A 113,358-nucleotide genomic window follows, 5' to 3' on the forward strand; every position below is an offset into this window, starting at 1 on the left:
CACACTGAGGTCGAGATCACGTCGAAGCGCGGTTCTGCCGTGCTGATGTCCAAAGACGAGTACGACTCCCTCGTGGAGACGAGCTACCTCTTACGTTCTCCCGAGAACGCGCGCCGGCTCCTTAGTGCGATGGAGGGCGTGCGAGCGGGTGACGTCACAGAGCGCGAGCTGCTCGAGTCTTGAGCGACCGTACGCTGGCGTGGACCGCCGAGGGGTGGGAGGACTACCTCTACTGGCAGACTCAGGATCGCAAGACCCTCAAGCGCATCAACGCACTGATCGGCGACATCCTCCGAGACGACCCGTTCGAAGGCATCGGCAAACCCGAACCCCTCAAGCACGCTCTGGCCGGAGCATGGTCGCGACGAATCGATGAGAGCAACCGCCTCGTCTACGTCGCCAACGAGAACTACGTCATGATCTTGCAGGCCCGGTACCACTACTGACGCCCAGCCCGGAGACCCGCGGCTCGGTCGACGCGGACTAAGGCTGTGTAAAGAGCGGACTCTCCCGCAGAACTAGGTTTCGCTGTGCCATCTGGCAGGGCCGATGAGCAGGAGAGCATCGGAGATGTCGGCGATTGTCCGAATCCAGCGCAAAACCCTCAAATCGAAGGACTCCGTGCTCCATTCGGAGATCAACCGTGCTCTGGTGCTCGAGCCTGACGAGGTGCACCATTTAGGTGGGCCGTCTCGTGGAGTGAGAGGGGCGATCATGCCAGGACCGGGGCAGGAGCTCAAAGCGGGGTTGCGTGAAGGAATTAGCGACGACCTCGCCGCGTCGGTGAATTTCGATGACCTGGCGGCGATGGTGGGTCGGCGACGAGGGGAGCGCGCACAGATCGAGCAGGCGGTCAAGGAGCGGCTGCTTGGCCCGTCGCCATCGATCGACGTTGACCGTTTCGGCGTCCTGGGGCCCGCCTTCCGTCTCGACGTCGACGGGTTCAACGCCGAACTGTTGTCCCAGCTCAGTGGGCGCTGTCATGGATTCGTCTACCGGCTGCTCGAGAAGGACGGCCCTGGTCTGAGCGTGCAGAGCGGATGGGCGCGCGATCCGGCGGACGGGGACGTGCGGTGGCATCCCGATGTACGCATGCATGTGGCCAGTGTCAGCAAGATGATTACGGCGATGGCGGCGGTGAAGGCTCTGGCGGATGCTTCCGTCCCGGTGCGGACGGAGATCTGGCCCTGGCTGCCGATGTACTGGCAGCCGCGCGGACCCAACATCGATCGAGTGACTTTCCAGATGCTGCTGACTCACGAGTCGGGACTGTGGCATGCCACCTCGGACGAGATCGACTTCGACGAGGTCAAGGCCAACGTCTATCGCGGCGCGCTTTTGGGTGTCCCGCTGGGCATTGAGAAGTACCAGAACGTCAACTTCTCGCTGTTCCGTATCCTCATTCCCGTGCTCACCGGAGCAATCAAGCCCTCGATGACAGCGCCCAGTGGCGACGAAGCGGAAACAGACCGGCTCTGGGACGCACTCACCATAAAGGCATACGGCGACTATGTTCACGAGAACGTCTTTGCACCGGCCAACGTTGTGCACGCGCGCACTGTCAGCAGCGCCGGGGACGCGCTGGCCTACCGCTGGCCGAATCCCGCCGGGGGATGGGACTCGGGTGACCTCAGCGACTACTCGGGCACCGTCGCCTGGCACTTGAGCGCGAACGAACTGGTGCGAATAATGCAGGCTCTCACCGACGGGTCGATCGTGGGGCGCAATCGCATGCACCGGATGCTCGACGGAGGCTGGGGAGTCGACCAGGCCGGCATGACCCGCGCCGGCCCCTACTTCCTCAAACCCGGCTCGTGGCAAGGCGGCATGAACCAGATCGTGCAGGCTGTGGCCGGACTGCTGCCCGGCGAACTCCCGTTCGCGGTCCTCGTCAACTCTGACCTCGTGAACGGTGCACCGACCCCAGCCTCGGTGGACCTGGTGAGGGTAGTGATGGCCGCCGCCACGGCCCACACCGCGCCAGCCGCGTGAAGTGCGCGCAGCGCAGGGCTGCGTGAGAACGCCGTTGAGCTCATCCCATGAGGTGACCTCGTGCCAGGAGTACGGGGCGGGTCACCCCTGCGGCGACCAGTCCTGCGGCTCCCCTGGCTTATAGGTTCCGAATGTCCACTCGTAGCCTTCGAGGTCCCGGACACGACAGCGATAGTTGCCCCACTCCGTGTCCGCTGGAGCGATGACATCGATCGCGCCCGCTGCCAGGGCTGACCGGTGAATGGTGTCGACCGCCTCCGGCGACGTCAGCGTGAAGACCAAGCCGAAGCCGACGGACTCGCCACGGGGCTCCGGACGCGCGTAGCCGGCGCGATCACTGAACACCGTGAACGCAGCGTCGCCGAACCGCATCTCAGCGTGCTGAATACCTCCCTCGTCGTCCGGCCACTCCATGGTCGTCCGGAAACCGAAGGCGCGCTCCAACCACCGCAGCGCTGCCGGCGCATCCCGATAGGGGATCTGTGCGTACAAGGTGACGGCCGGCGCCGAACTGTCCATGATCACTCCTTCGTGTTTTCGAAGCATCGGTCGTCTTATCCTGCAGTGCCCTTCCGGACCGATCAAGGATGCCCGCGGGCCTCGTCAGGCGTGTCAGGCGGCCCGGAATAGGTTTCGCTGTGCCATTGGACGTGGCCCGGGTCGCCTTGGTCGGCTAATCCGTCGGGTCGACGCATTCGCCTGAGCCAGAGCAGTCGTGCGGTGAGCGCGCATGCAGCTTTTCGCTCGAGGCGGGCAATCCAGCGCCCGATGGCTGCGCGCTGCCTCGGATCGATGGCGGTGGGGCCTGCCCGTACCTTCGTCGATGTCCTGTGAGTCGGGAATCTCGAATCCGTTCGTGAGGCCGGTATGAGGATCGGCCGCAGTGCGTGCATGCGTTCCGTGAGGATGCGCAACGGGGGAGCCGCGGAGGTGTTGCATCGGATCTCGTGCCCCCACAGGGCACCTGCGCCACAGACGCGCGGAATCTGCCCGGGGTGCCGGGATCTGATGGGAGTTGCTGTGCTCGATGTGATCTATCTAGTGATGATGGTGGCGCTGTTCGCCTTCGTCGGGCTCGTCGCCAAGGGGGTCGAGAAGCTGTGATCGTGTTCGAGATCGTCGCTACCGCTCTCGCTGTCGGCGCGATCGTCTACCTCTTGAGCGCGCTCGTGAAGCCGGAGCGGTTCTGATGGCGGCGGTAACCGCCGAGACGCTGTGGTTGGGAGTGCTGCAGTTCGCCACGGTCTTGCTGGTACTGGCGCTGCTGTACCGCCCCCTCGGCGACTACATCGCACGCACCTATCAGAGCGCGAAGCACCTGCGAGCCGAACGCGGCTTCTATCGGCTGATCGGCGTCGACCCCGCGTCGGCGCAGACGTGGCAGGCGTACACCCGGGCGGTCCTGGTGTTCTCGCTGATGGGCGTGCTGTTCGTGTATGCGCTGCAGCGGTTCCAGGCCGTTCTCCCCTACTCGCTCGGTCTGCCTCCCGTCCCGGAGGGGCTTGCCTTCAACACGGCGGTCTCGTTCGTGACGAACACGAACTGGCAGTCCTACTCGCCCGAGCTCACACTCGGTTACACGGTTCAGCTCGCCGGCTTGGCCGTGCAGAACTTCGTCTCCGCCGCGGTGGGTATCGCGGTGGCGATCGCCCTGGTCCGGGCGTTCGCCGCTCGCCGGTCCGGCACCATCGGAAACTTCTGGGTGGACTTGACCCGCGGCACGTTCCGGCTTCTGCTGCCGTTGTCGGTCCTCGCCGCGGTGGCGCTGCTGGTCGGGGGCGTGGTGCAGAATTTCAACGGCTTCACCGAGGTCACGACGATCACCGGGGGCACCCAGGTGCTACCCGGCGGTCCTGTCGCCTCGCAGGAGGCGATCAAGGAGCTGGGCACCAACGGCGGCGGATTCTTCAACGCCAACTCCGCGCATCCCTTCGAGAACCCGGCACCCTGGACCAGCTTCCTGGAGATTGTGCTGCTGCTCGCGATCCCGTTCGCTATGCCTCGCGCGTTCGGCAAGATCGTCGGCGACAACCGCCAGGGCTACGCGATCCTGGCCGTGATGGCGACCATCTTCGTCGTCAGCGTCTCGGTGCTCTCCCTGCTGGAGGCATCCGGTCAGGGCACTGCGCCGCAGCTGGCCGGCGGCGCCATGGAGGGCAAGGAGCAGCGCTACGGGGTGCTCGGCTCTGCGCTCTTCGCCGGCGCGACGACTCTCACCTCGACCGGCGCCGTCAACTCGATGCACGACTCGTACACGGCGCTCGGCGGCATGTTGCCGATGATCAACATGATGCTGGGAGAGGTCGCCCCCGGCGGCGTCGGCTCGGGGCTGTACGGAATCCTGGTGCTCGCCATCATCGCCGTCTTCGTCGGCGGGCTGCTGGTGGGGCGCTCCCCGGAGTACCTGGGCAAGAAGATCGGCCCTCGGGAGATCAAACTCGCGAGCCTGTACATCCTGGTGACGCCGGTCCTGGTGCTCGCAGGAACGGCGCTGAGCTTCGCCCTTCCGGGCATCAGCGAGGACGTCGAGACGGTATCGATCTGGAACCCCGGCGTGCACGGCCTCAGCGAAGTGCTGTACGCCTTCACCTCGGCCGCGAACAACAACGGGTCGGCCTTCGCCGGTCTGACCGCGAACACGCCGTGGCTGAACACCGCCCTGGGTGTGGTCATGCTGCTGGGCCGCTTCGTGCCGATCGTGCTCGTGATCGCCCTCGCCGGGTCTCTCGCCGCACAGGACACCGTTCCCGCCACGGCAGGAACGCTCCCCACCCACCGCCCGCAGTTCGTCGGGTTCCTCGTCGGCGTGGCGGTCATCGTCACCGCCCTCACCTATTTCCCTGTACTCACGCTGGGTCCCCTGGCGGAAGGGCTCGTCTGACCATGACCACCGCAACACTCAGCCCCGCCCCCGACCGGGCGCCGCACACCACCGAATCCACCACCCAGCCGGCCGGCTCGTTCAGCTGGGCGCAGCTCATCCAGGCGCTCCCCGCAGCCCTGCGGAAGCTGAACCCGGCGGCGCAGTGGCGCAACCCGGTCATGTTCCTCGTGTGGGTCGGCGCCGCACTGACCACGGCGATCGCGATCGCGGAATCGTTCCTCGGCGGCCCCGCCGATTCCGGCGGCACCCCGGTGCCTTTCGGGTTCACGTGGGGCATCGCGATCTGGCTGTGGCTCACGGTGCTGTTCGCGAATGTCGCCGAGTCGGTCGCCGAAGGACGCGGCAAGGCGCAGGCGGCCAGCCTGCGCAAGACCCGCACCAGCACGCAGGCGCGCCGGATCTCCGGGTACGACGAGACGACGGATGCCGCGGCCGAGGACACGGTCACCGAGCAGGTCCCGTCCTCCGACCTCCGACTGGGCGATGTCGTCGTCGTCGCCGCAGGGGAGCTGATCCCCGGCGACGGCGACATCGTGTGGGGCATCGCCACCATCGACGAATCCGCGATCACCGGCGAATCGGCCCCGGTGGTGCGTGAATCGGGCGGTGACCGCAGCGCCGTTACCGGCGGCACTCGCGTGCTGTCGGATCGCATCGTGGTGCGCATCACCTCCAAGCCCGGGGAGACGTTCGTCGACCGGATGATCGCGCTCGTCGAAGGGGCGAGCAGGCAGAAGACACCGAACGAGATCGCGCTCAACATCCTTCTGGCGAGCCTGTCGATCGTCTTCGTCGTCGTGGTGCTCACCCTTAACCCGATCGCCTCGTACGCCGCCGCCCCCGTCAGCATCACGGTGCTGGTGGCGCTGCTGGTCTGCCTGATCCCGACAACGATCGGCGCCCTCCTTTCCGCGATCGGGATCGCCGGGATGGACCGCCTGGTGCAGCGGAACGTGCTGGCGATGTCCGGGCGGGCCGTCGAAGCCGCGGGAGATGTCACCACCCTTTTGCTGGATAAGACCGGGACGATCACATACGGCAATCGTCGAGCCAGCGTGTTCGTGCGCATGCCCGGCGTCGGCGAAGACGTGCTGGCGCGTAGCGCGGCGCTGTCCTCACTCGCCGACCCGACTCCCGAGGGCACATCGGTCGTCGAACTGGCCGTCGCGCGCGGCATCCAGGTGGAAAGCCCCGACGGGGCAGTCGTGGTGCCGTTCACCGCCCAGACGAGGATGAGCGGCCTTGACCTCGCAGACGGCTCTCAGATCCGCAAAGGCGCCGGCTCCGCCGTGCTCGCCTGGCTCGCAGAGGGCGGTGAAGAGGTGGCCCGCTCAACCCGAGCCCAGGTGATGAGCGAGGCCGATGCGATCGCGCAGTCGGGTGGCACGCCGCTCGTCGTGGCAACCAAAGCGGGCCCCCGGGGCTCCGAGACCGGGACGGTGCTCGGCGTGATCCACCTCAAGGACATCGTCAAGGACGGCCTGCGCGAACGGTTCGCGGAACTGCGCAGCATGGGGATCCGCACGGTGATGATCACCGGCGACAACCCGCTCACCGCGAAGGCCATCGCCGCCGAGGCAGGCGTCGATGACTACCTCGCCGAGGCGACACCCGAGGACAAGCTCGCGCTCATCAAGCGGGAACAGGAGGGCGGCAACCTCGTCGCGATGACCGGAGACGGCACCAACGACGCCCCGGCCCTCGCGCAGGCGGACGTCGGCGTGGCGATGAACACCGGCACGTCGGCGGCGAAGGAGGCCGGCAACATGGTCGACCTGGACTCGGACCCGACCAAGCTGATCGACATCGTCCGCATCGGCAAGCAGCTGCTCATCACCCGCGGCGCCCTCACCACCTTTTCGCTGGCCAATGACATCGCCAAGTACTTCGCCATCATCCCGGCGATGTTCATGGGCGTCTTCCCAGGACTCGCTGTCCTCAACGTAATGCAGCTGAGTTCCCCGGCATCGGCGATCACCAGCGCGATCATCTTCAACGCCCTCGTCATCGTGGTGCTGATCCCGCTCGCACTGCGCGGGGTGAAGTACCGCCCGGCCAGCGCTTCGCAGATCCTCAGCAGAAACCTGCTGATCTACGGAGTGGGCGGCGTGATCGCACCATTCATCGGTATCTGGCTCATTGACCTGCTCGTGCGCCTGATCCCCGGCTTCTGAGCCCCACAAGGAGAAACCACATGTCCTTCACACGCAGCACACTGCGACAGGCGAACGTCGCTCTGCGCACGATGATCGGGCTCACCCTCGTCCTCGGAGTCGGGTACACGCTGCTGATCACCGGCATCGGACAGTTCGCGCTTCCGTGGCAGGCCAACGGATCCCTTGTCCGTGGAGCGGATGACCGGCCGGTCGGCTCGGCGTTGATCGGTCAATCGTTCGCGGATGCCGAGGGCGCTCCGCGCGCTGAGTACTTCCAGTCCCGTCCCTCGGCCGCCGGCGACGGCTACGACGGAGGTGCGTCCAGCGGCAGCAACTGGGGCCCCGAGAACGCGGACCTCGTCGCCGCGATACAGGAACGGAAGACCGCGATCGCCGCGTTCGAGGACGCGGACCCGGCCGACATCCCGGTCGACGCCGTCACGGCATCGGGCTCGGGCCTGGATCCGCACATCAGCCCCGCCTACGCGCTGCTGCAGGCCGATCGTGTCGCACAGGCGCGCGCTTTTGAAATACGGGCGGTGCGCGATCTGGTGGCCTCGGCCACTCAGGGACGAGACCTCGGATTCCTCGGCGAGCCACGGGTCAACGTCCTCGAGCTGAATCGTGCGCTGGACGCCCTGGATGACTGAGCGCGACGGAAGGATGCACCGATGATGCGTGGGAGGCTGCGGGTCTTGCTCGGCGCCGCTCCCGGCGTCGGTAAGACCTACGAGATGCTCCTGGAGGGTCGACGGCTGCGCGGCGAGGGCCGCGACGTCGTGATCGGGGTGCTCGAGACGCACGGACGTGCCGCCACCGCCGCGCAAGCCGAAGGCCTGCCCGTGGTACCGCGTCGCCGGGTAACCCACCGGGAGGTGACGCTCACCGAACTAGACGTCGACGCGGTCATGGATCGAGCGCCGGACATCGCCCTCATCGATGAGCTGGCACACACCAATGCGCCCGGCTCTCGCAATCCGAAACGGTGGCAGGACGTTGAAGAACTGCTGGCCGCCGGCATCGACGTGATCACCACGGTGAATGTGCAGCACATCGAATCGCTCAACGATGTGGTGGAGAAGATTACCGGCGTCACCCAACGCGAGACGGTGCCCGACGCGGTGGTGCGCGGCGCGGACCAGATGGAAGTGGTCGACCTGGCCCCGCAGTCGCTGCAGGACCGCCTCGCCGCGGGCCTGGTCTACCCCGCCGAGCGGGTGGATGCCGCACTCTCGAGTTACTTCCGGCTCGGGAACCTGACCGCGCTGCGAGAATTGGCGCTCCTCTGGCTGGCGGACGAAGTCGACAGCGCGCTGAACCGCTACCGGGCGGAGCAGGGGATCCAGGGAACCTGGCAGGCCCGTGAACGCGTCGTCGTCGCGCTCACTGGCGGCCCCGAAGGAGACACGCTGATCCGCCGCGGGGCCCGCATCGCGGCTCGCTCCGCTGGCGGGGAGCTGCTGGCGGTGCACGTGTCCAGCCAGGACGGCACCCGCACCGCCGTCCCAGGCGCGCTGACGACTCAGCGCGCCCTCGTCGAAGCCCTCGGCGGCACCTTTCACCAGGTCGTCGGCGAAGACGTTCCCCAGACGCTCGTCGATTTCGCCCGTTCCGTCAACGCCAGCCAGCTCGTCATCGGCGTAAGCCGCCGCGGCCGCCTGGCCGCCGCCCTCACGGGGCCCGGCATCGGCGCCACCGTCATCCGCGCATCAGGAGACATCGATGTGCACATCGTCACGCATGCCGCTGCGGGCGGTGGATTCGCCTTGCCCCGCATCACGGGCGGGGCCCTGAGCATCCGTCGCCAAGCGCTCGGATTCGCTGTCGCCCTCGCTGTGGGGCCGCTGCTGTCCTGGCTGCTGTTCCGCACCAGCAGTCCCGAGTCGCTGGCCTCGGCCGTGCTGGCCTACCAGCTCCTCGTTGTCGTCGTCGCTCTGATCGGCGGGATCTGGCCGGCGCTGTTCGCCGCGCTCCTTTCCGGTCTGACGCTCGACTTCCTGTTCGTCGAACCGCTCTTCACCGTCACGATCGCGGAACCCCTGCACGCCCTCGCCCTGGTGCTTTACGTAGTGATCGCCGTCCTCGTCAGCTACATCGTCGACCAGGCCGCACGCCGCACCCGCACGGCCAGACGCGCGGCCGCAGAGTCGGAGCTTCTCGCGACCGTGGCCGGGAACGTGCTGCGCGGGGAGAGCGCCGTGCCCGCGCTGGTGACACGGGCGCGGGAAGCGTTCGGCATGACCGGGGTGCGCCTGGTCGCGCCCGATGGAACGATCCTGGCCACCGACGGCGAGCCCGTACCGGACAACCGTGCCCTGCACATCCCGGTCGGACCCGACGGCGCGCCCCGGGCCACGCTGGAGCTGCACGGCGGGGAACTGGATGCACCGGAACGCCGGCTTCTTGAGGTCGTCATCGCCCAGCTCGCCGCGGCCTTGGAGCACTCCGACCTCGCCGAGACAGCTCGCGCAGCGGATGCGCTGGCCTCCACCGATCAGGTGCGCACTGCTCTGTTGTCCGCTGTCAGCCATGATCTGCGCCGACCCCTCGCCGCAGCCGTCGCCGCCATCGGCGGGCTCCGCACTTCAGGCGCACACTTGAGCGATGCTGACCGGGCGGAACTGCTTGCCACAGCGGACGAGAGCCTGACGGCGCTGACCACGCTGGTCACGGACCTCCTCGATGTCAGTCGTGTGCAAGCGGGCGTTCTCGCGGTCTCGTTGGCACCGCTGGACGCCGCGGGGGTGATCGCCTCCGCCGTCGACGAGCTCGGATACGGACCGAATGAGATCGACCTCGCCCTCGATTCGGAGCTGCCGCCCGTGCACGCCGATCCGGTGCTGCTGCAACGCGTCCTGGTCAACCTGGTAGCGAACGCCATCCGGTACGCCCCGCCGGGAAGCCGTGTCCGGGTCGCCACCAGCCACCTCCGAGGCACCGCCGAGATCCGCGTGATCGACCACGGCATCGGCGTCGCCGCCGAACGACGAGAGAGCATCTTCACCCCATTCCAGCGCCTGGGCGACGATGACAACACCACCGGCCTCGGCCTCGGCCTCGCGCTCTCGCTCGGTTTCACCCAGGGAATGGGCGGCACGCTCACCGCCGAGAGCACCCCCGGAGGAGGACTCACCATGGTCGTCTCCCTCCCCGTGGCTGCTCCGGCCGATTCCGCAGCTACCGCGGAGGAGCACGCATGAGGGTCCTGGTCGCCGACGACGACGAGCAGCTGGTGCGTGCCCTGCGCATCACGCTTTCCTCCCACGGCTACCAGGTCATCGCCGCGCCCGACGGCGTCTCGGCGGTTACCACGGCGGCGGAAACCCATCCTGACGTGGTCCTCCTGGACCTGGGTATGCCACGGTTGGACGGGGTCGGGGTGATTCAGGCGTTACGTGGGTGGACGAATGCGCCCATCATCGTGGTTTCGGGACGCACCGGATCGGCCGAAAAGATTCAGGCGCTGGACGCGGGCGCGGATGACTACGTGACCAAACCGTTCCAAATTGACGAGCTGCTGGCGCGTGTGCGAGCGCTCACCCGACGCGCCATTCCCGGAACCGCCGACCCGGTCGTTACCTTCGCTGACGTGGTCGTCGATCTCGCCGCGACCCTGGTGACCCGGGCGGGTGCGCGCGTGCACCTCACCCCTACGGAATGGCGGATGCTGGAGTATCTTGCCCGCACCCCGGGCGCGCTGGTGACGCGGGAAACCCTTCTCAAAGGCATCTGGGCAAGTGAGCAGATCACCGACTCCGGTTACCTTCGCCTCTACATGTCCCAACTTCGCAAGAAGCTGGAATTGAACCCCAGCAGACCTCGCCATTTGATCACCGAGCCTGGGATGGGGTACCGGCTCGATCTGTCGGACGCGTCGAGTCCTCCGGTGGTGGTCGGTGAAGAGTAGCGTTTGGCGGGTGACCTCGCGCCTTTCACGGCCCTCCGGCCGCTGGGGTCTCGGGCAGATCCGGCGGTTTCGGCTGCACCCCGCACAGGCGGTGGTTATGGGGTTCGGGAGTGCCGTAGCGGTCGGAACGCTGCTTCTCATGCTGCCCGTCTCCAAAACCGGACCGGGCGGCGCGGGGTTCATGGAGGCGCTGTTCACCGCGACAAGCGCCGTCTGCGTGACCGGCCTGACCGTCGTTGATACGCCCACGTACTGGAGCGGGTTCGGTCAGGTCGTGATCATGCTGATGATCCAGCTCGGCGGACTGGGGATCATGATCTTCGCCGCCCTGATCGGGCTCGTGCTGGCCCGCAAACTCACCGTACGATCCCGGCTGAACACCGCAGCAGAAGTGAAGGCGAGCGGGCTGGACGACGTGCGGGGCATGGTCCGCGGGATCGTCCTCATCTCCCTCATCGTCGAGGCAGCCGTGTTCGTCCTCCTGCTGCCCCGATTTGCGCTCCACTACGAGTACGGGCTAGGCAAAGCGGCATGGCACGCGCTGTTTCACGCGGTGTCTTCGTTCAACAACGCCGGGTTCGCCTTGTACACGGACAACCTGATCGGGTTCGTCGAGGATCCCTTCATCTGTCTGCCGATCTGCGCCGCCATCATCCTCGGCGGGCTGGGCTTCCCGGTGATCATGCAGCTGCGGAAGCACTTGCGCCAGCCCCTGCACTGGTCGATGAACACCAAGCTGGTGATCTGGGGGACCGTGATCCTCCTCGTCGCGGGCACGGCGTACATCACCGCCCTGGAGTGGAACAACCCCGACACGTTCGGCAAGCTCAGCCCGTGGGGGCGGCTCTTGGCCGGGTTCTTCCACTCCGTACAGACCCGCACCGCCGGATTCAACTCCGTCGACATCGGCGCCATGCGGGATGAAACCTGGCTCGGCATGGACATCCTGATGTTCATCGGAGCCGGTCCGGCCGGAACCGGCGGCGGCATCAAGGTGACCACGTTCGCGGTGCTCTTCTTCATCATGGTCACCGAGCTACGCGGGGAGGGAGCGGTGAACATCTTCGGGAAACGGCTCTCCCGCGCCGTGCACCGCCAAGCCATCACCGTCGTGCTCATTGCTGTCGCCGCCGTCATCGCCGGTGCGGCCCTGCTCATGATCCTGACAGGCGAGAACCTCGACCGGGCGATGTTCGAAACCGTGTCCGCCTTCGCCACGGTCGGCCTCTCCACCGGCATCACTGCGGGTCTTTCGGATGCCGCGCAGCTGGTGCTCGTGATCCTGATGTTCCTGGGCCGGCTCGGGCCCCTCACCCTTGGCTCGGCGATCGCACTGCGACAGCGCCGCATCCTCTACGAACTCCCCAAGGAAAGGCCCGCCATTGGCTAAGTTCCCCTTCTTCGGCGCCCCGGAGACATCCCGCCGCATCGCCGAAGCCGACTCCGTAGCGGTCATCGGCCTCGGCCGCTTCGGCAGCTCCCTTGCCGCCGAACTGATGACAGGGGGAACCGAGGTGCTCGGCATCGACCTGGACGAGGAACTCGTCCAGTCCCACAACGGCATCCTGACCCAGGTCGTTCGCGCCGACTCGACGAAACGGGAAGCCCTCGAACAGCTCGCTGTCGATGAGTTCGACCGGGTCGTCGTCGCCATCGGCGGCGACATCTCCGCGTCGATATTGACCTGCTCCGTCCTCAAGAGCATGGACATCCCCGTCATCTGGGCCAAGGCCGTCGATGACCAGCACGGACTCATCCTGGAGCAGCTTGGCGTGCACCACGTCGTCTATCCCGAGAAGGACATGGGCCGCAGAGTCGCCCACCTCGTCCGCGGCGCCGCGCTGGACTTCATCGAGATCGCCCCCGGCTACGCCATGGTGAAGGCCCCCGCCCCCTCGACCATCCAGGGCAAACCACTGGGAGAAACCGGCATCCGCAAGACGTATGGCGTAACCATCGCCGCATTCCACCACAACGGCACGTGGAACAACGCCGACAACACCACCATCCTCGACGCCGACGACACCATCCTCGTCGTCGGTCCCACCCGCGCCGCCGAGAGCTTCGCTCAGCTGCTCTGACCGGTCCTGGGGCCTGAAGGTCGATCAGCCCCCGACGTGGATCACCGGCCGGTCCATCGGGTCCCTGTCGGTTTCGCGGAGGATCTCGCGAACCACAGGAGCGGTGTCCCCCCGTCCGAGCAGCAGGTACCGGACCATGTGCAGCAGCGGGTTGCCCTCCGACCACTCGAAGTAGGCATGTGGCCGCTCGCCGGTGACATCTCGCAATGCGATCAAGATGGCGGCGATCGCGTTAGGCACGGCGGGGCTCTCGGCCCGCAGAACCCGATGGCCATCGACCTCCAGTCCGGTGACACGAAGCACCTCGCGGAACTCGGACGGATCCACCACCTTGATCTCGAGGAAGAGGACATCCGCACGGCCGGGAACGGGATTCAGGCGCCGCTGGGCGGATTCCTTCTGCGCGTACTCGGTGGCCTCGCCCGTCTCAGGCCGGTTCGCGATGATGTTCAGCCGGCCGTCGTACCGGAGCGAGTCGGCGATGAACCTGCGGGCGTTGTCGTCGAACTCGAGTCGCTCGGCACGGATCTCCGTTGTGCGTGACACCCGCGACACGAGGGAGACGACGATGATCCCGAGGATGAACAGGGCGGAGATCGCGAGGCCGTCGGGTTTCTCGATGATGTTGGCGATGAGCGCGTATCCGAGCACCGCCGTGAGAACCGCGAACCCGACAATGGCAAGCCTCGTGCGTCGGCGGATCGTGGAGATCAGGACGGCGACGGAGGCGGAGACCATCATGGCGAGGATGCCAGTGGCGTATGCGCCGGCCTGAGCGTTGACATCGGCCTGGAACGCGATAGTGATGACGACGCTGATCGCGGTGTAAACGAGCACCACGGGCCGCACCGCTCTGCTCCACTCCGGTGCCATGCCGTAGGCGGGGAGGTATCGGGGCACGATGTTGATGAGCCCCGCCATGGCGGAGGCACCCGCGAACCAGAGGATGAGCACCGTGCTGATGTCGTAGACGGTGCCGAAGCCGTCGCCGAAGAACTCATGGGCAAGATAAGCCAGGGCTCTCCCGTTGGCCTCGCCGCCCGGCTGGAAGGCATCCGTGGGGATGAGCAGCGTCGTGACCAGGCTGCTGGAGAGCAGGTAGACGCTCATGATCGCCGCGGCGGCGGTGAGGAGCTTTCGGGTGTTGTGGATCCGGCTGTTCAGTCGGTCTTGCGGTGTCGTGCCATCGGCGGCGACGAGCGGCATCATGCTCACTCCAGTTTCGAAGCCGGAGAGTCCCAGAACGAGCAATGGGAAGGCGATGAGTGCGGGTAGCAGCAATCCGCCTGGAGTGTCGCTGGTCGCAGTCAGCGCCGTCAGCCAATTCGTGACGTCTGCGGGATGCGTCGCGATCTGCACCAGTCCCGCGGCGATCACCACGGCGTTCAGGGCCAGGAACACCGCCACGAGCGGGATGGCCACGTTCACCGCTTCGGTGAATCCGAGGAGGAATACGCCGCCGAGGATGAGCAGAAGGAGGATCGTGATCGGTACCGCGAGGCCGGCCGCCGCCGCCGGCATGAACGGGTTCTCGAGGAGGTGGACGGTGGCGTCTGCGGAGGACAGCGTGATCGTGATGATCCAGGAGGTCGCGACGAACCCGAGCAGGATCAGGACGAAGATCTTGCCCTGCCAGAACGGGAGCAGCCGCTCCAGCATCGCAACCGAGCCCTGCCCATGCGGACTCTCCTTCGCGACGCGCCGGTACATCGGAAGCATGCCGAACAAGGTGAGCGCCACGATGAGAAGCGTCGCCAAGGGCGAAAGCGCTCCCGCAGCCAGGACCGCAATCGCCGGCAAGTAGGACAGCGTCGAGAAGTAGTCCACTCCGGTGAGACACATCACCTTCCACCACGAATGACCGGCCGCCCTGCTCTCGACGCTCTCCGGCCCTACCGGCTGCACCGTATCGCGCAGCAACCAGCGGCCGAGCGGCGTGATTGTGGCGCCTCGCCGCGACGGTCCGGCAACCTCCGACGGAAACACGAACTCGTCCCAACGCGGCACCCTGCAACTCCTCACTTGCCCCCGGCTTGTCCGAGCCCACCAAATCCTCGCACCGCGACGGGAGCCGCACACCTCGAAAACGGCCCGGCGCCGTATGGATACCGTTAGGAATCGGCCGAAATGTCTCTAGTCCTCAGGCAGCGTGAACTGAGATAGGCGCTCCCAGGCCTCCGTCCCGTCCAGACAGCTCCCCAACGACCGCTCGTGAAGCGCGCGCGAGTCGGTGCCGGTGCGGGTTGGCAGGCCCCGCGGCCACTGAGGAGGCCAAGGCGCTCGAGTGCCTCCAGCCAGCTGGTCTGGACGCTTGACCCTGACGCACCGTCAACGCTGCACGCTGAGTCAAGCGTTGTAGAACGGAACGGAGACACCACGATGCGCACGGCCCCGACCCGAACTTGGACCGGCATGGTGCCGGTCGGCGATACGGCCCTGGCCGTCACCGATTCGGGTGGGTCCGGGACGCCGGTGCTTTACCTGAACGGACAGTTCGCGACGCAGGGCTACTGGCGGCGGGTCATCGCCGAGCTCGGGCCGGACTGGCGACACATCACCTACGACGAGCGGGCTCGGGGGCGTAAGTCCCGCCGTTCAGCGGACTATTCGTTTGCCGCCGCTGTCGAAGACGTCACTGCCGTGCTCGACATTCGAGACGTCGACCGAGCAGCGGTGGTCGGGTGGTCGTATGGCGCGTTCGTCGCCGCCCACTGGGTGAGCGACAATCCGGGGCGGACGATCGGATCCGTCCTCGTCGATGGGGCGCAGCCGCACGACTGGCTGACGGACGAGATGGAGCAAGGAATCCGGACGGCCTTCCGCCGCCTGCAATGGCTGATGGTGCCGCTGCGTGTGACGGGACTCACGCCGCGGATGACCGCCGCGGAGATGGCCGAATGCAACATCGAAGTCGGCAGGCTCGCTCGCGAGCGGCAACTCGGTCCGGTGATGGACAGGATCACCGTCCCGACCCGCTATGTCCTCGCATCCGGAACCTCGTTCGGCAGCAAGGGGGATGGGCAGGAGACGATCCGGGCCAGTGTTCCGGCGGTGGCCGAACGAAACCCTCACATCACGATTCACGCCAAGGTCGCCAGCAATCACGGGGCGATCCTCCGCAAGGACTTCCGCGCGATCGCCGAGGCGGTCCGCGGCGTCGCCGGTTGAGGCAGTCTGGACCCCATGCTCACGATCAGCCAACTGGCCTCCTACGCCGGCGTGACGGTGCGAACAGTCCGGCACTATCACCAGATCGGCCTACTCGCCGAGCCCGAACGCGACCACTCCGGCTACCGCAGCTATAACACTGCCGCGGTGGTGCGGCTTATCCGGATCCGCGTGCTTGCCGACGCAGGCGTCCCCCTCGCCCGTGTGCAGGAACTCCTCGACGCCGACCCGGACGAGTTCGCCCGCGCCGTCGGGGAGATCGATGAGGGCTTGAGCGCCGACATCCGTCGCCTGCAGAGCCACCGCACACGGATCGCCCAGCTCGCTGCAGGCGATCACCTGGCCCTTCCCCAGGTCGTCTTGAACTACCTGGACCGGCTGCGCGGGCTCGGCGTCGGCGAGGCATACATCGAGCTCGAGCGGGACGCTTGGATCATGCTCGCCGCGCAGGACCCGCTCAGCATCGACCCCGTGATCGCCGAGAAGAACCGCCTGCTCGACGACGACCCCGACATGACGCGGCTCTATCGCCTCCTCAGCTCCGCCCCGGAATGGCCGCCGGACGATCCCCGAGTCGTCGAACTCGCCGACCTCGTCGAGCACCTCCGCCTGCGCGCAGTCCAGAGCGGCGAACTGCAGATCGGCGCCGCCGAACAAAGGGACCCTCTCACGGCCCTGCTGGATGCAGCCATGACCGAGTCAGCACCGGTCGCTCGACAGCTTCTGGCAATCCTCGAACAACGCGGATGGCGTGGCTGGAACCGACTCGAACGAATCCCCGAAGGGCGCGTCCCCCGCGATCGCTGAAACCCCACCGCTTGCTCCCGCCCTCTCGAAGAAGCGGGGTCAGATCCAGCGCCGCGAGGGTTCACCGTGGAGTGTCCTCCATCTCAATCCCCGCAAGCGGGTCGTTCCGACAGCACTTCCCGTGGGAGCTTTCGGGTACCCGCTCTCGCGGTCGTGCAGGGTCTGCATCGTGCCCAGTCAACCGTTCGACCGGGGAGCCATCTTCGGGTTTGTCCGGACTTTCTCGGTTCGCTTCATTAACGCCTGGCGGCTGACCTTGGTGCAGGCGCTGAGCACGCTCCAGCTCTGCCCGCTTATCCGAAGGACATTCACGAGTTCGTCCCGTTCGGCAAGGAGGCGGGCTTCCTGGCGGTGGAGGCGGTCCAACTCCTTCGAGAGCGATCCGAGCCGGTTCAGACCACCATGCGCGCTACCCCAACGCTTGATCAATTGACGTTCGCGAGCGGCCCGCTCCTCATCTGCGCGATGCTCCTCGATCGCGCGCTGACGGTCCGACTGTTCCCTTGCTTGCGCCGCTTGGCGCTTGGCATCCCGACGGCCACGAGCCATGTAACGAGGTTGTCACGCGAGACCAGACAGAGCAACGGATTGAGACGTGCCACTGAAGAGTGCCTGCGTGCATTGCGCTTTCTCTTCTCCGTTGGTCCTGGGTTGCGACTCGTTGAGTTCGCGAGCGACGTTCTCTAGGTCCGCTGCGAGTCGTCCTAAGCTGCGAGCCTCGACGTTCACAGGAGCAGCCGCGTCGGGGCATTTGCACGATCGGGTTTACCGAGGCGTGAGCCGGCAACGGCAGCACACATCGCGCCGACGCGATGCGATTCCGGGGGCGGCTCGGCTGAGGACCGGCTCGCGGGTTTCCGTCACCACGAAACTCGTTGGCGCTGCCCGCTTAGGGATCCATTGACGGGCACGCAACGGAAGCGGTGCCGCAGCGCGGCTGGAACTCGATCACGAGCTCTGCTATTCGGGGTCAGGCGTCCGTGTCGTATTCCACGCGTGCTTGTTCGATCGTCGCGTAGTGGGCGATTGCCCAGTCGGCGAGGGCGCGGGAGGGTTCGATCAAGGTGCGGCCGATAGAGGTGAGGTCGTACTCGACTCGCGGCGGCACTTCGGCGTGCACGGTGCGTGTGAGGAGCCCGTCGCGCTCGAGCCCGCGCAGCGTGAGGGTGAGCATTCGTTGAGAGATCCCGGGGATGTGCCGTTGAAGCTCGCTGAACCTCAGCCGGCCGCCCTGCAGCGTCACGATGATCAGCAGCGACCACTTGTCGCCGACGCGATCGAGGACATTCCGGACCGCGCGCCCGTCGCGCGATGAGGGCGCGCCTTCGCAGGTGCTCTCGTAGGGGGACTTCGGTTCGGGTTTGTCGACGGGGATGCTCACCGTTGGTTCCTTCGATGTTCGCGGCGCACACGGATGTGCCTTTTGTAAGCACTCCTGGGATCACAGATCATGGGGCTACTAACAAACAGTAACCCAGAAGGAATCGCCCATGCTTGTCGCGCTCTGGATCATCAACGCTCTTCTCGCCCTCGTCTTCCTGGCCGCAGGGTCGATGAAGCTGTTTCGGCCCAAGTCCGCCCTGCACTCTGCGGGAATGACGTGGACGGAGGAGTTCTCGGATGCCGGGATCAAACTGATCGCGGCCGCCGAAATCGCCGGTGCGGTGGGACTGATCCTTCCCCTGCTCACTGGCATCGTTCCCATCTTGACGCCGATGGCCGCGAGCGCGCTCGCGCTGCTGATGGCGGGGGCGAGCGTGGTCCACCTGCGTCGCAAGGAGAATCCGGCTCCGTCGGTGGTGCTCGGCATCCTGTCTCTGGTCAGCGCCGTCCTGGGATTCGTCGTCGTTCTGAGCTGACCGCACCCCCGAGTCCGCGATGTCACTGCAGGGACGATGTCAGGCGCGCGAGGTTGTCACGGACCTTTGCACGGAGCGGTCGACGGGACCAGTCCGCGAGGGTGAGCGCGTCGCTGTTCGCCCGGTAGCTGTCCTCAACCGCTCTCATGCGATCGACGAACGCGCGCCCCCGAACGAGCAGCGAGAGCTCCATGTTGAGGCTGAATGAGCGGATGTCCATGTTGCTCGTGCCGATGACCGCGACGTCGTCGTCGATGCTGAAGTGCTTGGAGTGCAGCACCGTCGGCTCACGGTAGAGGTAGATCGCGACACCGGCCCGAAGCAGCACCTCGTAGTAGGAGCGCTGCGCGTGATACACGAGGAACTGGTCGCCGATCGCGGAGACGAACAGTTCCACGTCGACCCCGCGGGCGGCGGCGGTGAGGATGGCGAGCAGCGTCGACTCCTCGGGAACGAAGTATGGGCTGGTGATACTGACGCGCTGCTGCGCGCTCTGGATGAGCAGCACGAAGAGCTTGAGGTTGTTGTCGTTTTCGAAGCTCGGGCCGCTGGGCACGACCTGCGCGTCGATGACGGCATGTTTGCCGGCATGCGGCGCGCCCGCGTCCGGTATCGCCGCCTCCGGGTGTCCGACCAGGGGAAGAAGCTTCCCCGTTTCGCTGAACCAGTCGGTGACGAACACCGCGTCCAGCTCGGCCACCACGGGTCCCTCCAGGCGCACCATGAGCTCCTTCCAGTGCAGTCCTCGTCGTGCGCTGATCGGCTTGTGGTAGCTGTCGTCGATGAGGTTCTGGGAACCGGTGTGGCCGACCACGCCGTCAACCACCAGGAGCTTCCGGTGATTGCGGAGGTCCGGACGCTGCCACTGCCCGCTGAGGGGACGGAGGGGGAGCATGGGGTGCCATTCTGCGCCCATCTCGCGCAGGGCAACCCGGGTTTCTTTGCGATAGGGCGAGAGGAAGCCGGCGACGTGGTCGGACAGCACTCGCACCGGGACGCCGCGAGCCGTCGCTCGTGCGAGAGCGTCGAAGAACGACCGCGTGGTCCCGTCGAGCACAAGGATGTAGAACTCGACATGCACATACTCTTCGGCTCCGTCGATGTCATCGACCATGGCAGCGATGGACTCCTCGTATCCCTCGATCAGATGCGCGGCGTTGCCTGACAGCATCGGCAGGGCGCCGAGGTTCTCGTTCAGCTGGACGGCGAAGGACAGCCAGGACGGACGAGTCGGCGCGATGCGGAGGGCGAGCACATCGGATCGTGCGGCCATCAGCTCAGAGACGTGCTGCTGGATCGCCCGTCGTCGCCTCGGCAGGCGCCCGACGCCGATCAGCAGAAAGGCAAGCAGGCCGAGGAAGGGTATGAAGATGATCGTCAAGATCCACGCGATCGCGCTGGCCGGTCGCCGGTTCACAGAGACGGCGACGGCAGCGACGAAACCCACAATCACATGGCTCAGCAACAGGAGAAGGGCCCACGGATCCAGCACGGCAGGACCACCTCGCCTCTTTCACTAGTTTCTCTAGCGAATGCTACCGCGGGCCCATAGACTCCGAGCACCGCGACCAGTTCGACTGTCGCGCGGTCGACTCCTCTGTCGCGTCGCGCGGGCCCGGTCGCCGCTTCTCGCCGAGCGAAGGGAGTGACGATGACGCATGCCGCGTCCGTCTCCACCGAGGAAAAGTCCTCTTGGCTTCCGCTGATCGTGGTCGTGCTCACTCAGGTGCAGGCGTCGTTCGCGGTCAACGCGCTCACCGTGTCGATGGCGGGCATCACGACCGATCTGGACACGCCGGCGACGTCGGTCGGAACGGCCATCACGGCGGGCACGTTCGCGATGGCGGCGTTCATCCTGCTGGGGGCGAAGGTCGGGTCGCGATTCGGCACGAGACGGGTCTTCCAAATTGCGGTTGCCATTCATGCAGCGGCGATGGCCGGCGTGGCCCTGAGCCTCAGCCCGGCGATGCTCTTCATCGCGCAGGCGTCATCGGGTGCGGTGATCGCGCTCATCGCACCGGCGCTGACCGTATTCATCGCCACCAACTACCACGGCGATCGTCAGGCGAAGGCGATCGGGCTACTGGCCGCCGCCATTCCCCTCGCCGGCGTGCTGGCACTTCTCATCGCCGGGCTCTTCGCCGAGACCATCGGGTGGCGATGGTCGTTCGCGCTCATGGTCGTCCTGGGTGCGATCAACCTGTTGCTCAGTTTCCGCGTCCCCAAGGTGCCCGCGCAGCGGAACCTCGCCATCGACTGGACCGGCGCCCTGCTGGCGGCGACCGCGATCATTCTGCTCAGCTTCGGCTTCTCGGGCCTCAACTCGTGGGGCATATGGCTTGCCACATCGCAGGCGCCGTTCACTGTGCTGGGCGTGTCTCCCGCCCCCCTGCTGATCATTGTCGGCGTCATCGTGGGGCAGATCTTCTTCGTGTGGTTGCTGCGGCGGCAGCGCCAGCACAAATCGCGGATCTTCGACCTGCGCGTGCTCGCCACCCGCAGCGAGCTGGCAATAACCGCCTGCATGGCGATCATGCTGTTCGTCGGCACCGCGGCGAACTTCCTCATCCCGCTCTACATGCAGGTCGTCCAGGGACTCTCCGGCATCCAGACGTCGTTCTCGATCATCCCGTACACGCTGTCGATCTTCCTTGCCTCGACGTTCGTCGCCTACCTCTACAAGGTGTGCCCGCCGCGCGTACTCGGATCCGTGGGCTTCGTCGTCGTCGCCGGCGCGCTCACGCTGATCGCCTTCACAGTCCGTGGCGACTGGGGCCAGTTCTTCATCGTCGTCGGCTTGATCCTGCTGGGTTTGGGGCAGGGGTCGATCGTCGCCCTGGTCTTCAACACGCTGCTCTCCGCCGCGCCCAAGCAACTGGCGGGCGACGTCGGCGCGTGGCGCGGGCTCGTGCACAACCTGTCGGGGTCGATCGGTATCGCGGTCGCGAGCGCGTTCGCGGTCGGCATACTCGCCTCGACGCTCGCGACCTCGGCCATCGAGCATCCGGAGATCTCGAGCGAGCTGATCGCCGAGGTGAACATCAACGAGGCCGACTTCCTCACCAACAGCCAGCTCGAGTCGGTTCTCGGGGGGACAAGCGCCTCACCGGCAGAAATGGATGCCGCGATCGCGATCAATGAGGAGGCCCGCCTTCGCGCACTCCAGATCTCCCTCCTCGGCCTGGCCGCGCTCGCGCTGCTCGCCATCGTTCCCGCGACCCGGATGCCCGGCCGAATCGCGGGCGAACTGCCGTCGTCGGTGGAGCCCGACGACAACGAAGACGTGGACGAGGCGATTCCGCTGAACCCGATCGCGGCCGCCGAAACAGATAGAGAAGAAGAGGGCGCACGTCCATGACCCAGCGCATCGACACACGACCGGGCATGGACTTCACCGCGCTGCCAGGCCTCGAAGCGCTGGAGGCGGTGAGCGTATCTGCGCGGTCGCTGCATGACTCCCTGACCGAGCCTGTCCCGGATGCCGTGGGCTACGCCGTCTTCGCCGACCAGGACCCGACCCCCGAACTCGGACTCACGCGCGAAGCGCTCAGGCGCTCCGGATTCGATGGCAAGGCCGGCTCCACCCTGGTCCTTCCCGCTGCCGATGGCCCCGATCGGGTGGCGGTCGGATTAGGTGACCGGGCGAAGCTCACGGTGAATGCCGTCCGCGACGCAGCTGCCGCAATGGCCCGCAGCGCGTCTCGTCGTTCCCGGATCGCGCTCGTCATTCCGGATCACGGCGATCTTCCCGACAGCGAGGTCGCCCGTGCCGCCAGCGAGGGTGCCCTGCTGGCGCGGTACCGCTACACACCGTTGAAGTCCAAGCCCGCGGACGAGCCGCTCACCGCCGTGACCATCCAGCTCGCCGGAGGGGACGCGCCGGCCGTCACAGAGGCAATCGATGCCAGTGCCGTAGCAGCGCGCGCGAGCATCATCGCGCGGGACCTCGCGAACACCCCGCCGGGTCACCTGACCGCCACCGACATGGGCAGGATCGCCCAGACGCTCGGGGAGCGGTTCGGCTTCGACGTGACGCTCTTCGACAAGTCTGCGCTCACCGACCTCGGGTGCGGAGGGCTTCTCGGCGTCAACCAGGGCAGCGCGGAGGAGCCACGAATGATCCGGCTCTCCTACGATCCCGCAGGGGCGGCAGCCCGGCATCTGGGGCTGATCGGCAAGGGGATCATGTACGACTCGGGCGGCATCAGCCTGAAGCCCTCCGACCCCATGCACCTGCTCATGAAGATGGACATGGGAGGCGCGGCCGCCGTCCTCGGCGCCTTCACCGGATTCCGCGACACGGGGGTGCAAGCGCGGGTAACCGGATGGCTGATGTGCACCGACAACATGCCCTCCGGCTCGTCTTACAAGCTCGGCGACGTCCTCACCACGCACGGCGGCACGACCATCGAGGTGAAGAACACGGATGCCGAGGGCCGGCTCGTCATGTCGGATGCCTTCGACCTCGCCAACGAGGCTGGGGTGGACGCGATCATCGATATCGCGACGCTCACAGGCGCCGCCCTCATGGCGCTCGGGCAGGCGATGGCCCCCGTCTTCTCGAACGACGACGCCCTGGTGGACGCGGTGATCGCGGCGTCGGCGGAAAGCGATGAACCGCTGTGGCGGATGCCGCTGGAGCAGAAGTACCGTAAGCAGCTCGACTCCGACATCGCCGACATCGCCAACCTCGGCGGTCCCTACGCCGGTGCGATCACGGCCGCGCTCTTCCTCGAGCACTTCGCATCCGGCACCCCGTGGGCGCACGTCGACATCGCGGGCACGATGCAGTCCGACACCGACGACGCGTGGCGACCAAAAGGGGCGACCGGCTTCGGTGCGCGGACTCTTCTCGCCGCGGCCGCGCGCTACGGGAAGTCGAGCGCTAAGTGATCGACATCGACGTACGGGAAACGGCCGAGCTGTTCACCGCAGCAGAAGCGGATCCCTTCCTCGGGCGGTACGCCCGCGACGCGGGCGCCGAGCGCATCCTCGAGCGGATGCTCCACGACCGCAGCGTCCGGCGGCATCCAAACCCTTCCATTGCGGTGCGGGTGAGCGAACCCGCGGATCACGACGTCGATCAGATCCAGACGGCGCTGGAGGGCTACTGGGACGAGCGCATCCGCGATGCCCGCACGCAGCGGCGGCGCGTCTGGACCCGCGGGCTGAAGGAACTCGCCATCGGAGTGGTCTTCCTCGCTGTCTGTCTCGCCGCTGCCGCTGCTCTCTCTACGACTTCCACGAGCGCCGACTCGCTTCAGCGGTTCTTCATAGAAGGCCTCATCATCGTCGGCTGGATCGCTCTGTGGCATCCCGTCGACATGCTGCTTTTTGGGCCGTGGGACCTCAATGCCCAGCTTCGCGCGCTGCGCCGCCTCCGTGGCGCCCCGGTGACGCTCACGGCGCCGGACCGGATCGCGGACGGCGCCTCGGCGCTGACCTGACTCCGCCGATCGAGACACGAGCCGAGAGCCGAGCGCCATGGACCCGATCGTCGCCACACTGGGCATCCTCGCGCTCGCGGTCGTCGCCTTCATGAGCAACAGGCTCCCTCTCGGCATCGTCGCCATCGGCGTCTCATTAGCACTCTTCTTCACCGGCGTGCTCACGCTGCCTCAGGCCCTGGCCGGGTTCGGCGATCCCACCGTGATCTTCATCGCCTCCCTCTTCGTTGTCAGCGAGTCGCTGGACGCCACGGGAGTGACGACCTGGGCCGGCCAGAAGGTCATCGCACGGGCGGGCACCAAGCCCGTCATCCTGCTCATCGTCGTGTGTCTGCTCGTCGCGGTTCTCACCGCGCTGATCAGCGTCAACGGCGCTGTCGCGGCTCTCCTGCCCCTGGTCGTCGTGGTCGCCACCCGCGCGGGTATAGCGATGTCGCGGATGCTGCTTCCCCTCGCCTTCGCCGCGCACGCCGGCTCGATGCTGGCCCTCACCGGAACACCGGTCAACATCATCGTCTCGGACTTCGCCACGGATAACGGCGGTCGCGCCTTCGGATTCTTCGAGTTCGGGCTGGTCGGGATTCCGCTCGTCGTCGGCACGATCCTCATCGTCGTGCTGTTCGGACGAATGCTGCTGCCGGTGCGCCCGGCCCCGACGATGCCCCCCGACCTCCGCCTCCTCGCCAGCGCCCTCCGCTCGCAGTACGCGGTGACGGCCGACACGGCGACACTCCTCGGCCCCATTCGCGGCATCACCGAGGTCGTCGTACCGCCCCGGTCGCCCCTGATCGGGATGCACGTATTCCCGGGGATGACCACCCCGAGCGGAGATCTCGTCATCCTGGGCGCTCGACGCGCCGAGGAACGACTGCAAGGGGCGGACGTGCACCTGCGGGCCGGAGACGCACTTCTTCTGCAGGGAGCGTGGGACGACCTGACCAAGCACACTCGCGGCCGGGACGTCCTGGTCGTCGACGACCCCGCGACCCTGCGCCGCGGCGTGCCCTTGGGCAAGGGCGCCAAGCGCGCCATCGGCATCCTGATCGTCATGGTCATCCTGCTCGCCACCGGCCTCGTCCCGCCCGCTGTCGCAAGCCTCCTGGCCGCGTCGGCCCTCGTCCTCAGCAGAACGATGACAGGGGCCCAGGCGTACCGCTCGATCTCGTGGACCACCGTCGTGCTCGTGGCGGGCATGATCCCGCTGTCGACGGCCTTTCAGACCACCGGCACAGCCGACCTCATCGCGGATGGGCTGACCAGCATGATCGGCGAGTCAGGCCCCCACGTCGCACTCCTCGCGATCTGCGTGCTGACGATTGTGCTGGGACAGCTGATCAGCAACACCGCCACCGTCCTGATCGTCGCGCCCGTCGCCATCTCAGTGGCTGTCAGCATCGGCGCCTCGGTGCAGCCGTTCATGATGGCGCTCACCGTCGCGGGAGCCGCGTCCTTCCTCACACCCATCGCCACCCCGGCGAACCTGATGGTGATGGAACCCGGTGGGTACCGCTTCGGTGACTACTGGAAGCTCGGGCTTCCCCTGGCGCTGCTCTTCCTCGTCGTCGCGGTCTGGTACGTACCGCTGATCTGGCCGTTCTGAGCTTCCGGCGTTCGACTTCGACGCGCACGCCCCCCAAGAGCCGAATCAACACGAAGGATGGGCATGATGGAAGAGTACTTGTGGGTTCTCAAGCGGAGCGAGCTGGACCTGATGCGGGAGATCGAGCCCGAACGGTTGGCCGCGCTCGACGAGGACGAGCTGCTCGCCCTGCACAAGCGCGTTCGTCGAGCGCGCAACAAGCACGTCACGAACTACCGCCGGACGGCGGCGAAGAGCGTGAATGCCGCGAAGTCACGCGGCGCGGCCCGACCTAAAGGCGGAAAGGATCGTCTCCGCGCGGAGGCGTTCGAAGAGGCGCTCGCGCGCGTGTCCGAGCGCCTCGCCGAGGTCGCGCACGAGCAAGCCGAGCTGCTCAAGGCCGAACGGCTCGCGATGGCGCGCGAGGGGAAGTGGACCGGGCCCGAGTCGTTCAACGCGTCGACCGGTGCGATCAACGACGAAGGACGCACGCGCAGCCATCAGAAGACGACCGGCGGGCAGAAGCGCGACGCCTCGAGCAGATCGCAGGGAGCACGCCGGCAGGCGAAACGCGACTCTCGGTAGGAGAAGAGGCGATGCTGCCCGAGACCGGGCCCCCCGTCGCACACGCGGCCGGAGACTCTGCCGGCCCCGAAAGGAGCGCTCTCTGGGTCTCCATCTGGGTTTCGCTCGCCATCGCGGCTGCGGCGCTGATGCTCGGCGTCACCACCGGCACACGGATCATCGTTTTCGACGGCGCGTACATGGGTATCGGGCTGCTGCTCTCCATCGCATCTGTGCGGGCGGCAACTGCGTCACGCGCCGGCCCGAGTTCGCGCTTTCCCTTCGGCCGGGATGCGCTCACCCCATTCGTCGTCCTGATCCAAGGACTTGCCATCGCGGGGACGCTGCTCTACGCCGCCGGCGACGCCATCGTGATCATCCGCGCGGGCGGATCGCCGGTTGACCCCGTCATCATCGCGATCTACGGCGCGGGAACGGCCGCTGCAGGCTTCGCTATGGCGATCTGGTTGAAGCGTCGAGCACCGAAATCGGATCTTGTAGTAGCTGAATCAGCCCAGTGGCGGGCGGGCGCCGTGCTGAGCACCGTGATGCTGGTGGGCGCGCTTGCCGCGGCATTCCTCACAGCGGCCGGGCTACAGAACGTGGCCGACTACGTCGACCCCGCTCTCGTTCTCGTCTCTTGCTTGTTGTTGGCCTACATCCCCTTCCGGCTCATGTCCGCAGGCCTCAATGAACTTCTTGAAGGCGCGCCATCGCAGGAGCTGAAGGAGAAGATCGCGGCTGCAATCGAAAGCGTCCGCGTGGCGCATGAGCTCCCGGAGCCCCTCGTCCGGGCCGGCAAAGTGGGAAACAAGTTGTACGTGGAGGTCGACTTCACCGTCATCGGAGACGAATGGAACATCGCAGGAGAGGACATCATCCGAAGATCCGTCGAAGAGGCGCTGAGCACACTCGGACTCGACGTCTGGGCATACGTCGCGCTCACCAGCGATCCCACTCTCTTCGAGTGAGATTGGATGCATGCGCTGTGCCTTCATCGTCGGTGTCTTTTCGTACAGGATCGATCAGCGACCGCTCTACGAGACGATTCTCAACTATCCGCCACCGGTGCCCGGGTAGGGATCCGTGAGCGGTCGCCGCACGATGACCCCCTCACACTGCCTACTGGCTCAACCTGCGTCGGGCGGCGGCGGTCGCATTAGGCCAGATGCGAAAGTGGACGATGGTCGCACACTGCGCAGGTCCCGTCGATCACCAGCTTGTGGCCGTCGCTCGAGCAGTCCCACCCGAGTCCCGGAATCGTGCTGTGGCGGGCCGCCAGCGCCACGCGGGCGCGAGCGCACGCACCGCACGGCTCAGTGGTCCCGTGGGGATGTTTCCGGCAGAAGGGAGAGTCCGCGTTACGCGTGACGTTACCCGTCGCGTAGGCGCTTCCTTCCTCTACGGCGGTTAAGGAGCCTGAGCCTACGTTTGCCGTGACGTCATGCGCTCCGTCACGCGTCACGTCATGCGTGCTCATCGGGTCATGGAGAGGCGAAGGGGCGTCGCTCGCCCGGGCAACTCGACGTCGGTCGCGGTATGCCTTCTGTCTCAGCCGTGACGACTCTCGGTAGCGTTCCACTTCTGCTGCGGTGGACTGTCGCAGATCGGTCGACCAACCCTCCAGGAAGTAGCCGTCCTCAACGCGTGTCCAGAAACCCGCCCCCACGAGCTCGTCAAACGCGGCTTGATCATCGCCGTCGGGATGGAGATACCTCGTGTAGCGAGCCGGTATCGATCCATCGGTTCCCTGGCCGTTGCACCACATGAGGGCGCCGGCGAGGATCCGGAACGCGCGATCGCTGAGGTCGTCGATGCGGATGCTTCCCAGCCACTCGGCGGGCAGCCGGGCGTCGACCACGATGTCGAATTCGGCTTGATCAGGAATCGACGCCGAACGCCCTCAGCAGGCCGGCGCGCGGAATCATTCGACGCGGCCCGAGCTGAATGGTGGGGATCGTCCCGCGCTCCACCCCGGCCCTGATCGTTCGGTACTCCACGCCGACGAGCACCGCTGCGTCCTTATACGTCAGTGCTAGTGAGTTCTCTGACCGGTTCATGATTCGCCCCTTCCCGAGCCACCTATGTCAGCGATAGCCCACACGGTAGCACGGTGTGAGCCATTTGTGTCATGAATGCGTCATGTCATGCCTTGTCCAGCGTTTGAACGCCTGAGATACTGGCGGCATGGTGAAGCTCGAGACGACCGACGTCAGCCCTGAGCGCATCCAGCTGGGTAACGGCGTGAGCGTCCCTCGCCGGTGGACAGGGGTACTGCGAGGCGAGCCCGGAGTGCCAGGGACGATTCAAGTTCAGGTGGTCTTCGACCCGAAGCTGGGACGCAGTGCGGCGGACCTGGTCACAGTGGGTCGTGAGGGAGTGGGAGACGAGGTGACGAGCCTGACCCTGCGCGAGGTTCGCGTACAGGCTGTGGTGCAGGCCACCGGCCTCATGGTTTCCACAGTCGCCGATGGATCCAACTCCGCAACGTCGGGGGCGGCGTATCTTGATCGGATGCGTAAGCGAACGGGTCGGACCGCCGAGCAGAACGTGGCGGATGCAGCGACCACGTATCGCCTCGCCGTTGCGGTCAGCCTGCCGCCCCTCAAGGCGGTCGCCGATTCTATAGGCGTGAGTCAGAGCACGGCGACGCGTCTGATGAACCGAGCGCGCATGGACGGCCTTGCCTCGGGGCTACGGCTTCCCGACGCCGACGCCACGGGCCCGGTCACCGATAGGGCCGCCGCGAGCGGACCGTCCATCAACTGAAGGGCGAAGTCATGGCTCGACGTGTCAACCACGAGGGAACGGTCTCGCCATACGCCACACCGTCCGACGAGACGCGGTTCCGCATCGCGTACTGGGTCGTTCGACCGGATGGAGAGTTCGTTCGTCGGTTCCGCCGTGGATTCGAGACGGAGCGCGAGGCGCGGGAGGCGCTGGCTGAGGTCCAGGTCGACATCCGGCGGGGGAGTCACGTGGAGGTCACGCGCGAGACTTTGAACTTCTACGCGGAGAAGTACTTCGACGGCCTCCGCGTGCGTGCGACAACGCTCGCCGGGTACCGGAAGCACTACCGCGTGCACGTCGAGGCCAGCCCGCTCGGCCGTACGCCTCTGAGCGACATCACGAAGGATCAGCTCAACCGCTACTACCGACAGCTCGAGAGGAACGGCCGGAAGGACCGCGGACACGTCGGCGAACCGCTAGGGCCGGCCACCGTCCGCCACGTGCACGTGCTGGTCTCGCAAGTTCTGCAGCATGCGCTCGAGGATGGCCTGATACGACTCAACCCCGCAAAACGGGCATCGCCGCCGACGAAGATCGAGGCGGCGCCACCCGAAATGATGACCTGGTCTGCGGAGGATGCACGACTGTTCCTCGAGTGGTCCCAGTCGACCGGTGACTACCTCTGGCTGGCGTGGCTCACCTTGCTGGGGACCGGCATGCGCCGCGGTGAGATCCTCGGCTTGCGCTGGAAGGACGTAGACCTCGAGAACAACGTGATCACGATCGCTCGCGCGATGTCGTACGTGAAGGAAGCCGGGAAGAAGCCGATCATCGACTTCAGGCAGACCAAGAGCGGCCGAGTGCGGAACGTCGACATCGACACGCGGCTCGCAGAGGCGTTGCGGACCAAGCGGGATCTCCTGCGTGCTGTTGAGCCAGAGCTCGCGAGGGGCGAGCAGCTGATCTTCTGCAACCGCTATGGGCGGCCGCACAACCCGACGCAGTTCTCGAGGCAGTGGCGTGAGCGGGTCAACAAAGCCGGAGACGCGCATCCCGACCTCGACCGGCTGCACCTGCACGAGCTCCGGCACACGCACGCCACTCTGCTGCTGCGTGCCGGCGTCCACCCGAAGATCGTCTCTGAGCGGCTCGGCCATGCCGACATCCAAACCACGCTCAACACTTACTCGCACGCGGTGCGTACCCTGCAACGTGGCGCCGCCGATCTGGTTGGCCAGTTGCTCGCCCCGACGCCCGCCGGTGAGACCACCTTGACGGCGACCTAAGACCCCAGGCAGTTCTCGCCTTCTCCGAACATCCGCCGAACCAGCGAACGAGCGGGGCGGAGTTTCGGGACGTGGAATACCGCAGGCCCCGAGCGAAGCGAAGGGCCGAGGCTATGCCGCGAAAGCCCGGAACGCAGCCACGCTCGATCGCTACACTCTCGGCCTCGGAGAAGGCGGGCTCTCATCACACACCGTGGTGGCATGTCCGAAAACCGCTAGCTCCTGTTGTGTCATGACGCCGCCATGTCGCAACAGGCTCGCTTCCAGCCCGCAAGAAATCGCGGATTTCGGGCCTCTCAGAGAGCCGAAATCGGCCTTAACTGTGCCAGTAGGTGTGCCACGCAATTCGAAGTCGCGCGAAATCCCTTGCGAACACTGGGATCGGGGGAGCGGAGGATAGGGGATTCGAACCCCTGAGAGCTTTCACTCAACACGCTTTCCAAGCGTGCGCCATAGGCCACTAGGCGAATCCTCCACGGCTCAAAGAGCCTCCGTCATCCTATCTCGATGCGGCGGGGGTCATCGAACCATCGGCGTAGACCGAGCCGGGGCGGATGAGGAGTGAGCGAGGTGCGGCGATCGCGAGCAGGCGGTGACGACCGTCGGCCGCCGTCATCATTCCGACGCGGGCGGCGATGGCGGCATCCGCGAGCTGCGGACCGTGGCCGAACTGGTGATTGCCGTTGCGCGCGTAGCTCGATCGCTCGATGCCCTCGACGAGTGCCGCGACGGCATCCGGCGGTGCGCCGTGTGCGCCCACCAGCCGTTTCCCGAGCGCGCGCGGACTCTCGCTCGCCGGGACCGCGATGCCCATGTCGAGCGCGGTCTCCTGCAGCTCCCGCCACGCCGCGCCGGCGTCACCGGCGCGCGCCGCGGCGATCTGGGTGCGCCTGCGCACCTCGCGGAACACTCCGGGGACGGCCAGCAGCAGGGCGATGACGAGCGCGGCGGCGAGAATCGGCAGTGGATCGAACGGGGCCGTCTCGACGCCCGAGGAGCCGACCAGCGGCGGACCGCCCGGCTCGCCGGGAGGGATCGATGAGGTGGGCGCGGGGGTGGCGCCGTCCGCGTTCTGGGGCTCGACGTCGGTGCCGTCGGGCGTCACCGGCACGGATGCCGGGGCGAAGGTGGTCGGGACCCCCAGCCCGGTCGTCGGCTCGAAGGGCACCCAGCCGATTCCCTCGAAGTGCACCTCCGGCCATGCGTGCAGCTGCGAGCTCATGACGGAGAACACGGTCTCGCCGTCGACCGATTCTCCCGTCGATGTGCCGGGCAGGTATCCGACGACGACACGCGAGGGCATCTCGAGCACGCGCGCCATCAGGGCGAAGGTCGATGCGAAGTGGACGCAGTATCCGGACTTCACTTCGAGGAACTCCGCCATCGCCTGCAGCCCCGTGCCGTCGAACGAGTCGTCGACGGGCGCGTCGAGGGAGTAAGTGAACTCGCCGCCGCGGAACCAGCGCTGCAGGGCGACGAGCGCGTCGTAGTCGGTGGTGGTGCCCGCGGTCACTTGGCGGGCGAGGTCGACGACGATGGCCGGCACCTGCGCGGGGACGGATTTGGTGTGATCCGGTGCGATGCCCAGCTCCGCCTCGGCGCCACGGACCTGCTCGAGCGTCGGGCGCGGGAGATGCGTCACGACCTCGTAGGTCTGCCTGTTCGACGCGAACTCCTCGCTGACGACGGTGCGGTTCTCCATCATCGCCGCCCAGGTGCCCTCGAGCCCGTCGACCTGGACCGCCGGATACGAGATGGGCAGCCAGCGACTGGTCAGGTCGACGATCTCGACGGAGGTCGTGTACTCGGTGACCCGCACGTCATCGTTCACGTCGACTTCTTCGAGCCCGTCTTCCAGCGGCGTCGTGCCGCCGACGTCGGGAAGCCAGACGCGTCCGGTGAACTCCGACAGCGTCGCGGCACGCAGATAGGGGGTGGTGGAGGCGTCGGTGCGCACACGCAGCACTTCCGATTCCCTGGGCTGGCGCAGATCGCTGCCCAGCTCGAGCGATGGATCGATGGAATTGCCGCGCGGCGCGAAGCCGGCACCCGGCTGCGCCTCCGCCACCGGAAGCAGCGGCGTGGCCGCTATGGCGACGACGACCGCGATCGCGCCGATGCCGGATGCGACGGCCGAGACGCCGCTCGGAGCGGTGCTCGACTGCACGCGGCCGGCCTCCCGCGTGCGCGTCTCCGCGCGCAGCAGGAACAGGATGCCGGCGGCCAGCAGGACGAATGACGTGACCTCCACCTCACCGGGCACGGCGATCGCCGGAATGAGCGAGACGGCGATCAGCCCGACGGCCGCGAGCAGCGGCATCCGCGCGGTGAGCACGACGTGATCGATGACCATCGCGAGCACGCCGACGGCCGCGATGGTCATGAACGAGAGCGGTACGCCGGCGGCCAGCGGGGCCGCTCCGAGCGCGATCTCCTGCGCCGCCGCCTCGAGCAGCGGAGGAACGCTGCGGAAGGTCGCCGGCGTCGGGATCACGCCGAGCAGAGCGGTGCTGCGCCCGAACAGGAGCGTGAGCAGCACGAGCCAGACTCCGGCCTCGATGAGCGTCACGGCGACAGCGGGCAGAGCGAACCGACGTGCGACGTACCCCGCGGCGAAGATGAGCGCCACCATCAGCAGCGTCCCCGCGAACCACCATCCCGGCGCCACGACGCGCAGCAGAGGGATGAGCGCGGCGAGCAGGGTGAGAGCGGCGCCGATCGTCAGGGCGACGTCGGGTCCGCGGCGCACCGGGGCGACGGCCTCACGCGAAGACACGGTTCGACCCCCGTCCGACTCGAGACCAGACGTTGGCGAGATCTCCGTCCGCCTCGAGCTCGGCGCAGCGCCAGCCGGCTTCGGTGGCCCGCTCGAGCGCTCCCGCGCGCGGTGCGGCCGCGAGCAGGATCGGAAGCGTCGAGTGGTGCGCCAGCGGCGCGAGGGCCTCGGCGTCCTGGGGGTCCAGCCGCCCGACGATCAAGATGACGGGACCGGTCGTCACGCCGGCGAACAGCGCCGTGAGCCGGGCCAGGTGATCGTCGCGGCGTGCGGTGACCGTCGCGAAGCGGGCGAGCAGCGTGTCGATGTCCGCATCCCCGTCGAGCGGATCGGAGAGCGCGGTGCCGTCGCTGTCGATCACCTCGACGGTGTAGCCCTCCTTGGCGAGCCGCGCGGTCACCGAAACGCAGGCCGAGACGGCCGCTTCGAACGCCGGATCGGTGCCCGGTGCCCGCAGGGCGTCGTTCGACCACCGGAGCACCCCGCGGTCGAGCACGACGGTCGCCTCCGGCGTCGACTCCTGCTCCTCCTGGCGGACCATGAGCTGATCGCGGTGCGCGGTCGCACGCCAGTGGATGCGGCGCATGGAATCGCCGGGTGCATACGGCCGCGCGATGAGGTTGTCCGCGCCCTGCCCGAGCTGGGTGGTCGCGGAGTGCAGTGAACCGCCGACCTCTCCCGCCGCGCTGGAGAGCGGCGGCAGCTCGGCGACCGAGGGGACGATCGTGACCGGCGTGCGGCTGCCGAGAACGAGCCGGCGCCGCGCGAAGCCGAAGGGGTCGGTCGAGGTGATCGTCAGGGGGCCGATCGCGTGGACGCCGCGGGACACCCCGGTGATCCGGTACGAGAGCTCTACGGAGCGCTCCCCGCCGCTCAGTCCGGATGAAAGTGCGGGGAAGGTGCCGTGCGCTTCGCCCGAGAGGGCCTTCGGCAGTCCATCGGACCAGAGCCCCGGCGGAACGGGCAGGGCCGAGCGCAGGCCGGCGGAGGCGGTCACGGTGGACTCCCGGCCGACGGTCGCGACATCCGTCGACAGGGCGCGGGTGACGCTCGCGCCCCGCTTCATCGAATACAGGGATGCGACGCTCACGCCGACGACGACGAAGAGCAGCAGCGCGAAGTACGTCAGCACAGGGAGGGCGAGTTCGCCGGCGAGGATGAAGCACGCGATGCCCAGCACGACGGCTCCGGTTCCCCGGATCGTGAGGGGCCAGATGTGTCTCATGGCCGTGCGGCGAGTGGCACGCGGACGGTTGCGGCGATCCGCTCGAGGATGGCGGGCACGGTGTCTCCCGCTCCGCGGGCCCGCGAGCCGACCGCCGCGCGGGTGGGAATGAGGCGGTGCGAGAAGACGGGGATGAGCAGCGCGGCGATGTCATCGGGGATGACGAAGGCGCGGCCGTCCAGTGCCGCCCACACCTTGGCGGCGCGGACCAGCTGCAGCGTCGCCCGTGGGCTCGCCCCGAGCCGGAGGTCCGGATGCGTCCTGGTCGCCTGCGAAAGGGCGACGGCGTAGTCCTCGATCGCGGGGGAGACGTGCACCGCCCGGGCGTGGGCGATCAGGTCCGACACGACGGCGGCCGTGACCACCGGCTCCACCTGCTCGAGGGGGTTGACGGTGTCCCGCTGCCGAAGCATGAGGGCCTCGCTCCGAGCATCCGGGTAGCCCATCGAGATGCGCATCATGAAGCGATCGCGCTGCGCCTCGGGGAGGGCGTACGTCCCCTCCATCTCGAGCGGGTTCTGGGTCGCCACGACGAGGAAAGGCTCCGGCAGCAGGTGCGTCTGGCCGTCGACCGTGACCTGACCCTCCTCCATGGCCTCGAGCAGCGCCGACTGGGTCTTGGGGGATGAGCGGTTGATCTCGTCGGCGATCACGATGTGCGCGAAGATCGCGCCGGCCTTGAACTCGAACTCGCGATCAACGGGATTGAACACACTGACCCCGGTGACGTCTCCCGGCAGCAGGTCGGGCGTGAACTGGATGCGACGAACGGTGGCGTCGATGGTTGCGGCGAGGGCGCGGGCGAGCATGGTCTTGCCGACGCCCGGCACGTCTTCGATGAGCAGGTGGCCCTCGGCGAGGAGGGTGACGACCGCGCTGCGCACGGCCTCCGGCTTGCCGTCGATCACCTTGCCGATGGAGTCGAGGATGCCGCTGATCGCGCGCTCGAAACGCTGACCGTTCATCTCCCCGGGCGACATGAGAGTCGCGGTCGTCCCTGAAGCGGGAGCCGCCGCATCCGTCATCGCGGCCTGCTTCATGCGACCCCCTCGCATCCGTCGTGAAGGGCGACCTCGCCCCAGTTCTTCGATCGTATCCCGCGCGGGACGAGTCGGCTCCTGGGAAGTGCCTGATCCCGTATGGGTGCGGGAGCGGATTCGAATGTCCCGTCGGCCGTTGTTAGACTGCTCTCAGCTCTCCGCGCGGCGGTATCCAGGCCAACTCCCCCAGGACGGAAACGTAGCAAGGGTAACCAGGCTCTGCCGGGTGCGCGGAGAGTCTTTCCATTCCCGGGGACGCATCGAAGCTCCGACCGCCGTGCCGGCGACCTCGCCCCGTAGGCTGAACCGGTGGCGCAGAGCATCTTCATCACGTCGGCCGAAGGACACTCGGGCAAGTCCACGATCGCTCTGGGCGTGCTCGACACCCTCTCGCGCGCAACGCCCCGCGTCGGAGTCTTCCGGGCGATCGCCCGCTCCACCGCCGAGCCGGACTACGTGCTCGAGATGCTGCTGGCCCACGACGGCGTCGATCTGCCGTACGAGGACTGCGTCGGTGTCACCTACGACGACGTCCGCGCAGATCCGGAGGCGGCGCTCGCGACCATCGTGCGTCGCTACAAGGCGGTCGAGGCTCGCTGCGACGCCGTCGTCATCGTCGGCAGCGACTACACGGATGTCGGCAGCCCGGCCGAGCTGGCCTACAACGCTCGCATCGCCGCGAACCTCGGAGCTCCCGTGCTGCTCGTGCTCGGCGGGCGCGCGCTGCAGGGCCGGGGCGAGCAGCTGGGCACCAGCACCGCGCGCACGGCCGCGGAGATGGGCCAGATCTCAGACCTCGCACTCACCGAACTCGCGCACGGCCGCGCACAGCTGTTCGCCGTGGTCGCCAATCGCGCCGACCCCGAAGACCTCGCGGGAATCGTCGCCGCGATCCGCAACTCGGTCGACGCCGCCGAGGGAGCCGCCGGGCGCGGCCGGGTCGTGCCCGTCTGGGCGCTCCCGGAGGACCGCTTCCTCGTCGCCCCCTCCATCCGCGGTATCCTGCGCTCGGTCGAGGGGACGCTCATCAAGGGCGATCCCGAACTGCTCACCCGTGAGGCCCTGGGGGTGGTCGTGGCCGGCATGTCCATGGTCAATGTCCTTCCCCGCCTCACCGAGGGGGCGGTGGTCATCATCCCCGCCGACCGCACCGAGGTGCTGCTCGCCACGCTCCTCGCGAATTCCTCCGGAACCTTCCCGTCGATCGCCGGGATCGTGCTGAACGGCCCGTTCCCGCTCCCGGAGTCCATCGACCGCCTGATCGACGGGCTGGGCTCGAACGTGCCGATCATCACGACCGACTTGGGGACCTACGAGACCGCCGTCCGGGTCATGAACACGCGGGGGCGCCTCGCCGCGGACTCGCAGCGCCGCTATGACACGGCGCTCGCGATGTTCGAGCGTTACGTCGACACCGAGGAGCTGACGGTGTCGCTGGGCGTCGCCCGGGCGACCGTCGTCACACCTCTGATGTTCGAGTACGGGCTGATCGAACGAGCCCGTGCCCAGCGGCGCCACATCGTGCTGCCCGAGGGCGACGACGACCGCATCCTGCGAGCCGCCGCCACCCTGCTCTCGCGCGGCGTCGCCGAGCTCACGATCCTCGGTGAGGACATCGAGGTCCGCAGCCGCGCGATCGAACTCGGCATCGACATCCGCGACGCCCGCATCCTGAGCCCGTTCGATCCCGTCCACGTCGACCGATTCGCCCGGGAGTACGAACGGCTGCGCGCACACAAGGGCGTCACCTACGCGCAAGCGGCAGACGCGGTGACGGATGTCTCGTATTTCGGCACCCTCATGGTGCACATGGGACTGGCCGACGGCATGGTGTCGGGGGCTGCGCACACGACCGCGCACACCATCCGGCCCGCGTTCGAGATCATCAAGACCAAGCCGGGGGTCTCGGTCGTCTCGTCCGTGTTCCTGATGGCCCTCGCCGACCGGGTGCTCGTCTACGGCGACTGCGCCGTGATCCCCGACCCCACGAGCGACCAGCTCGCAGACATCGCGGTCTCCTCCGCCGCCACCGCGTCCCAGTTCGGCATCGAGCCGCGCATCGCCATGCTCTCGTACTCGACGGGGGAGTCCGGCTCGGGCGCCGACGTCGAGAAGGTGCGCGTCGCAACCGCCCTCGTGCGAGAGAGGGCACCCGAGCTTCTCGTCGAGGGCCCGATCCAATACGACGCAGCGGCGGACGCCGCCGTCGCCGCCGCGAAGATGCCCGGGTCCTCCGTCGCCGGTCGCGCGACGGTGTTCATCTTCCCCGACCTCAACACGGGCAACAACACCTACAAGGCGGTGCAGCGCTCCGCGGGGGCGGTGGCGATCGGGCCGGTGCTGCAGGGACTCAACAAACCCATCAACGACCTCTCCCGCGGCGCGATGGTCGATGACATCGTGAACACCGTGGCGATCACCGCGATCCAGGCGCAGGACGTCTAGCCATGTCGATCGTCCTCGTCGTCAACAGCGGATCGTCCTCCTTCAAGTACCAGCTGCTCGAGGTCGAGACCGAGCGTGTGCTGGCGACCGGCCTCGTCGAGCGGATCGGGGCACCGACGGGAGGGATGTCGCAGCACACCGTGTTCGCACCATCGGCAGGCTCCGCGACGGAGGGCGACCCCGCACCGGCGCCGACGATGCTCGACGCGACGTACACCCGCGAGGTGCCGATCCCCGATCACACGGCGGGATTCCAGGTCATGCTCGACGCCTTCGCCGAGAACGGTCCGTCGCTCGCCGAGCATCCGCCCGTCGCCGTGGGGCACCGGGTGGTGCACGGCGGCGCCCGGTTCTTCGAGCCGACGATCGTGACCCCGCTGGTCGAGATCAACATCGACGAGCTGTCGGTCCTCGCGCCGCTGCACAACCCGGCCAATCTCGCCGGGATCGTCGCGGCGCGAAAAGCGTTCCCCTCGGTGCCGCATGTCGCGGTGTTCGACACGGCGTTCCACCAGACCCTGCCCCCGGCGGCCTACACGTACGCCATCGACGCCGAGCTCGCTGAGACCCACCGCATCCGCCGCTACGGGTTCCACGGAACCTCCCACAAGTTCGTGTCGGAAGAGGCGGCCGCCTACCTCGGCCGACCGCTGGGGGAGCTCAAGCAGATCGTCTTCCACCTGGGCAACGGCGCGTCGGTCACCGCTGTGGACGGCGGCCGCTCGGTCGAGACCTCGATGGGCCTCACCCCCCTCGAGGGCCTCGTGATGGGCACCCGCTCCGGCGACATCGATCCCGCCGTGCTCTTCCACCTCGCCCGGCGGGCGGGGATGACGATCGACGACCTCGATGACCTGCTCAACAAGCGCAGCGGACTGCTGGGCATCAGCGGGTACTCCGACTACCGGGACATCCGCACGGCCATCCAGCGCGGGGACGGCAGGGCGATGCTCGCCTTCGAGGTGTACGTCCACCGGCTACGGAGCTACGCGGGCGCCTACCTCGCCCAGCTGGGCGGCGTGGACGTGATCTCCTTCACCGCAGGTGTGGGCGAGAACACTCCGGCGGTGCGCGCGGCGGCGCTCGAGACGCTCGGCTTCGCAGGAGTGGAGATCGATGCGGAGCGCAACGAGACGCCGGCCCGCGGCATCCGCACCATCTCGACGGATGCCTCGAAAGTCAGCGTGCTGGTCGTGCCGACGAACGAAGAACTGGAGATCGCGCGTCAGGCGCTTGCGGCCGCGAACGCCTGACGGCGAAACGCCCAGGAAACTTGCGTGTGCATGTGCCCGGTGACGGTCGACCCGCCCGTGCGCCCGCACTACGCTTGATCGATGGCGGCGGCGATCCGTGCACGTCGCCGGCCCAGGCCCGACGGTGAGCCGATGTCCTCCTTCCACCCAGCGGCACCCGCCGCCCTCGCCCAACGCTGACGGACACCCGGAGGTTACGTGACCGACGACGCCCTGCCCGACCTCGCATCGTACGAAGGCGTGCTCTTCGACCTCGACGGCGTGCTGACGCCGACGGCCGAGGTGCACATGCACGCCTGGAAGACGATGTTCGACGAGCTCTTCGAGGCATGGGACATCACGCCGCCGTACAGCGATCAGGACTACTTCGACTACGTCGACGGCAAGAAGCGCTACGACGGTGTCGCGAGCCTGCTGCGCAGCCGCGACGTCGAGGTGCCGTGGGGAGACCCATCGGATTCCCCGGAGGCCGACACGATCTGCGGCATCGGCAACCGCAAGAACATCGTCTTCTCGCGCGTGCTGCGCGCGGAGGGGATGCAGCCCTACCCCGGGTCGCTGGCGCTGCTCGACCAGCTGTCGGCCACCGGAACCCCGATCGCCGTCGTCTCCAGCTCGAAGAACGCCGAAGAGGTGCTGGCGGTCGCGGGACTGCGCGACCGATTCCCCGTCGTGATGGACGGGGTCGTCGCCGAGCGGGACGACCTGCCGTCCAAGCCCGCGCCGGACGTCTTCGTCGAGGCGGCGCGGATGCTGGGCGTGGATCCGGCGCGCAGCGCCGCGGTCGAAGACGCCATCAGCGGCGTCGCCTCCGCCGCAGCGGGCGGCTTCGGCCTCGTCGTCGGCGTCGATCGCGGCGTCGGCGCGGAGGCGCTCCGAGAAGCGGGTGCCCACGTCGTCGTCGACGACCTGTCGGCCTTCGTCCACTGAACTTCCGAATCCTGAATCAGTAAGGCACCGAATGATCGATCGCGATCGCTTTCCCGTCGACCCGTGGCGTCTCATCGAGACCCGGTACTCGTTCGACGATGCCGGCGTCACCGAGACGCTCTTCTCGGTGGGGAACGGCTACCTGGGTCTGAGGGGAAATCACCCGGAGGGCCGCCAGGCGCACGAGCAGGGCACCTTCATCAACGGCTTCCACGAGACCTGGCCGATCCGGCACGCGGAGCAGGCCTACGGCTTCGCGGAGGTCGGGCAGACCATCGTCAACGCGCCCGACGCCAAGGTCATGCGGGTCTACGTCGACGACGAGCCGCTCTCGCTCGACGTCGCCGACGTGCGCTCCTACGAGCGGGAGCTCGACATGCGCGACGGCGTCCTGCGCCGGCGCATCCACTGGTGCACCCCGAGCGGCAAGGAGGTGCAGATCGACTACGACCGGCTCGTGTCGTTCGAGGAGAAGCACCTGACGGTGATGCGCCTCGAGGTCACCGTGCTGAACGCCGATGCCCCCGTCACGATCAACTGTCAGCTGCTGAACCGGCAGGACGGCGAGGACGTCTACGGCGGCACCCCGAACGCGACGAAGAAGGGCGGGTTCGACCCCCGCAAGGCCGAGCGGATCGCCGAGCGGGTGCTGCAGCCGGAGGAGTACTGGCAGGACGGCACGCGCTCCGCCCTCAGCTACCGCGTCAACGATTCCGGGATGACGATCGCCGTCGTGGCGGATCACCTCATCGAGACCGAGAACCAGTACAACGCCCGCAGCCTGATCGAGCCCGACATCGCGAAGAACGTCTTCCGCATCCAGGCGAAGGCCGGCGTCCCGATCCGTCTCAGCAAGGTGGTGAGCTACCACACGTCCCGCGGCGTGCCCGCCCGCGAGCTCGTGGACCGCTGCCGCCGCACGCTCGACCGTGCGGAGGCGGAGGGCGTCGAGGCCCAGTACGAGAAGCAGCGCGCGTGGCTGCGCGGCTTCTGGGAGCGCTCTGACGTCTGCATCGGCGGCCACGACGACCTGCAGCAGGCGACCCGCTGGTGCCTGTTCCAGCTCGCCCAGGCGGCGGCGAGGGCCGACGGCGCCGGCGTCCCCGCGAAGGGCGTGTCCGGCTCCGGCTACAGCGGGCACTACTTCTGGGACACCGAGATCTACGTGCTCCCGTTCCTCACCTACACGACGCCGCTCTGGGCGCGGAACGCGCTTCGGATGCGCACGCTCATGCTGCCCGCCGCGCGCCGCCGGGCTCGGCAGCTGAACGAGGCGGGGGCTCTCTTCCCGTGGCGCACGATCAACGGAGAAGAGGCATCCGCGTACTACGCGGCGGGCACGGCGCAGTACCACATCAACGCCGACGTGAGCTTCGCGCTGGCCAAGTACGTGCGAGCCACCGGGGATGTCGAATTCCTCTACCGCGAGGGCATCGATGTGGCCGTCGAGACGGCCCGCCTCTGGTCCACTCTCGGGTTCTGGCGGCAGAGCGACGGCGAGGAGACCTTCCACATCCACGGCGTGACCGGTCCGGACGAGTACACGACCGTCGTCAACGACAACCTGTTCACGAACGTCATGGCGCGCTTCAACCTGCGCTTCGCCGCGCACGTCGTGCGCGACATGGCGACGGACGCGCCCGAGTCGTACCGGCACATGGTCGAGCGGGTCGGCCTCGATCCGGCAGAGCCCGAGGCGTGGGAGCGTGCCGCCGAGGCGATGCACATTCCCTACAGCCCGGCCTTCGGCATCCACCCGCAGGATTCGCTCTTCCTCGAGCGGGAGGTCTGGGACCTCGAGCACACGCCGAAGGAGCAGCGTCCGCTGCTGCTGCACTTCCACCCGCTCGTCATCTACCGGTTCCAGGTGCTGAAGCAGGCGGATGTCGTGCTGGCGCTCTACCTGCAGGGCAACCACTTCACGGCGGAGGAGAAGCTCGCCGACTTCGACTACTACGACCCGCTGACCACGGGCGACTCGACGCTGTCGGCGGTGGTGCAGTCCATCCTCGCGGCCGAGGTCGGATATCAGGACCTCGCGCTCGAGTACTTCCAGAAGTCGATCTTCGTCGACCTCGCGGACCTCCATCACAACGCCGCCGACGGGGTGCATGTCGCGTCGGCGGGCGGGGTGTGGACCGCGCTCGTCGCCGGCTTCGGCGGGATGCGGGATCACTTCGGCGATCTCACCTTCGATCCTCGTCTTCCGGCGGACTGGCCCGAACTCTCGTTCACGCTGCACTGGCACGGGTCCCCGCTGCACGTCTCGATCACCCGTGAAGCGCTGACCGCCCGTGTCCCGTCCGGCGACCCGGTGACATTCGAGGTGCGGGGTGTCTCGTACACCGCCTCGCCCGGCAAGGACGCGGTGGCCCCGCTCAGGGGTCAAGGGCCGGTTCGGCCGGGGCGTCCGTCGCTGCGGCAGTGGGCCGACATCCGGAGGGACGACGGCACGCTGCTGACGGCATCCGTCCCCACGGTGACGGCGGCGATCCCGGTCATCACGGACTCGATGCTGATCGCGGGATCGGACGCGACGGTCGGCGCCGACAGCTGAATCGGATGCCGCTGAGGCGGCGCGTGCCGACCGGTTGCCGGTTGCCGGGGGGCCGTTTCCGTCCGCCGGAGAACGGTGTCGGAGGCACGCTCTAGGCTGGGTGCGTGACCACAGCCCTGTATCGCCGGTATCGGCCGGAATCCTTCGGCGAGATGATCGGTCAGGCGCAGGTCACCGAGCCTCTCATGACGGCGCTGCGCGCCGATCGTGTGGGTCACGCCTACCTGTTCTCCGGCCCTCGCGGATGCGGCAAGACGACGTCGGCCCGCATCCTGGCCCGCTGCCTGAACTGCGCGGAAGGCCCGACCGACACCCCGTGCGGCACCTGCGACAGCTGCGTCGAGCTCTCGCGGGACGGCGGGGGCTCCCTCGATGTCGTCGAGATCGACGCGGCCAGCCACAACGGCGTCGACGATGCCCGTGACCTGAGGGAGCGCGCGATCTTCGCGCCGGCGCGCGACCGGTTCAAGATCTTCATCCTCGACGAGGCGCACATGGTGACGCCGCAGGGCTTCAACGCCCTGCTGAAGCTCGTCGAAGAGCCCCCGCCGCACATCAAATTCATCTTCGCGACGACCGAGCCCGACAAGGTGCTCGGCACCATCCGCTCGCGCACCCACCACTACCCGTTCCGCCTGGTGCCGCCGGCGGCCATGCTCGAGTACGTCGCCTCGCTCTGCGAGGCCGAGGGCGTGACGGTCGAGCCGGGTGTGCTGCCGCTCGTCGTGCGGGCCGGGGGCGGGTCCCCGCGCGACACGCTGTCGCTGCTCGACCAGCTGATCGCGGGGTCGGAGGGCGACGTCGTCGCCTACGAGCGGGCCGTCTCCCTGCTGGGCTACACGCACGCGGAGCTGCTCGGCGAGGTCGTCGACGCGTTCTCGTCGGGCGATGCCTCCGAGGCCTTCCAGGCGGTGGACCGCGTGGTCCAGACGGGGCAGGACCCGCGGCGGTTCGTCGACGACCTGCTCGAGCGCCTGCGCGACCTCATCGTCATCGCCGCGACCGGGCAGGGCGCCGCCGCCGTGCTGCGCGGCGTCCCGGCCGATGAACTCGAGCGCATGTCCCGGCAGGCGAACATCTTCGGGTCCGAACGCCTCTCGCGCACCGCCGACCTGGTCAGCGCCGCGCTCGATGCCATGACCGGCGCGACCTCGCCCAGGCTGCAGCTCGAGCTCATGGTCGCCCGCGTGCTCGCTTCTGCAGGTGGCCCCGCCGCCGCGAGCCCGGCCGCTGCGAGCTCGGCCGCTGCGAGCCCAGCCGCTGCGAGCTCGGCCGCTGCGAGCTCGGCCGCTGTTCCCGCTTCGGCTCTCGCACCCCCGGCTGCCACTGCCCGACTCGCAACGCCGGCACCGATCCCCGCCCCGGCCCCCGCCGCCCCCGCTCCGGTCGCTGAGCCTGTCGAAGCGTCGACACCGACTGCGGCCGAGCCCGCCGTAACGCATCCACCGGCATCCGCCCGCATGCCTGCCCCCACCGCGCCGGTCACCGTGCAGCGGCTGCGCGACGCGTGGCCCGAGGTGCTCGCCCGGCTCGAAGACATCAGCCGGCCATCGTGGCTCGTGGCGAGCAACGCACGAGTGCTCGCGTTCGAGGGCGATGTGCTGACCCTCGCGTTCCAGAGTCAGAGCGACGTCGCGAAGTTCCGGCAGCTCACCGGGGGTCAGGGAGTCAGCGAAGATCTGCGCAACGCGATCCTCGGCGTGCTCGGGGTGCGGGTGAAATACCTCGCCCGGCACGACTCCGACGCGACGGACGCATCCGCGCCCGAAGCCCCTCCGGTCGGTGGGGATGTGTCGCCGCCGGCCGATGCCCCTCGCCGATCGGCCGCCCCACGGACCCCGGTGATGGAGACGCCGCCGCATCCCGGCCGGTCCGTCACCGCGGCCAGCACGGCCTCCGTGACGGAATGGGCGGTCGCCACGATCCCCACCGACACCGATACCGCCGCCGGGCCGTCCGCGGTCGGCCAGTTCGCCGTCGACGACGAACCGGAAGACGCGGCACCCGCGCCCGCGCCGGCGCGCGTGGCCACCCTGGCGCCCGAGCGGGAGGGCGAGGTCATCCCGGACGAGCTCGAACCGCTGCCGGAAGAGGACCGCGACGAACCGGATGTCGACGCCCTCGGCCCTGCCGCACCCGCGCCCGCGGCGATCCGCGAGGTGCAGAAGGCGGCGGCCCGGTCCGCGGGCGTGCAGCGATACGGCGAGCCCGTCGTCCGACAGGTGCTCGGCGCGCGCTTCGTGCGCGAAGAGCCGTACGAGCCGCCGACGAGGTTCAACTAGGCATGTACGACGGCATCGTCCAAGACCTGATCGACGAGTTCGGTCGCCTGCCCGGGATCGGCCCGAAGTCGGCGCAGCGCATCACGTTCCACATCCTGCAGACGCCCTCCTTCGACGTCTCGCACCTTGCCCAGCTGCTGGCCGAGGTGCGTGAGAAGGTGCGGTTCTGTGAGATCTGCGGCAACGTCTCGGAGCAGACGCGATGTGCGATCTGTCGCGATCCGCGTCGCAACGCGACCCTGATCTGCGTCGTGGAGGACGCCAAGGACGTGGCGGCGATCGAGCGGACCCGGGAGTTCCGTGGTCTGTATCACGTGCTCGGTGGCGCGATCAGCCCGATCGCCGGCGTCGGCCCCGACGACCTGCGGATCACCTCTCTGATGCACCGCCTCGCCGACGGCACCGTGCAGGAGGTCATCCTCGCCACCAACCCGAACCTCGAGGGCGAAGCGACGGCCACCTACCTCAGCCGCCTGCTGACCACCCTCGAGATCCGGGTCACCCGCCTCGCATCCGGCCTTCCCGTGGGTGGCGACCTCGAGTACGCCGACGAGGTGACGCTCGGCCGGGCGTTCGAAGGCCGCCGTACCGTCTGATGACCACCGTGCTGCAACGGTACGACACGCGTGCCTGGCTGCTCTTCTCCGCCATGGCGCTGCTGTGGGGGGTGCCGTACCTGTTCATCAAGGTCGCCGTCGAGTCGTACTCGCCCGCCGCCATCGTGAGCGGCCGCACGCTCATCGGAGCGCTGCTGCTCCTGCCGTTCGCCCTGCGTCAGGAAGCGCTCCGGCCTGCGATCGAGAAATGGCGATGGGTGCTGGCCTTCGCCGCTCTCGAGATGGCGGGTCCGTTCCTGCTTCTCGGCCATGCAGAGCAGACTCTGCCTTCCGGACTGACCGGTCTGCTGGTCGCGACGGTTCCGCTGTTCGCCGCACTCTTCGCATTCACCCGCGGAGACCGGGAGTCGCTCAAGCCCGCGCGCCTCGCCGGCCTGGTCATCGGGTTCTTGGGTGTCGCCATCATCGTGGTCGGACCGGGGCTCGGGATCGACGGCGGCGCCGGGCTGGTCGCGATCGGGGAGGTGCTCCTGGTGGCGATCTGCTACGCGATCGCGCCGTTCATCGTGGCCCGCAAGCTCGGCGCGGTTCCGGCACTCGGCACCATCACCATCTCGCTCGCCGCCGTGGGGATCTTCTATCTTCCGATCGCGCTGCTCACCCCTCATCCCACTCCGAGCGTCGAGGCCACCGTCGCCGTCGTGCTGCTCGGCGTGCTCTGCACGGCGGTCGCATTCATCGCATTCTTCGCGTTGATCGGCAGGGTGGGACCCGCCCGGGCGCCGCTGTTCACCTACGTCAATCCGATCGTTGCGATCGCGCTCGGCGTGATCGTGCTGGGCGAGGACCTGAGTCCGGCGCTGCTGCTCGGCTTCCCGATCGTGCTGGCAGGCTGCTGGCTGGCGGCGACGGGCGGTCTGCGCGTGCGGCGCGCACCGGAGGGCGTGCCACCGATCGCACCCGGCTGAGGTTCAGCGCAGCACTTCGACGAGCACGATCCACGAGATCAGGATCGCCGACACGATCGCAAGAAGCGCGCCGGCCGCCGCCATGATCAGTCCGCCGGGCTGACCTACGACCAAGAGCACGCCCGCGGCGAGGTAGGCGGCGATGGGCAGGAACCCGGCCACCGACTTGGCGACCCGGGCCCGATCCTCCGTGGCGGGGTCCCGCGCGATCACGCGCGTCGCATTGAGCTGGAATGCCCCCGCGACGGCCGTCGCGAAGATGATCAGCCCGCCGAACCACACGGGGTCGATCTCGGGGACGAGGGCCATGCCCGAGACGATCAGGGCGAGGACCAGTGCCGAGATCCCCGCCGCGAGTCGCGGCGTCAGCGTGCCGGACGTGATGATTTCGCGGATGTTGACGCTCGCCGCGACGATCACGAGGCCCGCCAGCGCCGCCGTGGCGCCGAGCATCGCCACATTGAAGTCGGTCCACTGCTCGAGCCCGGCATCCATGGCTGCACTCTAGCGGCGGCGGTCATGGCGCGGCAGCCGCGGTGACGTCATATGGGCTCGCGGGAATGCGCCCGTCCCTAAGATGGATCTTCGGGTGCGGCATCCCGCGCCGACGCTTCCCGGGGGTCTCATCGTGGCGCTGATCGTGCAGAAGTACGGCGGTTCGTCCGTCGCCGATGCCGAGAGCATCAAGCGCGTGGCGAAGCGGATCGTCGACACCCGCCGCGCCGGGCACGATGTCGTCGTCGCGGTCAGCGCGATGGGCGACACCACCGACGAGCTTCTCGATCTGGCGAACCAGGTCGCGCCTATTCCCGCTCCTCGCGAACTCGACATGCTGCTCTCCAGCGGTGAGCGCATCTCGATGGCGCTGCTGGCGATGGCCATCCACTCCATGGGATTCGAGGCCCGCTCCTTCACCGGCAGCCAGGCGGGCATGATCACGGATGCCCAGCACGGCGCGGCGCGGATCGTGGATGTCACTCCGGTCCGCCTGCGGGAGGCCCTCGACGAGGGAGCCATCGTCATCGTCGCCGGCTTCCAGGGATTCAACCGGGACACCCGGGACATCACGACTCTGGGTCGTGGCGGCTCGGACACCACCGCCGTGGCCCTGGCCGCAGCCCTCGAGGCCGACGTCTGCGAAATCTACAGCGACGTCGACGGGATCTTCACCGCCGACCCCCGCGTCGTTCCCCGAGCCCGCAAGCTCGACCGGGTCTCGAGCGAGGAGATGCTCGAACTCGCCGCCAACGGCGCGAAGGTGCTGTACATCCGCGCCGTCGAATACGCACGCCGGCACGGGGTATTGATCCACGCCCGATCGACGTTCTCCTCAGGTGAGGGAACACTGGTGTGGGGCGAGGGGATGCGCCTGAACGGCGTCGCACTGAGCGCCCTGGGCGCCGACGGAGAGGGAGAAGGCATGGAAGAGCCCATCGTCGCGGGAGTCGCGACCGATCTCAGCCAGGCGAAGATCACCATCATCGGCGTGCCGGACGTGCCGGGGAAGGCGGCGGAGATCTTCAAGATCGTCGCCCGCTCCGGTGCCAACGTGGACATGATCGTGCAGAACGTCTCGTCCGCCGCGACCGGGGTCGCCGACATCTCGTTCACGCTTCCGAAGGCGGATGCGGCGACGGCGCTCCGGGCTCTCTCCGCCCACCAGGCGGAGGTCGGCTTCGAGAGCCTCGTGCACGACGACCAGATCGGCAAGCTGTCGGTGGTCGGGGTCGGCATGCGCACCCACTCCGGCGTCTCGGCGACCCTCTTCGAGGCGCTGTCGATCGCCGGAGTCAACATCGAGATGATCTCCACGAGCGAGATCCGCATCTCGGTGCTCGTTCGCGCCGACGATCTGGCCGAAGCCGCGCGCCTGGTGCATACGGCGTACGGGCTGGACGGCGACGTCGAGGCGACGGTGCACGCGGGTACCGGCCGCTGAGCGGCTCGGCCGCCGCCCCCAGACCAGGAGATATCGCCGCCCCAGGACGATTCTTACGGTTTCGTCCTGCGCTCCCCGGAAGTCCTGTCTTCGGCATCGATTCCCAGCGGCACTCCAGCGGCTGGAGGTAGCGTCGGCGCGTCGAGGGGGTGCGCAGTGGCTCGCAGCGGGGTGTCGGGCCGGGCGCGGTGGCTGTGGGGAATCGCTGCCGGGCTGGCGATCTGCGCGCTGGTCGTCGGGGGACTGGTGTTCCAGCCGTGGCTTCTGTTCATCGACGTGCGCGTGGACGACGACATTCCGGCCGCGGCGACTCCGACGGCTGCCGTTCCCACGCCGTCGTCGGCGACCCCGCTCGAGCCCACATCGACACCCGAGGCGCCCCAGCGCACAGAACCTGTCGACCTACTCGCGGGGACCTTTCTCAGTCATGAGCACGAGACGACGGGCACGGCGCGGGTCATACTCCTGCCCGACGGCCGTCGGCAGCTCGCTCTCGAATCGCTCGCGACGACCAACGGTCCCGACGTGCACGTGTGGCTGAGTGCGGGGCCGGTCGTGGAAGGCACGGACGGCTGGTTCACCGCCGGCGGGCACCCGTTCGTCGATCTGGGGATGATCAAGGGGAATCTCGGCGATCAGCTTTACGACATTCCGGATGACGTCGATCTCGATGTGTTCCGAAGCGTCGACCTCTGGTGCGTGCAGTTCTCCGTGTCGTTCGGGGCTGCGGCGCTCTCCTGACACGCTCGGCGCCCGGCATCCGCCGTCATGCGACGACGGCCGCGCGGAGTGCCACGGTAGAATGGGCAGTTACGCCGAGAGAGCAGAGGACCACGCTCATGACACACATCTCCGATACCGGACTCTCCGTCGCCGTCGTCGGCGCCACCGGCCAGGTCGGCACCGTGATGCGTCAGATCCTCGCGGAGCGCGCATTCCCGATCCGCGAGCTGCGCCTGTTCGCGACCGCGCGGTCAGCCGGGACGGCCGTGGAGTTCGCGGGGAAGACGGTCGTGATCGAGGATGTCGAGACCGCCGATCCGGCGGGTATCGACATCGCCCTCTTCTCTGCCGGCGCCACCGGCAGCCGGGCGCATGCGCCCCGCTTCGCGGACGCGGGCGCGCTCGTCATCGACAATTCCAGCGCCTGGCGCATGGACCCCGACGTCCCCCTCGTGGTCAGCGAGGTCAACCCCCACGCGATCGACGAGGCGCGCAAGGGCATCGTCGCGAACCCGAACTGCACGACGATGGCCGCGATGCCGGTGCTCAAGGTGCTCGACGCCGAGGCCGGTCTCGAGCGGCTGATCGTCAGCACGTACCAGGCCGTCAGCGGCTCCGGACTGGCCGGCGCCGAGGAGCTGCTCGGGCAGGTCGAGGGCGTGCTCGCACAGGGCGACACGCTGCGGCTCGTGCACGACGGGTCCTCGATCGACTTCCCTCAGCCCGAGAAGTACATCGCGCCGATCGCGTTCGACGTGATCCCCTTCGCGGGCAACCTCGTCGATGACGGCGACAACGAGACCGACGAGGAGAAGAAGCTCCGCAACGAAAGCCGCAAGATCCTCGAGCTGCCCGACCTCCGCGTTGCGGGCACCTGCGTGCGGGTACCCGTCTTCACCGGGCACTCCCTGAGCATCCACGCGGAGTTCGCCGGCGACATCACCCCCGACCGTGCCCGCGAGGTGCTCGCCGGCGCCCCCGGGGTCGCGCTCGAAGAGGTTCCGACGCCGCTCCAGGCCGCAGGCAAGGACCCGAGCTTCGTCGGCCGCATCCGGGCGGATCAATCCGCCCCCGATGGCAAGGGCCTCGTGCTGTTCATCAGCAACGACAATCTGCGCAAGGGCGCCGCCCTCAACGCGGTGCAGATCGCAGAGGTCGTCGCCGCGCGGCTCGGAACGACCGCCGCGGTGTGAGCGGGCCGGGCGGGTCTGTCCGAGGCGCGCACTTCTCTTGATGGGGCTCCGCCCCACGCCCCCGGCTTGCTGACGCGCGTTCTTTGTGGGGCTCCGCCCCACGCCCCCGGCTTGCTGACGCGCGCCCCTAGACTTGACCGGTGACCGAATCCGTCGACGTCGTCCTCATCGGTGGCGGCATCATGAGCGCCACCCTGGGTACACTCCTGCACGAACTCCAGCCGGACTGGAAGATCGTTACCTACGAGCGCCTGCATGACGTCGCGCTCGAGAGCTCCAACGCCTGGAACAACGCCGGAACGGGCCATGCCGCCCTCTGCGAACTGAACTACATGCCGGAAGGCCCCGACGGCAAGGTCGATCCGGCCAAGGCCGTGCAGATCAACGAGCAGTTCCAGCAGAGCCGGCAGCTGTGGGCGTCACTGGTGCAGGCCGGGATCCTCGACGAGCCCAAGACGTTCATCAACGCCACACCGCACATGACGTTCGTGCAGGGCGAGAAGGACGTCGCGTACCTCAAGAAGCGCTACGAGGTGCTGAAGAAGGAGCCGCTGTTCGCCGGGATCGAATACAGCGAGGACTCCCGAGTCATCCACCAGTGGGCACCCCTGCTCATGAAGCGGCGCCGCAGGGGCGTGCCGTTCGCGGCGACCCGTGTGCCCGCGGGGACGGATGTCGACTTCGGCGCGCTGACGCACCAGCTGTTCGATCACCTCAAGGACAACGGCGTACAGGTGTTCACCAACCGTGAGGTGCGCGGGCTCAAGCAGCAGAAGGACGGCACCTGGCTGATCCGCTCCCGCGACACGATCGGCGGCACGCCGCGGCAGCTGAAGTCCCGCTTCGTCTTCGTCGGGGCCGGCGGATGGGCGCTGAAGCTGCTCCAGCGCTCCGGCATCCCCGAGATCAAGGGATACGGCGTCTTCCCGATCGGCGGGCAGTGGCTGAAGACGAGCAACCCCGCGCTGGTCTCCCAGCACAAGGCGAAGGTGTACTCGCAGGCATCGGTCGGTGCGCCCCCGATGTCCGTCCCGCACCTCGACACGCGAGTGGTCGACGGCGATGCATCGCTGCTGTTCGGTCCCTTCGCGACGTTCAGCCCGAAGTTCCTCAAGAACGGGTCGATGTTCGACATCGTCGGTCAGGTGCGGCCATCGAACCTGTGGCCGATGGTGAAGGTCGCCATCGACAATCCCTCGCTGCTGACGTATCTGGTCGGCGAGCTGCTGAAGAATCACCACGCCAAGGTCGACAGCCTTCGCACGTTCATGCCCACGGCGAAAGACGAGGACTGGGAGCTGCTCGGCGCGGGGCAGCGCGCCCAGGTCATGAAGCGCGACCCGAAGAAGGGCGGCGTGCTGCAGTTCGGCACGGAGGTCGTCACCTCCGCGGACGGCACGATCGCCGGCCTGCTCGGCGCCTCGCCCGGTGCATCGACCGCGGTTTCGATCATGCTGGGTCTCCTGAAGACCTGCTTCCCCGACCAGATCGCCGCATGGGAGCCTCGCCTGGAGAAGCTCATCCCGAGCTACGGCAGGTCGCTGAACGTCGATCCGGCGGTCGCCAGGGCCTCGGTCACGCAGACCGCTCAGGTGCTCGCGATCTCCGCCTGAGCATCCGCCGTCTCCATCCGTACGCTGTGCTGTTGGCCGGGAGCAGGACGGAGGTTTCGTAGACTCGGCGGGTGGCCAAACTCTACTTCCGCTATGGGGCGATGAACTCCGGCAAGTCGACAGCTCTTCTCCAGGCCGCGTACAACTACGAGGAGCGGCATCAGAACGTGCTGCTGGCCAAGCCGGCGATCGACACGAAGGCCGCCGATCAGATCGAGAGCCGGCTGGGGGTGTCCCGCACGGTCGATTTCCTCCTGGCGCCCGGAGAGGGCGCTCGGGAGGCGTTCGCGCGTGAGGCGGCTCGTGTGCTGAAGGAGACAGGTCAGGCGGTGGCGTGCCTGCTCGTGGATGAGGCGCAGTTCCTCACCCCGGACCAGGTCGACGATCTCTTCCGCATCGCGGTGCTCGATGACATCCCGGTGCTCGCCTACGGCATCCGCACGGACTTCCGAACCGACGCCTTCCCCGGTTCTCGTCGCCTGCTTGAGATCGCACACACCCTCGAAGAGCTGAAGACCATCTGCCGCTGCGGCCGCAAGGCGATCTTCAACGGGCGGGTCATCCGCGGGCGCTTCGTCTTCGACGGCGACCAGGTCGCGATCGACACGGCCTCGGCACCGGATGCGGACATCGAGGTGACGTACGAGTCGCTCTGCGGACTCTGCTACCTGCAGCAGTCCGGAGGCCACCTGGACGGCCGCTGACCTCACCGCACCGGGACGGGCGCTCACTCCGCCGCTCGCTAGGCTGGAGACATGCGCGTTCTTCTCACCGGCGGAGCCGGGTATATCGGGGCACACACGGCCGTCGCCCTCGTCGAGGCCGGTCACGACGTCCTCGTCGTCGATGATCTCTCCGCCTCCAGCGAAGAAGCCGTTCGGCGCATCGAGCGCATCACGGGTGCCCGCGTGCCGCTCCTGGTATCGGATGCGCGCGACGAGGACGCCTTGGCCGCATTCGTCCGCGACAACGCACCCGTCGACGCCGTCGTGCACCTCGCCGGCTTGAAGGCGGTGGGCGAGTCGGTCGCCGAGCCGGTCCGCTACTACGACGTGAACGTCGGGTCCTCGATCGCGGTCCTCAAGGTGATGAAGGCGGAGGGCATCCCGACCATCGTCTTCTCCTCCTCGGCGACGGTGTACGGGGAGCCCGAGTCTCTGCCATTGACCGAGACGTCGCCGACGGGCATCGACCTGGCCAATCCCTACGGCAAGACCAAACGCATGATCGAGGAGATCCTGCACGACGCGGCCACCGCAGACCCGGACCTCCGCGCGGTGAGCCTTCGGTACTTCAACCCCGTCGGCGCCCACTCCAGCGGGCTGATCGGCGAGGATCCTCGCGGCATCCCCAACAATCTGATGCCCGTGGTCTCGCGCGTCGCGATCGGGGCGCTGCCCCAGGTGGCGGTCTACGGCGACGACTACGACACTCCGGACGGCACCGGCCTGCGCGACTACATCCACGTGGTCGATCTGGCCGCCGGTCACGTGGCCGCGCTCGAGCGCGCTCAGCCGGGCTACGAGATCTACAACCTCGGCACCGGCGAGCCGGTCAGCGTGCTGACGCTGATCGAGGCCTTCGAACGCGCCAGCGGCCGGCCGATTCCGCGTGCGGTGCAGCCGCGTCGGCCCGGCGATGTGGCCGCCAGCTACGCAGATCCGAGCAAGGCGAGGGCAGAACTCGAGTGGGCTGCCACGCGCTCCATCGACGACGCGTGCGGCGACTACTGGAACTGGCAGACCAAGAACCCGCAGGGATACGCGACCGCCTGAGGTCAGGCGGTGCGCGGTGCCTGGGCGCGCCGCGGGGGCCGCGGCACCAGCATCGACGTCGTTCTCCGATATTCGCGGTAGCGCGGATAGCGGGAACTGGTGATCCACTCGGTGAAGGCCGTCGAGCCGAGGAACAGCAGCGTGAGCAGAGCCGGTCCCACGATGGTCGCGTTCAGCGCTCCGCCCCAGAGTCCCAGGCCCGACGCCACAGCGGCACCGGCGCCGATCGCGTAGAACGCCCACCACTGCGCCTGCTCGAAGAAGAAGTTCGGATGCCGGCTGAAACGCCAGAGGCCCGTGGTCACGAAACCCGGCTCGAGGGTGCCGCCGGCCTGTCGCTTCGCCGCCTGAAAGCTCCACTGCTGCTGGTCCGCCACCGTCTCGCCGGCGAGGAACGCCGCGAAGATCAACGCCAAGGCGACGTCCCACGCGTTCAACGGCGCGGGGTTCTGCCACGCCACCATGGCCGGAAGGGTGATCAGGACGAGCAGCGCGTTCTGATAGAGGACGATGAAGAACAGGTTGAAGATCTGGAACTGCCACGGCTTCATGCGTGCGCGCAGCACAGCCCACCGGTAGTCCTCCATGCCGGTGTAGCCGCCTTTGCGCGCGAAGTTGAAGGTGAGGCGCACGCCCCATGCCGTTCCGAGGGCGGCCATGAGCAGCAGCCTGGCCGGGTCGCCGCCGTCCACCAACCCGGCAGCGGCGAAGATCCAGACATAGACCACCGGTACGACCGACCAGAGGCGGTCGACCCACGAGGCGTCCTTGGTGATCAGCGAGGCGAGCCAGCACGCGACGCAGCTGAGCGACGCGACGAGGAGGACGAGGGCGAGGGGGTCCACGCCGCTCACCTTAGACCCCGCCGGAGCTTGCTGTGGTCAGCCCACACAGGCTAGTGTGGTCAGACCACAGCACCGACGGCGAAGGACGGAGACACATGGCAGCGACCGATCTGACGGCTCCGCCGTCCGGCACGCGCGCGTGGCGCTGGGTCCTCGAGCACATCGAGGCCGAGCTGCTCGACGGCCGCCTGGCCCCGGGCGACCGCCTCCCGCCGGAACGGGAGCTCGCCGCCCGGCTCGGAGTGGGCCGCTCCAGCGTGCGCGAGGCGCTTCGCGTGCTCGAGGTGCTCGGCCTCGTCCGCACCGGAACCGGCTCCGGTCCGACGTCGGGAGCGATCATCATCGCCACCCCCCGAGGCGGGATGTCCGCGCTGCTGCGCCTGCAGGTCGCGGCGCAGGGTTTCCCGCTGGCCGACGTGGTCGCCACGCGGCTCCTGCTCGAGATGGCGGTCGCCGCCGACGTGGCTGCCGCGGACGAGCCGGATCTCGGTCCCGTGCACGAGGCCCTCTCGGCGATGGATGCCGTCGACCTCACCCCCGATGAGTTCCTGACTCTCGACGCCCAGTTCCATCTGTCCCTGGCGGAGGCATCCGGCAACGTCGTGGTCGCAGCGATGATGGCGGGTCTGCGCACGTCCGTCGAGTCCTACGTGCGCGCCGCCGCCGCATCCATCACCGACTGGTCGGCCACGGCCGACCGCCTTCGTGGCGAGCACCGAGGCATCGTCGACGCCATCGCACGCCACGATGCCGAGCTCTCCCGCACCCTCATCCACGACCACATCACGGGGTATTACACCCAGACGCGCCTCGGCGCGTGACGAGAGGATCACCATGGTGAAACGCCAGCTGCCCAAGCCGACCGAGCTTCTGGAGCTCATGCAGTTCAAGAAGCCGGAACTGGATGGGCGCAAGCGCCGCCTCGAGGCGGCGCTCACGATCGGCGACCTGCGCGCGATCGCCAAGCGCCGCACCCCGAAGGCCGCGTTCGACTACACCGACGGCGCGGCCGAGGGTGAGCTCTCGCTCTCACGCGCCCGGCAGGCGTTCGAGGACGTCGAGTTCCACCCCGGCATCCTGCGCGGCGCCGCCGACATCGACACGTCCACGACGATCCTCGGCGGCCCGAGCGCGCTGCCGTTCGGCATCGCGCCCACGGGCTTCACCCGGCTCATGCAGACCGAGGGAGAAAGTGCGGGGGCGTCGGCGGCGGCAGCCGCCGGCATCCCGTTCACCCTCTCCACGCTGGGGACGACGTCGATCGAGGACGTCAAGAGGGCGAACCCGCACGGCCGCAACTGGTTCCAGCTCTACGTCATGCGCGACCGTGAGATTTCATACGGCCTGGTGCGCCGTGCCGCGGAGGCCGGCTTCGACACCCTGCAGTTCACCGTCGACACCCCGATCGCCGGCGCCCGCCTGCGCGACAAGCGCAACGGGTTTTCGATCCCGCCCCAGCTGACCGTGGGGACCATCGTCAACGCCATCCCGCGTCCGTGGTGGTGGTACGACTTCCTCACGACTCCCAAGCTCGAGTTCGCCTCGCTGAGCACCACCGGCGGCACGGTCGGCGAACTGCTGAACGCCGCGATGGACCCGACGATCAGCTTCGACGATCTGGATGTCATCCGCGGCATGTGGCCCGGCAAGATCGTCGTCAAGGGCGTGCAGACCGTCGAGGACTCGGTGCGGCTGATCGACGCCGGCGTCGACGGCATCATCCTCTCCAACCACGGCGGTCGGCAGCTCGACCGCGCTCCGATCCCGTTCCACCTGCTGCCGAAGGTCGTGCGCGAGGTCGGCAACGACGCGACGGTGATGATCGACACCGGCATCATGAACGGCGCGGATATCGTCGCCTCCGTCGCCCTCGGAGCGAAGTTCACCCTGGTGGGTCGCGCGTACCTCTACGGCCTCATGGCCGGCGGTCGCGAGGGAGTGGACCGCATGATCGGGATCCTGCGCAGCGAGATCGAGCGCACCATGACGCTGCTCGGGGTTGCGTCGCTCGAGGAGCTCGGTCCGCAGCACGTCACCCAGCTCGCTCGTCTGGCACCGATCGCCCCGCCCGCTCCGGCGCGTGCGCCGCGGCGTGTGCCGACCGCGAAGATCTAGACCCGGACGGGAAGGGCGGGCAGCAGCCGCTCCAGGTGGGCGGCGGTGTCTTCCCAGCCCTCCACGGCCTCGCATGGCACGCCGAGGGCGAGTACGGGATAGTCGTTGCCGTCGGGGTCGAGCCGGTCGCCGTAGAAGAGCATGTCATCGAGGGCGATGCCCGTCTGGTCCGACAGCTTCCCCATCCCGTACGCCTTGTCGATCCCGCGATGGGTGATGTCGACCGATGTCGACCCGCCCGAGCGGACCTCGAGGTCCGGGACGCGCGCAGCGACGGCGTCGCGGAGCGCCGACTTCTTGGAGCCGGTCGGGTCCCAGGCGGTCTTGGCGTCGAGGGGAGCGGCCTGGCCGAGCGCCGAGAAGGTGATCTGCGAGCCCCTGTCCTCGAGGATGGGACCCCAGGTCTGCTCCTCCCAGAGGCCGAGGCGGCGGGCCTCCTCCTCGACGGCGGCGAGGGCTCGCGCCTTCTCGTCCTCCGTGAGGTGATGGGCGTAGACGGGAGTGAAGTCGGTGCCGTCGTACCGGAAGTACTGGGTGCCGCAGGTCGGCATGAGGTGGATGCGCTCGAGCGTCTCGGCAGGAGCATCCGGCAGCCGGTCGATGACCTGCGCGCGGAACTGGCCCATCTGCCCGCCCGAGATGATGGCGACCTCGACGCGCTCGGCCAGCGCGATCAGCAGCGCGCCGATCTGCGGGTCGATCGCGCTCTTCGAAGGGGCCAGGGTGTCATCGAGGTCGAACGCCACGAGTTGGGGGATGCTCATGCTTCTCCTTCTACCGGGAAGGGGCCCCGCCTGTCGGCGAAGCCCCTTTGCTGGTCGGGGTGACAGGATTTGAACCTGCGGCCTCGTCGTCCCGAACGACGCGCGCTACCAAGCTGCGCCACACCCCGTGGCAACCCTCCGAGTCTACCCGATGGGCAGACCGCCCTCGTCCACCGGGTTCACGACCGCGGCACCAGAGTCAGCAGCGATGCCTCCGGAAGGCAGGCGAAGCGGACCGGCGCGTAAATGGAGTGACCGAGGCCGGCGCTGACGTTCAGGGGCACCGTCCGGCCGTCCGTCCACGAGCTCAACCCGCGCGACTGCTTGAGCGGGATGTCGCAGTTGGCGACGAGCGCCCCGAACCCGGGGATGCGCACCTGCCCGCCGTGGGTGTGGCCGGCGAAGATCATGTCGGCGCCGAGACCGGTGAAGGCATCGAGCACGCGTCGGTACGGCGCGTGGGTGACTCCGAGCGTGAGCGGATGCCGGTCTTCGCCGTCGTGGCCGTATTCATCGCCGTTCAGGTCGACCTCGCCCTGACGAAGGTCCTCGACCATTCCCGGCAGCACATCGAGCCGGTCCCACTCGCGGTGCGCGTCGCTGACGCCGAACACGTCGATTCGGTGCCCCCGCACCTCGATGCTCGTCGCGGTGTTGTTGACGTCCTGCCAGCCGAGCGTGGAGGACATGAAGGTGTCCAGCCCGTCGGTGTCGAGCGGTTCGGACGTGGGGTGCTTCTTGGACGGCCCGGTGAAGTAACGCAGCGGGTTGCGAGGCGACGGTGCGGTGTGGTCGTTGGACCCGTGCACGAAGACGCCCGGGATGCCGCGGAACCCGGCGAAGGCCGCGCGGATCCCGCGCAGTCCGTCGGCGTGCCCCAGGTTGTCGCCGGTGTTGACGATGAGGTCCGGGTCGAGCGCGGTGAGCGAGGCGATCCACCCCTGCTTGCGGCGCTGCCACGGCGCCATGTGCACGTCCGAGATGTGCAGCACCCGGATCGGTTCCGAGCCCGGTTCGAGGATCGGCACGGTGGCACGCCGAATGGTGAACAGGTGTCGTTCGATCCCGACGCCCCATACTGCGGCGGCCGCGCCCAGAGCTGCCGCCGCCGCGACCGCGGTCACGGCGGGGGAGCGGGTGACACCCGCCATCAGGGGCACTTGTCGCGCGAGTAGTTGACGCTGATCTGTGCGTTGCGGTTGGTCACGGAGCCGGCCGCCGGGTTCGTCGATGTGACGACACCCGCCTTATCGGCATTGGCGTCCTCCGTGCAGGTGCCGGGTGCGGCGTTGCCGAAGCCCGCGCCGCGGATGGCGCTCAGCGCCTGCTCCGGTCGTTGACCCGAGACGTCGGGGACCGAAATCCCCTGGCCGTTGCTCGGGTTGATCGTCACTGTCGCCCCACCGGCGATCCGGCCGCCGGCCGGGTCCTGCCGGGCGATGATGCCCTCGGCCTCGCCGGAATCGACCGCCTCGCCGACGAGCACGGTGAAGCCCGCTTCCTGAAGCGTCGCGCGCGCTTGGTCGACCGGCATCCCCACGGTGCTGGGCAAGTTGGTGAGGACCTGGCGCGTCAGGTTGTTGTCGGGTCGCGGGAACTCGTCGCCGCCGTACACGGCGTTCGCCGCTCGCTGGATCACCGGAGCGATCCTGTGGCGCAGCTGGGCGAGTTCCACGCCGTTGTAGTAGCGCTTGTAGAGGGTCGCCTCGTCCTTGACGTTGCCGACCCAGACGGCGGTCGTCGCGTTCGTGCTCGACTCGATCATCATGGTCTGGTACGTGTTGTGCGTTCCCGTCTTGCCGATCAGCGGAGTGCCATCGCGGGGGTTCGAGGCGGCACCGGTGCCGCCGGAGTTCATGACGCCCTGGAGGGCGTACGCGGCCGTGGCAGCGACCTCGGGGGCGATCACCTGGGTGCAGGTCGACACCGGCGGCGCGATCTCCTGGCCGTTCGCGTCCGTGACCCGGTCGATCGCCTTCGGCGTGCAGTAGATGCCCTTATTGGCCACCGTGGCGTAGGCGCCGGCCATGGCGAGCGGCGAGATGTTCTTGGAGCCGAGCACGTCGAAGGCGACGTTCGCGATGTATCCGACGTCAGGGTTGCTCTGGTAGGTGAGCTGCCCGTCTCCGGTCTTCACGCCCATCCGGTCGGCGACCTTGTTGATGTCGCACAGGTCGAGCTTCTCGGCCATCGCGAGGAATCCGCTGTTCAGGGACGCCTTCGTGAACTGCGAGACGGTGCCGGTGTAGCCACCGTCCTTGGCGAAGTTGTCGATCTTCGTCCTGGTCGTGTTGACCCAATCGCCTTGACAATTGGCCTTCATGCGCGGGAACACACGGTTGACGCCGTTGAGTGTCTCATTCAGCGAGTGGCCCTTCTCGAGCCAGTCGATCAGCGTGAACAGCTTGTAGGTGGAGCCGACGGGGAAGCCCTGTGAACCTCCGTGCGCCTTGTCCGAGGCGTAGACCAACGAGGAGTAGGCGGGGTCGGTTGCCGACAGGGCGAGGTCCTCCGTGAATGTCGTGTTCTGGGCCATCGACAGGACGCGGCCGGTCGTGGCCTCGACGTTCACCGAGGCCGCGCCGAAGCTCATCCCGTCGATCCTGCCCGGAGCCCAGTCGCGCATCGCCTGCTCCGCGGGCAGCTGGAGGCGCACGTCGAGCGAGGTGTAGACGTTCAGCCCCCCTCGCTTGAGCGCCTCTTCGCGATCCTTGTCAGTGGCGCCGAAGGCGGGGTCGCTCTGGATGATCGTCTTGACGTACTGGCAGAAGTAGGCCGATCCGAGGGCCGCAGCGCAGCCGGTCTGCGGCTGCACGATGTTGGGGGTGATGGGCTCCGCCACCGCGGCATCGTGCTGCTCCTGGGTGATCTTCCCGTCTTCGAGCATGCGGCCGAGCACATACGTCTGGCGGCCCTTCGCCTTCGAGTAGCCGTCGGCGGCACCGTTGACCTCGTTGGTCGGCTGGTCGATCCGGTAGCTGTTCGGATTCTGCACCATGCCGGCCAGCGTGGCGGCCTGCGTAAGGCTGAGCTGGCTCGCCGGGACGCCGAAGTAGTACTGCGCCGCGGCACCGATGCCGTAGTTGGTGCCGCCGAAGTTGGCGATGTCGAGGTAGCCGAGCAGGATCTCGTTCTTCGAGTACTCCTTCTCCAGCTGGATGGCGTAGCGCATCTCCTGAAGCTTGCGCTGGATGCCCTCCGTGCCGCTGGACTGCGTGGCTTCGTAGAAGCAGGCAGCCTTCGCCTCTTCCGTCTCCGCGTCCGCCTCGCAGCGCTGGATCAGGACGTTCTTGACGTACTGCTGGCTGATGGATGACCCGCCCTGGGTCTCCGATCCGCCTCGGATGTTGGTCAGCACGGCGCGGGTCGTGCCGATGAGGTCGACACCCCCGTGCTCGTAGTAGCGAGGATCCTCACTGGAGAGGATCGCGTCGTACATGACGGTGGGGACTTCCTCGAACGAGACCGGGATGCGGTTCTGATCCCAGAACTTCGTGAGGACGATGTCCTCGCCCGTGTCGGGATTCTTGTAGTACAGCGTGGTCGGCAGCATGAGCTGATCGATCTCGAGCGCACTCGGCAGCTGGTCGAACATCGTGATCGCGCTCGATGCGGCGGCGCCGGAAACGGCGATGGCGGGGGTCACGGTCGCAGTGATCAATACACCGGCGACAGCGCTCAGGCCTACGAGGCCGGCGAGTCCGCCGAGCACGCCCGTAGCCGTCCGTTTCTTAACAGGCATAGGCTTGATCGTAGGGGAGATACCTGAGCGAACCCTTTACGGGCGCGGGGTTGCGCCGCTTCGGCCCCCGGTTTTCCGCCGATCCACCGGGAGTTCCATTGACCACTTGGGAATACCTCACCACGCCGCTGCTGATTCACAACACCGCCGCCATCCTCAACAACTGGGGCAAACAGGGCTGGGAACTGGTTCAGGTGGTCACCGGCCCCGAGGGCGGACTGGTGGCGTATCTGAAGCGTCCGGTCGGCGTCGAGCCGGCCGGCAACGCCGCCGGAATCGCCGCCGCCGCGCAGGCGGCGAGGCAGTTCGAGGGAGACCCCCGGTGACCGTTTCCGAGCGACTCGTCGATCTGGGCATCCAGCTGCCCGAGGTGGTGCCGCCCGTGGCCGCATACGTACCGGCGAAGGCATATGGCGACCTGGTCTACACCTCCGGCCAGCTGCCCATGGTCGCGGGCGCCATGCCCGGCACGGGGAAGGTCGGGGAGGGCGACGGGCTGGTGGGCGCCGCCGATGCGAAGGGGTACGCCCGTCAGTGCGCCCTGAACGCGCTGGCCGCCGCCGCCGCGGCCGTCGGCGGAGTGGATCGCCTCAGCGGGGTGCTGAAGCTCACCGGCTTCGTCGCCTCGGTCCCGGAGTTCACCGGCCAGCCCGGTGTCATCAACGGCGCCAGTGAGGTGCTCGGGGAGATCTTCGGCGAGGCCGGCAGGCACGCCCGATCCGCCGTGGGTGTGACCGCGCTTCCCTTGGACAGCCCCGTCGAAGTCGAGGTCGTCTTCACCTTCGCGTGACCCGATGTCCGGCCACCCCACTGGACCGGTCAGTGCACCTGCGCCGAGATGACGCTCATCACCGCCGTGTCGGCGAGCGTCGTGGTGTCGCCGATCTCGCGGCCCTCCGCGACATCCCGCAGCAGCCGTCGCATGATCTTGCCCGACCGGGTCTTCGGCAGCTCGGCCACGATGTAGACGTCCCGGGGGCGCGCGATCGGTCCGATCTGCTCGCCGACCCACTGACGAAGGGCGTTGGCAAGCCCCTCGGGGGAGTGCTCGGCGAGGTAGCTCTCCTTGATGATCACGAAGGCGACGACCGCCTGCCCCGTCGTCTCATCGGAGGCCCCGACGACGGCGGCCTCGGCGGTCGCCTCGTGAGCGACGAGGGCTGATTCGATCTCGGCGGTGGAGAGCCGGTGTCCCGAGACGTTCATCACGTCATCCACCCTGCCCAGCAACCACACGTCGCCGTCCTCATCCAGCCGGGCGCCGTCGCCGGCGAAGTAGTAGCCCTTGTCGCGGAACTTCTCCCAGTAGGTCTCGACGAACCGATCCGGGTCGCCCCAGATGCCCCGGAGCATGCTCGGCCACGGCTTCGTCACGACCAGCAGTCCGCCGTTGCCCTCGCCGACGTGGTCGCCGGCCTCGTCCACGACCTCGATCTCGATTCCCGGGAGCGGAACCTGGGCTGATCCGGGCTTCGTCTCCGTGACGCCCGGCAGCGCCGAGATCATGATCGCGCCGGTCTCGGTCTGCCACCAGGTGTCGACGATGGGCGCCGTCTTGCCGCCGATGATCTTGCGGTACCACATCCACGCCTCTGGATTGATCGGCTCTCCGACGGAGCCGAGCAGGCGCAGGGACGAGAGGTCGAACTTCTTGGGGATCGCGCGCCCGATCTTCATGAAGGACCGGATCGCCGTGGGCGCCGTGTAGAAGATCGAGACCTTGTACTTCTCGATGATCTCCCACCACCGCCCTGGGTGCGGTGTGTCGGGCGTCCCCTCGTAGAGCACCTGCGTGGCGCCGTTGGCGAGCGGACCATACGTCACGTAGGAATGGCCGGTGACCCACCCGATGTCCGCCGTGCACCAGTAGACGTCGCTCTCGGGCTTGAGGTCGAACACATTCCGGTGGGTGAATGCGACCTGGGTGAGGTAGCCGCCGGAGGTGTGCAGGATGCCCTTGGGCTTACCGGTGGTGCCGGACGTGTAGAGGATGAACAGCGGATTCTCCGCGGGGAACGGCTGCGCCTCGTGCGAGGCGGATGCCGCCGGCACCACGTCGTGCCACCAGATGTCGCGACCATCGACCCAGTCCACGTCGTTCTCGCCGCGGCGCACCACGAGCACGTGCTCGACGGTCTGCTGTGCCCCCGACCCGTTGCGGTCGGCGAGGGCCATGTCGACGGCCGGCTTGAGCGCGGACACCTTGCCCTTGCGATAACCGCCGTCCGCCGTGATGACCAGCTTCGCGCCCGCGTCATCGATCCGGGCGCGCAGGCTGTCGGCGGAGAACCCCCCGAACACGACCGAGTGGATGGCGCCGACGCGGGCGACGGCGAGCATGGCGGCGACCGCCTCGGGGATCATCGGCAGATAGATGGCCACGCGGTCGCCAGCGCCGACCCCCAGATCGGTCAGGACGTTCGCGACCCGCTTGACCTCCTCTGTGAGCTCGGCGTAGGTGACGATCCTGGCGTCGCCCGGCTCGCCCTCCCAGAGCAGCGCCGGTCGATCGCCGTTCCCGGCCTCCACGTGCCGGTCGAGGCAGTTGTAGGCCACATTCAGCCCGCCGTCGTCGAACCACTTCGCGAAGGGCGGGTTCGACCAGTCGAGGGTCCGGCTGAACGGAGTGTGCCAGTGCAGCAGCGCGCGGGACTGCTCGGCCCAGAACTCCTCGTGGTCTTCGGCGGCTCGTTCGTAGAGCTCGGCCGTTGCGACGGCCCCGGCGGCGAACTCCTCCGGCGGCGCGAAGCGCCGGGTCTCGTTGAAGAGGTGATCGATCTGACTGCTCATGCGCTGCGCGCTCCCTTGCGGCGGATCCCGGCGGTGCCCGGTTCTTCTGACGACACGGTGAAATCTATCTCCGAGGTGCTTCGGCGGCTACCGCCGAAAGTCGGTGGATGCCTCGTTTCCCGACACGACCGATATACCGGTTCCGTAAGCCGGGATTTGTTTGGCAGGTGAACGGATGTATGCGTATGCTCATCACCGGCCGAACGTTCGGTTCTGGCATTGTGACACCCGATCACCCCCCGATCATGTGTCGCGCATGGCGGCATCCCATTCCCCCCATGGGATGCCGCCTTCTCGTTTCCCGGCCCTCTCCTCCCCAGGCTCGTCGGAGAATCGATCGCGCACCGATCGCCGAGCGCCGGTGCTGCCGCTTGCACCGCGCATCTAGCTTCGGCGTATGCCCGAGCGCTTCGTCGTCATTCCCCGCGGCATCGAGGGGAGCACCGCCTCTTCGGTGGCCGCCGAGCGTCCGCCCGCATTCGCACCGGGCGGTCCCCGGCCTGGCCGGCCGCCGCTCCGCGTGCCGGGGCCCGAGTTCGGGGCGCTCGGACCGTACCTCGCAGATCCGGACGTCACGGACCTCTTCCTGAACGGATCCGACGGCCTCTTCGTCGATCGGGGCGCCGGTTCCGTGCGCGACCCGGAGTGGCGTGCCGCGGAGAGGGAGGTGCGCGAACTCGCCACCGCCCTCATCGCCCTCGGCGGTCGTCACATCGATGAAGCCGCGCCGTGCGTCGATGTGCGACTCGAGGGCGGCATCCGTGTGCACGCGGTTCTCCCGCCGGTGTCCACGTCGGGAACCGTGGTGTCCGTGCGGGTGCCCAGCCTCGCCCAGCCGAGTCTTGACGAGCTCGAGAGGCATGGCGCGTTCGTGCCCGGGATGCGCGAGTGGCTCGTCGAGACGGTCCGAGCACGCACCAATCTGTTGATCACCGGCGCCGCCGGCACCGGCAAGACCACCCTGCTCGCCGCGCTGCTCGCGGAGGCCCCGGCGACGGAGCGGATCGTCACGATCGAGGATGTTGCGGAGCTTCGCATCCGGCATCCTCACCACGTGGCGCTGGAGGCGCGCCAGGCGAACCTCGAGGGCGCCGGTGCCATCGGCCTCGCCCGGCTGGTGCGCGAAGCGCTCCGCATGCGCCCGGACCGGCTCGTGGTGGGGGAGTGCCGCGGAGAAGAGGTGCGTGAGCTGCTGGCTGCCCTCAACACGGGCCACGACGGTGGTGCCGGCACTCTGCACGCCAGCGGTCTGGGAGATGTGCCGGCCCGACTCGAGGCTCTCGGTGCGCTCGCCGGACTGGATGACCGGGCCCTGGCTCGTCAGGTCACGAGCGCGATCGGCTTGGTGCTGCACCTGGAGCGGTCGCCGTCGGGGGTCCGCCGGCTCGCGCACGCCGGCCGCTTCACACTGGATGACGGCCGACTCACTGTTGAGGAGGTCACCTTGTGGTCCTGACACGGCGGGCTCGATCCAAGGAGCCGGCGCCGGCGTCGGTGGCCGACAGTGTGCTGCGGCTGGCCGTGCTGCTGCAGGCGGGAATCGTCCCCGCCGGTGCGTGGCGTCACCTCGGCGAATCGGGGGACCCCGCCGCCCTGCGGGTCGTGGCCGGAATCGCGGCGGGCGAAACGGTTCCGGAGGCGATCCTCGCCGGTGGTGGCGCCTGGAAAGACGTCGCGGCCGCCTGGGAGGTCGCGACCACCGTCGGCGCGCCGCTGGCCGAGAGCCTGCGCGGGCTCGCCGAGGCGCTGCGCGACGCGCACGAGGCGGCCGACGACGTGCGCATCGCCCTCGCCGAACCTGCCGGCAGCGCCCGCCTCATGCTGTGGCTGCCGCTTGTCGGTGTCGCGCTCGGGTCGGCGCTGGGTTTCGAGACGCTTCGCGTGCTCGTCGGCGGACCGCTCGGCTGGGCATGCCTGGTGGGGGGAGTCGGGCTGCTCCTGCTGGCCCGACGATGGACCGCCTCGCTCGTCCGCAAGGCCCAGCCGCCCGCGTTCATCCCGGGGCTGCACGCCGAACTGGTCGCGATCGCGCTCAGCGGCGGAGTCTCGGTCGAGCGCGCCCGCCGACTGGTGACGGCTGCGCCTGGCAGCAGCCCCGGCCCCGGAGATCACATCGAGCCGATCCTCGCTCTCTCGCGTGCGGCCGGGGTGCCCGCGGTCGAACTGCTTCGTGCGTCCGCGGCGTCCGCGAGGCACGCGGCTCGCACCGAAGGCCGGCTCCGCGCGTCGCGTCTGGCATCGAAGCTCCTTCTTCCCTTGGGGGTGTGCACGCTGCCCGCATTCCTCCTGCTCGGAGTCGCGCCCATGATGCTGAGCGTCCTGACGACCACCCCGCTTTCGCTCTGACAGCCCGCCCGCACGGACTCCGTCGCATCCGCCAGACGACTCGACCCGCAAGCACTCCCAAGAGAACTCGACACCTAAGAAAGAGGAGAACCATGAATCCCTGGAAGCCCACGGCGCACGGCATCCCCCGGCTCACCCGCCGCAGTGCCACGCAGATCTTCAGCGACGACACGGGCGCGGCCACAGCGGAGTATGCGATCGCCACGATGGCGGCCGTGGCATTCGCCGGCATGCTGGTCGTCATCATGCGCAGCGACGAGGTACGTGGCATGCTCACGGACCTCGTGCGCCGCGCCCTCACCGTGGCATGAGGCGAGCGGATGACGGTGGGTCGGTCGCCGCCGAGTTCGCCGTGGTGCTTCCGGCGATCCTGCTCACCCTCGCGCTGGGTGCGGGAGCACTCGCGGCGGGGGCGCAGCAGGTGCGCCTGCAGGACGCGGCGGCGGATGCCGCCCGCCTGGTGGCGCGCGGCGAAGCCGAGGGGAGGGCAGGTGCGGTGGTCGCGGCAGCGGTGACGGATGCCGGGGCCGACATCGAGCGGCGTGGGGACCTCGTCTGCGTGACCGCATCGGCCGCCGTCCGCGCCGCTGGTCTGCTTCCCCTCACCCTGCGGGCGACAAGCTGTGCCCTGGCCGGCGGGCTCTGATGGCGGGCGCGGTCGTCACCGTCGGCGCCCTGGCGTGCCTGGCCTGCTTCACCCTGGGGCTCGCCGTCGTGGGCGGCGCCACGGTGGCCGGCCAGCGCGCGGCGGGAACGGCGGACGCGGCGGCGCTGGCCGCCGCGGACGCGGCATCCGGTGCTGTTCTCGGAGAGCCCTGCACGAGGGCCGCCCACGTCGCGGCGGCGAACGGCGCACGAGTCACCGCCTGCGAGGTGGAAGGTCTGGTCGCCACCGTCACGGTAGAGGACACGTATGCGGGAATGGCTGTCCGGGCCTCCGCCCGGGCCGCTCCGCCGCCGACGCTGTGAGCCGCACCCAGTAAGGGGTGTGTATGGTGTGCTTCGAAGAAAGGATGCCCCTTGGCACAAGGCAAGAAGCTCGTCATCGTCGAGTCCCCGACGAAGATGAGGTCGATCCAGGGCTACCTCGGCGACGACTACAAGGTGCTGAGCTCGGTGGGGCACATCCGCGACCTCGCCGACAAGAAGAGCATCCCGGCGGAGCACAAGCAGGCCTACGGCAAGTACTCCATCGACATCGAGAACGACTTCGACCCGTACTACGTCGTCAGCGATCGCAAGACGAAGACGGTCAGCGAACTCAAGCGCGCGCTCAAGGGCGCAGACGAGGTCCTGCTGGCAACTGATGAGGATCGCGAGGGCGAGGCCATCGCGTGGCACCTGCTGCAGGTGCTGAACCCGAAGGTTCCCGTCAAGCGCATGGTCTTCCACGAGATCACCAAGGACGCGATCCAGGCCGCGGTCGGCAACACCCGCGAGCTGGATCTCGCCCTGGTCGATGCACAGGAGACCCGTCGCATCCTCGACCGCCTCTTCGGCTGGGACGTCTCCCCGGTGCTCTGGTACAAGGTGCAGACGGGCCTCTCCGCAGGTCGCGTGCAGTCGGCCGCAACCCGGATGGTCGTGGAGCGGGAGCGCGAGCGGATGGCATTCGTCTCCGCCGGCTACTGGGACGTCGAGGCGCTCGCCGCCAAGGACGAGCAGTCCTTCCTGACCCGCCTCGCTCGCCTGGACGGCGCCCCCATCGCGCGCGGCACCGACTTCGATGACCTCGGGCAGCTCAAGAAGGCCGTCGTCGTCCTCGACGAGACGGCGGCTCGCGACCTCGCCAAAGCCATCGAGGCCGCCGGACGGGCATCCGTCTCGAAGGTGGAGGCCAAGCCAGGAACCCGGCGGCCCTACGCCCCGTTCACCACCTCGACCCTTCAGCAGGAGGCCGGGCGCAAGCTCTCGATGAGCGCCAAGCAGGCGATGTCCACCGCCCAGCGCCTCTACGAGAAGGGGTTCATCACCTATATGCGCACCGACTCGGTCGCGCTGAGCGCGCAGGCGATCGAGGCGGCGCGGTCGCAGGCGGTCGCGCTCTACGGCGAGGGCGCAGTGCCGCTGAACCCGCGGGTGTACAAGAGCAAGAGCAAGAACGCACAGGAGGCGCACGAGGCCATCAGGCCCTCCGGCGAGGAGTTCCGCACCCCCGCCTCGCTCTCCTCCGAGCTGGACCGCGACGAGCATCGCCTCTACGACCTCATCTGGAAGCGCACCGTCGCCAGCCAGATGTCCGACGCCACTTATGAGACAACGACGGTCACGCTCGAAGTGAACGCCGGCGGCCGGGTCGCCGAGTTCACGGCATCCGGAACCGTCTACACCTTCAAGGGCTTCCTGCAGGCGTACGAGGAGGGGCGCGACGAGAAGCGCAGCGACGCCGACAAGGCCGACGACCAGTCCCTGCCCGTGGTCGCCGTCGGCGACGCGCTCGGCGTCTCCGACGTCGAGCCGAAGGGCCACTCGACGACTCCCAAGCCGCGCTACACCGAGGCGAGCCTCGTCAAGGCGCTGGAGGAGAAGGGCATCGGGCGCCCCTCCACCTTCGCCAGCATCATCGACACGATCATCGAGCGCGGCTACGTCACCAAGCGGGGTCAGGCCCTCGTGCCCAGCTGGCTTGCCTTCAGCGTCGTGCGCCTGCTCGAAGAGCACTTCGCCGACCTCGTCGACTACGACTTCACGGCCGCGCTCGAGGACGACCTCGATGCCATCGCACGGGGCGAGCAGAAGCGCGTGGAGTGGCTGCGGTCGTTCTACTTCGGCTCCGAGGGACAGGTCGGGCTGCGGAACATCGTCGACAATCTCGGCGAGATCGATGCGCGGGCGCTCAACTCCACGCCGATCACCGACACGGCGACGCTGCGCTTCGGCAAGTACGGGCCCTATCTCGAGGTGCTCGATCCCGAGGATCCCGAGGCCAAGCCCCGGATCGTCAACATCCCGGACGACCTCGCGCCGGACGAGCTCACCCGCGAGAAGGCCCAGGAGCTCATCGAGGCGCCCGTCGCCGGAGACCGCGTACTCGGAGAGAACCCCGAGAACGGCAAGCTCGTCGTCGTGAAGGACGGACGGTACGGCCCCTACGTCACCGAGCTCGAGCCCGAGGACCCCGAAGCGGTGGACGAGTCGACCGGCGAGATCGTCGACGCGCCCAAGAAGAAGACTGCGGCGAAGAAGGATGTCGCTCCGAAGCCCCGCACGGCGTCGCTGTTCAAGGACATGTCCGTCGAGACCGTCGACCTCCCGACGGCACTGCGACTGCTCGACCTGCCGAGGGTCGTCGGCACCGATCCGGAGTCCGGAGAGGTCATCACCGCGCAGAACGGCCGGTACGGCCCCTACCTCAAGAAGGGGACGGACTCCCGCTCGCTCGACAGCGAGAGCCAGCTCTTCGAGGTCACACTCGAACAGGCGCTCGAGATCTACGCGCTGCCGAAGTACGGGGCGCGCCGGCCATCGAGCGCCCTCAAGGAGTTCGAGGCCGACCCCACGAGCGGCAAACCGATCCGGGTGCGCGACGGCCGATTCGGCGCGTACGTGACGGACGGGGAGACGAACGTCACCATCCCGCGCGGGACCACGGTCGAGGAGATCACGTTCGAACGCGCAGTCGAGATGCTCGCCGACAAGCGCGCCAATGGACCGGCGCCCAAGCGCACGGCCACGCGCAAGGCTCCGGCGCGCAAGGCCCCGGCGAAGAAGAAGTGACCGACCCCGTACCGCGGGGGCAGCAGACCGAGGCGAGCAGCGGATCCCGGCGCGGCGTCTGGATCACCCTCGAAGGCGGTGACGGGGCGGGCAAGACGACCCAGGCGACCCTGCTCGGTGAATGGCTCACCTCCACGGGTCGCAGTGTCCTGAGAACGCGGGAGCCCGGGGGCACCGACGTCGGAGTGCTGGTGCGCGACATCGTGCTGCACCACCGCGGCGACATCGCGCCCCGCGCCGAGGCCCTGCTCTATGCCGCGGACCGCGCTCACCACATCGCGACCCTGGTGCGCCCCGCGCTCGAGCGCGGCGACGTCGTGATCCAGGACCGGTACCTCGACTCGTCCGTCGCCTACCAGGGTGCCGGACGCGTGCTCGACGCCGGCGAGGTCCGCGACCTCTCTCTCTGGGCCGCCGGCGGGCTGCTGCCGGATGTCACCGTGCTGCTCGATCTCGACCCCGCTGTCGCGCGCGACCGGCTGCACGCAGACGACAAGCCATTCGATCGCCTCGAGGCCGAGCGGGACGAGTTCCATGTTCGCGTGCGCGAGGGCTTCCTCGCGCTCGCCGCCGCCGAGCCCGACCGCTTCCTGGTGCTCGACGCGACGCTGCCCGTCGACCGGCTCGCGGCGGCCGTGCGCGACCGCGTCGCCGGCGCCCTTGCGCGTTAGCCGGGCCGTCGGTGCCCGCGGTTAGGCTGGTCGGCATGCAGGTGGAGGAGCGAGCGGGCGTCGGCGGCGACGCCACCCACCGCCCGCCCGGGCTCCCGTGGGGCGCCGTCTGGGGTCAGGATGACGCCGTCGACGCGCTCCGATCCGCCGTGGCAGAACCCGAGAGCATGACCCACGCGTGGCTGCTGACCGGCCCGCCCGGATCGGGTCGCTCGACGCTGGCGTACGCCTTCGCCGCCGCCCTCATCGCGGAGCACGAGGGTGACGAGGCCACGATGCGGCAGGTCATCGCCGGCACGCACCCGGATCTCACCGCCCTCCGCACGGAGGGCGTGATCATCTCCATCAAGGATGCCCGGGCGCTCGTCGAGCGCTCGTACTTCGCGCCGGCCGCCGGCCGGCATCGGGTGATCGTGGTGGAAGACGCCGACCGCATGACGGAGCGCACGTCCAACGTGCTGCTGAAGGCCCTGGAGGAGCCGCCAGAGCGCACGGTATGGGTGCTCTGCGCTCCCAGCGAGGCAGACCTCCTCCCCACCATCCGCTCGAGGGTGCGCGGACTGCGCCTGCGCGAGCCGAGCATCAACGACGTGGCCCGCCTCATCGCGACCCGCACGGGCGTCGACATGGCGGTCGCGGAACAGTCCGCCCGGCACGCCCAGCGGCACATCGGCATGGCACAGCGCCTGGCCACCGATCCGGCGTCGCGGGCACGGCGGGACGACACCCTGCGCGCCGTGCTGCGGGCGAGAGGCGTCGGCGACGTGGTCGACGTCGCCGGGCGCATCGTGGCCGCCGCCACCGAGGACGCGAACGCTCTGACCGCTGAGCGTGATGACGCCGAGCGTTCGTCGCTGCTGCGCACGGTGGGCGTCGCACAAGGGGCCGCCATCCCGCCGGCGGTCCGATCCCAGTTGTCCGCGCTCGAGGACGAGCAGAAGCGGCGGGCCACTCGCAGTCTGCGCGACGGCATCGACCGCGTGCTGACCGACCTGCAGTCGATGTTCCGCGACGTCGTGCTGCTGCAGTTCGGCCGAGACGACGACCTGATCAATCGCGAACTCCGGCCGGAACTGCAGGCGCTCGCCGACGCGTGGACGCCCGAACGCACCCTGGTCGTACTCGATCACCTGGCAGACACGCGTCTGGCTCTCGAGCAGAACGTCGCGCCCACCCTGGCCCTCGAAAGCTGGCTCGTGACGGTCACGAGCGGAAGGACTCCGTGAAGCAGTTCCCGTCCCGCGTGCGCCGCGGTCTCGCCGTGGTCGCGGGACTCGCCGCCGCATCCATCGCCCTGTCCGGCTGTCTCTACTCGCTCATCCCGGGCCAGCGGACAGGGCCGATCCCCACTGCCACGCCCGACACCGACGGTGTCGCAGCCGGGCTGATGCCCTTCTACGGCCAGACTCTCCAGTGGACCGATTGCGCTGGCTTCGACTGCACCATGGTGACGGCGCCGCTGAACTGGGCCGACCCCTCGGCCGGCGAGGTCGAGCTCTCCGTGATCCGCCAGCCGGCAACCGGCGGCGATGCCATCGGGTCGCTGCTCACCAACCCCGGCGGTCCCGGGGTCAGCGGCGTGGATCTGATCCGCGACTCCGCAAGCTTCGCAGTCGGCGAGCGGCTGATGCAGGACTACGACGTGATCGGCTTCGATCCGAGGGGCGTGGGCGAGTCCACGCCCGTCACCTGCTTGGACGCCGCCGGGATGGATGCCTACCTCTACGACATCCCCCCTGCGCGCCGTGGAACGCCCGAATGGGAGGCGCACCTGGATGACGGCAACCGCCGGTTCACGGAGGCCTGCCAGGCGAACAGCGACGGCATCCTCGAATTCATCACGACCGACAGCGCGGCCCGTGATCTGGATCTGCTGCGGGCCGTGCTGGGCGACGAGAAGCTCAACTACCTGGGCTACTCCTACGGCACGTTCCTCGGGGCGACCTACGCGGAGCTGTTCCCCGATCGCGTCGGCAGGATGGTGCTCGACGGCGCCGTGGATCCCTCCACCTCCCTCCTGGAGGCGGGAACGACCCAGGCGCTCGGCTTCGAGTCGGCGCTCCGCGCCTACATGAGGGCCTGCCTCGCAGGGAGCGAGTGCCCATTCAGGGGAACGGTCGATGAGGCGATGGCGGACATCGGAGCGCTGCTCGCGAGCGTGGACCGGTCCCCGATGCAGGCCGCGGACGGGCGCGAGGTCGGCGCGGACACCATGCTCACAGGGATCGTCTACCCGCTGTACTCGCAGGGCAGCTGGGAGTTCCTGACGGGGGCGCTCGTCGATGCGCTGGCCGGTGACCCGGAGGCGATCCTCTTCTCGGCCGACGGGTACAACGACCGCGTGGACGGGGTCTACGTCGCGAACTTCTCGGAGGCGTTCCACGCCTACAACTGCATGGACTACCCCGTCGACTGGACCGCGGAGGACGAGGCCGCCGCTGAGGCGATCCTCGAAGATGAGGCACCGACCATCGCGCCGTACTGGAACCTCTCCGGCAATTGCGGCCCGTGGCCCTACCCGCCTACCGGCACGCGGGGCCCGATCGCGGCCGCCGGCGCCGCGCCGATCATGGTCATCGGGACCACGAACGACCCCGCCACTCCCTACGAGTGGGCGGTCGCCCTCGCGGGTCAGCTCGATTCCGGGGTGCTCGTCACCCGCGTCGGCGAGGGACACACCGGCTTCAATAAGGGCAACGCGTGCGTGGACGACGCGGTGGAAGCGTATCTTCTGGAGGGTAACGCACCTGCCGAGGACATTCGCTGCGAATAGCGCGCCGCACCCTGGCTGGTCCGCGGCACCCCTCGTGACAAGGTAATATCGATGCTTGTGCATCGCGCGAGCGAGGCGCGCCACCTTAGCTCAGTCGGCAGAGCGATTCACTCGTAATGAATAGGTCAAGGGTTCGATTCCCTTAGGTGGCTCCACTGCGATGAGTCGCCACATGCGTCTCATCCGAGTCGCGACATGTGTCACCGACGACAAAAGAGCCCGGCCATCGGCCGGGCTCTTGTCGTTGGTTCCGCCACTATCGGCGCGTTCGCGCCGCTGGAGCGCCGCGTGACATGCCACACCCCCGGGGCCGCCATTCACGGCGAACCCGGGGGTGCGGGGACGGTCACCGTCGGTCTGTGCGGGTGGTTTCGTCGTCGAACTCGATCTCTTCCTTGCGGACCTCTCCTGTGACGGTCTCGTTCTCGGTGACGGTCTCCTTGTCGAGGCGGACGCGCTCCACGGGCACGGTCTCCTTGGCGACGACGGGGCGCTCTTCGGTCAGGATGACCTCGTGCTCCTCCTCGCTGATGTCAGGACCGCTGAGGGCGTCGCCGACGTTCGCGTCCGTGATCGGCTCTCGCTCGATGCGCACCTCTTCACGAGTGACCGGAACCGTGACGGTCTGGTTCTCGGTGACGACGTACTTGCGCAGTCGCGCGCGACCGGTCTGCACCTTCTCGGTGCCGACGTGCAGCCGCTCCTCTGAGCGGGTCATCGCGTCGTCCGTGTTGGGGCCGGAGGTGTCGTGGCCGACGGTGCCGTTTGTGTCGGCTCCGCGGTCGTCGTCGGCGGTGCGCGAGTAGCCGGCCGAGCCCCCGCCGTAGTACGAGTAGAGGTTGTCGGTCTCGTCTTCTTCGAGCGCTCCCTCGTGGTCGACGTTGGGGGCGTCCTTGACGAAGTCCTTCGAGTAGGGCACGCGGATGTCGTCGCCCGTCTGCTCGGCGGCGTCGAGCGGGACGAAGGACTCGCGCATGCCGAAGAGCCCGGTGCGCACGGTGATCCAGTTCGGCCGTCCCGTGTCGGGGTCGACGTAGACCTGGCCGACGGTGCCGATCTTGTCGCCGTCCGAGCCGATCACGGTGCTGCCGACGAGGGCGCCGATGTTGTCAGTGCTGATCATTTGTTTCCTCCAGTGTGTGTCGCGGCGAGGCTTTTCGGGTTGTTGCGGTTACAGGTCGGGTGCGGGCGGTCAGCGGGTGCCGCTGACGATCACGGCGTCGTTCTCGCGGTCGCGGTTGACGACGGTGCGTACTCCGAACATCCCGCCGAGGGCCGCGATGACCGCGCCGAGCAGCAGGCCGACGAATCCCCACCACGAGCCCGCCTGCGCGGTGTCGGCGGCGTCCTCCGCGGTCTGCTGAGCGTCATCCAATGCCTCGTCTGCCTGGTCCTGGGCCTCTTCCTCGTCGACGTTGCCCTGCACGTCTTCGACGACCTGCGTCACATCGGTGCCGGAGAGGGCCTGGGTGGCGGAGCTGACCACGCCGCCGACGGCGCCGAGCAGGCTGGCGCTGAGCCAGACGGTGAGGGCGAGAGCGACGACGAGGGAGGTCGCCCAGGTCAGGAACCCGTGCAGCAGGCCGCTGCGAACGGCGAGGGCACCGGCGACGAAGCCGGCTGCGGCGAGAGCGATCGCCAGGGCGATCACGCTCCAGATGCCCGCACCCACGCCGGAGCCGCCGAGACCGATGCCCGCGGTGACCAGCGAGAGTAACACTGTCACCGCAAGAAACGTCACGACCCCGGCGATGATGGATCCCCACGAGACGTTCGCGGGGCGCCCGCGCCGCTCGGTGCCCACGAGCGATTCCTTCGCGGTGTCGTTCTCGATCGTGGCGGGGCGTGCTGACGTACTGTTCGGATTGTTCGATCTGTAGTTGGCCATGATTGCCTCCTGGATAGATGTCTCACGGCTGAGCCTGTCTGCAGGCTTACACCGTAAGCGGGACTAGCGTGAGCGTATCCGCACGGCTCACCGCGTGCGGTGGCCTTGCGTGGATGCGGGAGAGTGCGGTATGGAACAGCGCGTGAAGAAGAAGCCGGCAGCAACCTCGGCGCGTCGTCTGAGTCGTGAGCTGATCGTCGAGACCGCCCTGGCCCAGATCGACCGGTCCGGGGCGCAGGGACTGTCGATGAGGTCCTTGGCGCAGGAGCTCGGCGTCGAAGCGATGTCCTTGTATCGCTACGTGCACGGCAGAGAGGACCTGCTCGAGGGCGTCGTCGCACTGCTCATGGGCGATCTGACTTCGAGCCTGGACGAGGAGCTGGCCGAGCATTGGCAGGGGTTCCTGCAGACGGTCGCTCACCAGGTCCGCCGGATCGCGATCGAGCATCCGAAGGCGTTCCCGCTCGTTGCCACCCGCCACCCGGCCGCGCCGTGGCTGCGGCCGCCGCTGCGCAGCGTGGAGGTGGTCAACACGTTCCTCAGCGCCCTGCTCGGCCACGGGTTCACCGACGAGCAGGCCGTTGACGCCTACCGATCCTTCAGCAGCTTCCTGCTCGGTCAGCTGCTCCTCGAGTCCGCGGTCCGCGGCGCAGAGACAGGACCGGTCGAGGAACCGCTCGACGAAGGTGGCGCGACCATCCCGGAGGGCGACGGTCAACTCTCCTTGGAGGTCGCACCCGAGGTTCTTCGCCTGCGCCCCCTGCTGAGCCAGGACCGAAGCGACGAGGAGTTCGAAGTGTCCCTCGAGGTCCTGCTCGACCGCCTGAGCCAGCAGCTCTCCCAATGACGGCGTGCCAGTATCCGGGAATGCGATGAGCGGATGATCCGGGCTGGCGCCCTGCGGATACCGCGTCGTAGCATCCGGTGAGTCCGTTCGCTATGGAGGAGGCCGCAGGTGACGCAACACACCCTCGAGCTGGCAGAGGTCGACCTCGTCTACGACGTCCACGGGCCGCTGCCGACCGCGGATGGCCGGCCGCCGCTGGTGATGATCGGCCAGCCGATGGACGCGAGCGGGTTCCAGGCCCAGGTGAAGCTGTTCGAAGACCGCACGGTCGTGACCTACGACCCGCGCGGGCTCGGCCGGAGCACGCGCAAGGACGGTGGGGTCACGAACGAGCCGGAGACCCAGGCTGAGGACGTCCACGCGATCATCGAGGCACTGGGAGCCGGCCCGGTGGAGATGCTCGCCAGCAGCGGCGGCGCGGTGACCGCGCTCGCGTTGGTCGCGGCGCACCCGGACGACGTGTCGACGCTGGTCGCACACGAGCCGCCCATCGACTGTGTGCTGCCGGATGGGGAGGCCGTCCAGCTGGCCCGGGCGGCCTACACGCAGGTCTACCAGGACAAAGGCTGGGGCGCGGGGATGGCGGCATTCATCGCGATGACCTCGTGGGAGGGCGAGATCACCGACGAGTACCTCGCCCAGCCGGCGCCGGACCCGGCCGCGTTCGGGATGCCGAGCGAGGACGACGGCGGGCGCGAGGATCCGCTGCTGTCAGACCGGTCCTGGGCGGTGCCCCTCTACCAGCCGGATCTCGAGGCCCTGAAGGCGGCGCCGACACGGATCGTGGTGGCGGTCGGGGAGGAGTCGGTCAAGGTCTACACAGGTCGGACGGCGATCGCGCTGGCCGAACAGCTCGGCCAGAACGCGACGATCTTCCCCAGCCACCACGGCGGCTTCATGGGCGGCGAGTTCGGCTATGCCGGCCAGCCCGACGCATTCGCTGCAAAACTCCGCGAGGTGCTGGACCAGCCCTGAGACCTCGTCAGAGTGAACGGCTGAAGGTCACTCGGTGCTCGCCGGGTCCGTCGTAGTCGAGGTAGGCGAGCACGCCTTCGATCTCCGTGTCACCGCCCAGAGTGAACCCGAGCGCGCGGTGGAACGATTGCGAGCGCCGGTTGATGGGACCCGTGATGGCGTCGACTCTGGTGCATCCTCCTTCTCGCATCATCGCGAAGAATCGTTCGTAGAGATCTCGGGCGACTCCCCGCCGTTGCAGCCCGGGAGCCACGCCGACGAAATGGATATACGCGGTGTGCGGCCGGGATGCTGAACGGAACCCGATCAGAAACGCCGCGAGCTGTCCGCCGTCGTCTTCCACGAGGATGGACGTGTTCGCGAAGTGCTGGAAGAACAGTCGCGGGAGCAAGCGGCTCGGTGCAGCTTCGGGCGGCATCCCCCACCAGACGGGGATGGCTCCGACGACTCGGATGTGGTCGGACTCCTCCGGCCGACGGTGATGAAGAGCAGTCACAGCGGCGACACTACTCGCCGGCGACCATCCGATACACTGAGAGCCAACGCACGAGGACGGATCGGGCGCTAAATGCCCGGTCACGTATAGGTTCTTCGAGGTGGCAGCCTCGAGGTCCAGCCACCCGGCACTGGTCGGCAGGGATCTGACTCGTAGTGAATAGGTCAAGGGTTCGATTCCCTTAGGTGGCTCAGTGAATTCAACCTCGGACGTGATCGGCGCCATCGCCGAGATCTTCACGTGGATCGGCCTCGGCGGGGGAGTGCTTCTCGCGCTGACCGCTCTGATCGTGAAGCTGGCCGACGGCACCTGGCTGCCCGCCCGGGGCGTGGTCGAGCCCGATGGCGACGGTCACCTCGTCCGCTGGATCGATCAGGACGGCGAGATCGGCGAAGCGCCGCTCTCGCATGCGCAGCACACGTCACTGCACGGCGCCGACATGGCCGACATCTTCTACCGGGTCGGCCGCAGCGACCGGATGCGGCTGCACCGGGGCTCGCCGGCCGTGCGCTCGATCGGCCTGCTCGCGGTGGGCTTCGCCGCCCTCGGCCTGTTCGCGGCGGCGCTGTCGCTCGTTCTGCTCTTCCTCGAGGGCTGAGGCCCTCAGGCCACGGCGAAGAGACCACCGGCGGTCAGCGCGAGCACCAGACCCGCCCACTGCACCGGCGCAATGCGCTCCCGCAGCACCACCGCCGCCAAGAGGATCGTTCCGGCGGGGTACATGGCGGTCAGCACCGACATCACCGCCAATTCGCCCAGCCGCAGGCCGAACAGCAGCAGCGCATTAGCCGCGGCATCCAGCACCCCGCACAGCACCGCGATGGCGACAGCGCCACGAACAGCGGCGGGCGCGGCGACCGCGCTCTTGTCATGGGCGGGGCCACCGAGCGCTCCCCTGTAGGGGATGCCGGCGGCGGGCGACGCGAAGGGACCCGACACCCCGGGGCGCGCCCGCGCGACGAGCGCCATGAGAGCGATGACCGCCACCATCAGGGTGAGGTTCGCGGCCCGGCTGGCGATGAGCGGCACCAAGCCGCTGTCACCCGACGGCTGGTCGAGCGTGATCAGCAATGCTCCGATCGAGATCCCCGCGCCGATCGCCATCACCACCGCGCGGGCCGTCGGTCGCACGATTCTCTCTCCCGGGATGAAGCCGATCAGCACCACTGCGACGAGCGCTATGGCGATGCCCGCGTAGCCGAGGGCGCCGAGATCCTCACCCTCGACGAGAAGTCCCCACACCATGGGGGCGACGGCGGAGACGAGCGCCGTGAGCGGCGACAGGATGCTCATCGGGCCGATGGCGAGGCACGCGTAGAGCAGTGCGACGGAGACAGCGCCGAAGACGCCGGAGAGCACGCCCCACCCGGCGGCCTCAGCCGACCACGTGCCACCGACCACCGGCGCCGCCACCAGAAAGAGCGCCAGCCCGGTCGCTGCGGCGATGGCCGTGACGAGCACGGAACGCAGACGCCTGGCCGCCAGACCGCCGAAGAAATCGGCGCCCCCGTAGACGAGAGCACCGATCAGGCCAATCGCCACGGTGAACATCGTCGTCACAGCCTAAGGTGGCGTGCGGGATCCGATTTGCTAGATAAGCTAGCGATATGTCGCAGACTACTCGCCGGTCGCTTCGCCAGGCCGCCCCTCGGCCCATCTCGCGCTGGGTGCGTATCGGCATCCCGGTCCTGCTCATCCTGGTGTGGCTCGTCGGCGGATCCATCGGCGGGCCGTACTTCGGAAAGGTGGACGAAGTATCGACCAACGACCAGTCCTCCTTCCTCCCCGAGAGTGCGGATGCGACCAAGGTGGCCGATGTGCTGCCGGACTTCCTGGGCGCCGACAGCATCCCCGCCGTCGTGGTCGCGACCGGCGACGGAGAGCTCACCGACGCCCAGCTGAGCGATCTGCAGGGGCTCGCCGATGCTCTCGCGGACCTCGACGGCGTCAATGAGGGTGTGTCGCCGCCGATCGTCTCGGAGGACGGCGAAGCGGTGCAGATCTTCGTGCCGATCGACGCCGACGACTCGCGGGAGACCGTCGAGGCGGTGCGCGCGAGCGTGACCGACGTGCTTCCGGACGGGGTGGAGGTATGGGTCACGGGTCCCGCCGGCTTCACGGCCGATCTGGTCAAGGGCTTCACCGGCATCGACGGTCTGCTGCTCGGCGTTGCCCTCGGTGCCGTCTTCCTCATCCTCATCATCGTCTACCGCTCACCCCTGCTGCCGGTGCTCGTGCTGCTGACGTCTGTCTTCGCCCTCTGCGTCGCGCTGCTGACCGTGTGGTGGCTGGCGTACGCCGGCATCGTGGTACTGAACGGGCAGGTGCAGGGGATCCTGTTCATCCTCGTGATCGGCGCCGCGACGGACTACGCCCTGCTCTACGTCGCGCGCTTCAGGGAGGCGATCGGATCGGGCTTGGCGCGCTGGGATGCCACCAAGGCGGCCTGGCGCGGCGCCTTCGAGCCGATCATCGCGTCGGGCGGCACGGTGATCGCAGGTCTGCTGTGCCTGCTGCTCTCGGATCTCGCAACCAACCGCGCCCTCGGGCCCATAGCCTCCATCGGCATCACGTTCTCGGTGCTGGCCGCTCTGACCTTCCTTCCTGCGCTGCTCGCCGTCTTCGGCCGGGCGGCGTTCTGGCCGTTCGCGCCCAAGCCCGGCGACACGCGCCACGACATCCCCGACGACCTGACCGCCCCCGTCCGAGGGCTCTGGCCGAAGACGGCGCGCTTCATCGCGCGCCGGTCACGGGTGATCTGGATCCTCTCCACCGTGCTGCTGCTCGTGGCATCCGTCGGCGTCTTCCAGCTCAAGGCCGACGGCGTGTCCTCGAGCGACCTGGTGCTGGGGTACAGCGAGGCGCGCGATGGTCAGGAGGTGCTCGCCGAGCACTTCCCCGGTGGCTCGGGGAGTCCCGCGTACGTCGTGGTGGCGGAGGACGATCTTGCGGCGGCGGCGGATGTCGCGGCCGGCGTGAAGGGGATCGATGCGGTCGCGGTGGCGTCGGAGGACTCTCCGACCGGGCAGGCCACGGTCGAAGTCGACGGCGGCGAGGCCGTGCTGACGGTGCCGGGCCCTCCGGGGTCGGCCGCTCCAGAACCCACCGTGGTCGACGGTGAGGTGCTGCTGGTGCTCACCCTCGACGCGGCCGCGGACTCCGCCGAGGCGGAGGCGACCGTCGTCGACCTGCGCGACGACCTCGAGAGGGAGCTGGGGACGGGCGCCGCTCTGGTCGGCGGAGTCACCGCGGTGGCGATCGACACGAACGACACGTCCATCCGCGACCGCACCGTGATCATCCCGGTGGTGCTGCTCGTCATCCTGCTGATCCTGATGCTGCTGCTGCGGGCGATCCTCGCCCCGGTGCTGCTGATCCTCAGCGTGATCCTGTCGTTCGGCGCCGCGCTGGGCGTCAGTGCGCTGGTGTTCAACAACGTGCTGGGCTTCCCGGGTGCCGACCCCGCGGTGCCGCTGTACGGCTTCGTCTTCCTGGTTGCGCTGGGCATCGACTACAACATCTTCCTCATGACGAGGGTGCGTGAGGAGTCGCTCGTGCACGGCACGAGACCGGGCATTCTGCGGGGACTCGTCGCGACGGGCGGGGTGATCACGTCCGCGGGACTCGTGCTCGCGGCGACCTTCGCCGCGCTGGGGGTCATTCCCATCCTGTTCCTCGCGCAGTTGGCCTTCATCGTCGCCTTCGGTGTACTGCTCGACACGTTCCTCGTGCGGTCGCTGCTCGTGCCGGCCGTCTCCTACGACATCGGCAAGGCGATCTGGTGGCCGAGCGGGCTCTCTCGCACGGATGCGCAGGCGGCGCGTACCCTCGATTCATGACCAAGGCGCTGTTCATCGTCGACGTGCAGAACGACTTCACCGAGGGCGGAGCGCTCGCCGTGGAGGGCGGCGACGCGGTCGCCGAGCGCATCACCGAATTCGTGAGGGCCCACGCCGACGATTACGCGCTCGTCGTCGCATCGCGCGACTGGCACCACCCGGACCACGACAACGGCGGGCACTTCGCCGTCGAGGGCGAACCCGACTTCGTCGACACATGGCCCGCGCACTGCGTCGCCGGCACGCCGGGTGCGGAGTACGACCCGGGGCTCGACACGGCAGCCGTCACCCACCACGTGAAGAAGGGACAGGGTGTGCCGGCCTACTCGGTCTTCGAGGGCACGACGGATGACGGCCGCACCGTCGCCGAGCTGCTCGCCGAGCGCGGCATCCTCGACGTCGACATCGCCGGCATCGCGACGGACTACTGCGTGCGTGCCTCGGCGCTGGACGCCATCGAACATGGTCGGCGGGTGCGCATCCTCACCGATCTGGTGGCAGGAGTCGCACCGGCCTCCAGCGACGCGGCCCTCGCCGAGCTCGCCCATGCGGGAGCCGAACTCGCGGTCACGCAGCCGTAGATGAGCGCCCAGCCGGGGATGGATGCGGCGCCGGGAGCGAGCGCCGCCGAGGTGATCGGGCAGCTCGAGGCCGAGGCATCCGCCGATGAGAAGACCAAGATCCAGAAGCGCATCACGCGTCCCGACACCCGGGTGATCGGCGTGCGGATGGCAACGGTCTTCGCTATCGCCAAGGCGCACTCCCGCCTCGACCCGGCCGAGATCGACCGCCTGCTGGACTCCGAGCTCTACGAAGCGCGCCTCGCGGCCGTCAGCATCATGGACTTCCGGGTGCGCGAGAGAGGTGTCACCGACGAGCAGCGCCGGGAGCTGCACGACCTTTGGATGCGCCGGATCGACCGGATCGACTCCTGGGACCTGATCGACCGCTCGGCACCGCGCGTGGTCGGACTCTGGCTGATCGACAAGCCCCGCGACGAGCTGTTCGAGCTCGCCCACTCGAGCACATGGTGGCATCGGCGGGCCGCCATCACGGCGACCTTCCTGATCATCCGCTCCGGCGACACCGACGATGCCCTCGCCCTCTGCGAGCTGCTCGCCGCCGATCCGGAGCGCTTCGTCCAGACGAACGTCGGCGTGGCGCTGCGGGAGATCGGGCGGATCGATCGCTCCCGTCTCGAGGAGTTCCTCGCACGGCGGGGCGCGGATCTCTCCGCCGAGGCGCGCCGAACCGCGCGCTCGGCGCTCTGAGCCGCACGGGCGCCGCGCTGAGGGTTAATGCGGGAGCCTCCCACGATGCGGTGCACCGCCGTACCGTTGAGGGATGGACGGCCGCAGCGACATCCGCGAGTTCCTCGTCTCCCGGCGAGCGCGGCTGACCCCTCAGGCGGCCGGGTTGCCGGACTTCGGCGGCCGACGCCGGGTTCCCGGGCTGCGCCGGGAAGAGGTCGCGCTGCTGGCGGGGATGAGCGTCGAGTACTACGTGCGTCTGGAACGAGGCAACGCCAAGGGCGTCTCTCAGGCGGTGCTGGACGGAATCAGCCGGGCGCTGCAGCTCGATGACGCCGAGCACGCGCACCTGGGCGAACTGGTGCGGGCGGCCAATCCCGGCGTGCGTTCACCGCGCGGCAGCAGGTCGGCGCCGCAGCAGGTCTCGCCCGGGGTCCGGCGGCTGCTGGATGCCATGTCCGGGGTGCCGGCGATCGTGCAGAACGGACGGCTCGACATCCTCGCGGCCAACGCGCTCGCCGCTGCGCTCTTCTCAGACGTGGACCTGTCGCCGACGGCTGGGCCGAATTTCGCACGCTTCGTCTTCACTCAACCCTCCGCGCAGCGGTTCTACCGGGATTGGGAGGACGCCGCGCATCAGACCGTGGCCCTGCTCCGGGCCGAGACCGGGCGGGCGCCCTATGACCGCGTGCTGGCCCAGCTCGTCGACGAGCTGTCGGCCGAGAGTGCGGCGTTCCGGGTGATGTGGGCCGCACACGACGTGCGGGAGCATCGCACCGGGATCAAGCTCGTGCGCCACCCCGTCGTCGGGGACCTCGACCTCGCGTACGAGGGCATGCAGCTCAGCAACGACCGGGCTCTGCTGTTGATCGCGTACACCGCCGAGGCCGGCTCGCGCAGTCAGGACGGGCTGCAGATGCTCGCGAGCTGGACGGCGACCAACGAAGGAACTGAGCCGGTTCCGCGCTGATCCCGGGCGTTGCGGCCCCGTGGACGGCGTCGGCTCAGGGCACCTGTGCGAGCAGGTTCGGCGTCCCGTTCGCGCTCGTCACCTTGCCCCTCGCGGCATCCGCCTTCACGATGCCTGCGACGGTCGAGGGAGAGGCCGTGGGGTTCGCCTGCAGCACGAGCGCGGCGATCCCTGCGACGTGCGGGGACGCCATCGAGGTGCCCGAAATGGTCTTCGTGCCGCCGGAGAGCCAGGTGGAGGTGATGTCCTTGCCGGGGGCGAACAGGTCGACGCAGCCGCCGTAGTTCGAGAAGGACGCGCGCGCGTCGCTGCGGGTCGTGGCCGCCACGGTGAGCGCCGTCGCCGCAGAGGCGGGGGAGAAGTAGCAGGAGGAGAGGCTGTCGTTGCCCGCGGCGACAGCGATGGTGATGCCTCTGTCGGTCAGCCGCTTCACGGCGGCGTTGGTGGCGCGGCTGTAGACCCCGCCGAGGCTCATGTTCGCCACGGCGGGCCGCGTCGCGTTAGTGGCCACCCAGTCCATCCCCGCAATCACCCCGGAGGTGGATCCTGATCCGTTGCACCCCAGAACGCGGACGGCGATGAGCGAGACGGACTTGGCCACGCCATACGTGCTGCTGCCGACGGTGCCGGCGACGTGCGTGCCGTGACCGTTGCAGTCCTGCGTTCCGCGACCATCCTGGATCGCTGTGTATCCGCTCTTCACGCGACCGCCGAGGTTCGGGTGGGTGCTCTGGATGCCCGTGTCGATGATGTAGGCACGAACACCGGCGCCCGTCCCCGCCGGGGTGTAGCTGTCGTCCAGCGGCAGGCTCGGTTGATCGATCCGGTCAAGGCCCCAGGTCTCCTGCGTCGTCATGAGGGAGTCCGGTTCCACGAAGTCGACCAGCGGGCTCTGCCGTACGGCGGCGACCTGTGCCGGTGAGAGGTTGGCCGCGAATCCGCCCAGCGCCCCGAAGGTCTGGGTGACGACCCCGGCGGGCAGGACGCTCCCCAGCTTGGCGAGGATGGTGTCCACGTGAGCGCCGGACTTCAGCATCACGATGTAGCTGCCCTCGATCGCCCCTGCCGCAGTGGACGCGGGGACCGCCGCTGTGGCGGGGCTCGCGGCTGCAGAGGCGAGCGCCGTGAGGGTGATGATGGTCGAGCTCGCCAGCGCGAGCTTCCAGCGAGAGCGCGTCGAGTTCCGCATGGTCCGTCCGATCGTCAAGGGGGCTTGAACTGCTAGCGGCGGTGCGTCGCGGTGGACTGGTCCGACACCCAGCGCGAAGGTGATAGCCCGACGATAGGACGCCCGGCGAAGCGCGCGCGACCCTTTCCCTGAGGGTTTACGTGCTCTTAACACATGTGGTGGGCCCGGAGGGGCTCGAACCCTCGACCCGCGGATTAAAAGTCCGATGCTCTGCCAACTGAGCTACAGGCCCGATGCATCCAATCTACGGCAGGTGCGGAGCAAGCGAGAGCTGTGCCTCCGGCATCCTGCTACCTTCGCATCGTGCCACCCCAGAGCCCGGAGACCCTCGCCCACCTGCGCAGGGCGCGCGACCTGATCGACCGCGAGTACGCGGCGCCGCTCGACGTGCCGACGATGGCAAAGAAGGCCCTCATGTCGCCTGCGCACTTCTCGCGCGAATTCCGTGAGGCCTACGGAGAGACGCCCTACGCCTACCTGATGACACGGCGGGTGGAGCGCGCGATGGCGCTGCTGCGGGCCGGGTCCAGCGTGACGGATGCGTGCATCGCCGTGGGTGCGACCTCGCTCGGCTCGTTCAGCTCCCGGTTCACAGAGCTGGTGGGGGAGACGCCGAGCGCCTACCGCGCCCGGCCGCACGAGGCGACGGAGGCGATGCCCGCGTGTATCGCGAGGCTTCTCACTCGGCCCCTGCGGGTCACATCGAGCAGGATCGGAGAAGGCGCGGATCGCGGCGATGGCTAGCCTCGATGGCATGACCACCATCGCATTCCAGTACTGCCCGATCACCGTCGACGACGTCGACGCGGCGATCGCCTTCTACCGTGACGCGCTCGGCCTCGAAACGAGGGGCGACGTCGCCTCCGACGGATTCCGCTGGGTCACCCTGGGGTTCCCGACACAGCCGGGGCTCGAGATCGTGCTCTCAGAACCGGGTGCGGGGCGCTCGCCGGATGACGGAGAGGCCCTGCATCGCCTCCTGGCCAAGGGTTCACTCGGGCCCTACGTCTTCTCGACCGACGACCTCGACGCGACGTTCGAGCGTCTGATGGCCTCCGGCGGTGAGGTGCTGCAGGAGCCGATGGACCAGCCGTGGGGACCGAGGGACTGCGCGTTCCGCGATCCCGCCGGCAACATCATCCGCATCAATCAGGCCGCATAGGCGCGAAGAAGCCGCCGACGCATCAGCGCCGGCGGCTTCTTCCGCCCCCCAACCCGCGAGCTGTGTCCCCCTAGCTCGCGGGCGGCATGAGCACCGTGTCGATCAGGTACACGGTGGCGTTTGCAGTCTGGACCCCACCGCAGATGACTGCGGCCTGGCCGTTGACCATCAGGTCGTCTCCGCTGCCGGTGACCTCGAGGTCGGCACCGTTGACGGTGGTGTGCATACCGGCGATTTCATCCGGCACGATCTGGCCGGGGACGACGTGGTACGTGAGGATCGCCGAGAGCAGCGCGGTGTCGGTCTTCAGCGTCTCGATGGTCGCCGGGTCGATCTTCGCGAAGGCGTCGTCGACCGGCGCGAAGACGGTGAACTCGTCGCCGTTGAGCGTGTCGACCAGGTCGACCTCCGGGTTCAGCTGACCGGACACGGCCGCGGTGAGCGTCGTGAGGATCGGGTTGTTCGAGGCGGCCGTGGCCACCGGGTCCTGGGCCATGCCGGCGACAGAGCCGGCGCCATCGGGAACGGCCTCCGCGTAGCCGGCGCAGCCGGCGCCGACGAGGTTGGCGGCAGGGTCCATCTCCTCGGCCATCGGAGCTTCCGACTCCTCGGTGGCGGCCGGCGGAGCCGAGGACTCCTCGGTGGTGTTGCCGCTGGCCATGGGCGAGCAGGCGCTGAGCGCGATCGCCGCGGCGAAAGCGATGGGGCCGAGCAGATACAGCTTCTTGCGGGACATCTGGTCCTCCTTGGTGATGCGGCGCCGGAAGGCGTCGCAGATGCGAGCGGTGCTGTGGTCACCCGGAAGGCGGCCTACACAGGGTCTTCGGGACGGCTCGGGAATCGGATTGGAGAATTCGGGATCGGATTTCGGAGAGCGACACCGGATGCCGCGGCAGCACCGCTCGCGGCGGCGACGGCGGGTGTGCGAGACGCCCACCCGCCGGCCCGCGGCCTGCCCGGACGAGGCGTGATCGGCCGGGTCGCGCGCGCGTGGGCGCCCGCGTGGGGCATGCTGGAGTCGATGGTTATCGACGGCTTCGAGGTGCCCGGCGACGGGAGTGGTGCTGTCGACCACGCCGGCGTGCTGCTCGAGCGCGTGGCGGCCGGAGACCGCGCAGCATTCAGCGACCTGTACGACATGCTGTCGCCGCGAGCCTTCGGTCTCATCCTGCGCGTGCTGGTCGATCGATCGCAGAGCGAGGAAGTGCTCCAGGAAGTCTTCCTCGAAGTGTGGCAATCCGCGGCGCGCTTCGCTCCGAATAGGGGTCAGGGAAGATCTTGGGTTCTCACGATCGCCCACCGCAGAGCCGTCGATCGAGTGCGCGCCGCCCAGGCGAGCACCGATCGCGACTACCGGGTGGGCATTCGTGACACGGAGGTGGCTCACGATTCCGTCGCCGAGGAGGCGCAATTGCGCATCGAAGGCGAAGAGGTCGCGAAGGCACTCACGGCCCTGCCCGAGCTGCAGCGCGAAGCCATCGTGCTCGCATATTTCGGGGGTTACAGTCAGAGCGAGATCGCGGCGCTGATCGGGGCGCCGCTGGGGACGGTCAAGACCAGGATGCGGGATGGGCTGAGCCGATTGAGGGTGGAGATGGGGGTGACGACATGAACCAGAGAGAGTTCGCAGAGCTTGCGGCCGGACACGCGCTCGGTGCGCTGAGCGCCGACGATGAGCGCAGTTTCGAGGCCGCACTTGTCGCGCACCCCGAGTGGGCCGCGGTCGCGGAGAGCGATCTGGCCGTCGTCGCCCGGCTCGCCGACATGGTGGACGAGGTGCCGCCCCCGCAGGCGGTGAAGACCGCGCTCTTCGCCCGGCTCGACGCTGCGCCCGATGGCGTGGGTGGAGCGGGTGCGGTCGGTGCGACGCGTGCCGCGGCCGGCACGGGTGCCGCCGACGTCACGGGTTCCGCAGACGTCATGGGTGCCTCGGATGTCGCGGATGCCCTGCCACCGGCGCATGCCGCGGATTCGGCTACCGCTGCCCGACCGGATGTCGGTGCGCGCCCAGACGCCTCCTCTCGACGCGCCACGCGGGAGACCCCTCGGCGCGGCGGTCGCGCGGCGCGCACGTGGTTCGCGCTCGCGGCATCCATCGCCCTGCTGCTCGGAGTCGGTGTCGGCGTCACCAGTCTCGTCCAGAGCCTCACGCGGCCGGCATCCGTCGTGGCCCTCGAACGCATCGAGGACGCGCCGGACGCCCAGACCGCCGAGGCGCAGATCGAGGGCGGCGGCGAAGCCACGCTGCACTGGTCGCCCTCACTGGGCGAGGCCGTGCTCGTATCGGACGGTCTGCCGACCTTGGCCGGCGATCAGACCTTCGAGCTCTGGTACGTGCGAGGCGATACTGCGATCTCGGCGGGCACGTTCGATGCGTCATCCGCCTCGACGACGGCCGTGCTGGAACCCGGCATCCAACCCGGCGACGCCGTGGCGATGACCGTAGAGCCGGCGGGTGGGTCGCCGACCGGCGCGCCCACCACCGATCCCATCGTGGTGATCTCCACGGCCTGAGCGGCCCGGGCCCCGTTAGCCTGGAAGGGTGAGCGACGCCTTCCACAAGCCCGTGCGGCGACCCAGCGAACTCTTCGATCGTCTCTTCGGGAGTGAGGACCCCGCGGAGGTGTCCCGCGTGGCGCATCAGACCGCACAGGCCCTCATGGCTCGGGTGCGGGAGGAACCCGAGGGTGAGGTGATCGACCGGCTCGTGGCCTTCACCGACGAGCATGGCATCGACACCATCGCGGAGCTGTGGTCTCGGTCGCCTGCCAAGACGCTCCCCGGCACGCTGTGGCGGATCTACCTGCTGCAGCTGATGATCCACGCCGACCCCGCCACCGCGAGCCTGCTCTACGAACGGGGGCGCGCAGAGCTCGGGTCGGTCGACGCCGTCGTGGCCGGCGCCCCGTCGCCCGCAGGGCCCGAGGAGCTGATCGCACTGAGCGACACGATCCTCCGAGGCGTGTTCGAGGGCGACTTCGCGGTGGCGCTCGACCGCGCCGCCTCCTTCTGCCGGGTGCAGGCATCCGGGGCCACGCATCTCGCCGACGACTACGAGTTCACCGAGACCGAGCGCGCCAGCGCCCTCACGACGCGGGCGCTGCGCCTGTCCACGTACGCGGGCGACCTCGATGGGGCGGCGCGCCTGTGGCGCACCGGCTCACTGCTCTGAGCTCGGGGATTCGGACCGATCGGAATACCCGTCCGGCGGCATCCGTTACAATCGAATAGCCGGGCCGCAGTAACCCCGGGCTCCAATACTTGCCGCTGTGAGCGGCCTCGCGCCGAGAGGCGTTCTGCGGCCCGGCACCTTTGTGCCGGAACGCCTCTCCGAAAAGGGCACAGAGGCGTTCTGCGGCCCGGCACTTTTGTGCCCGGAACGCCTCTCCGAAAAGGGCACAGAGGCGTTCTGCGGCCCGGCACTTTCGTGCCCGGAACGCCTCTCCGAAAAGGGCACAGAGGCGTTCTGCGGCCCGGCTCTTTTGTGCCCGGATAGGCTCGGTTTCATGACCTGGCGTTTCGCGCTCATGATCGAACCAGCCGCATCCGATGACACCCGCGAGGATTTCGGCGCCACCTTCCAGCGCGTCGACCCCTCCGCGCCCGCGCTCAGCGTCGGCGAGCTCAGCACGCAGCGCGGCGACGGGATCTTCGAGTCGATCGGTGTCGTCGGCGGTCACGCGCAAGAGGTGCAGGCGCACCTCGACCGGCTGGTGCACTCGGCCCGGCTGTGCGATCTGCCAGAGCCGAACCTCGCCCAGTGGCGAGCGGCGATCGAGGTCGGCGCGGCGTCGTGCGAGCCGGGTGAGTCGGTCATCAAGCTCATCCTGAGCCGGGGCGTCGAGCATGGTCCGGCACCGACGGCGTGGGTGACGGCGGCGCACGCTGCGGATTTCCGGGCTGTGCGCGAGCGGGGCATCCGCGTCGTGACCCTCGATCGGGGACTCGACAGCGGAGCGGCCGCGCGGGCTCCGTGGCTGCTGCTCGGCGCCAAGACGCTGTCATACGCCGTCAACATGGCGGCGATCCGGGAGGCGAAGCGCCGGGGGGCGGATGACGCGATCTTCGTCTCCTCGGACGGCATCGTGTTCGAGGCCCCGACCGCCTCGGTGATCCTGCGCATCGGCGACCGCTTCGTCACGCCGGAACCGAGCGGATCGATCCTGCAGGGGACGACCCAGGTCAGCCTGTTCGAGTTCCTCGAGGGCCGTGGCTTCGAGACGGCGTACGAGGCCGTGCCCGCCGCGTCGCTCTTGACGGCGGATGCCGCGTGGCTCGTGTCCAGCGTGCGACTCGCCGCCCCGATCACGGCGATCGACGGCGCCCCTGTCGCCCACGATGCGGAATTGACCGGCGAGATCAACGCCTACCTGCTGTCGCCCAGGGACTGAGTCGGCCGGCGGGCTCGCCGAGCACCGCACACGGGCGGGGCTCGGCGAGCACAACGGCGGGGATCCGTCGCGACACGCCCGCCCGGCGCATCCGTGATGGGTGTGTCGCCTAGGATCCCCGCCGCTGTGCCGCCGACACGGTCGGCGGAGTCCCCTGAGAGCCGCCGTCCGCGCGAGAATGGTGCACCCGACAGCCGCTGCCAGCACAACGGCGGGGATCCCTTGGGACACGCCGGCTCGGGCATCCGTGCTCGGAGTGTCGCGCACAATCCCCGCCGTTGTGCTGCCGACACGGTCGGTGGAGTCCCCTGAGAGCCGCCGTCCGCGCGAGAATGGTGCACCCGACGGCCGCTGCCGGCACAACGGCGGGGATCCGTCGCGACACGCCCGCCCGGCGCATCCGTGATGCGTGTGTCGCCTACGATCCCCGCCGCTGTGCTGCCAACCGGGTCAGCAGAGTCCCTGGGAACGGCCGTCCGCACGAGAATGGTGCACCCGACGGCCGCTGCCAGCACAACGGCGGGGATCCCTAGGGACACGCCGGCTCGGGCATCCGTGATGGGTGTGTCGCCTACGATCCCCGCCGTTGTGCTGCCAACCGGGTCAGCAGAGTCCCTGGGAACGGCCGTCCGCGCGAGAATGGTTCACCCGACGGCCGCTGCCAGCACAACGGCGGGGATCCCTCGGGACACGCCGGCCCTCGGCATCCGTGCTCGGAGTGTCGCGCACAATCCCCGCCGCTGTGCCGCCGACACGGTCGGCGGAGTCTCCTGAGAGCCGCCGTCCGCGCGAGAATGGTGCACCCGACGGCCGCTGCGAGCACAACGGCGGGGATCCGTCGCGACACGCCCGCCCGGCGCAGCCGTGAACGGCGTGTCGCGCACAATCCCCGCCGCTGTGCCGCGAACGCCCTCAGCGGAGGTGCCGAGAGGCCGCAATCTGGGCGAGGATCGCGCGCTCGACGAGGTCCCAGTCGTGTACGACCATGGCGTAGTCGAAACGCAGCGTCACGTAGTCCCACGCGGCGGCGTTGGCGTCGCGCACCAGGTCCTTGTGTCGGAGGGACGTGCCATCGGGTTGCAGCGCCGACTCGTCGTGGTTGGCCCTCCCATCGACCTCGAGGAGGAGCCGCTCGCCGACGAGGAAGTCGACACGGCCAACGCCCGCGATCTCGACCTGCGTCCGGACCGAGAAGCCGTATCGGCGCAGCCGCCAGCGCAAGAGCGACTCGAGGCCGCTGTCGGAGTTCGACCGAGCGAACGCGATGGCGTCCCGCCCGGCATCGTTCGTCTGGCTGCGCAGCCAGGCGAGGGCCGCCTTCGTGAGGCGCCGCTGGCGCAGGGCGGACTCGAGAGCGACGAAGAACGACTCGACGCCCCGGCATCCGAGAATCTGTCGGAGCACCCGGGGGAGCGACGGAGGGGCGAACGGGTCCGCTCGCGCTCCGTCATCCCAGTGCTCCATACACAGGCACGACGGGTGCGGATGCCGGTGTCCTGTGCCGCGCATCCACACATGCACCTCGGACTCGGGCTCGATCACCCACAGTCCGAGATGGCGCGCGGCGGACACACAGGCCAGCGGACCGCCGTGTCGTGCCGCGTCGAGAACGTAGCCGCATGCCCCGGAGGCCGCGTACACCCCTCGCCGGAGCCACAGCATCCGCCCCTCATCGACAGCGGTCGCGATCGCCGTCCGGCTCGTCCCGGTCGCCCGAAGCCGGCCGTACGTCTGGATGGGCTCAGGCGATAGGCACACGTCAGATCGTGCGTCGCGTCGCTTGTCCGCCGGCCCGAAAGAGGTGATCTGTGGATCACGGAGCCGTGGAGGTGCTCAGTGGAGGGGCGTCAAGAGGCGGCTCGGGAGTCTTTGCCCGGACGCCTCCTGCCCCTCGGAGCACAACTGCGGGGATCCTCGGCGACACGCCGGGAGTGGATGCCGCGCGACGGCGTGTCGCGGGCGATCCCCGCCGTTGTGCCCGCAGGACCTCCAGCGGCGCCGCAGGCGCCCGACCCGACCGCCCGAACCCCGACCCGACCGCCCGAACCCCGACCCGACCGCCCGAACCCCGGCCCCGCCCCGAACCTGCCTACCCGAACCGGCCGGAGACGTAGTCCTCGGTCGCCTGCACCGACGGCGTCGTGAAGATCGCACGCGTGTCGTTGTACTCGATGAGCTTGCCAGGCTTGCCGGTGCCCGCGATGTTGAAGAACGCGGTCTTGTCGCTGACGCGGGATGCCTGCTGCATGTTGTGCGTCACGATGACGATCGTGTAGTCCTTCTTGAGCTCGCCGATCAGCTCCTCGATCGCGTACGTCGAGATCGGGTCGAGGGCCGAGCACGGCTCGTCCATCAGCAGCACCTCGGGCGAGACGGCGATCGCGCGGGCGATGCACAGGCGCTGCTGCTGGCCGCCCGAGAGTCCGGAGCCGGGGCGGTCGAGGCGGTCCTTGACCTCGTTCCACAGGTTCGCGCCTCGCAGTGACTTCTCGACGAGCGCATCCGCGTCGCTCCTGGAGATCCGGCTGTTGTTGAGCTTCACACCAGCCAGCACGTTCTCGCGGATCGACATGGTCGGGAACGGGTTCGGCCTCTGGAACACCATGCCGACCTGACGACGAACCAGCACCGGGTCCACCCCGGGGCCGTACAGGTCGCTGCCGTCCAACAGCACCTCGCCCTCCACGCGCGCTCCGGGGATGACCTCGTGCATGCGGTTGAGGGTGCGCAGGAAGGTGGACTTGCCGCAGCCGGATGGGCCGATGAACGCGGTGACGCTGCGGGGATCGATCTCGAGCCCGACGCCTTCGACGGCGAGGAAGTCGCCGTAGTAGACGTTCAGGTCGTTCACTTCGATGCTCTTGGACACGGTGCTCTTTCTTTCCTTGTCAGCGACCGGTCTTCGGCGAGAAGACCTTGGCGACGATGCGCGCGATGAGGTTCAGCAGCATCACGATGATGATGAGGGTGAGGGCGGCGGCCCACGCCCGGTCGAGGTACGCGGAGGCCGGGATGCCCTGATTCGCATACTGGGTGTACGTGAAGACCGGCAGGGTCTGCATCCGGCCGGAGAAGAGGTCGTAGTTGACGGATGCCGTGAAGCCGGCCGTGATGAGGAGCGGCGCTGTCTCGCCGATGACGCGGGAGATGGAGAGCATGATGCCCGTCGTGATGCCGGCGATGGATGTCGGGAGCACGACCTTCACCACGGTCAGCCACTTCGGCACGCCGAGGGCCAGGGATGCCTCCCGCAGCTCGTTCGGCACCAGCTTGAGCATCTCCTCGCTGGAGCGCACCACCACCGGGATCATCAGCACGGCCAGGGCGACCGATCCCATGAAGCCCATCCGGATGCCCGGTCCGAAGAAGAGCGCGAAGAGCGCGTAGGCGAAGAGGCCGGCGACGATGGACGGGATGCCGGTCATGACGTCCACGAGGAAGGTGATTCCGCGCGCCAGCGCTCCACGGCCGTACTCCACCAGATAGATCGCGGTGAAGAGCCCGATCGGGATGGAGATCACGGCGGCGGCGAAGGTGATCAGCAGTGTGCCGATGATCGCGTGGAGTGCGCCACCGCCCTCGCCCACCACATTGCGCATCGAGTTGGTGAAGAACATCACATCGAAGCGATTGATGCCGTAGGTGATCACCGTGTAGGCCACAGAGATGAGCGGCACCATCGCGATGAGGAACGCTCCGGTCACGAGGCCGGTGACGAACCGGTCGGTCGCCCGGCGGCGGCCCTCGACGATGGCCGAGATGACGCCGATCAGCAGCAGGTAAAGCAGCGCCGATACGACGAGCCAGCCGCCGTAGTTCAGGCCGGCGTCGCCGGCGACGGCCATCGTTCCGAAGAGAGCGAGCGAGATGGCGAGGCTCGCGGCGAGCAGGCCCCAGGGCGCCCAGACGGCGAGGTGACCGGCGGTGATGCTCCGGTGCGAGGACTCGGTGCTGGCCGGCGCGGGAGCGGGAGTGGCGGTGATCGTCATGTCAGTTGGCCCCCGAGAATTCCTTGCGCCGGCTGACGATCCAGCGGGCAAGCGCGTTGACGGCGAAGGTCACGACGAACAGGATGAGACCCGTCGCGATCAGCACGTTGATGTTGGTGCCGAAGGCCTCAGGGAACTTCAGCGCGATGTTTGCGGCGATCGTCAGCGGGTTGGTCGAGGTCAGCACCTGCCACGAGACGATGTTCGTCGCAGAGAGCACCATCGCGACGGCCATCGTCTCGCCGAGCGCGCGGCCGAGACCGAGCATGGATGCTGAGACGATACCGCTGCGACCGAACGGCAGCACCGCCATCCGGATCATCTCCCAGCGGGTCGATCCGAGCGCGAGCGCCGCCTCTTCGTGCAGCACCGGGGTCTGCAGGAAGATCTCCCGGCAGATGGCGGTGATGATCGGTATGACCATGACGGCGAGCACCATGCCGGCGGTGAGGATCGTGCGGCCGGTGCTCGATGCCTCACCGGAGAACAGCGGGAACCAGCCCATGTTGACCGTCAGCCACTCGTACAGGGGCTGAACGGCCGGGGCCAGCACCATGATGCCCCAAAGGCCGAAGACCACCGAGGGCACCGCGGCCAGCAGATCGACGACGTAGCCGAGCGCCGCAGCAAGCCGGCGAGGGGCGTAGTGCGAGATGAAGAGGGCGACGCCGATCGAGATGGGCACGGCCATCAGCAGCGCCAGGATCGCCGCGTACACGGTGCCGAAGAGCAGCGGCCAGACGTAGTCCCAGAAGTTCGTCGTCAGGAGCGAGGCGTCCTCGCTCGTGGCCGTCAGCGCCGGGATCGACTGGACGAGGAGGAACACCGCGACCGCGGCGAGCGTCACCAGGATCATCGATCCGGCGAAGAGAGCGGCTCCGGAGAACCAGCGGTCTCCCGGCCGGACCTTGGCCTTGGGCTTCGCCGGGGCGGGCGCCGGAGGCGGAGCCGGGGCTTCAGTGGTCGTCATGCGCGGGGCATTCCTCACTCGGAGTGGATCCGGCCCCGGACTCCCTGCGGGAGACCGGGGCCGGGAAGGGCTACTGGATCAGCGCGATCGCCGCGTCGACCTGCTCGCGAACCGTGTCGGAGATCGGTGCGCTGCCGGCCGCTGCGGCAGCCTCGTCCTGACCCTCGGGGCTGGCGACGTAGCTCAGGAAGCCCTTGACGAGCTCCGCGATCGCGGCGTCCTCGTACTGCTCGCAGGCGATCATGTAGCTCACGAGGACGATGGGGTACACGCCCGCTTCCTGCGTGGTGCGATCGATCGCGATGGCGAGGTCTCCCTCGGTGCGGCCCTCTTCGAGTGGGGAGGCGTCGATGATGGCCGCTGCCGCCTCGGGGGAGTACTCCACGAACTCCTCGCCGACCTGCACGGCGACCGTGCCCAGCTCACCGGCGCGGGAGGCGTCGGCGTAGGTGATCGTGCCCTGGCCGCCCTCCACCGCCGAGATGACACCAGACGTTCCCTGCGCGGCCTCGCCGGTCTGGAGCGGCCACACACCATCGGGCTCGCTGGTCCAGACGTCCGGCGCCGTGGCGAAGAGGTAGTCGGTGAAGTTCTCCGTGGTGCCCGAGTCGTCGGAGCGGTGCACCGGGGTGACGGCCAGATCCGGCAGGGTCGCGTCGGCGTTGAGCGCCGCGATGGCCGGGTCGTTCCAGTTGGTGATCGTGCCGGCGAAGAGGCCCGCGATCGTGGCGGCGTCGAGGTTCAGCGTCTCGACGCCCTCGATGTTGAAGACGACCGCGATCGGCGAGACGTACGTCGGCAACTCGATGATCGGCGAGTCGGCGGCGCAGGCGTCGAAGGGCCCCGCCTCGATCTCCTCGAGGTCGAACGCGCGGTCGGAGCCGGCGAAATTCACGGCGCCGGCCTGGAAGGACTCGCGGCCCGTGCCGGAACCGGCGGGGTCGTAGTCGATCGTGACGTCGGGGTTGGCCGTCTGGAAGCCGGCGCTCCACGCCTGGACCGCCACCTCCTGGGCCGACGAACCGGAGCCGACGAGGTTGCCGGACAGGCTGCTTTCCTCGCTGGGAGCGTCGGTGCCGCTGGCGGTGCCGCCTTCGTTCGCGGCGCATGCGGTGAGGGCGAGGGCTGCCACGGCGCCGATGGCGCCGATGCGGGCAATGCGAGAGAGCTTCACTGTGTGAATCCTTCGGGTGTCAGGGACGGCCCCGCTGCAGGGCCCGCTCTGAAGGTAGAAGCGGATTCTTAAGAGAGTGCGCGCTGACGGTGAACGGAAGGTGAACTGGGTACGTCCGCCCGACACCGGCGTCTACTCTGCAAGGGCGTGCGCCTACTCCGCCGTCGCTTCCGGCTACTCGCGCGGTTCGTGCGTCTCGATCGCCACGATGCCCGAACCGGGGTTCGTCGCCGACAGGTGCACCACCGAGAAGGCTCCGGTCTCCAGCGCCGCCGCGCTCCCGAGGTACGACCCTCGCAGGGTCCCGGTGGCAAGGGCGATCTCGTTGATGATGTCCGGGAGCACCGGTCCGTGGCTGCACAGCACCGCCGCCTTGCGCGAGCGCACCCGTTTGCCGATCACCCCGCGCACGTCGGATTCGCCCTCCTCCCAGGCGTCCTGGCTGATGGCCGGGGTCCGCTCGACCGAGCGACCGAGTGCCACCGCGAGGGGTGTCACGGTCGTGACGCAGCGCACCGCCGGGCTCGAGATGATCTTCCGGACGCCGAAGGCCCTGAGCGGTCCGACGATCACCCCCGCCTGCTTGGCGCCGCGCGCGGTCAGCGGCCTCGCGGCATCCGGTCCCTTCCAGTCCCCGCGTGCGACCGCCTTGCCGTGTCGGAGAGCGATGATCGGGAAGGTCTGCAGCACGCCGTCGTCGACGAACCGGAGGAAGTTCTCCAGGATCTCGACGTCGACGGGGTAGCTCAGGTACGCGAGCGCCCGCTTCGGCGTGACCCACTCCAGCGCGGCGATCTCCTTGTTCGGCACGAACGCCGAGGCGCGGATGGCGTCATCGGTCGCCTCGGCTGCCCAGTAGTGCACGATCTTCTGACGCTTGCTGGGCATGCGATAGTGCGAGACGCCGACGGGGATGCCGAGACGCACGCGGATGCCGGTCTCCTCGAAGACCTCGCGCACGGCCGTCTCGGCCAGCGTCTCGCCGGGGTCGACCTTGCCCTTGGGGAGGGTGACATCGGCATACGTCGTCCGGTGGATCACGAGCACCATCAGCCTGCCCTCGATGAGGCGCCAGATCACAGCACCCGCGGCGTAGACCGCGGTCTCGCTCATCGGGCGACTCGGGTCCGTCGTCGGCGGATGACCCGCGCCATGTTGCGCTCCTGGAGGTCGGCGAGGTGCGCGCCGTCCGGGCCCTCGCTGTGCCGCACCCACTCGCCGTCCGGCTCCAGCCACCACGACGCGGTGGCGTCATCCATCGCCTGATCGAAGAGATCCTCGATCTGGGTGAGGTGGGCCGGCGAGACGACGCGCACGAGCGCCTCCACCCGGCGGTCGAGGTTGCGGTGCATCATGTCGGCGCTGCCGATGTAGACCTGGGGGTCGCCGTCGTTGGCGAACATGAAGATCCGCGAGTGCTCGAGATACCGGCCCAGGATGCTGCGGACACGGATGTTCTCGCTCATCCCCTCCACGCCCGCCTTGAGGCTGCAGATCCCTCGTACCCACACATCGATCGGCACGCCCGCCTGGCTCGCCCGGTACAGGGCGTCGATGATCTGCTCGTCGACCATGGAGTTCACCTTGATGCGGATGCCTGACGGCTTGCCGGCGAGCGCGTTGCGGCGCTCCTTGTCGATGAGGCGGAGCAATCCCTTGCGCAGGTGCAGCGGGGCGACGAGCAGGCGCTTGAACTTCTTCTCGATGGCGTAGCCGCTCAGCTCGTTGAACAGCCGGGTCAGGTCCTTGCCGACCTGCGGGTCGATCGTGAAGAGGCCGAGATCCTCGTAGAGCCGGCTGGTCTTCGGATTGTAGTTTCCGGTGCCGATGTGGCTGTAGCTGCGCAGCATCCCGTTCTCTTCGCGGATGACGAGCGCGAGCTTGCAGTGGGTCTTCAGCCCCACGAGCCCGTACACGACGTGCACGCCGGCCTTCTCGAGCTTTCGGGCCCAGGAGATGTTCGCCTGTTCGTCGAAACGGGCCTTGATCTCCACCAGGGCGAGCACCTGCTTGCCCGCTTCGGCCGCATCGATGAGCGCCTCGACGATGGGCGAATCGCCGCTCGTGCGGTACAGAGTCTGCTTGATGGCCAGCACATGGGGGTCGGCCGCCGCCTGCTCGAGGAAGGCCTGCACGGAGGTCGTGAACGACTCGTACGGGTGGTGCACCAGCACGTCTTCCTTGCGGATGGCGGCGAAGATGTCGGCGCGCCCGTTCTGCTCGGCCGGCTGGAAGGCCATCGCCGTCGTCGGTACGCGCGGCGGGTAGCGCAGCTCCGGTCGATCGAGCTTGGCCATGTCGAAGAGGCCCCGCAGATCGAGCGGACCGGGGAGGCGGTAGACCTCCTGCTCGGTGATGTCGAGCTCGCGGATCAGCAGCCCGAGCGTGAGGTCGTCCATGTCGTCGGTGATCTCGAGCCGGATGGGCGGACCGAACCGGCGGCGCAGGAGCTCCGCCTCGAGCGCCTGGATCAGGTTCTCGGTCTCGTCCTCCTCGATCACCACGTCTTCGTTGCGCGTGAGGCGGAAGGTGTGGTGATCGAGCACCTCCATGCCGGGGAACAGGTCGCCCAGGTTGTTGGAGATCAGATCCTCCAGCGGCAGGTACTTCGTGTCGCTGTTCTCCGACGGGACCTCGACGAAGCGCGGCATCATCGGAGGCACCTTGACGCGGGCGAACTCTTCGCGGCCGGTCTTGGCGTTGCGGATGCGGACGCTGAGATTGAGGCTGAGCCCGGAGATGTAGGGGAAGGGATGCGCGGGGTCGACCGCCAGCGGCATCAGCACGGGGAACACCTGCTGCTGGAAGTACTCGTACAGCCCGGCGCGCTCGTCATCATCCAGCGCGGACCAGGTCGTGACGCTGATGCCGACGCTCTCGAGGGCGGGTTTGACGGCTCGCGTCCACACGTCGGCGTGCCGCAGCTGCAGGGTGTGGGCGGCCGCAGAGATGTCGGCGAGCGCCTCCGCCGGCTGCCGGCCGACGTTCGTCGGCACCGCGAGCCCGGTGACGATGCGGCGTTTGAGGCCTGCCACCCGGACCATGAAGAACTCGTCGAGGTTGCTGGCGAAGATCGCGAGGAAGTTCGCCCGCTCGAGCAGGGGGAGGGTGTCGTCTTCGGCCAGCTCGAGCACCCGCTGGTTGAAGGCGAGCCAGCTCAGCTCCCTGTCGAGATAGCGGTTGTCGGGCAGCAGCTCGTCGAACGCCTCGAAGGCTTCGTCGAAGTCATCGTCGGAGTCACCGAGGCCGGCATCGAGGATCGCGTGATCGATCATGTCTTCATCATTGCAGGGCGACGTGTCGCTGGTGTGAACTCCGCAGAAGGTCGACTTACGCCGAGCCCCGCCACACGATCTCCGAAGGCAGCAGAACGTCGCGGGAGGCCGGCTCTCCGCGCAGCTGCCGCAGCACCAGCATGGCGGCCTCCCGCCCGAGCCCTTCGGCCGGCTGATGCACCGTCGACAGGGGCGGAACCGTCCTCCTCGCCCACTCGCTGTCATCGAAGCCGACCACTCCGACATCCTCGGGCACCCGCCTGTGGGCGCTCCGCAGCGCATCCATCGCGCCGGCCGCGACGGCATCGGACGCTGCGAACACGCCGTCCAGATCCGGCGCCCGCTCCAGCAGCCGCCGCATCCCCTCCCGGCCCGCCGAGTACGAGTAGAGCGAGACCGGCTCCACGAGGGCGTCGTCGTATGCGGCCCCGAGCGCGTCGGCGAATCCCGCCAGACGGTCCGCGCCGGAATCGCGGTCGAGTGCTGCGGCGATCATGCCGATGCGCCGGCGCCCGGTGGCGGCGAGTCGTTCGGTGATCGCGCGCGCGGAGCCGCGGTTGTCGATGACGACGAACGCGGCCGAGGCGGCCCCCGGGGGATGGCCGACGAAGGCGGCGGGAAGGCGGAGTCGCTCCAGCACCCGGCCGATGGGATCGTACGCACGTGCCGAAACCACGATCGCCCCGTCGACGGCGCCTCCGGAGAGGTAGCGGGCGACGCGATCCGTATCCCGATCCGTATCGATGATGAGCACCGCCATCTGCAGGTCGGCGTCGGAGAGCGCGGTGTTGGCCCCCAGCAGGATGCGGCCGATGTTGGGGTCCTCGACGAACAGAGAATGCGGTTCGTGCACGATGAACGCGACGGTCTCCGTCCGCTGCATCACGAGGTGTCGAGCGGCGGTGTTGGGAACGTAGCCCACTTCGGCGATGGCGGCCTCGATGGCCGCGCGGGCAGAGGCCGACACGTACGGTTCGCCGTTCACGAAGCGGCTGACGGTGCCGCGTGAGACGCCGGCGACGCGCGCGACGTCGTGCACGGTGGCACGGCGGGGGCGGTCGGAAGCGGTCGACACGCGACCACTGTATCGCCCGGTCGCTTGACAGACCGGATTGGCGGGTGCGAGGCTGTGCACGTTCACAGAAGCTCGAGGGCGAGTCTTTGCTCGCGAGGCTGTGCACGTGCACACACACGCCGCCGACGTCGCTCAGGAGATCCGTGAACCCGCACCTCGCCTCGCCCGAGCCGCGCATCGCCAAGCCCCGGTACGTGCACCGCGGCATCGACTTCGGATGCGACTACAACCCCGAGCAGTGGGACGCCGCCGTCTGGCGCGAGGACGTCGCGCTGATGCGGGAGGTAGGGGTCGGGCTGGTCGCGGTCAACATCTTCGGCTGGTCGGATCTGCAGGGCCCCGACGGTGCCATCGACTTCTCGCGGCTCGACGAGATCATCGCGCTGCTGCATGGGGCCGGCATCCGGGTGAACCTGGGCACGGGCACATCGTCACCGCCGCCCTGGCTCACCGCGCGGCATCCGGAGATCCTTCCGATGGTAGAGGACGGGACCACGCGCTACCCCGGCGGCCGTCAGGCGTGGTGCCCGAGCTCTCCGGTGTTCCGGCAGCACGCGCTGGCCCTCGTGGAGGCGGTTGCAGAACGCTACGGCCGCCACCCGGCCGTCGCTCTCTGGCACGTCTCCAACGAGCTCGGCTGCCACAACGCGCACTGCTTCTGCGACGTGAGTGCCGGGGCTTTCCGGATCTGGCTGCAGAAGCGCTACGGGTCGATCGAGTCCCTCAACCGCGCATGGGGCACGAGCTTCTGGAGTCAGCGGTACACCGACTGGGACGAGATCGGCACGCCGCGCCTCACGCTCTCGTCGCGCAATCCGAGCCAGATGCTCGACTTCTCGCGCTTCAGCTCCGACGAGCTGCTCGACTACTATCGCGCGGAGGCCGCCGTGCTCCGCCGACACAGCGATGTGCCGGTCACCACGAACTTCATGGTGACGGCGCACATCCGCGACCTGGACTACTGGTCGTGGGCGGAAGAGATGGATGTCATCGCCAACGACCACTATCTCGACAACCGCCTCGCCGACCCGGCCGCCGAGCTCGCCTTCGCGGCCGATCTGACGCGGGGGCTCTCCGGGGGTTCCCCGTGGATGCTGATGGAGCACTCGACCGGCGCCGTCAACTGGCAGCCGCACAACCTGGCGAAGGCGCCGGGGCAGATGACGCGCGATTCCCTCCGGCATGTGGCGCGCGGCGCCGATTCGGTGTGCTTCTTCCAGTGGCGCGCCTCACTGCAGGGCTCCGAGAAATACCACTCGGCGCTTCTGCCGCACGCCGGCACCGACTCCGCGCTGTGGCGGGAGGCGCTCGAGCTCGGAGCGCTGCTGGAGCGCATGGGAGAGGTCGCCGGCACCCGCGTCGCCGCCGACGTGGCCCTCCTGTTCAGTTGGGAGGCGTGGTGGGCCGGCGACGCAGAGAACCGCCCGAGCGAGTCCGTCTCGTACCTCGACCAGGTCTGGGCCCTGCACCGCGCGCTTCGCGAGTCCGGCGCCACCGTAGACGTCGTCCGCCCGGGCGCAGACCTCTCGGGCTATCGCCTCATCGTGGTTCCGGGCCTGCATCTCGTGCGCGACGAGGATGCGGCGACACTCGACGCCGCCGCTGCCGGGGGAGCGCATGTGCTCGTGACCTTCTACAGCGGCATCGTCGACGAGAACGACAGGGTGCGCGCGGGTGGCTACCCGGGTGCGTGGCGTGAACTGCTCGGCATCCGGGTCGAGGAATTCGCCCCCGTCCTGCCGGGCGAACCGGTGCTGCTGGAATCCGGTACGGTCGCCTCCCTCTGGACCGAGCGCCTCGTCGCGAGCGACGCCGAGGTGCTCGACCGCTTCGTGGGCGGCCCAGCGGGAGGCCTCCCCGCCCTCACGCGCCGCCGGGGGGCGGACGGTGCCGGCGATGCCTGGTATCTCGCAACGCTTCCGGATGCCGCCGGGCTCGCCCGCATCGTCGATCGCGTGTTGAGCGGATCCGATGCGCAGCGCGAGGCCGGCGCCCGCGCCGGCCTGGACATCGTCCGGCGTGTCGGCGACGGCCGCAGCTATCGGTTCCTCATCAACCACGGCACGGAGGACGTGCTGCTCAACGCCCGGGGCCTCGACCTCGTCACAGGCGAAGCCGCCACCGGAACCGTTCGCGTGCCAGCGGGAGCGGTGCGCGTGATCAGAGAGGATGTCGCGCCATGACGGCCCAGATCGTCACAGAGACGCTCGTCACAGGAGGCAGGCGACGCGGCCCCGACCGCCGTCGAGGCCGCCTGCAGCACAAGGGAGCCATCATCGCCTTCGTGGCGCCGTTCGGCATCCTGTTCATCCTCTTCTATCTCGTGCCCATCGCCGTCGCGATCTGGCAGTCGCTGCTCGTCGTCGAGCGGGAGGGAACGTTCGGTGAGGCCAAGGAGGTCTTCGGAGGCCTGCAGCAGTACGCCCTCGTGTTCCAGAACGGCCCGTTCTGGACGTCGGTCGGCCGGGTGCTGCTCTTCGGCATCGTGCAGGTGCCCGTCATGCTCGGGCTGGCGCTGCTCTTCGCGCTGCTGCTCGATTCCCCGCTGCTGCGGGGCCGGCGCTTCTTCCGTCTCGCGTTCTTCGTTCCCTACGCCGTGCCCGGCGTCATCGCGGCGATCATGTGGGGGTTCCTCTACTCGCCGAACCTCTCGCCCTTCACGGTGCTGACCGAGCGCATCGACTTCCTCTCCGCCGACATCGTGCTGTGGGCCATCGCGAACGTCGTCACGTGGGTCTTCGTCGGCTACAACATGCTGATCATCTACTCCTCGCTGCTGGCGATCCCGACCGATATCTACGAGGCCGCCCGGCTCGACGGCGCGGGGCAGATGCGCATCGCATGGTCGATCAAGATCCCGATGGTCCGCCCGTCGCTCGTGCTCACGGCGATCCTTTCGATCATCGGCACGCTGCAGCTGCTCGCCGAGCCGCAGGTGTTCCGCTCGTTCAGCTCCGCGGTGACCAGCACCTACACCCCGAACATGACGATCTACGCCACGTCGGCCGTGCCGAACGTGAGCCTCGCCGCCGCGTTCTCCGTGGTGCTGGCGCTCGCGACCTTCGCGCTGTCGTTCACGTTCCTGCGCATCACCCGACGGAAGGAAGAGTCATGAGCCGTGTGATCGACGCGGATGCCGCGGCGCTCCGCTCCTCCGCCGGCGGCAAGGGCACGCGCACCAAGCCGCAGGAGAGCCTGATCTCTCGCGGGGTCGCCATGATCATCATGCTGACGTTCACGGTCTACTTCCTGATCCCGATCTGGTGGCTGCTGGTCGCATCGACCAAGAGCCGGGGTCAGCTGTTCACCACCAACCCCCTGTGGTTCGCCGACATGGCGTTCTGGAACAACCTGGTGGCGCTGATCGGCTACGACAACGGCATCTACGTGCGCTGGATGGTCAACAGCGTGCTCTACGCCGGTGTCGGCGCCTTCGTCGCGACACTGCTGGCGGGCATGTGCGGCTATGCCCTCGCGAAGTACCGTTTCCGCGGACGGGAGCTGCTGTTCAACGTCGTGCTCGGTGGGGTGCTCGTCCCCGCGACGGCCCTCGCGCTGCCGCTGTTCCTGCTCTTCAGCCAGGTGCAGCTGACCAACACGTTCTGGGCCGTCTTCCTGCCGAGCATCGTCAGCCCCTTCGGGGTCTACCTGGCACGGGTCTTCGCCGAGGCCAGCGTTCCGGAGGAACTGCTGGAGGCGAGCCGCCTGGATGGAGCGGGCGAGCTGCGGACGTTCTTCACGGTATCGATCCGGCTGATGCTGCCGGCACTCGTCACGATCTTCCTGTTCCAGTTCGTCGGCATCTGGAACAACTTCTTCCTGCCGCTGATCATGCTGCGCAGCGAAGAGCTCTTCCCCGTCACCTTCGGGCTCTATGCCTGGAACTCCACGATCAACCAGTTCCCCGAGCTGCGCAGTTTCGTGCTGATCGGCGCGCTGCTGTCGATCATCCCGCTCATCATCACGTTCCTCCTGCTTCAGCGGTACTGGCGCACGGGCCTCGGCACCGGCGCGCTGAAGTGACAGACCCCGGCCGGATCCGACCGGCCGGCCCTCGAAAATCCACCACTGAGAAATCCACCACCCCAGAAAGAGAGACCATGCGTCACATGAAGCGAGCAGCAGCAGCGGCGGTGATCACCTCCGTCGCCCTTGCGATGGCCGGTTGCTCCGCAGGAAGCGGCGACGGCGGCGGCACTGATGCCGGCGCGTGCGAGCCTTCCGAAGGGAAGGTCAACCTGTCCTTCACATCGTGGATCCCCGGCATCGAAGAGGCTGTTGCGATGTGGAACGATGCCAACCCCGACATCCAGGTCGAGGTGCAGACCGGTCCGTCCGGCAACGCCGGCACATACCAGAACTTCTTCAACCAGCTGAAGGCGGGCAACGCCCCCGACCTGGGCCAGATCGAGTACGACGCGCTCCCGAACTTCCGCGTGCAGGACGGCCTCGCCGACCTGGGCGCATGCGAGGAGATCGTTGCGGGCAAGGACGATTTCGTCGACTGGACATGGGGCCAGGTCACCCTGGGCACCGAGTCAGAGGTCTACGGAGTTCCTCAGGACTCCGGCCCGATGGCGCTCTTCTACCGCTCCGACCTGTTCGAGCAGAACGGCATCGCCGTTCCGACCACCTGGGAGGAGTACAAGGCGGCCGCGGAGAAGATCCGCGCGCTGGGCGGCTACATCACCAATTTCTCGCAGACCGACATCAACCAGTTCGCCGGCTTCGTCTGGCAGGCCGGCGGTGAGTGGTTCGCCAACGACGGCGACGAGTGGACGGTGGAGATGACGGACGATACCTCGAAGCAGGTCGCCGACTACTGGCAGGACCTGATCGCCAACGACCTCGTCTCGACCTACCCCGCGTGGACCGACGAATGGAACAACGCGTACAACTCCGGCGAGGTGTGGTCGTGGAACTCGGCCGTATGGGGTGCCAACTCCATCGCCAGTGGGGCTCCCGACACCGCAGGCAACTGGTCCGTGGCAAAGGCGCCGCAGTGGAACGCGGGCGAGTCCGCCGCCGGAAACTGGGGCGGATCCTCGATCGCCGTCTTCAAGGGAACCGAGCACCTCTATGAGGCCGCGAAGTTCGCGCTCTGGCTCAACACATCTGAGGAGTCGCTGACCTCTCTGAACGAGACGGCGGCGATCTACCCGGCGACGAAGGCGGGTCTGGAGCTTCCCGCGCTCTCCGAGGGCGTTCCGTTCTACGGCGACCAGCCGATCTACGACGTCTTCGCCGAGGCTGCCGGTGAGGTCGACCCCGACTTCGTGTGGGGTCCGACCATGACGCAGACGTACGCGGACGTCTCGGACGGATTCAAGGCCGCCGTCAGTGGCAGTGGAACCCTTGCGGATGCCCTCGCCACCGGGCAGGATGCCACGATCGCGGCGATGGAGGCCCAGTCCATCCCCGTCGCCGACTAGTCCACGGATCCGTGCCGCGGGCGTCGGTCTCAGACCGATGTCCGCGGCACCACCGTGTCCGCGGTCGCACGCGAGGCGGGCTCAGCTCTTGCGGGGAGCCGGAACCGCGTCGTCCTCGTAGACGTTGAAGCGGTAGCCGACGTTGCGCACCGTGCCGATCAGCTGCTCGAGGTCGCCGAGCTTGGCGCGGAGGCGGCGCACGTGCACGTCCACGGTGCGCGTGCCGCCGAAGTAGTCGTAGCCCCACACCTCGCTCAGCAGCTGCTCGCGCGTGAACACCCGTGAGGGGTGCGTGGCGAAGAAGTGCAGGAGCTGGAACTCCTTGTAGGTCAGATCCAGCGGCTTGCCGTGCACCTTGGCGGAGTAAGAGGATTCGTCGATCGTGATTCCGGAGGTCTGGATGCGCGTCGAGACCTGCTCCTGCGTCATCCGCCCCATCGCCAGGCGGACGCGTGCATCGACCTCTGCGGGACCCGCGGTGAAGAGGATGACGTCATCGACGCCCCAGTCGGTGGACACGGCGGTCAGCCCGCCCTCTGTCACCACGAGCAGCAGCGGGGCATCGAGCCCCGTGGTGTTCAGGATCTTGCAGAGGGATTTGGCCCCGACGAGGTCCACGCGCGCATCGACGAAGATGACGTCGGCGCTCGGTGCGTTGACCAGCTGGGCCGGCTCCGCGGGGATCTGGCGCACTCGGTGGCTCAGCAGTTCGAGCGAAGGCAGGACAGCACCCCCGCCCTGGGCGGAACTCAATACGAGAAGCTGAGCCAACGCGTTCCTTTCGGGCGGGCGGTTCCGCGCCGTGGTTCCAATGATAGGCCGTGCCCCATCATGGCCGATTCTTGTGCGTCCCGAGGCATCCTGCGACAGAATGAGGGCATGACGACACCGGAGCTCGCGCCCCGCAGCATGTTCGGCGGGGTCGTCGCGGTGTGGGTCACCGGCGGCCTCGTCGCCATCGCCATCGGACTCTTCGTTCCCCCCGATTGGCGCGCCGCATGGCTGACCGTCGGGCTCGGGGCGTGCCTGCTCCTCGCCTTCGCCGTGCAGCTCTTCACCGGCCGGTCCAAGGGGTTCATCGACCGCGTCGCGGCGAGCGTCCTGGGCGCCCTCGTGGTGATGGGCGTCATCTCCGCGGGGCTCGGACTCGCGGCGATCATTCCGGGATAAAGTGAAGTCATGGATCTCGTCGCGCTCGAACTGTTCTACGTCGGACTGCTCGGCCTGGCATCGCTGGCGATCGCGTTCGTCTCGGGCGTCGTGCTCCTGAACCTCTTCCGCGGCCAGCGCTGACGAGGCGAGTCGTGTTCGATCTTCCGACCGACCTGCCCGCCGACCTCGCACCCCTCGCCTGGCTCGTCGGCGTCTGGGAGGGCACCGGCGTGATCGACTATCGCGTCGGCGACACGCACTACGCGGGCGAGTTCGCGCACCGGGTGAGCTTCAGCCACGACGGCGGCCCGTACCTCAACTACTCCGCGACCGCATGGCTGGCGGTGGCCGACGATGCTCCTCGGGTGCCCCTGGTCGCCGAGGTCGGCTTCTGGCGGCTGATCCGCGAGGCGACGGATGCCGACCCAGGGCCAGGACTGCTGCCTCCGACGGCCGATGCCCCTCCTCGCACCGCCGACGATGTGGAGCGACTCCGAACCCCTGACGGCGGCTTCGACATCGAGGTGTCGATCGTGCACTCCGACGGGGTGAGCGAGCTGTATCTCGGGCAGGCGCGCGGTCCTCGCATCGACATCGCGACGGATGCCGTCGTGCGCACTGCCGGGGCGAAGCACTATGCCGCGGCCACTCGCATGTACGGGCTCGTCGATGGGCACCTGCTGTGGGCGTGGGACATCGCTGCGCTCGGCCAGGAGCTCGGCTCCCATGCCTCGGCCCGGCTGGCGCGAGCGGAGTGACCTTCTGATGACCGATTTCACCTCCCGCCCCGGTGCGGTCTCCGGCGACGCCGGCATCCTGCACTACGGCAACCCTCTCGGCGAGCAGCGCCGGCTTGTGGACGGCGACGCGATCGTCGATCGCACCGATCGCGGCGTGCTCTCGGTCACCGGGCCGGATCGGCTGACCTGGCTGGACTCGATCGCGTCGCAGGCACTGGCCGCCCTGGAGCCCGGGCGGGGCACGGAGCTGCTCATCCTCGATCCCAACGGGCGGGTCGAGCACGCCGCATCCGTCGTCGATGACGGCGAGACGACGTGGCTGATCGTCGATGAGGGCGACGCGCCGGGCCTGGGCGCCTGGCTTCGCCGCATGGTCTTCCGCTCCCGGGTGGAGGTGCGCGACGAGCCGGATGTCGCGATCATCGCCTTCCTCGGCGACGGTCCCGCTCGGCGGGCGGTCGAGGATGTCGCACCGGCCGCCCTCGTGTGGGCCGATCCGTGGGCCGCGGTGACGCCGGGCGGCTGGCAGTACGCCGCGGTCGACCCGCATCCCGGCGCGGGCTTCGCGTGGCGCGAGGCGATCGTGGCCCAGCCCGCCCGCGATGCACTCGCCGCGGGGAAGACCCCGGTGGCCGGGCTGCTCGCCGCAGAAGCCCTGCGCATCGCCGCCTGGCGCCCCCGGTGGGCCAATGAAGTGGACGAGCGCTCCCTGCCGCACGAGGTCGACTGGCTGCGCAGCGCCGTGCACCTCAGCAAGGGCTGCTACCGCGGTCAGGAAACCGTGGCGAAGGTGCACAACCTCGGGCACCCTCCGCGGCGGCTCGTTCTGCTGCATCTCGATGGCAGCGACAGCGTGCTGCCCGATCCGGGTGCGCCCGTGCTGAGCGGGGATGACACGGTGGGCGCCATCACCTCGTCCGCGCTGCACTACGAAGAAGGCCCGATCGCGCTCGCGATCATCACGCGCCGCGTGCCCGATGACGCGCCACTCGCGGTTCGGGCCGACGAGGTGCTGATCGCCGCCGGCCAGGAGGTCATCGTGCCGGCGGATGCCGGGGCCACCGCATCCGTCCCTCGTCTGCCTCGTCTGAACCGTCGCGCTCCCGCTCGATGAGTCAGGGGACCGGCGACCGCCCGGAGCCGGTCACCGCTCCCATCGCCGTCGGGTGGCGCACCAGGATCGATCCGTCCCGGCGTGTGCGCCGGGTGCGGGACTCCGGGCTCGCGATCATCCAGATCGTCGTGGCCTCGACGGCGGCCTATGCCTTCGCGTCATCGGTGCTCGGGCATCCCGCGCCGCTGCTGGCCGCCACGGTGACGGTCTCGAGCCTCGGGCTGGTGCGCGACGCGCGGCCGCGCCGAGTGCTCGAGACGGTGCTCGGCATGCTCCTCGGCATCCTGGTCAGCGAGCTGCTGCTGATCGTCGCGGGCACCGGATGGTGGCAGCTCGCCCTGGCGCTCGGTCTCACCCTCGCGGTCGCCCGCTTCCTGTCGCCGCAGGCGAGTTTCGCGATCGCCGCGGCCATCCAGTCCCTGATCGTCATGGTCATCCCGATGACCGGCGGCGCCCCCTTCGTGCGTCTCACGGACGGGATCGTCGGCGGGGTCTTCGCGCTCCTCGTGACGGCGCTGATCCCGCGCAGTCCGCGGCGCGTGGAACTCCGCGATGCCCGGGCGCTGTTCCGGGATGTCGGCAGCGCCGCGGCGTCCCTCGGCCAGGCGCTGCGGCGATCGGACCGGATGCGCGCCGAGCGCGGGCTCGAGAAGGCACGCGCCCTGCAGTCGCGCGTGGACGAGTGGCGGGAATCCCTGGACTCCGGTCTGGCGATCGCCCGGATCTCGCCGTTCCTGCGCCGACAGCGCGGCGAGCTCGACCGACACGCCCGCGTGCTGGCTGCGATGGATCTCGCCACCCGCAACCTGCGCGTCATCGCCCGCCGGGTCGTCTATCTCTGCGACGACGGCACCCCGAGACCCGTCGCCGCGGATGTGCTGGCAGAGCTGGCGAGGGGCATCGACCTCGTGGGGCGCTCCCTGGATGACATCTCCCTCGAGCCGGTCGCCCGGGAGACCATCCGCGCGATCGCCGCGCATCTCGATCCACGGGAGCTGATGCCCGGTGCATCGCTGGGGGACCAGAACCTGCTCGCGGCGATGCGACCGCTCGCGGTCGACCTCCTCGTCGGCACCGGGATGACGCAGGCGGATGCCCGCGCGGCGGTGCCGCGCATCTAGGCCGCCGCGCGGCGGCGCCGCGCATCTGAGCCGCCGCGGGTTCGGGGCGCATCCCCTCCGTCGGGGCGCACGCATTGCGCCCCGACGGAGGGATCGCGCCCCGACCGCTCGCGCGCGGGCGCGTCGTGCGCCGTCGGTATCATGGGGCCATGACCGCGCCCTACACGCTGATCCTGCTCCGCCACGGCCAGAGCGAATGGAACGAACTCAACCTCTTCACGGGATGGGTCGACGTCCGGCTCACCGAGCAGGGCAAGGCCGAGGCCCAGCGTGGCGGCGAGCTGCTCGCCGAGGCCGGGTTGCACCCCGACATCCTCTACACATCGGTGCTGAGCCGCGCGATCCAGACCGCGAACATCGCGCTGGACGCGGCCGATCGGCTCTGGATCCCTGTCAAGCGCACGTGGCGCCTGAATGAGCGCCACTATGGAGCGCTGCAGGGCAAGGACAAGGCTCAGACGCTGGAGGAGTTCGGTCAGGAGCAGTTCATGCTCTGGCGCCGCTCGTTCGACGTGCCGCCCCCGCTGCTCGCGGAGGACGACCAGTACAGCCAGATCGGCGATCCGCGCTATGCCGGCATGGACGGCGAGGTGCCCCGCACGGAGTCGCTCAAGCTTGTCATCGACCGCCTTCTCCCCTACTGGGAGACCGACATCGCCGCCGACCTGCGCAATGGCAAGGTGGTGCTCGTCACCGCCCACGGCAACTCGCTGCGCGGACTCGTCAAGCACCTGGAAGGCATCAGCGATGCCGACATCTCGGAACTGAACATCCCCACCGGCATCCCGCTGGTCTACAAGCTGGACGAGAACCTCGTGCCGCTCGGCCCCGGCGAGTACCTCGATCCCGACGCCGCAGCGGCCGGCGCGGCCGCCGTCGCCGCGCAGGGCAAGAGCTAGCAGGCACGGCGAGGGGGCGGCGCGGGCCGCCCTCCTCGCGGGGCGCCCTCCGGCTAGAGCTGCTCGACGGGCTCGGACGCCGGCGACCAGTCACCGGTGGCGAGGTAGACGACCCTCTTCGCCACGGCGACGGCGTGGTCGGCGAACCGCTCGTGGTAGCGGCTCGCCAGTGTCGCGTCGACCGTGGCCACGGCCTCGCCCTGCCAGTTCTCGCCCAGCACCTTCTCGAAGACGCTGACGTGCAGCTCGTCGATGAGGTCGTCGGAGTTGCGGATCTCCTCCGCGAGGGTGAGGTCCTGGGTGCGGAGCAGCTCGGCGAGCTTGCGGGCGACGTCGACATCCAGCTCGCCCATCCGGGCGAACGTGCTCTTCAGCCCCTTGGGCACCGCGCGCTCGGGGAAGCGGTAGCGGGCGAGCTGGGCGATGTGCTCCGCGAGGTCGCCCATGCGCTCCAGCGACGCGCTGACACGAAGTGCCGTCACCACGATGCGCAGGTCGCGCGCGACCGGCTGCTGGCGGGCGAGGATCTCGATCGCGATCTCATCCAGGGCGACGGCCCGCTCGTCGATGTGGGCGTCGTCGGCGATGACCTCTTCGGCCAGGCCGACATCGCTCGTGCCGAACGCACGGGTGGCCTTGTCGATCGCGACCGTGACAAGCTCGGCGATCTCGACAAGCCGGTACTGGACGTCCTCCAGGGACTGGTGGAACACTTCGCGCATCGAGGTACCCTTTCATCGTCGCGGCCCGGCATCGCACGGGGCATCACGACCCTGCGTGATCATCGTCAGCGAAGGTTAACGAACGGTGCCGCCCACGTGAATAGTAGCCCGGCGGCTCCTTCCCGGCTCCGAACCGTCGCAGAGGCGACACCCTGCGCCATACCCTTGAGCCATGGACACCATGCAGCTCGCGCTGCTCGCCCTGCTCGTCGGGGTGCTCATCGGAGCAGGCGTGGCATCCATCGTCCTCCTCGCCCTGCGGGCGCGGGATCGCGTGCGTCTGGAGTCCAGCGCGGAGCTGCCGGACGGCATCGCGGCCGTGCTCGACGGCATGGATGACGCGGCCGCCGTCGTCGACACGTCGCTTCACCTCGTCGCCACCTCGCATGCCGCCGGCCGCCTCGGCATGCATGCGGGAGGGATCCTGGAGAACACCGAGCTGCGTGCGCTCGTCCGGTCGGCGCGCACCGCGGGCGTCGCCCGCGCGGACACGCTGCGCATCCGCCGCGGAGGCCTCTCGTCGGAGTCCCGGCTGGTCGCCGCGCGGGCGAGCGTGCTGAGCCCACGCCTCGCGCTGCTGATCGTGCGCGACATCAGCGAGCAGGAGCGCGTCGAGCAGATGCGCCAGGACTTCGTTGCAAACACCAGCCACGAGCTGAAGACCCCCGTCGGCGCGGTCAGCCTGCTCGCCGAGGCGATCGAGTCGGCGGCCGATGACCCCGACCAGGTCCGGTCGTTCACCGCCCGGCTCTCGGGCGAGGCCGCCCGCCTGTCCCGGCTGACGGCCCGGATCATGAACCTGTCGCGCCTGCAGTCCGCCGATGAGCTCGCGGAGGTGCGCGACGTGTCCATCGACGAGGTGGTCGCCGCATCCGTGGAGTCGCACGTGGTGCAGGCCGACTCCGCCGGTGTGGAGCTGGCGCGAGGCGGCGAGCGCGGGCTGTACGTACGAGGGGATGCGCAGGTGCTCATCGATGCGGTGGGCAACCTGCTCGCCAATGCGATCGCCTATTCCCCCCGCGGGTCCCGCGTCGGCGTCGGAGTCCGCTCCACGCCGGATGTCGTGGAGATCGCCGTCACGGATCAGGGCATCGGGATCGCGGAGGCCGATCAGCAGCGCGTGTTCGAGCGCTTCTACCGCGCCGATCAGGCGCGGTCCCGACGCACCGGTGGCACGGGTCTCGGTCTC

General features: G+C 68.5%; 103 protein-coding genes, 4 tRNA genes and 1 other RNA gene (2 of these 108 cut by a window edge). 73 read left to right on the forward strand and 35 right to left on the reverse strand.

Annotation, left to right across the window (positions count from 1 at the left end; all coding sequences use genetic code 11):
- The 3 genes from ACLQ2Q_RS12335 to ACLQ2Q_RS12345 form a co-directional block, all read left to right on the forward strand.
- A protein-coding gene (locus ACLQ2Q_RS12335; protein WP_425820760.1) for a type II toxin-antitoxin system Phd/YefM family antitoxin crosses the window boundary here: on the forward strand, positions 1-183 show its 3' portion. It extends 66 nt beyond the left edge of the window; 183 of the gene's 249 nt are visible here — the last part of the coding sequence; the start codon falls outside the window, past its left edge; its stop codon occupies positions 181-183.
- Entirely contained in the window at positions 180-446 is a 267-nt protein-coding gene (locus ACLQ2Q_RS12340) for a Txe/YoeB family addiction module toxin (RefSeq protein ID WP_425820761.1), read from the forward strand. Before ACLQ2Q_RS12335 ends, ACLQ2Q_RS12340 begins: the two co-directional genes overlap by 4 nt.
- Positions 447-570: 124 nt before the next feature.
- The gene (locus ACLQ2Q_RS12345; RefSeq protein WP_425820762.1) at positions 571-1,992 is read left to right on the forward strand and encodes a serine hydrolase; all 1,422 of its coding nucleotides are present in this window, start codon (positions 571-573) and stop codon (positions 1,990-1,992) included.
- Between the two features lie 81 nt (positions 1,993-2,073).
- Here the strand turns inward: ACLQ2Q_RS12345 and ACLQ2Q_RS12350 are convergent, their stop codons facing one another.
- Positions 2,074-2,511 (reverse strand): VOC family protein, encoded by a 438-nt coding sequence (locus tag ACLQ2Q_RS12350; RefSeq protein ID WP_425820763.1) that lies wholly within the window; start codon positions 2,509-2,511, stop codon positions 2,074-2,076.
- Positions 2,512-3,092: 581 nt separating this feature from the next.
- Here ACLQ2Q_RS12350 and ACLQ2Q_RS12355 point away from each other — a divergent pair.
- The 8 genes from ACLQ2Q_RS12355 to ACLQ2Q_RS12390 all read left to right on the forward strand — a co-directional run bounded on the left by ACLQ2Q_RS12355 (position 3,093) and on the right by ACLQ2Q_RS12390 (position 13,020).
- The gene (locus tag ACLQ2Q_RS12355; protein ID WP_425820764.1) at positions 3,093-3,182 is read left to right on the forward strand and encodes a potassium-transporting ATPase subunit F; all 90 of its coding nucleotides are present in this window, start codon (positions 3,093-3,095) and stop codon (positions 3,180-3,182) included.
- Complete coding sequence (kdpA, locus tag ACLQ2Q_RS12360; protein ID WP_425820765.1) at positions 3,182-4,873, forward strand: potassium-transporting ATPase subunit KdpA; 1,692 nt, start codon at positions 3,182-3,184, stop codon at positions 4,871-4,873. The genes ACLQ2Q_RS12355 and kdpA overlap by 1 nt, the downstream gene beginning before the upstream one ends.
- A gap of 2 nt (positions 4,874-4,875) precedes the next feature.
- Positions 4,876-7,050, forward strand: a complete 2,175-nt coding sequence (gene kdpB / locus ACLQ2Q_RS12365; protein WP_425820766.1) for a potassium-transporting ATPase subunit KdpB — start codon at positions 4,876-4,878, stop codon at positions 7,048-7,050.
- A 20-nt stretch (positions 7,051-7,070) separates the two neighbouring features.
- Positions 7,071-7,682 (forward strand): potassium-transporting ATPase subunit KdpC, encoded by a 612-nt coding sequence (gene kdpC / locus ACLQ2Q_RS12370; RefSeq protein WP_425820767.1) that lies wholly within the window; start codon positions 7,071-7,073, stop codon positions 7,680-7,682.
- A 21-nt stretch (positions 7,683-7,703) separates the two neighbouring features.
- On the forward strand, positions 7,704-10,232 hold the full coding sequence (locus tag ACLQ2Q_RS12375; RefSeq protein ID WP_425820768.1) for an ATP-binding protein: 2,529 nt from the start codon (positions 7,704-7,706) through the stop codon (positions 10,230-10,232).
- Entirely contained in the window at positions 10,229-10,939 is a 711-nt protein-coding gene (locus ACLQ2Q_RS12380; protein ID WP_425820769.1) for a response regulator, read from the forward strand. Before ACLQ2Q_RS12375 ends, ACLQ2Q_RS12380 begins: the two co-directional genes overlap by 4 nt.
- A gap of 97 nt (positions 10,940-11,036) precedes the next feature.
- Complete coding sequence (locus ACLQ2Q_RS12385; protein ID WP_425821061.1) at positions 11,037-12,329, forward strand: TrkH family potassium uptake protein; 1,293 nt, start codon at positions 11,037-11,039, stop codon at positions 12,327-12,329.
- Complete coding sequence (locus ACLQ2Q_RS12390) at positions 12,322-13,020, forward strand: potassium channel family protein (RefSeq protein WP_425820770.1); 699 nt, start codon at positions 12,322-12,324, stop codon at positions 13,018-13,020. The genes ACLQ2Q_RS12385 and ACLQ2Q_RS12390 overlap by 8 nt, the downstream gene beginning before the upstream one ends.
- A 24-nt stretch (positions 13,021-13,044) precedes the next feature.
- Here ACLQ2Q_RS12390 and ACLQ2Q_RS12395 read toward each other — a convergent pair whose 3' ends face one another.
- Entirely contained in the window at positions 13,045-14,961 is a 1,917-nt protein-coding gene (locus tag ACLQ2Q_RS12395) for an amino acid transporter (RefSeq protein WP_425821062.1), read from the reverse strand.
- Between the two features lie 438 nt (positions 14,962-15,399).
- Between ACLQ2Q_RS12395 and ACLQ2Q_RS12400 the strand changes: the two genes are divergently transcribed.
- Entirely contained in the window at positions 15,400-16,188 is a 789-nt protein-coding gene (locus ACLQ2Q_RS12400; RefSeq protein ID WP_425820771.1) for an alpha/beta fold hydrolase, read from the forward strand.
- Between the two features lie 15 nt (positions 16,189-16,203).
- Complete coding sequence (locus tag ACLQ2Q_RS12405; protein ID WP_425820772.1) at positions 16,204-16,995, forward strand: MerR family transcriptional regulator; 792 nt, start codon at positions 16,204-16,206, stop codon at positions 16,993-16,995.
- Between the two features lie 177 nt (positions 16,996-17,172).
- Here the strand turns inward: ACLQ2Q_RS12405 and ACLQ2Q_RS12410 are convergent, their stop codons facing one another.
- On the reverse strand, positions 17,173-17,544 hold the full coding sequence (locus tag ACLQ2Q_RS12410) for a hypothetical protein (protein WP_425820773.1): 372 nt from the start codon (positions 17,542-17,544) through the stop codon (positions 17,173-17,175).
- A gap of 421 nt (positions 17,545-17,965) precedes the next feature.
- Complete coding sequence (locus tag ACLQ2Q_RS12415; RefSeq protein WP_425820774.1) at positions 17,966-18,376, reverse strand: winged helix-turn-helix transcriptional regulator; 411 nt, start codon at positions 18,374-18,376, stop codon at positions 17,966-17,968.
- Positions 18,377-18,485: 109 nt separating this feature from the next.
- On the opposite strand from ACLQ2Q_RS12415, the gene ACLQ2Q_RS12420 reads away from it, so the two are divergent.
- On the forward strand, positions 18,486-18,854 hold the full coding sequence (locus ACLQ2Q_RS12420; RefSeq protein ID WP_425820775.1) for a DoxX family protein: 369 nt from the start codon (positions 18,486-18,488) through the stop codon (positions 18,852-18,854).
- Positions 18,855-18,876: 22 nt separating this feature from the next.
- Here the strand turns inward: ACLQ2Q_RS12420 and cls are convergent, their stop codons facing one another.
- Positions 18,877-20,343 (reverse strand): cardiolipin synthase, encoded by a 1,467-nt coding sequence (cls, locus tag ACLQ2Q_RS12425; protein WP_425821063.1) that lies wholly within the window; start codon positions 20,341-20,343, stop codon positions 18,877-18,879.
- Between the two features lie 162 nt (positions 20,344-20,505).
- Between cls and ACLQ2Q_RS12430 the strand changes: the two genes are divergently transcribed.
- The 6 genes from ACLQ2Q_RS12430 to ACLQ2Q_RS12455 all read left to right on the forward strand — a co-directional run bounded on the left by ACLQ2Q_RS12430 (position 20,506) and on the right by ACLQ2Q_RS12455 (position 27,415).
- Positions 20,506-22,212 (forward strand): MFS transporter, encoded by a 1,707-nt coding sequence (locus ACLQ2Q_RS12430; protein ID WP_425820776.1) that lies wholly within the window; start codon positions 20,506-20,508, stop codon positions 22,210-22,212.
- A complete protein-coding gene (locus ACLQ2Q_RS12435) occupies positions 22,209-23,747 on the forward strand; it encodes a leucyl aminopeptidase (protein WP_425820777.1) in 1,539 nt (512 codons plus the stop codon). The genes ACLQ2Q_RS12430 and ACLQ2Q_RS12435 overlap by 4 nt, the downstream gene beginning before the upstream one ends.
- Positions 23,744-24,301, forward strand: a complete 558-nt coding sequence (locus tag ACLQ2Q_RS12440) for a hypothetical protein (RefSeq protein ID WP_425820778.1) — start codon at positions 23,744-23,746, stop codon at positions 24,299-24,301. Before ACLQ2Q_RS12435 ends, ACLQ2Q_RS12440 begins: the two co-directional genes overlap by 4 nt.
- Before the next feature lie 37 nt (positions 24,302-24,338).
- Positions 24,339-25,901, forward strand: a complete 1,563-nt coding sequence (locus tag ACLQ2Q_RS12445) for an SLC13 family permease (RefSeq protein ID WP_425820779.1) — start codon at positions 24,339-24,341, stop codon at positions 25,899-25,901.
- A 63-nt stretch (positions 25,902-25,964) separates the two neighbouring features.
- On the forward strand, positions 25,965-26,465 hold the full coding sequence (locus tag ACLQ2Q_RS12450) for a hypothetical protein (protein ID WP_425820780.1): 501 nt from the start codon (positions 25,965-25,967) through the stop codon (positions 26,463-26,465).
- A gap of 11 nt (positions 26,466-26,476) precedes the next feature.
- Positions 26,477-27,415: a cation transporter gene (locus ACLQ2Q_RS12455; RefSeq protein WP_425820781.1), complete on the forward strand. Its 939-nt coding sequence runs from the start codon at positions 26,477-26,479 to the stop codon at positions 27,413-27,415.
- 188 nt (positions 27,416-27,603) lie between these two features.
- Here ACLQ2Q_RS12455 and ACLQ2Q_RS12460 read toward each other — a convergent pair whose 3' ends face one another.
- A complete protein-coding gene (locus ACLQ2Q_RS12460) occupies positions 27,604-28,305 on the reverse strand; it encodes a hypothetical protein (protein WP_425820782.1) in 702 nt (233 codons plus the stop codon).
- Between the two features lie 19 nt (positions 28,306-28,324).
- Complete coding sequence (locus tag ACLQ2Q_RS12465) at positions 28,325-28,504, reverse strand: excisionase family DNA-binding protein (RefSeq protein WP_425820783.1); 180 nt, start codon at positions 28,502-28,504, stop codon at positions 28,325-28,327.
- Positions 28,505-28,631: 127 nt separating this feature from the next.
- Between ACLQ2Q_RS12465 and ACLQ2Q_RS12470 the strand changes: the two genes are divergently transcribed.
- The gene (locus tag ACLQ2Q_RS12470) at positions 28,632-29,213 is read left to right on the forward strand and encodes a hypothetical protein (RefSeq protein WP_425820784.1); all 582 of its coding nucleotides are present in this window, start codon (positions 28,632-28,634) and stop codon (positions 29,211-29,213) included.
- A gap of 11 nt (positions 29,214-29,224) precedes the next feature.
- Positions 29,225-30,460 (forward strand): tyrosine-type recombinase/integrase, encoded by a 1,236-nt coding sequence (locus ACLQ2Q_RS12475; protein ID WP_425820785.1) that lies wholly within the window; start codon positions 29,225-29,227, stop codon positions 30,458-30,460.
- Positions 30,461-30,850: 390 nt separating this feature from the next.
- Here ACLQ2Q_RS12475 and ACLQ2Q_RS12480 read toward each other — a convergent pair.
- The 4 genes from ACLQ2Q_RS12480 to ACLQ2Q_RS12495 form a co-directional block, all read right to left on the reverse strand.
- Positions 30,851-30,935, reverse strand: a tRNA-Ser gene (locus ACLQ2Q_RS12480).
- A gap of 24 nt (positions 30,936-30,959) precedes the next feature.
- On the reverse strand, positions 30,960-33,236 hold the full coding sequence (locus tag ACLQ2Q_RS12485; RefSeq protein ID WP_425820786.1) for a transglutaminaseTgpA domain-containing protein: 2,277 nt from the start codon (positions 33,234-33,236) through the stop codon (positions 30,960-30,962).
- Positions 33,223-34,461 (reverse strand): DUF58 domain-containing protein, encoded by a 1,239-nt coding sequence (locus ACLQ2Q_RS12490; protein ID WP_425820787.1) that lies wholly within the window; start codon positions 34,459-34,461, stop codon positions 33,223-33,225. Before ACLQ2Q_RS12490 ends, ACLQ2Q_RS12485 begins: the two co-directional genes overlap by 14 nt.
- On the reverse strand, positions 34,458-35,441 hold the full coding sequence (locus ACLQ2Q_RS12495; RefSeq protein ID WP_425821064.1) for an AAA family ATPase: 984 nt from the start codon (positions 35,439-35,441) through the stop codon (positions 34,458-34,460). Before ACLQ2Q_RS12495 ends, ACLQ2Q_RS12490 begins: the two co-directional genes overlap by 4 nt.
- A 209-nt stretch (positions 35,442-35,650) precedes the next feature.
- Here ACLQ2Q_RS12495 and ffs point away from each other — a divergent pair.
- From ffs to ACLQ2Q_RS12535, 8 genes are all read left to right on the forward strand, one after another.
- Positions 35,651-35,747, forward strand: an RNA gene (ffs, locus tag ACLQ2Q_RS12500) — signal recognition particle sRNA small type.
- A 63-nt stretch (positions 35,748-35,810) separates the two neighbouring features.
- Complete coding sequence (gene pta, locus ACLQ2Q_RS12505; RefSeq protein WP_425820788.1) at positions 35,811-37,946, forward strand: phosphate acetyltransferase; 2,136 nt, start codon at positions 35,811-35,813, stop codon at positions 37,944-37,946.
- Positions 37,947-37,948: 2 nt separating this feature from the next.
- Positions 37,949-39,199, forward strand: a complete 1,251-nt coding sequence (locus tag ACLQ2Q_RS12510; protein ID WP_425820789.1) for an acetate/propionate family kinase — start codon at positions 37,949-37,951, stop codon at positions 39,197-39,199.
- A gap of 198 nt (positions 39,200-39,397) precedes the next feature.
- Positions 39,398-40,129, forward strand: a complete 732-nt coding sequence (locus tag ACLQ2Q_RS12515) for an HAD family hydrolase (RefSeq protein WP_425820790.1) — start codon at positions 39,398-39,400, stop codon at positions 40,127-40,129.
- A gap of 31 nt (positions 40,130-40,160) precedes the next feature.
- Positions 40,161-42,686, forward strand: a complete 2,526-nt coding sequence (locus tag ACLQ2Q_RS12520; protein ID WP_425820791.1) for a glycoside hydrolase family 65 protein — start codon at positions 40,161-40,163, stop codon at positions 42,684-42,686.
- Between the two features lie 104 nt (positions 42,687-42,790).
- Positions 42,791-44,968, forward strand: a complete 2,178-nt coding sequence (locus ACLQ2Q_RS12525) for a DNA polymerase III subunit gamma and tau (protein WP_425820792.1) — start codon at positions 42,791-42,793, stop codon at positions 44,966-44,968.
- A gap of 2 nt (positions 44,969-44,970) precedes the next feature.
- Complete coding sequence (gene recR, locus ACLQ2Q_RS12530; protein WP_425820793.1) at positions 44,971-45,564, forward strand: recombination mediator RecR; 594 nt, start codon at positions 44,971-44,973, stop codon at positions 45,562-45,564.
- The gene (locus tag ACLQ2Q_RS12535; RefSeq protein ID WP_425820794.1) at positions 45,564-46,493 is read left to right on the forward strand and encodes a DMT family transporter; all 930 of its coding nucleotides are present in this window, start codon (positions 45,564-45,566) and stop codon (positions 46,491-46,493) included. The genes recR and ACLQ2Q_RS12535 overlap by 1 nt, the downstream gene beginning before the upstream one ends.
- A 3-nt stretch (positions 46,494-46,496) precedes the next feature.
- On the opposite strand, the gene ACLQ2Q_RS12540 is transcribed toward ACLQ2Q_RS12535, so the two are convergent.
- Positions 46,497-46,988 (reverse strand): hypothetical protein, encoded by a 492-nt coding sequence (locus tag ACLQ2Q_RS12540; RefSeq protein ID WP_425820795.1) that lies wholly within the window; start codon positions 46,986-46,988, stop codon positions 46,497-46,499.
- A gap of 133 nt (positions 46,989-47,121) precedes the next feature.
- Between ACLQ2Q_RS12540 and ACLQ2Q_RS12545 the strand changes: the two genes are divergently transcribed.
- The 6 genes from ACLQ2Q_RS12545 (at position 47,122) to galE (ending at position 53,736) form a co-directional block, all read left to right on the forward strand.
- Positions 47,122-48,432, forward strand: a complete 1,311-nt coding sequence (locus tag ACLQ2Q_RS12545) for an aspartate kinase (RefSeq protein ID WP_425821065.1) — start codon at positions 47,122-47,124, stop codon at positions 48,430-48,432.
- A gap of 156 nt (positions 48,433-48,588) precedes the next feature.
- Positions 48,589-49,173, forward strand: a complete 585-nt coding sequence (locus ACLQ2Q_RS12550) for a DM13 domain-containing protein (protein WP_425820796.1) — start codon at positions 48,589-48,591, stop codon at positions 49,171-49,173.
- 98 nt (positions 49,174-49,271) lie between these two features.
- Positions 49,272-50,348: an aspartate-semialdehyde dehydrogenase gene (locus tag ACLQ2Q_RS12555; protein ID WP_425820797.1), complete on the forward strand. Its 1,077-nt coding sequence runs from the start codon at positions 49,272-49,274 to the stop codon at positions 50,346-50,348.
- 140 nt (positions 50,349-50,488) lie between these two features.
- A complete protein-coding gene (locus ACLQ2Q_RS12560; protein WP_425820798.1) occupies positions 50,489-51,961 on the forward strand; it encodes a malate:quinone oxidoreductase in 1,473 nt (490 codons plus the stop codon).
- Between the two features lie 71 nt (positions 51,962-52,032).
- Entirely contained in the window at positions 52,033-52,665 is a 633-nt protein-coding gene (locus tag ACLQ2Q_RS12565) for a thymidine kinase (RefSeq protein ID WP_425820799.1), read from the forward strand.
- 51 nt (positions 52,666-52,716) lie between these two features.
- Positions 52,717-53,736: a UDP-glucose 4-epimerase GalE gene (gene galE / locus ACLQ2Q_RS12570; RefSeq protein WP_425820800.1), complete on the forward strand. Its 1,020-nt coding sequence runs from the start codon at positions 52,717-52,719 to the stop codon at positions 53,734-53,736.
- Positions 53,737-53,738: 2 nt separating this feature from the next.
- On the opposite strand, the gene ACLQ2Q_RS12575 is transcribed toward galE, so the two are convergent.
- Positions 53,739-54,581 (reverse strand): DUF1295 domain-containing protein, encoded by an 843-nt coding sequence (locus ACLQ2Q_RS12575; RefSeq protein ID WP_425820801.1) that lies wholly within the window; start codon positions 54,579-54,581, stop codon positions 53,739-53,741.
- Between the two features lie 95 nt (positions 54,582-54,676).
- On the opposite strand from ACLQ2Q_RS12575, the gene ACLQ2Q_RS12580 reads away from it, so the two are divergent.
- The gene (locus tag ACLQ2Q_RS12580; protein WP_425820802.1) at positions 54,677-55,402 is read left to right on the forward strand and encodes a FadR/GntR family transcriptional regulator; all 726 of its coding nucleotides are present in this window, start codon (positions 54,677-54,679) and stop codon (positions 55,400-55,402) included.
- A 13-nt stretch (positions 55,403-55,415) separates the two neighbouring features.
- A complete protein-coding gene (locus tag ACLQ2Q_RS12585; protein WP_425820803.1) occupies positions 55,416-56,696 on the forward strand; it encodes an alpha-hydroxy acid oxidase in 1,281 nt (426 codons plus the stop codon).
- Here the strand turns inward: ACLQ2Q_RS12585 and ACLQ2Q_RS12590 are convergent.
- The 4 genes from ACLQ2Q_RS12590 to ACLQ2Q_RS12605 form a co-directional block, all read right to left on the reverse strand.
- On the reverse strand, positions 56,693-57,460 hold the full coding sequence (locus ACLQ2Q_RS12590; protein ID WP_425820804.1) for an HAD-IIB family hydrolase: 768 nt from the start codon (positions 57,458-57,460) through the stop codon (positions 56,693-56,695). The two genes, ACLQ2Q_RS12585 and ACLQ2Q_RS12590, sit on opposite strands and share 4 nt — an antisense overlap.
- Before the next feature lie 51 nt (positions 57,461-57,511).
- Positions 57,512-57,588, reverse strand: a tRNA-Pro gene (locus ACLQ2Q_RS12595).
- 51 nt (positions 57,589-57,639) lie between these two features.
- Positions 57,640-58,611 carry a metallophosphoesterase gene (locus ACLQ2Q_RS12600; RefSeq protein WP_425820805.1) on the reverse strand — a complete coding sequence of 324 codons (972 nt, stop codon included), beginning with the start codon at positions 58,609-58,611 and terminating at the stop codon, positions 57,640-57,642.
- Positions 58,611-61,202 carry a transglycosylase domain-containing protein gene (locus tag ACLQ2Q_RS12605; RefSeq protein ID WP_425820806.1) on the reverse strand — a complete coding sequence of 864 codons (2,592 nt, stop codon included), beginning with the start codon at positions 61,200-61,202 and terminating at the stop codon, positions 58,611-58,613. The genes ACLQ2Q_RS12600 and ACLQ2Q_RS12605 overlap by 1 nt, the downstream gene beginning before the upstream one ends.
- Positions 61,203-61,300: 98 nt before the next feature.
- On the opposite strand from ACLQ2Q_RS12605, the gene ACLQ2Q_RS12610 reads away from it, so the two are divergent.
- Positions 61,301-61,528 carry a hypothetical protein gene (locus ACLQ2Q_RS12610; RefSeq protein ID WP_425820807.1) on the forward strand — a complete coding sequence of 76 codons (228 nt, stop codon included), beginning with the start codon at positions 61,301-61,303 and terminating at the stop codon, positions 61,526-61,528.
- On the forward strand, positions 61,525-61,992 hold the full coding sequence (locus ACLQ2Q_RS12615) for a RidA family protein (RefSeq protein ID WP_425820808.1): 468 nt from the start codon (positions 61,525-61,527) through the stop codon (positions 61,990-61,992). Before ACLQ2Q_RS12610 ends, ACLQ2Q_RS12615 begins: the two co-directional genes overlap by 4 nt.
- A gap of 29 nt (positions 61,993-62,021) precedes the next feature.
- Here the strand turns inward: ACLQ2Q_RS12615 and acs are convergent, their stop codons facing one another.
- The gene (gene acs / locus ACLQ2Q_RS12620; RefSeq protein ID WP_425820809.1) at positions 62,022-63,992 is read right to left on the reverse strand and encodes an acetate--CoA ligase; all 1,971 of its coding nucleotides are present in this window, start codon (positions 63,990-63,992) and stop codon (positions 62,022-62,024) included.
- Positions 63,993-64,389: 397 nt separating this feature from the next.
- On the opposite strand from acs, the gene ACLQ2Q_RS12625 reads away from it, so the two are divergent.
- The 10 genes from ACLQ2Q_RS12625 to ACLQ2Q_RS12670 all read left to right on the forward strand — a co-directional run bounded on the left by ACLQ2Q_RS12625 (position 64,390) and on the right by ACLQ2Q_RS12670 (position 73,654).
- Positions 64,390-65,448: a TadA family conjugal transfer-associated ATPase gene (locus ACLQ2Q_RS12625; RefSeq protein WP_425820810.1), complete on the forward strand. Its 1,059-nt coding sequence runs from the start codon at positions 64,390-64,392 to the stop codon at positions 65,446-65,448.
- Positions 65,439-66,338, forward strand: a complete 900-nt coding sequence (locus ACLQ2Q_RS12630; RefSeq protein WP_425820811.1) for a type II secretion system F family protein — start codon at positions 65,439-65,441, stop codon at positions 66,336-66,338. The genes ACLQ2Q_RS12625 and ACLQ2Q_RS12630 overlap by 10 nt, the downstream gene beginning before the upstream one ends.
- 92 nt (positions 66,339-66,430) lie before the next feature.
- Entirely contained in the window at positions 66,431-66,649 is a 219-nt protein-coding gene (locus tag ACLQ2Q_RS12635; RefSeq protein WP_425820812.1) for a DUF4244 domain-containing protein, read from the forward strand.
- Positions 66,646-66,984, forward strand: coding sequence for a TadE family type IV pilus minor pilin (locus tag ACLQ2Q_RS12640; protein ID WP_425820813.1), 339 nt, complete (start codon positions 66,646-66,648; stop codon positions 66,982-66,984). The genes ACLQ2Q_RS12635 and ACLQ2Q_RS12640 overlap by 4 nt, the downstream gene beginning before the upstream one ends.
- The gene (locus ACLQ2Q_RS12645) at positions 66,984-67,307 is read left to right on the forward strand and encodes an Rv3654c family TadE-like protein (protein ID WP_425820814.1); all 324 of its coding nucleotides are present in this window, start codon (positions 66,984-66,986) and stop codon (positions 67,305-67,307) included. The genes ACLQ2Q_RS12640 and ACLQ2Q_RS12645 overlap by 1 nt, the downstream gene beginning before the upstream one ends.
- A gap of 51 nt (positions 67,308-67,358) precedes the next feature.
- On the forward strand, positions 67,359-70,055 hold the full coding sequence (gene topA, locus ACLQ2Q_RS12650; RefSeq protein ID WP_425820815.1) for a type I DNA topoisomerase: 2,697 nt from the start codon (positions 67,359-67,361) through the stop codon (positions 70,053-70,055).
- Positions 70,052-70,726 carry a dTMP kinase gene (gene tmk / locus ACLQ2Q_RS12655; RefSeq protein WP_425820816.1) on the forward strand — a complete coding sequence of 225 codons (675 nt, stop codon included), beginning with the start codon at positions 70,052-70,054 and terminating at the stop codon, positions 70,724-70,726. Before topA ends, tmk begins: the two co-directional genes overlap by 4 nt.
- A gap of 35 nt (positions 70,727-70,761) precedes the next feature.
- Positions 70,762-71,952 carry a DNA polymerase III subunit delta' gene (locus ACLQ2Q_RS12660; protein WP_425820817.1) on the forward strand — a complete coding sequence of 397 codons (1,191 nt, stop codon included), beginning with the start codon at positions 70,762-70,764 and terminating at the stop codon, positions 71,950-71,952.
- Entirely contained in the window at positions 71,949-73,499 is a 1,551-nt protein-coding gene (locus ACLQ2Q_RS12665) for an alpha/beta hydrolase (RefSeq protein ID WP_425820818.1), read from the forward strand. The genes ACLQ2Q_RS12660 and ACLQ2Q_RS12665 overlap by 4 nt, the downstream gene beginning before the upstream one ends.
- A 79-nt stretch (positions 73,500-73,578) precedes the next feature.
- Positions 73,579-73,654: transfer RNA gene (locus tag ACLQ2Q_RS12670), tRNA-Thr, on the forward strand.
- A gap of 191 nt (positions 73,655-73,845) precedes the next feature.
- On the opposite strand, the gene ACLQ2Q_RS12675 is transcribed toward ACLQ2Q_RS12670, so the two are convergent.
- Together ACLQ2Q_RS12675 and ACLQ2Q_RS12680 are read right to left on the reverse strand one after the other, a co-directional pair.
- A complete protein-coding gene (locus ACLQ2Q_RS12675; RefSeq protein WP_425820819.1) occupies positions 73,846-74,622 on the reverse strand; it encodes a DUF2382 domain-containing protein in 777 nt (258 codons plus the stop codon).
- A 69-nt stretch (positions 74,623-74,691) separates the two neighbouring features.
- Entirely contained in the window at positions 74,692-75,387 is a 696-nt protein-coding gene (locus ACLQ2Q_RS12680) for a hypothetical protein (RefSeq protein WP_425820820.1), read from the reverse strand.
- Between the two features lie 130 nt (positions 75,388-75,517).
- Between ACLQ2Q_RS12680 and ACLQ2Q_RS12685 the strand changes: the two genes are divergently transcribed.
- A complete protein-coding gene (locus ACLQ2Q_RS12685; protein ID WP_425820821.1) occupies positions 75,518-76,234 on the forward strand; it encodes a TetR/AcrR family transcriptional regulator C-terminal domain-containing protein in 717 nt (238 codons plus the stop codon).
- Positions 76,235-76,342: 108 nt separating this feature from the next.
- Positions 76,343-77,209: an alpha/beta fold hydrolase gene (locus ACLQ2Q_RS12690; protein ID WP_425820822.1), complete on the forward strand. Its 867-nt coding sequence runs from the start codon at positions 76,343-76,345 to the stop codon at positions 77,207-77,209.
- A 7-nt stretch (positions 77,210-77,216) separates the two neighbouring features.
- Here the strand turns inward: ACLQ2Q_RS12690 and ACLQ2Q_RS12695 are convergent, their stop codons facing one another.
- Positions 77,217-77,705, reverse strand: coding sequence for a GNAT family N-acetyltransferase (locus ACLQ2Q_RS12695; RefSeq protein ID WP_425820823.1), 489 nt, complete (start codon positions 77,703-77,705; stop codon positions 77,217-77,219).
- A 193-nt stretch (positions 77,706-77,898) separates the two neighbouring features.
- Here ACLQ2Q_RS12695 and ACLQ2Q_RS12700 point away from each other — a divergent pair, with 193 nt between their 5' ends.
- The gene (locus tag ACLQ2Q_RS12700; protein WP_425820824.1) at positions 77,899-78,303 is read left to right on the forward strand and encodes a hypothetical protein; all 405 of its coding nucleotides are present in this window, start codon (positions 77,899-77,901) and stop codon (positions 78,301-78,303) included.
- Positions 78,304-78,308: 5 nt separating this feature from the next.
- Here the strand turns inward: ACLQ2Q_RS12700 and ACLQ2Q_RS12705 are convergent, their stop codons facing one another.
- On the reverse strand, positions 78,309-79,256 hold the full coding sequence (locus tag ACLQ2Q_RS12705) for an EamA family transporter (protein ID WP_425821066.1): 948 nt from the start codon (positions 79,254-79,256) through the stop codon (positions 78,309-78,311).
- Positions 79,257-79,312: 56 nt separating this feature from the next.
- Here ACLQ2Q_RS12705 and ACLQ2Q_RS12710 point away from each other — a divergent pair, with 56 nt between their 5' ends.
- From ACLQ2Q_RS12710 to ACLQ2Q_RS12725, 4 genes are all read left to right on the forward strand, one after another.
- Positions 79,313-81,544 (forward strand): MMPL family transporter, encoded by a 2,232-nt coding sequence (locus ACLQ2Q_RS12710; protein ID WP_425820825.1) that lies wholly within the window; start codon positions 79,313-79,315, stop codon positions 81,542-81,544.
- Positions 81,541-82,125: an isochorismatase family protein gene (locus ACLQ2Q_RS12715; protein ID WP_425820826.1), complete on the forward strand. Its 585-nt coding sequence runs from the start codon at positions 81,541-81,543 to the stop codon at positions 82,123-82,125. Before ACLQ2Q_RS12710 ends, ACLQ2Q_RS12715 begins: the two co-directional genes overlap by 4 nt.
- Complete coding sequence (locus tag ACLQ2Q_RS12720) at positions 82,126-82,815, forward strand: DNA alkylation repair protein (protein WP_425820827.1); 690 nt, start codon at positions 82,126-82,128, stop codon at positions 82,813-82,815. It begins immediately after the preceding gene.
- 73 nt (positions 82,816-82,888) lie between these two features.
- Positions 82,889-83,764 (forward strand): helix-turn-helix domain-containing protein, encoded by an 876-nt coding sequence (locus ACLQ2Q_RS12725; RefSeq protein WP_425820828.1) that lies wholly within the window; start codon positions 82,889-82,891, stop codon positions 83,762-83,764.
- Between the two features lie 34 nt (positions 83,765-83,798).
- Here ACLQ2Q_RS12725 and ACLQ2Q_RS12730 read toward each other — a convergent pair whose 3' ends face one another.
- Positions 83,799-84,953 carry a S8 family peptidase gene (locus ACLQ2Q_RS12730; protein WP_425820829.1) on the reverse strand — a complete coding sequence of 385 codons (1,155 nt, stop codon included), beginning with the start codon at positions 84,951-84,953 and terminating at the stop codon, positions 83,799-83,801.
- A 156-nt stretch (positions 84,954-85,109) separates the two neighbouring features.
- Positions 85,110-85,185: transfer RNA gene (locus ACLQ2Q_RS12735), tRNA-Lys, on the reverse strand.
- Between the two features lie 71 nt (positions 85,186-85,256).
- Between ACLQ2Q_RS12735 and ACLQ2Q_RS12740 the strand changes: the two genes are divergently transcribed.
- Together ACLQ2Q_RS12740 and ACLQ2Q_RS12745 are read left to right on the forward strand one after the other, a co-directional pair.
- Complete coding sequence (locus tag ACLQ2Q_RS12740; RefSeq protein WP_425820830.1) at positions 85,257-85,697, forward strand: helix-turn-helix transcriptional regulator; 441 nt, start codon at positions 85,257-85,259, stop codon at positions 85,695-85,697.
- 10 nt (positions 85,698-85,707) lie between these two features.
- The gene (locus ACLQ2Q_RS12745) at positions 85,708-86,115 is read left to right on the forward strand and encodes a VOC family protein (RefSeq protein ID WP_425820831.1); all 408 of its coding nucleotides are present in this window, start codon (positions 85,708-85,710) and stop codon (positions 86,113-86,115) included.
- Positions 86,116-86,185: 70 nt separating this feature from the next.
- Here the strand turns inward: ACLQ2Q_RS12745 and ACLQ2Q_RS12750 are convergent, their stop codons facing one another.
- Complete coding sequence (locus ACLQ2Q_RS12750) at positions 86,186-86,851, reverse strand: fasciclin domain-containing protein (RefSeq protein WP_425820832.1); 666 nt, start codon at positions 86,849-86,851, stop codon at positions 86,186-86,188.
- A gap of 273 nt (positions 86,852-87,124) precedes the next feature.
- On the opposite strand from ACLQ2Q_RS12750, the gene sigK reads away from it, so the two are divergent.
- From sigK to ACLQ2Q_RS12770, 4 genes are all read left to right on the forward strand, one after another.
- Positions 87,125-87,727 carry an ECF RNA polymerase sigma factor SigK gene (gene sigK / locus ACLQ2Q_RS12755; protein WP_425821067.1) on the forward strand — a complete coding sequence of 201 codons (603 nt, stop codon included), beginning with the start codon at positions 87,125-87,127 and terminating at the stop codon, positions 87,725-87,727.
- Positions 87,724-88,629, forward strand: coding sequence for an anti-sigma factor domain-containing protein (locus ACLQ2Q_RS12760; protein ID WP_425820833.1), 906 nt, complete (start codon positions 87,724-87,726; stop codon positions 88,627-88,629). Before sigK ends, ACLQ2Q_RS12760 begins: the two co-directional genes overlap by 4 nt.
- Positions 88,630-88,657: 28 nt before the next feature.
- Positions 88,658-89,287 (forward strand): DNA-directed RNA polymerase subunit beta, encoded by a 630-nt coding sequence (locus ACLQ2Q_RS12765; RefSeq protein WP_425820834.1) that lies wholly within the window; start codon positions 88,658-88,660, stop codon positions 89,285-89,287.
- 334 nt (positions 89,288-89,621) lie between these two features.
- Complete coding sequence (locus ACLQ2Q_RS12770) at positions 89,622-90,506, forward strand: aminodeoxychorismate lyase (protein WP_425820835.1); 885 nt, start codon at positions 89,622-89,624, stop codon at positions 90,504-90,506.
- Positions 90,507-91,418: 912 nt separating this feature from the next.
- Here the strand turns inward: ACLQ2Q_RS12770 and ACLQ2Q_RS12775 are convergent.
- The 8 genes from ACLQ2Q_RS12775 to ACLQ2Q_RS12810 form a co-directional block, all read right to left on the reverse strand.
- Positions 91,419-92,168, reverse strand: a complete 750-nt coding sequence (locus ACLQ2Q_RS12775; RefSeq protein ID WP_425820836.1) for an endonuclease domain-containing protein — start codon at positions 92,166-92,168, stop codon at positions 91,419-91,421.
- Between the two features lie 427 nt (positions 92,169-92,595).
- Positions 92,596-93,375, reverse strand: coding sequence for a phosphate ABC transporter ATP-binding protein PstB (gene pstB, locus ACLQ2Q_RS12780; RefSeq protein WP_425820837.1), 780 nt, complete (start codon positions 93,373-93,375; stop codon positions 92,596-92,598).
- A 19-nt stretch (positions 93,376-93,394) separates the two neighbouring features.
- A complete protein-coding gene (pstA, locus tag ACLQ2Q_RS12785) occupies positions 93,395-94,495 on the reverse strand; it encodes a phosphate ABC transporter permease PstA (RefSeq protein ID WP_425820838.1) in 1,101 nt (366 codons plus the stop codon).
- A 1-nt stretch (position 94,496) separates the two neighbouring features.
- Positions 94,497-95,465 (reverse strand): phosphate ABC transporter permease subunit PstC, encoded by a 969-nt coding sequence (gene pstC / locus ACLQ2Q_RS12790; RefSeq protein ID WP_425820839.1) that lies wholly within the window; start codon positions 95,463-95,465, stop codon positions 94,497-94,499.
- Positions 95,466-95,535: 70 nt separating this feature from the next.
- Complete coding sequence (gene pstS, locus ACLQ2Q_RS12795; RefSeq protein ID WP_425820840.1) at positions 95,536-96,639, reverse strand: phosphate ABC transporter substrate-binding protein PstS; 1,104 nt, start codon at positions 96,637-96,639, stop codon at positions 95,536-95,538.
- 174 nt (positions 96,640-96,813) lie between these two features.
- Positions 96,814-97,752 carry an NUDIX hydrolase gene (locus ACLQ2Q_RS12800; protein WP_425820841.1) on the reverse strand — a complete coding sequence of 313 codons (939 nt, stop codon included), beginning with the start codon at positions 97,750-97,752 and terminating at the stop codon, positions 96,814-96,816.
- Positions 97,749-99,914 carry an RNA degradosome polyphosphate kinase gene (locus tag ACLQ2Q_RS12805; protein WP_425820842.1) on the reverse strand — a complete coding sequence of 722 codons (2,166 nt, stop codon included), beginning with the start codon at positions 99,912-99,914 and terminating at the stop codon, positions 97,749-97,751. The genes ACLQ2Q_RS12800 and ACLQ2Q_RS12805 overlap by 4 nt, the downstream gene beginning before the upstream one ends.
- Before the next feature lie 55 nt (positions 99,915-99,969).
- Positions 99,970-100,989 carry a LacI family DNA-binding transcriptional regulator gene (locus ACLQ2Q_RS12810; protein WP_425820843.1) on the reverse strand — a complete coding sequence of 340 codons (1,020 nt, stop codon included), beginning with the start codon at positions 100,987-100,989 and terminating at the stop codon, positions 99,970-99,972.
- A gap of 143 nt (positions 100,990-101,132) precedes the next feature.
- Between ACLQ2Q_RS12810 and ACLQ2Q_RS12815 the strand changes: the two genes are divergently transcribed.
- The 4 genes from ACLQ2Q_RS12815 to ACLQ2Q_RS12830 all read left to right on the forward strand — a co-directional run bounded on the left by ACLQ2Q_RS12815 (position 101,133) and on the right by ACLQ2Q_RS12830 (position 106,421).
- A complete protein-coding gene (locus tag ACLQ2Q_RS12815) occupies positions 101,133-103,172 on the forward strand; it encodes a beta-galactosidase (RefSeq protein WP_425820844.1) in 2,040 nt (679 codons plus the stop codon).
- A complete protein-coding gene (locus ACLQ2Q_RS12820; RefSeq protein ID WP_425820845.1) occupies positions 103,169-104,104 on the forward strand; it encodes a carbohydrate ABC transporter permease in 936 nt (311 codons plus the stop codon). Before ACLQ2Q_RS12815 ends, ACLQ2Q_RS12820 begins: the two co-directional genes overlap by 4 nt.
- A gap of 101 nt (positions 104,105-104,205) precedes the next feature.
- Positions 104,206-105,012 carry a carbohydrate ABC transporter permease gene (locus ACLQ2Q_RS12825; RefSeq protein WP_425821068.1) on the forward strand — a complete coding sequence of 269 codons (807 nt, stop codon included), beginning with the start codon at positions 104,206-104,208 and terminating at the stop codon, positions 105,010-105,012.
- 77 nt (positions 105,013-105,089) lie between these two features.
- Positions 105,090-106,421, forward strand: a complete 1,332-nt coding sequence (locus ACLQ2Q_RS12830; RefSeq protein ID WP_425820846.1) for an ABC transporter substrate-binding protein — start codon at positions 105,090-105,092, stop codon at positions 106,419-106,421.
- Positions 106,422-106,502: 81 nt separating this feature from the next.
- On the opposite strand, the gene ACLQ2Q_RS12835 is transcribed toward ACLQ2Q_RS12830, so the two are convergent.
- Positions 106,503-107,192: a winged helix-turn-helix domain-containing protein gene (locus ACLQ2Q_RS12835; RefSeq protein ID WP_425820847.1), complete on the reverse strand. Its 690-nt coding sequence runs from the start codon at positions 107,190-107,192 to the stop codon at positions 106,503-106,505.
- Between the two features lie 108 nt (positions 107,193-107,300).
- Here ACLQ2Q_RS12835 and ACLQ2Q_RS12840 point away from each other — a divergent pair, with 108 nt between their 5' ends.
- The 5 genes from ACLQ2Q_RS12840 (at position 107,301) to ACLQ2Q_RS12860 (ending at position 111,447) form a co-directional block, all read left to right on the forward strand.
- Positions 107,301-107,591: a hypothetical protein gene (locus tag ACLQ2Q_RS12840; protein ID WP_425820848.1), complete on the forward strand. Its 291-nt coding sequence runs from the start codon at positions 107,301-107,303 to the stop codon at positions 107,589-107,591.
- A gap of 134 nt (positions 107,592-107,725) precedes the next feature.
- On the forward strand, positions 107,726-108,331 hold the full coding sequence (locus tag ACLQ2Q_RS12845) for an FABP family protein (RefSeq protein WP_425820849.1): 606 nt from the start codon (positions 107,726-107,728) through the stop codon (positions 108,329-108,331).
- Positions 108,332-108,338: 7 nt separating this feature from the next.
- Positions 108,339-109,427, forward strand: coding sequence for a YgfZ/GcvT domain-containing protein (locus ACLQ2Q_RS12850; RefSeq protein ID WP_425820850.1), 1,089 nt, complete (start codon positions 108,339-108,341; stop codon positions 109,425-109,427).
- The gene (locus tag ACLQ2Q_RS12855) at positions 109,424-110,548 is read left to right on the forward strand and encodes an FUSC family protein (protein ID WP_425820851.1); all 1,125 of its coding nucleotides are present in this window, start codon (positions 109,424-109,426) and stop codon (positions 110,546-110,548) included. Before ACLQ2Q_RS12850 ends, ACLQ2Q_RS12855 begins: the two co-directional genes overlap by 4 nt.
- A gap of 149 nt (positions 110,549-110,697) precedes the next feature.
- Positions 110,698-111,447 carry a phosphoglyceromutase gene (locus ACLQ2Q_RS12860; protein ID WP_425820852.1) on the forward strand — a complete coding sequence of 250 codons (750 nt, stop codon included), beginning with the start codon at positions 110,698-110,700 and terminating at the stop codon, positions 111,445-111,447.
- Between the two features lie 53 nt (positions 111,448-111,500).
- Here ACLQ2Q_RS12860 and phoU read toward each other — a convergent pair whose 3' ends face one another.
- Positions 111,501-112,169, reverse strand: a complete 669-nt coding sequence (phoU, locus tag ACLQ2Q_RS12865; RefSeq protein WP_425820853.1) for a phosphate signaling complex protein PhoU — start codon at positions 112,167-112,169, stop codon at positions 111,501-111,503.
- A gap of 172 nt (positions 112,170-112,341) precedes the next feature.
- Between phoU and ACLQ2Q_RS12870 the strand changes: the two genes are divergently transcribed.
- On the forward strand, positions 112,342-113,358 hold the 5' portion of the coding sequence (locus ACLQ2Q_RS12870; RefSeq protein ID WP_425820854.1) for a sensor histidine kinase. 303 nt of this gene lie beyond the right edge of the window; only the first 1,017 of its 1,320 coding nucleotides appear in the window; its start codon is at positions 112,342-112,344; the stop codon falls past the right edge of the window.

It is taken from the genome of Microbacterium sp. DT81.1 (assembly GCF_049844955.1).
Lineage (GTDB): Bacteria > Actinomycetota > Actinomycetes > Actinomycetales > Microbacteriaceae > Microbacterium.

Bases quoted from the DNA above. Each gene is read 5' to 3' on its own strand.
- ACLQ2Q_RS12345 (WP_425820762.1), top strand. From the start codon at position 571: ATGTCGGCGATTGTCCGAATCCAGCGCAAAACCCTCAAATCGAAGGAC.
- ACLQ2Q_RS12350 (WP_425820763.1), bottom strand. From the start codon at position 2,511: ATGGACAGTTCGGCGCCGGCCGTCACCTTGTACGCACAGATCCCCTAT.
- kdpA (WP_425820765.1), top strand. From the start codon at position 3,182: ATGGCGGCGGTAACCGCCGAGACGCTGTGGTTGGGAGTGCTGCAGTTC.
- kdpB (WP_425820766.1), top strand. From the start codon at position 4,876: ATGACCACCGCAACACTCAGCCCCGCCCCCGACCGGGCGCCGCACACC.
- kdpC (WP_425820767.1), top strand. From the start codon at position 7,071: ATGTCCTTCACACGCAGCACACTGCGACAGGCGAACGTCGCTCTGCGC.
- ACLQ2Q_RS12375 (WP_425820768.1), top strand. From the start codon at position 7,704: ATGATGCGTGGGAGGCTGCGGGTCTTGCTCGGCGCCGCTCCCGGCGTC.
- ACLQ2Q_RS12380 (WP_425820769.1), top strand. From the start codon at position 10,229: ATGAGGGTCCTGGTCGCCGACGACGACGAGCAGCTGGTGCGTGCCCTG.
- ACLQ2Q_RS12385 (WP_425821061.1), top strand. From the start codon at position 11,037: ATGGGGTTCGGGAGTGCCGTAGCGGTCGGAACGCTGCTTCTCATGCTG.
- ACLQ2Q_RS12400 (WP_425820771.1), top strand. From the start codon at position 15,400: ATGCGCACGGCCCCGACCCGAACTTGGACCGGCATGGTGCCGGTCGGC.
- ACLQ2Q_RS12405 (WP_425820772.1), top strand. From the start codon at position 16,204: ATGCTCACGATCAGCCAACTGGCCTCCTACGCCGGCGTGACGGTGCGA.
- ACLQ2Q_RS12410 (WP_425820773.1), bottom strand. From the start codon at position 17,544: ATGGCTCGTGGCCGTCGGGATGCCAAGCGCCAAGCGGCGCAAGCAAGG.
- ACLQ2Q_RS12420 (WP_425820775.1), top strand. From the start codon at position 18,486: ATGCTTGTCGCGCTCTGGATCATCAACGCTCTTCTCGCCCTCGTCTTC.
- ACLQ2Q_RS12430 (WP_425820776.1), top strand. From the start codon at position 20,506: ATGACGCATGCCGCGTCCGTCTCCACCGAGGAAAAGTCCTCTTGGCTT.
- ACLQ2Q_RS12435 (WP_425820777.1), top strand. From the start codon at position 22,209: ATGACCCAGCGCATCGACACACGACCGGGCATGGACTTCACCGCGCTG.
- ACLQ2Q_RS12445 (WP_425820779.1), top strand. From the start codon at position 24,339: ATGGACCCGATCGTCGCCACACTGGGCATCCTCGCGCTCGCGGTCGTC.
- ACLQ2Q_RS12450 (WP_425820780.1), top strand. From the start codon at position 25,965: ATGATGGAAGAGTACTTGTGGGTTCTCAAGCGGAGCGAGCTGGACCTG.
- ACLQ2Q_RS12455 (WP_425820781.1), top strand. From the start codon at position 26,477: ATGCTGCCCGAGACCGGGCCCCCCGTCGCACACGCGGCCGGAGACTCT.
- ACLQ2Q_RS12465 (WP_425820783.1), bottom strand. From the start codon at position 28,504: ATGAACCGGTCAGAGAACTCACTAGCACTGACGTATAAGGACGCAGCG.
- ACLQ2Q_RS12470 (WP_425820784.1), top strand. From the start codon at position 28,632: ATGGTGAAGCTCGAGACGACCGACGTCAGCCCTGAGCGCATCCAGCTG.
- ACLQ2Q_RS12475 (WP_425820785.1), top strand. From the start codon at position 29,225: ATGGCTCGACGTGTCAACCACGAGGGAACGGTCTCGCCATACGCCACA.
- ACLQ2Q_RS12490 (WP_425820787.1), bottom strand. From the start codon at position 34,461: ATGAGACACATCTGGCCCCTCACGATCCGGGGAACCGGAGCCGTCGTG.
- ACLQ2Q_RS12495 (WP_425821064.1), bottom strand. From the start codon at position 35,441: ATGTCGCCCGGGGAGATGAACGGTCAGCGTTTCGAGCGCGCGATCAGC.
- ACLQ2Q_RS12510 (WP_425820789.1), top strand. From the start codon at position 37,949: ATGTCGATCGTCCTCGTCGTCAACAGCGGATCGTCCTCCTTCAAGTAC.
- ACLQ2Q_RS12520 (WP_425820791.1), top strand. From the start codon at position 40,161: ATGATCGATCGCGATCGCTTTCCCGTCGACCCGTGGCGTCTCATCGAG.
- recR (WP_425820793.1), top strand. From the start codon at position 44,971: ATGTACGACGGCATCGTCCAAGACCTGATCGACGAGTTCGGTCGCCTG.
- ACLQ2Q_RS12535 (WP_425820794.1), top strand. From the start codon at position 45,564: ATGACCACCGTGCTGCAACGGTACGACACGCGTGCCTGGCTGCTCTTC.
- ACLQ2Q_RS12540 (WP_425820795.1), bottom strand. From the start codon at position 46,988: ATGGATGCCGGGCTCGAGCAGTGGACCGACTTCAATGTGGCGATGCTC.
- ACLQ2Q_RS12555 (WP_425820797.1), top strand. From the start codon at position 49,272: ATGACACACATCTCCGATACCGGACTCTCCGTCGCCGTCGTCGGCGCC.
- galE (WP_425820800.1), top strand. From the start codon at position 52,717: ATGCGCGTTCTTCTCACCGGCGGAGCCGGGTATATCGGGGCACACACG.
- ACLQ2Q_RS12580 (WP_425820802.1), top strand. From the start codon at position 54,677: ATGGCAGCGACCGATCTGACGGCTCCGCCGTCCGGCACGCGCGCGTGG.
- ACLQ2Q_RS12585 (WP_425820803.1), top strand. From the start codon at position 55,416: ATGGTGAAACGCCAGCTGCCCAAGCCGACCGAGCTTCTGGAGCTCATG.
- ACLQ2Q_RS12590 (WP_425820804.1), bottom strand. From the start codon at position 57,460: ATGAGCATCCCCCAACTCGTGGCGTTCGACCTCGATGACACCCTGGCC.
- ACLQ2Q_RS12600 (WP_425820805.1), bottom strand. From the start codon at position 58,611: ATGGCGGGTGTCACCCGCTCCCCCGCCGTGACCGCGGTCGCGGCGGCG.
- ACLQ2Q_RS12605 (WP_425820806.1), bottom strand. From the start codon at position 61,202: ATGCCTGTTAAGAAACGGACGGCTACGGGCGTGCTCGGCGGACTCGCC.
- acs (WP_425820809.1), bottom strand. From the start codon at position 63,992: ATGAGCAGTCAGATCGATCACCTCTTCAACGAGACCCGGCGCTTCGCG.
- ACLQ2Q_RS12625 (WP_425820810.1), top strand. From the start codon at position 64,390: ATGCCCGAGCGCTTCGTCGTCATTCCCCGCGGCATCGAGGGGAGCACC.
- ACLQ2Q_RS12635 (WP_425820812.1), top strand. From the start codon at position 66,431: ATGAATCCCTGGAAGCCCACGGCGCACGGCATCCCCCGGCTCACCCGC.
- ACLQ2Q_RS12640 (WP_425820813.1), top strand. From the start codon at position 66,646: ATGAGGCGAGCGGATGACGGTGGGTCGGTCGCCGCCGAGTTCGCCGTG.
- ACLQ2Q_RS12645 (WP_425820814.1), top strand. From the start codon at position 66,984: ATGGCGGGCGCGGTCGTCACCGTCGGCGCCCTGGCGTGCCTGGCCTGC.
- ACLQ2Q_RS12660 (WP_425820817.1), top strand. From the start codon at position 70,762: ATGCAGGTGGAGGAGCGAGCGGGCGTCGGCGGCGACGCCACCCACCGC.
- ACLQ2Q_RS12675 (WP_425820819.1), bottom strand. From the start codon at position 74,622: ATGATCAGCACTGACAACATCGGCGCCCTCGTCGGCAGCACCGTGATC.
- ACLQ2Q_RS12680 (WP_425820820.1), bottom strand. From the start codon at position 75,387: ATGGCCAACTACAGATCGAACAATCCGAACAGTACGTCAGCACGCCCC.
- ACLQ2Q_RS12685 (WP_425820821.1), top strand. From the start codon at position 75,518: ATGGAACAGCGCGTGAAGAAGAAGCCGGCAGCAACCTCGGCGCGTCGT.
- ACLQ2Q_RS12705 (WP_425821066.1), bottom strand. From the start codon at position 79,256: ATGTTCACCGTGGCGATTGGCCTGATCGGTGCTCTCGTCTACGGGGGC.
- ACLQ2Q_RS12710 (WP_425820825.1), top strand. From the start codon at position 79,313: ATGTCGCAGACTACTCGCCGGTCGCTTCGCCAGGCCGCCCCTCGGCCC.
- ACLQ2Q_RS12715 (WP_425820826.1), top strand. From the start codon at position 81,541: ATGACCAAGGCGCTGTTCATCGTCGACGTGCAGAACGACTTCACCGAG.
- ACLQ2Q_RS12720 (WP_425820827.1), top strand. From the start codon at position 82,126: ATGAGCGCCCAGCCGGGGATGGATGCGGCGCCGGGAGCGAGCGCCGCC.
- ACLQ2Q_RS12725 (WP_425820828.1), top strand. From the start codon at position 82,889: ATGGACGGCCGCAGCGACATCCGCGAGTTCCTCGTCTCCCGGCGAGCG.
- ACLQ2Q_RS12730 (WP_425820829.1), bottom strand. From the start codon at position 84,953: ATGCGGAACTCGACGCGCTCTCGCTGGAAGCTCGCGCTGGCGAGCTCG.
- ACLQ2Q_RS12745 (WP_425820831.1), top strand. From the start codon at position 85,708: ATGACCACCATCGCATTCCAGTACTGCCCGATCACCGTCGACGACGTC.
- ACLQ2Q_RS12750 (WP_425820832.1), bottom strand. From the start codon at position 86,851: ATGTCCCGCAAGAAGCTGTATCTGCTCGGCCCCATCGCTTTCGCCGCG.
- sigK (WP_425821067.1), top strand. From the start codon at position 87,125: ATGCTGGAGTCGATGGTTATCGACGGCTTCGAGGTGCCCGGCGACGGG.
- ACLQ2Q_RS12760 (WP_425820833.1), top strand. From the start codon at position 87,724: ATGAACCAGAGAGAGTTCGCAGAGCTTGCGGCCGGACACGCGCTCGGT.
- ACLQ2Q_RS12770 (WP_425820835.1), top strand. From the start codon at position 89,622: ATGACCTGGCGTTTCGCGCTCATGATCGAACCAGCCGCATCCGATGAC.
- ACLQ2Q_RS12775 (WP_425820836.1), bottom strand. From the start codon at position 92,168: ATGCTGTGGCTCCGGCGAGGGGTGTACGCGGCCTCCGGGGCATGCGGC.
- pstA (WP_425820838.1), bottom strand. From the start codon at position 94,495: ATGACGATCACCGCCACTCCCGCTCCCGCGCCGGCCAGCACCGAGTCC.
- pstC (WP_425820839.1), bottom strand. From the start codon at position 95,465: ATGACGACCACTGAAGCCCCGGCTCCGCCTCCGGCGCCCGCCCCGGCG.
- ACLQ2Q_RS12800 (WP_425820841.1), bottom strand. From the start codon at position 97,752: ATGAGCGAGACCGCGGTCTACGCCGCGGGTGCTGTGATCTGGCGCCTC.
- ACLQ2Q_RS12805 (WP_425820842.1), bottom strand. From the start codon at position 99,914: ATGATCGATCACGCGATCCTCGATGCCGGCCTCGGTGACTCCGACGAT.
- ACLQ2Q_RS12820 (WP_425820845.1), top strand. From the start codon at position 103,169: ATGACGGCCCAGATCGTCACAGAGACGCTCGTCACAGGAGGCAGGCGA.
- ACLQ2Q_RS12825 (WP_425821068.1), top strand. From the start codon at position 104,206: ATGATCATCATGCTGACGTTCACGGTCTACTTCCTGATCCCGATCTGG.
- ACLQ2Q_RS12830 (WP_425820846.1), top strand. From the start codon at position 105,090: ATGCGTCACATGAAGCGAGCAGCAGCAGCGGCGGTGATCACCTCCGTC.
- ACLQ2Q_RS12840 (WP_425820848.1), top strand. From the start codon at position 107,301: ATGACGACACCGGAGCTCGCGCCCCGCAGCATGTTCGGCGGGGTCGTC.
- ACLQ2Q_RS12850 (WP_425820850.1), top strand. From the start codon at position 108,339: ATGACCGATTTCACCTCCCGCCCCGGTGCGGTCTCCGGCGACGCCGGC.
- ACLQ2Q_RS12855 (WP_425820851.1), top strand. From the start codon at position 109,424: ATGAGTCAGGGGACCGGCGACCGCCCGGAGCCGGTCACCGCTCCCATC.
- ACLQ2Q_RS12860 (WP_425820852.1), top strand. From the start codon at position 110,698: ATGACCGCGCCCTACACGCTGATCCTGCTCCGCCACGGCCAGAGCGAA.
- phoU (WP_425820853.1), bottom strand. From the start codon at position 112,169: ATGCGCGAAGTGTTCCACCAGTCCCTGGAGGACGTCCAGTACCGGCTT.